Origin of the sequence: Marinobacter sp. es.048, from assembly GCF_900188435.1 — a bacterium.
GTDB lineage: Bacteria > Pseudomonadota > Gammaproteobacteria > Pseudomonadales > Oleiphilaceae > Marinobacter.
Genome location: NZ_FYFA01000001.1, coordinates 1,031,477 through 1,144,434, shown reverse-complemented (window position 1 = coordinate 1,144,434; position 112,958 = coordinate 1,031,477). Strand labels below are relative to the sequence as shown.

At 58.4% G+C, this 112,958-nt stretch carries 113 protein-coding genes, 1 other RNA gene and 2 riboswitches (2 of these 116 running past the window's edge); of the genes, 67 read left to right on the top strand and 47 right to left on the bottom strand.

Annotated features, from left to right (window positions below; genetic code table 11):
- The 8 genes in view from CFT65_RS05260 to pqqA are tightly spaced (at most 53 nt apart) and all read right to left on the bottom strand, a layout consistent with a single transcriptional unit that may run on beyond the window.
- Positions 1–526 carry the start of a NahK/ErcS family hybrid sensor histidine kinase/response regulator gene (locus CFT65_RS05260; RefSeq protein ID WP_088826940.1) on the bottom strand. It extends 1,241 nt beyond the left edge of the window, so only the first 526 of its 1,767 coding nucleotides appear in the window; the start codon lies at positions 524–526; the stop codon falls past the left edge of the window.
- The gene (gene ercA / locus CFT65_RS05255) at positions 510–1,673 is read right to left on the bottom strand and encodes an alcohol dehydrogenase-like regulatory protein ErcA (protein ID WP_088826939.1); all 1,164 of its coding nucleotides are present in this window, start codon (positions 1,671–1,673) and stop codon (positions 510–512) included. Before ercA ends, CFT65_RS05260 begins: the two co-directional genes overlap by 17 nt.
- 44 nt (positions 1,674–1,717) lie before the next feature.
- Positions 1,718–3,640: an alpha/beta hydrolase family protein gene (locus CFT65_RS05250; protein WP_228705783.1), complete on the bottom strand. Its 1,923-nt coding sequence runs from the start codon at positions 3,638–3,640 to the stop codon at positions 1,718–1,720.
- On the bottom strand, positions 3,606–4,742 hold the full coding sequence (pqqE, locus tag CFT65_RS05245) for a pyrroloquinoline quinone biosynthesis protein PqqE (protein WP_088826938.1): 1,137 nt from the start codon (positions 4,740–4,742) through the stop codon (positions 3,606–3,608). The genes CFT65_RS05250 and pqqE overlap by 35 nt, the downstream gene beginning before the upstream one ends.
- Positions 4,739–5,014, bottom strand: coding sequence for a pyrroloquinoline quinone biosynthesis peptide chaperone PqqD (pqqD, locus tag CFT65_RS05240; protein ID WP_088826937.1), 276 nt, complete (start codon positions 5,012–5,014; stop codon positions 4,739–4,741). The genes pqqE and pqqD overlap by 4 nt, the downstream gene beginning before the upstream one ends.
- Positions 5,014–5,769 (bottom strand): pyrroloquinoline-quinone synthase PqqC, encoded by a 756-nt coding sequence (pqqC, locus tag CFT65_RS05235; RefSeq protein WP_088826936.1) that lies wholly within the window; start codon positions 5,767–5,769, stop codon positions 5,014–5,016. Before pqqC ends, pqqD begins: the two co-directional genes overlap by 1 nt.
- Positions 5,766–6,695, bottom strand: a complete 930-nt coding sequence (gene pqqB / locus CFT65_RS05230; protein ID WP_088826935.1) for a pyrroloquinoline quinone biosynthesis protein PqqB — start codon at positions 6,693–6,695, stop codon at positions 5,766–5,768. Before pqqB ends, pqqC begins: the two co-directional genes overlap by 4 nt.
- 53 nt (positions 6,696–6,748) lie before the next feature.
- The gene (pqqA, locus tag CFT65_RS05225) at positions 6,749–6,820 is read right to left on the bottom strand and encodes a pyrroloquinoline quinone precursor peptide PqqA (RefSeq protein WP_007153157.1); all 72 of its coding nucleotides are present in this window, start codon (positions 6,818–6,820) and stop codon (positions 6,749–6,751) included.
- 278 nt (positions 6,821–7,098) lie between these two features.
- Here pqqA and CFT65_RS05220 point away from each other — a divergent pair, with 278 nt between their 5' ends.
- Genes CFT65_RS05220 through CFT65_RS05210 form a run of 3 tightly spaced genes read left to right on the top strand, consistent with a single transcriptional unit; the run spans position 7,099 to position 9,390 of the window.
- Positions 7,099–7,740, top strand: a complete 642-nt coding sequence (locus CFT65_RS05220) for a TetR/AcrR family transcriptional regulator (RefSeq protein ID WP_088826934.1) — start codon at positions 7,099–7,101, stop codon at positions 7,738–7,740.
- Positions 7,741–7,783: 43 nt separating this feature from the next.
- Positions 7,784–8,767: an MDR family oxidoreductase gene (locus CFT65_RS05215; protein WP_088826933.1), complete on the top strand. Its 984-nt coding sequence runs from the start codon at positions 7,784–7,786 to the stop codon at positions 8,765–8,767.
- Between the two features lie 44 nt (positions 8,768–8,811).
- The gene (locus tag CFT65_RS05210) at positions 8,812–9,390 is read left to right on the top strand and encodes a peroxidase-related enzyme (RefSeq protein ID WP_088826932.1); all 579 of its coding nucleotides are present in this window, start codon (positions 8,812–8,814) and stop codon (positions 9,388–9,390) included.
- A gap of 185 nt (positions 9,391–9,575) precedes the next feature.
- On the opposite strand, the gene CFT65_RS05205 is transcribed toward CFT65_RS05210, so the two are convergent.
- On the bottom strand, positions 9,576–11,096 hold the full coding sequence (locus tag CFT65_RS05205) for an aldehyde dehydrogenase family protein (protein WP_088826931.1): 1,521 nt from the start codon (positions 11,094–11,096) through the stop codon (positions 9,576–9,578).
- Positions 11,097–11,471: 375 nt separating this feature from the next.
- Positions 11,472–11,578, top strand: a riboswitch (guanidine-I (ykkC/yxkD leader).
- Positions 11,579–11,636: 58 nt separating this feature from the next.
- On the opposite strand from CFT65_RS05205, the gene CFT65_RS05200 reads away from it, so the two are divergent.
- From CFT65_RS05200 to CFT65_RS05180, 5 genes are all read left to right on the top strand, one after another.
- Positions 11,637–12,362 (top strand): urea amidolyase associated protein UAAP1, encoded by a 726-nt coding sequence (locus CFT65_RS05200; RefSeq protein WP_088826930.1) that lies wholly within the window; start codon positions 11,637–11,639, stop codon positions 12,360–12,362.
- A 12-nt stretch (positions 12,363–12,374) separates the two neighbouring features.
- Positions 12,375–13,013, top strand: a complete 639-nt coding sequence (locus tag CFT65_RS05195) for an urea amidolyase associated protein UAAP2 (RefSeq protein WP_088826929.1) — start codon at positions 12,375–12,377, stop codon at positions 13,011–13,013.
- On the top strand, positions 13,004–16,630 hold the full coding sequence (gene uca / locus CFT65_RS05190) for an urea carboxylase (RefSeq protein WP_088826928.1): 3,627 nt from the start codon (positions 13,004–13,006) through the stop codon (positions 16,628–16,630). The genes CFT65_RS05195 and uca overlap by 10 nt, the downstream gene beginning before the upstream one ends.
- Before the next feature lie 71 nt (positions 16,631–16,701).
- Entirely contained in the window at positions 16,702–17,769 is a 1,068-nt protein-coding gene (locus CFT65_RS05185) for a putative urea ABC transporter substrate-binding protein (RefSeq protein WP_088826927.1), read from the top strand.
- A gap of 83 nt (positions 17,770–17,852) precedes the next feature.
- Positions 17,853–18,464, top strand: coding sequence for a TetR family transcriptional regulator (locus CFT65_RS05180; RefSeq protein WP_088826926.1), 612 nt, complete (start codon positions 17,853–17,855; stop codon positions 18,462–18,464).
- Here the strand turns inward: CFT65_RS05180 and CFT65_RS05175 are convergent.
- Together CFT65_RS05175 and CFT65_RS05170 are read right to left on the bottom strand one after the other, a co-directional pair.
- Complete coding sequence (locus CFT65_RS05175; protein WP_088826925.1) at positions 18,447–19,337, bottom strand: bifunctional transcriptional activator/DNA repair enzyme AdaA; 891 nt, start codon at positions 19,335–19,337, stop codon at positions 18,447–18,449. The two genes, CFT65_RS05180 and CFT65_RS05175, sit on opposite strands and share 18 nt — an antisense overlap.
- Before the next feature lie 94 nt (positions 19,338–19,431).
- A complete protein-coding gene (locus CFT65_RS05170; protein ID WP_088826924.1) occupies positions 19,432–20,130 on the bottom strand; it encodes a Crp/Fnr family transcriptional regulator in 699 nt (232 codons plus the stop codon).
- Between the two features lie 131 nt (positions 20,131–20,261).
- Between CFT65_RS05170 and CFT65_RS05165 the strand changes: the two genes are divergently transcribed.
- Together CFT65_RS05165 and CFT65_RS05160 are read left to right on the top strand one after the other, a co-directional pair.
- On the top strand, positions 20,262–21,032 hold the full coding sequence (locus CFT65_RS05165) for a class II aldolase/adducin family protein (protein ID WP_088826923.1): 771 nt from the start codon (positions 20,262–20,264) through the stop codon (positions 21,030–21,032).
- A gap of 18 nt (positions 21,033–21,050) precedes the next feature.
- Positions 21,051–21,647: an HD domain-containing protein gene (locus tag CFT65_RS05160; RefSeq protein WP_088826922.1), complete on the top strand. Its 597-nt coding sequence runs from the start codon at positions 21,051–21,053 to the stop codon at positions 21,645–21,647.
- 15 nt (positions 21,648–21,662) lie between these two features.
- Here the strand turns inward: CFT65_RS05160 and glnT are convergent, their stop codons facing one another.
- Positions 21,663–23,021: a type III glutamate--ammonia ligase gene (gene glnT / locus CFT65_RS05155; RefSeq protein ID WP_088826921.1), complete on the bottom strand. Its 1,359-nt coding sequence runs from the start codon at positions 23,019–23,021 to the stop codon at positions 21,663–21,665.
- A gap of 154 nt (positions 23,022–23,175) precedes the next feature.
- Here glnT and CFT65_RS05150 point away from each other — a divergent pair, with 154 nt between their 5' ends.
- The 3 genes from CFT65_RS05150 to CFT65_RS05135 all read left to right on the top strand — a co-directional run bounded on the left by CFT65_RS05150 (position 23,176) and on the right by CFT65_RS05135 (position 26,167).
- Positions 23,176–24,207 (top strand): alpha/beta fold hydrolase, encoded by a 1,032-nt coding sequence (locus CFT65_RS05150; RefSeq protein WP_088826920.1) that lies wholly within the window; start codon positions 23,176–23,178, stop codon positions 24,205–24,207.
- 184 nt (positions 24,208–24,391) lie between these two features.
- A riboswitch (guanidine-I (ykkC/yxkD leader) is annotated at positions 24,392–24,500 on the top strand.
- A gap of 66 nt (positions 24,501–24,566) precedes the next feature.
- The gene (locus CFT65_RS05140) at positions 24,567–25,382 is read left to right on the top strand and encodes an ABC transporter permease (RefSeq protein ID WP_088826919.1); all 816 of its coding nucleotides are present in this window, start codon (positions 24,567–24,569) and stop codon (positions 25,380–25,382) included.
- Positions 25,382–26,167 carry an ABC transporter ATP-binding protein gene (locus CFT65_RS05135; protein WP_088826918.1) on the top strand — a complete coding sequence of 262 codons (786 nt, stop codon included), beginning with the start codon at positions 25,382–25,384 and terminating at the stop codon, positions 26,165–26,167. Before CFT65_RS05140 ends, CFT65_RS05135 begins: the two co-directional genes overlap by 1 nt.
- A gap of 60 nt (positions 26,168–26,227) precedes the next feature.
- Here the strand turns inward: CFT65_RS05135 and CFT65_RS05130 are convergent, their stop codons facing one another.
- From CFT65_RS05130 to pedF, 3 genes are all read right to left on the bottom strand, one after another.
- Positions 26,228–28,003, bottom strand: a complete 1,776-nt coding sequence (locus CFT65_RS05130) for a PQQ-dependent methanol/ethanol family dehydrogenase (RefSeq protein WP_088826917.1) — start codon at positions 28,001–28,003, stop codon at positions 26,228–26,230.
- A 193-nt stretch (positions 28,004–28,196) separates the two neighbouring features.
- On the bottom strand, positions 28,197–29,153 hold the full coding sequence (locus CFT65_RS05125; protein ID WP_088826916.1) for a substrate-binding periplasmic protein: 957 nt from the start codon (positions 29,151–29,153) through the stop codon (positions 28,197–28,199).
- Positions 29,154–29,227: 74 nt separating this feature from the next.
- Positions 29,228–29,656 carry a cytochrome c-550 PedF gene (gene pedF / locus CFT65_RS05120; protein WP_088826915.1) on the bottom strand — a complete coding sequence of 143 codons (429 nt, stop codon included), beginning with the start codon at positions 29,654–29,656 and terminating at the stop codon, positions 29,228–29,230.
- Between the two features lie 261 nt (positions 29,657–29,917).
- Between pedF and CFT65_RS05115 the strand changes: the two genes are divergently transcribed.
- From CFT65_RS05115 to CFT65_RS05100, 4 genes are read left to right on the top strand one after another with little or no spacing between them, the layout of a single operon-like run.
- On the top strand, positions 29,918–31,090 hold the full coding sequence (locus CFT65_RS05115) for an ABC transporter substrate-binding protein (RefSeq protein ID WP_088826914.1): 1,173 nt from the start codon (positions 29,918–29,920) through the stop codon (positions 31,088–31,090).
- Positions 31,091–31,132: 42 nt separating this feature from the next.
- A complete protein-coding gene (locus CFT65_RS05110; RefSeq protein ID WP_088826913.1) occupies positions 31,133–32,107 on the top strand; it encodes a YVTN family beta-propeller repeat protein in 975 nt (324 codons plus the stop codon).
- Positions 32,104–32,826 (top strand): ABC transporter ATP-binding protein, encoded by a 723-nt coding sequence (locus CFT65_RS05105; protein ID WP_088826912.1) that lies wholly within the window; start codon positions 32,104–32,106, stop codon positions 32,824–32,826. The genes CFT65_RS05110 and CFT65_RS05105 overlap by 4 nt, the downstream gene beginning before the upstream one ends.
- A 1-nt stretch (position 32,827) precedes the next feature.
- A complete protein-coding gene (locus CFT65_RS05100) occupies positions 32,828–33,634 on the top strand; it encodes an ABC transporter permease (protein ID WP_088826911.1) in 807 nt (268 codons plus the stop codon).
- A gap of 113 nt (positions 33,635–33,747) precedes the next feature.
- Here the strand turns inward: CFT65_RS05100 and CFT65_RS05095 are convergent, their stop codons facing one another.
- The 3 genes from CFT65_RS05095 to CFT65_RS05085 are packed head-to-tail and all read right to left on the bottom strand — an operon-like array spanning position 33,748 to position 36,138.
- A complete protein-coding gene (locus tag CFT65_RS05095) occupies positions 33,748–34,419 on the bottom strand; it encodes an ATP-binding cassette domain-containing protein (protein ID WP_088826910.1) in 672 nt (223 codons plus the stop codon).
- Complete coding sequence (locus CFT65_RS05090) at positions 34,412–35,188, bottom strand: ABC transporter permease (protein WP_088826909.1); 777 nt, start codon at positions 35,186–35,188, stop codon at positions 34,412–34,414. The genes CFT65_RS05095 and CFT65_RS05090 overlap by 8 nt, the downstream gene beginning before the upstream one ends.
- A complete protein-coding gene (locus tag CFT65_RS05085) occupies positions 35,185–36,138 on the bottom strand; it encodes an ABC transporter substrate-binding protein (protein ID WP_228705830.1) in 954 nt (317 codons plus the stop codon). Before CFT65_RS05085 ends, CFT65_RS05090 begins: the two co-directional genes overlap by 4 nt.
- Before the next feature lie 370 nt (positions 36,139–36,508).
- Between CFT65_RS05085 and CFT65_RS05080 the strand changes: the two genes are divergently transcribed.
- Positions 36,509–37,186 carry a response regulator transcription factor gene (locus tag CFT65_RS05080; protein WP_088828159.1) on the top strand — a complete coding sequence of 226 codons (678 nt, stop codon included), beginning with the start codon at positions 36,509–36,511 and terminating at the stop codon, positions 37,184–37,186.
- 154 nt (positions 37,187–37,340) lie between these two features.
- Here CFT65_RS05080 and CFT65_RS05075 read toward each other — a convergent pair whose 3' ends face one another.
- The 4 genes from CFT65_RS05075 to CFT65_RS05060 form a co-directional block, all read right to left on the bottom strand.
- Positions 37,341–39,602 (bottom strand): hybrid sensor histidine kinase/response regulator, encoded by a 2,262-nt coding sequence (locus CFT65_RS05075; RefSeq protein WP_088828158.1) that lies wholly within the window; start codon positions 39,600–39,602, stop codon positions 37,341–37,343.
- Positions 39,580–40,749, bottom strand: coding sequence for a nitric oxide-sensing protein NosP (gene nosP, locus CFT65_RS05070; RefSeq protein WP_416376647.1), 1,170 nt, complete (start codon positions 40,747–40,749; stop codon positions 39,580–39,582). The genes CFT65_RS05075 and nosP overlap by 23 nt, the downstream gene beginning before the upstream one ends.
- Before the next feature lie 239 nt (positions 40,750–40,988).
- The gene (locus CFT65_RS05065; RefSeq protein WP_088826906.1) at positions 40,989–42,089 is read right to left on the bottom strand and encodes a porin; all 1,101 of its coding nucleotides are present in this window, start codon (positions 42,087–42,089) and stop codon (positions 40,989–40,991) included.
- Between the two features lie 187 nt (positions 42,090–42,276).
- Entirely contained in the window at positions 42,277–43,683 is a 1,407-nt protein-coding gene (locus tag CFT65_RS05060) for a WS/DGAT domain-containing protein (RefSeq protein ID WP_088826905.1), read from the bottom strand.
- A gap of 362 nt (positions 43,684–44,045) precedes the next feature.
- Here CFT65_RS05060 and CFT65_RS05055 point away from each other — a divergent pair, with 362 nt between their 5' ends.
- Together CFT65_RS05055 and CFT65_RS05050 are read left to right on the top strand one after the other, a co-directional pair.
- Positions 44,046–44,969, top strand: a complete 924-nt coding sequence (locus tag CFT65_RS05055; RefSeq protein WP_088826904.1) for an alpha/beta hydrolase — start codon at positions 44,046–44,048, stop codon at positions 44,967–44,969.
- 83 nt (positions 44,970–45,052) lie between these two features.
- A complete protein-coding gene (locus CFT65_RS05050; protein ID WP_088826903.1) occupies positions 45,053–45,802 on the top strand; it encodes an FFLEELY motif protein in 750 nt (249 codons plus the stop codon).
- Positions 45,803–45,822: 20 nt separating this feature from the next.
- Here CFT65_RS05050 and CFT65_RS05045 read toward each other — a convergent pair whose 3' ends face one another.
- On the bottom strand, positions 45,823–46,101 hold the full coding sequence (locus tag CFT65_RS05045; protein WP_088826902.1) for a polyhydroxyalkanoic acid system family protein: 279 nt from the start codon (positions 46,099–46,101) through the stop codon (positions 45,823–45,825).
- 124 nt (positions 46,102–46,225) lie between these two features.
- On the opposite strand from CFT65_RS05045, the gene ubiE reads away from it, so the two are divergent.
- The 9 genes from ubiE to CFT65_RS05000 all read left to right on the top strand — a co-directional run bounded on the left by ubiE (position 46,226) and on the right by CFT65_RS05000 (position 52,413).
- Positions 46,226–47,017 (top strand): bifunctional demethylmenaquinone methyltransferase/2-methoxy-6-polyprenyl-1,4-benzoquinol methylase UbiE, encoded by a 792-nt coding sequence (gene ubiE / locus CFT65_RS05040; protein ID WP_088826901.1) that lies wholly within the window; start codon positions 46,226–46,228, stop codon positions 47,015–47,017.
- Entirely contained in the window at positions 47,017–47,658 is a 642-nt protein-coding gene (locus tag CFT65_RS05035; protein ID WP_088826900.1) for a ubiquinone biosynthesis accessory factor UbiJ, read from the top strand. The genes ubiE and CFT65_RS05035 overlap by 1 nt, the downstream gene beginning before the upstream one ends.
- The gene (gene ubiB, locus CFT65_RS05030) at positions 47,655–49,298 is read left to right on the top strand and encodes a ubiquinone biosynthesis regulatory protein kinase UbiB (protein WP_088826899.1); all 1,644 of its coding nucleotides are present in this window, start codon (positions 47,655–47,657) and stop codon (positions 49,296–49,298) included. The genes CFT65_RS05035 and ubiB overlap by 4 nt, the downstream gene beginning before the upstream one ends.
- A gap of 27 nt (positions 49,299–49,325) precedes the next feature.
- On the top strand, positions 49,326–49,742 hold the full coding sequence (gene hisI / locus CFT65_RS05025; protein ID WP_088826898.1) for a phosphoribosyl-AMP cyclohydrolase: 417 nt from the start codon (positions 49,326–49,328) through the stop codon (positions 49,740–49,742).
- Positions 49,743–49,772: 30 nt separating this feature from the next.
- Positions 49,773–50,102, top strand: coding sequence for a phosphoribosyl-ATP diphosphatase (locus tag CFT65_RS05020; RefSeq protein ID WP_088826897.1), 330 nt, complete (start codon positions 49,773–49,775; stop codon positions 50,100–50,102).
- Between the two features lie 88 nt (positions 50,103–50,190).
- Positions 50,191–50,430 (top strand): Sec-independent protein translocase subunit TatA, encoded by a 240-nt coding sequence (gene tatA / locus CFT65_RS05015; RefSeq protein WP_088826896.1) that lies wholly within the window; start codon positions 50,191–50,193, stop codon positions 50,428–50,430.
- An 11-nt stretch (positions 50,431–50,441) separates the two neighbouring features.
- A complete protein-coding gene (gene tatB, locus CFT65_RS05010) occupies positions 50,442–50,915 on the top strand; it encodes a Sec-independent protein translocase protein TatB (protein WP_088826895.1) in 474 nt (157 codons plus the stop codon).
- Positions 50,912–51,697, top strand: a complete 786-nt coding sequence (tatC, locus tag CFT65_RS05005) for a twin-arginine translocase subunit TatC (protein ID WP_088826894.1) — start codon at positions 50,912–50,914, stop codon at positions 51,695–51,697. The genes tatB and tatC overlap by 4 nt, the downstream gene beginning before the upstream one ends.
- Positions 51,694–52,413: a 16S rRNA (uracil(1498)-N(3))-methyltransferase gene (locus tag CFT65_RS05000; protein WP_088826893.1), complete on the top strand. Its 720-nt coding sequence runs from the start codon at positions 51,694–51,696 to the stop codon at positions 52,411–52,413. Before tatC ends, CFT65_RS05000 begins: the two co-directional genes overlap by 4 nt.
- Positions 52,414–52,427: 14 nt before the next feature.
- Here the strand turns inward: CFT65_RS05000 and CFT65_RS04995 are convergent, their stop codons facing one another.
- The 5 genes from CFT65_RS04995 to CFT65_RS04975 are packed head-to-tail and all read right to left on the bottom strand — an operon-like array spanning position 52,428 to position 57,813.
- Positions 52,428–53,342, bottom strand: a complete 915-nt coding sequence (locus CFT65_RS04995) for a DUF808 domain-containing protein (protein WP_088826892.1) — start codon at positions 53,340–53,342, stop codon at positions 52,428–52,430.
- A 19-nt stretch (positions 53,343–53,361) separates the two neighbouring features.
- The gene (locus CFT65_RS04990; RefSeq protein WP_088826891.1) at positions 53,362–54,585 is read right to left on the bottom strand and encodes an FAD-dependent monooxygenase; all 1,224 of its coding nucleotides are present in this window, start codon (positions 54,583–54,585) and stop codon (positions 53,362–53,364) included.
- Positions 54,578–55,861: a 2-octaprenyl-6-methoxyphenyl hydroxylase gene (ubiH, locus tag CFT65_RS04985; protein WP_088826890.1), complete on the bottom strand. Its 1,284-nt coding sequence runs from the start codon at positions 55,859–55,861 to the stop codon at positions 54,578–54,580. The genes CFT65_RS04990 and ubiH overlap by 8 nt, the downstream gene beginning before the upstream one ends.
- Before the next feature lie 6 nt (positions 55,862–55,867).
- Entirely contained in the window at positions 55,868–57,187 is a 1,320-nt protein-coding gene (gene pepP, locus CFT65_RS04980; RefSeq protein WP_088826889.1) for a Xaa-Pro aminopeptidase, read from the bottom strand.
- Positions 57,188–57,213: 26 nt separating this feature from the next.
- Positions 57,214–57,813, bottom strand: coding sequence for a UPF0149 family protein (locus tag CFT65_RS04975; protein ID WP_088826888.1), 600 nt, complete (start codon positions 57,811–57,813; stop codon positions 57,214–57,216).
- 137 nt (positions 57,814–57,950) lie between these two features.
- Here CFT65_RS04975 and CFT65_RS04970 point away from each other — a divergent pair, with 137 nt between their 5' ends.
- Positions 57,951–58,535, top strand: coding sequence for a ZrgA family zinc uptake protein (locus tag CFT65_RS04970; RefSeq protein WP_088826887.1), 585 nt, complete (start codon positions 57,951–57,953; stop codon positions 58,533–58,535).
- Positions 58,536–58,560: 25 nt separating this feature from the next.
- Here the strand turns inward: CFT65_RS04970 and CFT65_RS04965 are convergent, their stop codons facing one another.
- Positions 58,561–59,082: a DUF3299 domain-containing protein gene (locus CFT65_RS04965; RefSeq protein WP_088826886.1), complete on the bottom strand. Its 522-nt coding sequence runs from the start codon at positions 59,080–59,082 to the stop codon at positions 58,561–58,563.
- A gap of 67 nt (positions 59,083–59,149) precedes the next feature.
- Here CFT65_RS04965 and CFT65_RS04960 point away from each other — a divergent pair, with 67 nt between their 5' ends.
- The 6 genes from CFT65_RS04960 (at position 59,150) to CFT65_RS04935 (ending at position 62,627) form a co-directional block, all read left to right on the top strand.
- Complete coding sequence (locus CFT65_RS04960; protein WP_088826885.1) at positions 59,150–59,866, top strand: ABC transporter ATP-binding protein; 717 nt, start codon at positions 59,150–59,152, stop codon at positions 59,864–59,866.
- A complete protein-coding gene (locus CFT65_RS04955) occupies positions 59,863–61,137 on the top strand; it encodes an ABC transporter permease (protein WP_088826884.1) in 1,275 nt (424 codons plus the stop codon). Before CFT65_RS04960 ends, CFT65_RS04955 begins: the two co-directional genes overlap by 4 nt.
- A gap of 103 nt (positions 61,138–61,240) precedes the next feature.
- Positions 61,241–61,447: a TIGR02449 family protein gene (locus tag CFT65_RS04950; RefSeq protein ID WP_008170964.1), complete on the top strand. Its 207-nt coding sequence runs from the start codon at positions 61,241–61,243 to the stop codon at positions 61,445–61,447.
- Complete coding sequence (locus CFT65_RS04945) at positions 61,447–61,743, top strand: cell division protein ZapA (protein ID WP_064229897.1); 297 nt, start codon at positions 61,447–61,449, stop codon at positions 61,741–61,743. The genes CFT65_RS04950 and CFT65_RS04945 overlap by 1 nt, the downstream gene beginning before the upstream one ends.
- Positions 61,744–61,805: 62 nt before the next feature.
- Positions 61,806–61,987, top strand: a non-coding RNA gene (gene ssrS / locus CFT65_RS04940) — 6S RNA.
- 4 nt (positions 61,988–61,991) lie between these two features.
- Positions 61,992–62,627: a 5-formyltetrahydrofolate cyclo-ligase gene (locus CFT65_RS04935; RefSeq protein WP_088826883.1), complete on the top strand. Its 636-nt coding sequence runs from the start codon at positions 61,992–61,994 to the stop codon at positions 62,625–62,627.
- Here the strand turns inward: CFT65_RS04935 and CFT65_RS18995 are convergent.
- Together CFT65_RS18995 and ilvA are read right to left on the bottom strand one after the other, a co-directional pair.
- Positions 62,609–62,770, bottom strand: a complete 162-nt coding sequence (locus CFT65_RS18995; RefSeq protein WP_172408422.1) for a hypothetical protein — start codon at positions 62,768–62,770, stop codon at positions 62,609–62,611. The genes CFT65_RS04935 and CFT65_RS18995 overlap by 19 nt on opposite strands.
- A 269-nt stretch (positions 62,771–63,039) precedes the next feature.
- Entirely contained in the window at positions 63,040–64,575 is a 1,536-nt protein-coding gene (gene ilvA, locus CFT65_RS04930) for a threonine ammonia-lyase, biosynthetic (protein ID WP_088826882.1), read from the bottom strand.
- 147 nt (positions 64,576–64,722) lie between these two features.
- Between ilvA and rpiA the strand changes: the two genes are divergently transcribed.
- From rpiA to ppa, 3 genes are all read left to right on the top strand, one after another.
- On the top strand, positions 64,723–65,403 hold the full coding sequence (gene rpiA / locus CFT65_RS04925) for a ribose-5-phosphate isomerase RpiA (RefSeq protein WP_088826881.1): 681 nt from the start codon (positions 64,723–64,725) through the stop codon (positions 65,401–65,403).
- Positions 65,404–65,549: 146 nt separating this feature from the next.
- Entirely contained in the window at positions 65,550–66,689 is a 1,140-nt protein-coding gene (locus CFT65_RS04920; RefSeq protein ID WP_088826880.1) for an acyl-CoA dehydrogenase family protein, read from the top strand.
- Positions 66,690–66,809: 120 nt separating this feature from the next.
- Positions 66,810–67,337, top strand: coding sequence for an inorganic diphosphatase (ppa, locus tag CFT65_RS04915; protein WP_008170949.1), 528 nt, complete (start codon positions 66,810–66,812; stop codon positions 67,335–67,337).
- An 82-nt stretch (positions 67,338–67,419) separates the two neighbouring features.
- Here ppa and CFT65_RS04910 read toward each other — a convergent pair whose 3' ends face one another.
- The 3 genes from CFT65_RS04910 to CFT65_RS04900 all read right to left on the bottom strand — a co-directional run bounded on the left by CFT65_RS04910 (position 67,420) and on the right by CFT65_RS04900 (position 69,158).
- Positions 67,420–68,472, bottom strand: coding sequence for a DUF2333 family protein (locus tag CFT65_RS04910; protein WP_088826879.1), 1,053 nt, complete (start codon positions 68,470–68,472; stop codon positions 67,420–67,422).
- Between the two features lie 82 nt (positions 68,473–68,554).
- On the bottom strand, positions 68,555–69,016 hold the full coding sequence (locus CFT65_RS04905) for an EAL domain-containing protein (RefSeq protein ID WP_416376639.1): 462 nt from the start codon (positions 69,014–69,016) through the stop codon (positions 68,555–68,557).
- A complete protein-coding gene (locus CFT65_RS04900; protein ID WP_088826878.1) occupies positions 68,964–69,158 on the bottom strand; it encodes a hypothetical protein in 195 nt (64 codons plus the stop codon). Before CFT65_RS04900 ends, CFT65_RS04905 begins: the two co-directional genes overlap by 53 nt.
- A 198-nt stretch (positions 69,159–69,356) precedes the next feature.
- Between CFT65_RS04900 and CFT65_RS04895 the strand changes: the two genes are divergently transcribed.
- The 12 genes from CFT65_RS04895 (at position 69,357) to CFT65_RS04835 (ending at position 83,027) form a co-directional block, all read left to right on the top strand.
- Positions 69,357–70,970: a diguanylate cyclase gene (locus tag CFT65_RS04895; RefSeq protein ID WP_088826877.1), complete on the top strand. Its 1,614-nt coding sequence runs from the start codon at positions 69,357–69,359 to the stop codon at positions 70,968–70,970.
- A 313-nt stretch (positions 70,971–71,283) separates the two neighbouring features.
- Positions 71,284–71,724 (top strand): type II 3-dehydroquinate dehydratase, encoded by a 441-nt coding sequence (gene aroQ, locus CFT65_RS04885; RefSeq protein ID WP_088826875.1) that lies wholly within the window; start codon positions 71,284–71,286, stop codon positions 71,722–71,724.
- Between the two features lie 27 nt (positions 71,725–71,751).
- Positions 71,752–72,210 carry an acetyl-CoA carboxylase biotin carboxyl carrier protein gene (gene accB, locus CFT65_RS04880; protein WP_088826874.1) on the top strand — a complete coding sequence of 153 codons (459 nt, stop codon included), beginning with the start codon at positions 71,752–71,754 and terminating at the stop codon, positions 72,208–72,210.
- An 18-nt stretch (positions 72,211–72,228) separates the two neighbouring features.
- Positions 72,229–73,575: an acetyl-CoA carboxylase biotin carboxylase subunit gene (gene accC / locus CFT65_RS04875; RefSeq protein WP_088826873.1), complete on the top strand. Its 1,347-nt coding sequence runs from the start codon at positions 72,229–72,231 to the stop codon at positions 73,573–73,575.
- Positions 73,576–73,577: 2 nt separating this feature from the next.
- The gene (gene prmA / locus CFT65_RS04870; RefSeq protein ID WP_088826872.1) at positions 73,578–74,474 is read left to right on the top strand and encodes a 50S ribosomal protein L11 methyltransferase; all 897 of its coding nucleotides are present in this window, start codon (positions 73,578–73,580) and stop codon (positions 74,472–74,474) included.
- Between the two features lie 61 nt (positions 74,475–74,535).
- Positions 74,536–75,780, top strand: coding sequence for a DUF3426 domain-containing protein (locus CFT65_RS04865; RefSeq protein WP_088826871.1), 1,245 nt, complete (start codon positions 74,536–74,538; stop codon positions 75,778–75,780).
- A gap of 224 nt (positions 75,781–76,004) precedes the next feature.
- Positions 76,005–77,003 (top strand): tRNA dihydrouridine synthase DusB, encoded by a 999-nt coding sequence (dusB, locus tag CFT65_RS04860; RefSeq protein ID WP_088826870.1) that lies wholly within the window; start codon positions 76,005–76,007, stop codon positions 77,001–77,003.
- Positions 77,000–77,317, top strand: coding sequence for a DNA-binding transcriptional regulator Fis (gene fis, locus CFT65_RS04855; protein ID WP_008170934.1), 318 nt, complete (start codon positions 77,000–77,002; stop codon positions 77,315–77,317). The genes dusB and fis overlap by 4 nt, the downstream gene beginning before the upstream one ends.
- A gap of 78 nt (positions 77,318–77,395) precedes the next feature.
- Positions 77,396–78,976 (top strand): bifunctional phosphoribosylaminoimidazolecarboxamide formyltransferase/IMP cyclohydrolase, encoded by a 1,581-nt coding sequence (gene purH, locus CFT65_RS04850; RefSeq protein ID WP_088826869.1) that lies wholly within the window; start codon positions 77,396–77,398, stop codon positions 78,974–78,976.
- Between the two features lie 12 nt (positions 78,977–78,988).
- Positions 78,989–80,275 (top strand): phosphoribosylamine--glycine ligase, encoded by a 1,287-nt coding sequence (gene purD / locus CFT65_RS04845; protein ID WP_088826868.1) that lies wholly within the window; start codon positions 78,989–78,991, stop codon positions 80,273–80,275.
- Positions 80,276–80,404: 129 nt separating this feature from the next.
- On the top strand, positions 80,405–81,343 hold the full coding sequence (locus CFT65_RS04840; protein ID WP_088826867.1) for an alpha/beta fold hydrolase: 939 nt from the start codon (positions 80,405–80,407) through the stop codon (positions 81,341–81,343).
- 109 nt (positions 81,344–81,452) lie between these two features.
- Entirely contained in the window at positions 81,453–83,027 is a 1,575-nt protein-coding gene (locus CFT65_RS04835) for a cation:proton antiporter family protein (RefSeq protein WP_088826866.1), read from the top strand.
- 25 nt (positions 83,028–83,052) lie between these two features.
- Here CFT65_RS04835 and senA read toward each other — a convergent pair whose 3' ends face one another.
- Positions 83,053–84,420, bottom strand: a complete 1,368-nt coding sequence (gene senA, locus CFT65_RS04830) for a selenoneine synthase SenA (RefSeq protein ID WP_088826865.1) — start codon at positions 84,418–84,420, stop codon at positions 83,053–83,055.
- A 68-nt stretch (positions 84,421–84,488) separates the two neighbouring features.
- The gene (locus tag CFT65_RS04825) at positions 84,489–86,303 is read right to left on the bottom strand and encodes an SLC13 family permease (RefSeq protein ID WP_088826864.1); all 1,815 of its coding nucleotides are present in this window, start codon (positions 86,301–86,303) and stop codon (positions 84,489–84,491) included.
- A 285-nt stretch (positions 86,304–86,588) separates the two neighbouring features.
- On the opposite strand from CFT65_RS04825, the gene CFT65_RS04820 reads away from it, so the two are divergent.
- A complete protein-coding gene (locus CFT65_RS04820) occupies positions 86,589–87,971 on the top strand; it encodes a sigma-54 dependent transcriptional regulator (protein WP_088826863.1) in 1,383 nt (460 codons plus the stop codon).
- A gap of 12 nt (positions 87,972–87,983) precedes the next feature.
- A complete protein-coding gene (locus CFT65_RS04815; protein WP_088826862.1) occupies positions 87,984–89,063 on the top strand; it encodes a transporter in 1,080 nt (359 codons plus the stop codon).
- Positions 89,064–89,082: 19 nt separating this feature from the next.
- On the opposite strand, the gene CFT65_RS04810 is transcribed toward CFT65_RS04815, so the two are convergent.
- The 5 genes from CFT65_RS04810 to CFT65_RS04790 all read right to left on the bottom strand — a co-directional run bounded on the left by CFT65_RS04810 (position 89,083) and on the right by CFT65_RS04790 (position 93,571).
- Positions 89,083–89,577: a hypothetical protein gene (locus CFT65_RS04810; RefSeq protein ID WP_228705782.1), complete on the bottom strand. Its 495-nt coding sequence runs from the start codon at positions 89,575–89,577 to the stop codon at positions 89,083–89,085.
- Positions 89,578–89,582: 5 nt separating this feature from the next.
- A complete protein-coding gene (locus CFT65_RS04805) occupies positions 89,583–90,275 on the bottom strand; it encodes a C39 family peptidase (RefSeq protein ID WP_088826861.1) in 693 nt (230 codons plus the stop codon).
- Between the two features lie 12 nt (positions 90,276–90,287).
- Complete coding sequence (locus CFT65_RS04800) at positions 90,288–90,638, bottom strand: hypothetical protein (protein ID WP_088826860.1); 351 nt, start codon at positions 90,636–90,638, stop codon at positions 90,288–90,290.
- 54 nt (positions 90,639–90,692) lie between these two features.
- Complete coding sequence (locus CFT65_RS04795) at positions 90,693–91,601, bottom strand: dentin sialophosphoprotein (RefSeq protein WP_088826859.1); 909 nt, start codon at positions 91,599–91,601, stop codon at positions 90,693–90,695.
- Between the two features lie 377 nt (positions 91,602–91,978).
- Positions 91,979–93,571, bottom strand: coding sequence for an isocitrate lyase (locus CFT65_RS04790; protein ID WP_088826858.1), 1,593 nt, complete (start codon positions 93,569–93,571; stop codon positions 91,979–91,981).
- A 278-nt stretch (positions 93,572–93,849) separates the two neighbouring features.
- Here CFT65_RS04790 and CFT65_RS04785 point away from each other — a divergent pair, with 278 nt between their 5' ends.
- The 3 genes from CFT65_RS04785 to CFT65_RS04775 are packed head-to-tail and all read left to right on the top strand — an operon-like array spanning position 93,850 to position 96,093.
- Positions 93,850–95,343, top strand: coding sequence for a DUF1538 domain-containing protein (locus CFT65_RS04785; RefSeq protein ID WP_088826857.1), 1,494 nt, complete (start codon positions 93,850–93,852; stop codon positions 95,341–95,343).
- Positions 95,340–95,690, top strand: a complete 351-nt coding sequence (locus tag CFT65_RS04780) for a transcriptional regulator (RefSeq protein WP_088826856.1) — start codon at positions 95,340–95,342, stop codon at positions 95,688–95,690. Before CFT65_RS04785 ends, CFT65_RS04780 begins: the two co-directional genes overlap by 4 nt.
- Before the next feature lie 13 nt (positions 95,691–95,703).
- Entirely contained in the window at positions 95,704–96,093 is a 390-nt protein-coding gene (locus CFT65_RS04775; RefSeq protein WP_014578444.1) for a CBS domain-containing protein, read from the top strand.
- A 7-nt stretch (positions 96,094–96,100) separates the two neighbouring features.
- Here the strand turns inward: CFT65_RS04775 and CFT65_RS04770 are convergent, their stop codons facing one another.
- Positions 96,101–98,047, bottom strand: coding sequence for a CASTOR/POLLUX-related putative ion channel (locus CFT65_RS04770; RefSeq protein ID WP_088826855.1), 1,947 nt, complete (start codon positions 98,045–98,047; stop codon positions 96,101–96,103).
- Positions 98,048–98,118: 71 nt separating this feature from the next.
- A complete protein-coding gene (gene dauA / locus CFT65_RS04765; protein ID WP_088826854.1) occupies positions 98,119–99,870 on the bottom strand; it encodes a C4-dicarboxylic acid transporter DauA in 1,752 nt (583 codons plus the stop codon).
- 112 nt (positions 99,871–99,982) lie between these two features.
- On the opposite strand from dauA, the gene CFT65_RS04760 reads away from it, so the two are divergent.
- Both CFT65_RS04760 and CFT65_RS04755 read left to right on the top strand, forming a co-directional pair.
- Positions 99,983–100,162, top strand: a complete 180-nt coding sequence (locus CFT65_RS04760) for a CopG family transcriptional regulator (protein ID WP_088826853.1) — start codon at positions 99,983–99,985, stop codon at positions 100,160–100,162.
- A gap of 25 nt (positions 100,163–100,187) precedes the next feature.
- Positions 100,188–101,186: a ChaN family lipoprotein gene (locus CFT65_RS04755; protein WP_416376638.1), complete on the top strand. Its 999-nt coding sequence runs from the start codon at positions 100,188–100,190 to the stop codon at positions 101,184–101,186.
- Between the two features lie 3 nt (positions 101,187–101,189).
- On the opposite strand, the gene CFT65_RS04750 is transcribed toward CFT65_RS04755, so the two are convergent.
- Positions 101,190–101,729: a macro domain-containing protein gene (locus CFT65_RS04750; RefSeq protein ID WP_088826852.1), complete on the bottom strand. Its 540-nt coding sequence runs from the start codon at positions 101,727–101,729 to the stop codon at positions 101,190–101,192.
- Positions 101,730–101,845: 116 nt separating this feature from the next.
- Between CFT65_RS04750 and CFT65_RS04745 the strand changes: the two genes are divergently transcribed.
- Positions 101,846–102,556, top strand: coding sequence for an SIMPL domain-containing protein (locus tag CFT65_RS04745; protein ID WP_088826851.1), 711 nt, complete (start codon positions 101,846–101,848; stop codon positions 102,554–102,556).
- A 9-nt stretch (positions 102,557–102,565) separates the two neighbouring features.
- Here CFT65_RS04745 and CFT65_RS04740 read toward each other — a convergent pair whose 3' ends face one another.
- Positions 102,566–103,633, bottom strand: a complete 1,068-nt coding sequence (locus CFT65_RS04740) for a beta-N-acetylglucosaminidase domain-containing protein (RefSeq protein WP_088826850.1) — start codon at positions 103,631–103,633, stop codon at positions 102,566–102,568.
- 118 nt (positions 103,634–103,751) lie between these two features.
- On the opposite strand from CFT65_RS04740, the gene CFT65_RS04735 reads away from it, so the two are divergent.
- The 6 genes from CFT65_RS04735 (at position 103,752) to CFT65_RS04710 (ending at position 110,034) form a co-directional block, all read left to right on the top strand.
- A complete protein-coding gene (locus CFT65_RS04735; protein WP_088826849.1) occupies positions 103,752–104,210 on the top strand; it encodes an ATPase in 459 nt (152 codons plus the stop codon).
- Positions 104,211–104,355: 145 nt separating this feature from the next.
- Entirely contained in the window at positions 104,356–105,432 is a 1,077-nt protein-coding gene (locus CFT65_RS04730) for a TRAP transporter substrate-binding protein (RefSeq protein WP_088826848.1), read from the top strand.
- A 101-nt stretch (positions 105,433–105,533) separates the two neighbouring features.
- On the top strand, positions 105,534–106,079 hold the full coding sequence (locus CFT65_RS04725) for a TRAP transporter small permease subunit (protein WP_088826847.1): 546 nt from the start codon (positions 105,534–105,536) through the stop codon (positions 106,077–106,079).
- A complete protein-coding gene (locus tag CFT65_RS04720; protein ID WP_088826846.1) occupies positions 106,076–107,371 on the top strand; it encodes a TRAP transporter large permease in 1,296 nt (431 codons plus the stop codon). Before CFT65_RS04725 ends, CFT65_RS04720 begins: the two co-directional genes overlap by 4 nt.
- Positions 107,372–107,596: 225 nt before the next feature.
- Positions 107,597–108,910 carry an SAM-dependent methyltransferase gene (locus tag CFT65_RS04715; protein ID WP_088826845.1) on the top strand — a complete coding sequence of 438 codons (1,314 nt, stop codon included), beginning with the start codon at positions 107,597–107,599 and terminating at the stop codon, positions 108,908–108,910.
- Complete coding sequence (locus tag CFT65_RS04710; protein WP_088826844.1) at positions 108,910–110,034, top strand: NAD(P)/FAD-dependent oxidoreductase; 1,125 nt, start codon at positions 108,910–108,912, stop codon at positions 110,032–110,034. Before CFT65_RS04715 ends, CFT65_RS04710 begins: the two co-directional genes overlap by 1 nt.
- Before the next feature lie 55 nt (positions 110,035–110,089).
- Here CFT65_RS04710 and CFT65_RS04705 read toward each other — a convergent pair whose 3' ends face one another.
- The gene (locus CFT65_RS04705) at positions 110,090–110,563 is read right to left on the bottom strand and encodes a Dps family protein (protein ID WP_088826843.1); all 474 of its coding nucleotides are present in this window, start codon (positions 110,561–110,563) and stop codon (positions 110,090–110,092) included.
- A gap of 229 nt (positions 110,564–110,792) precedes the next feature.
- Between CFT65_RS04705 and CFT65_RS04700 the strand changes: the two genes are divergently transcribed.
- On the top strand, positions 110,793–111,068 hold the full coding sequence (locus CFT65_RS04700; protein ID WP_216360408.1) for a DUF2061 domain-containing protein: 276 nt from the start codon (positions 110,793–110,795) through the stop codon (positions 111,066–111,068).
- A gap of 18 nt (positions 111,069–111,086) precedes the next feature.
- On the opposite strand, the gene CFT65_RS04695 is transcribed toward CFT65_RS04700, so the two are convergent.
- Positions 111,087–112,529 (bottom strand): dihydrolipoyl dehydrogenase, encoded by a 1,443-nt coding sequence (locus CFT65_RS04695; RefSeq protein WP_088826842.1) that lies wholly within the window; start codon positions 112,527–112,529, stop codon positions 111,087–111,089.
- 174 nt (positions 112,530–112,703) lie between these two features.
- Here CFT65_RS04695 and CFT65_RS04690 point away from each other — a divergent pair, with 174 nt between their 5' ends.
- Positions 112,704–112,958, top strand: the 5' end (the start) of a protein-coding gene (locus tag CFT65_RS04690) for a LysE family translocator (protein WP_088826841.1). It continues 417 nt past the right edge of the window; the window shows 255 of its 672 coding nt (coding positions 1–255); its start codon is at positions 112,704–112,706; the stop codon falls past the right edge of the window.

The window sequence follows — 112,958 nt, the reverse complement described above, 5'->3', positions numbered from 1 at the left end:
TGGCGTTCAACTGCTCCAGCTTCTGCCGGGCCAACACTCGTTCCGTAATGTCGGCAACGAAGGCTTCCACCACTTCCGGTCCGAGGTCCGGGCGCCGCAGCAGCGTGACAGCAACGTGGACCGGCGTGCGATCAGCGCGCTGGAAACGGGTTTCCCGGGCACTCAGGCTGCCCTCGTCGAGAAGCTCCTGACGTATGGCATCGAATTCACTGGAACTGCAGAACAACTGTTCACGGAGGCGGATGACCTTTTCCGTGAGCGCCTCGGGGCTATCGTAACCGCAGATTCTCGCCATGGCCGGGTTGCAGGCCAGAAAACCGCCCCTCAGGTTGGCCTGGAAGATACCGTGCAGGGCATTCTCAAACAGCCACTTGTAGCGGTTGCGTTCCTGCTCCAGCTCGTCAATACGTTCCTGCAGAGCCGGGTAATAGTTCTTGCGGACGGACTGGCTGCCCAGCCCGAGAAGATCGCCAATTCCGTAGCTACTGTCCTGTTCGCCATCCTTGATCTCAGAGGGCTTCTTCATAGACAACCTGGACATCCCGCAGCGACGACTTCCGGGGGTTGGTGAGAATGCAGGGATCCTGCAACGCAAAGCCGGACAGGTGGGGAATATCGGACACCGAAACACCCAGCTGGGCAAGACGCGCCTCCAGACCGACCCGACGCTTGAGCTCCACAATACGATTCATCAGCCGCTTCTTGATTTCCGCCTTGGCCATACCACGGGTATCAATATCCATAGCCTCGGCGACCCGGCGGAAACGGTCTTCGGCAGACTGGAAGTTGTATGCCACCACGTGCTCCAGTAGCAACGCATTGCACAGACCATGAGGCAAATCCAGGAAGCCACCCAGGCTATGGGACATGGCGTGTACAGCCCCGAGGATGGCATTGGAGAAGGCCAGTCCCGCCTGCATGGAGGCCAGCATGATCTGCTCCCGGAGATAGGGATCTGCCATGTTGTCCACCAACGGCTCGAGATTCCGGTTGATTAACCGGATTGCCTCCAGCGCATGGGTATCTGTCAGCGGGCCGCTGCCAGTCGACACATAGGCCTCGATGGCATGCACCAGGGCATCCACCCCGGTGCAGGCGGTGAGGTAGGCATCCATGGTCTCGGTGACTTCCGGATCGATTAGGGACACATCCGGCACTACGGCCTTGCTGATGATCGAGAATTTGAACCGGCGGTTGGGGTCGGAAATGATCGCGAACTGGGAAACATCCGCCGAGGTACCCGCCGTGGTCGGAATCAGAATCAGGGGCGGTGACGGGCTGGTGATGGTGTCGACGCCCTCAAACTCCAGGATGCTGCGACCGTGAATGACTACGATACCGATGCCTTTGGCGCAGTCCATGGGGCTGCCGCCACCGATGGCGACAATGACATCACATTCATTGGATTTATAGAGTTCAGCCCCGGTCATCACCTCATCCACCTTGGGATTGGGTGATACGCCGGTGTATACGGTTGAGCGGATCCCCGCATCGGTCAGCAGCGTCACGATCTCATTGACCCAACCGGCAGCCGCCACGCCGGGATCAGACACCAGGAAGACATGACGGGCACCGAAATTACTGGCGAAGTTGGCCACGGACTTCCGGGAGCCGGCACCAAACACGATTTCCGGTGAGACAAACTTTCGCAAGCTGGATATATCGTGACTCATCAGACTGCACTCGACTGTTTTTTGTTATAGGAATAGTCGAGAGTTTAACTCAAGTTCTCCGCCTGATCATCGGCCTTTTGGCTATGCTTTCGGTAGAAGCTGAACATCCATTCGAGCATGCCGGCCTGATTGGCCTGACGGCGAAAACCATGCCCCTCGTCTTCAAACCAATGCAGCTCCGGCGCCCGGCCAGCGGCTTTCATGGCCTCGGTCATTGCCCGGGTCTGCTCAGGCACCACAACCCGGTCCTTTCCGCCCTGGAAAAAGATCATTGGCGCGGTGATACGTTCGGCGTGAAACAACGGCGTTCTCTCCCGCCACCGCTTCGGGTGCTTTTCTGGCGAGCCCAGCAGCCAATCCAGATAACCGGACTCAAAGCGATGGGTCATGGCCCGTAAGCGCATGGGATCCGTCACGCCGAACATGCTGGCACCGGCGGTAAAACGCTGGCTTCGGATCATCGCCATCAGGGCCGTGTAACCCCCGGAACTGCGACCCTGGATAAACACCCTGCTGCCATCAGCCAGGCCGAAGGAGGCCAGGTGGTCTGCCGCCCGTTCCATATCCGCGACATCCACTTCACCCCACCGCCCTTCCAGGGCCAGGCGGAACTCACGACCAAAGCCGGTGCTGCCTCGATAGTTGATTTCAGCGACGGCGAATCCCCGCTGACACCAGTACTGAACCTGGGGATTGAACACCGGATAGGCCGCCGACGTCGGCCCTCCATGAGCAATCAGAATCAGTGGAGGGACGTCTGGCGTGGCCAGCTTGGGCGTGTAGAAAAACCCATGGATAGAAGCTTCGCCCGGGTTCAGGGCTGGAATCTCGATATCAAGCGGCAGTGCCGCCCTCGCCTCTGGCATGGCCTCCTCGCCCCCGGCAATGGTGCGGGCCTGTCCGGTCTCGAGATCAATCTCGAGGACGGCGTCGAGGCGGCTGGATGCACGGCCGATGCAGTAGAGATGCTCGCCAGCCGACTGGAGACAACGGAAGTCGCCAAAATCCCGGGCAACCCGGATTGTTTCACCGGTTTGGCCGGAGCTGAGCCAGAGTTCACCCGTGCCATTACAATAACGAACCCGGGCCCAACCGCCCCTGCCTGTTGGGCAGTGGTGGGATTCGCCCAACTGCCAGGGGGCATTGGCATGATCCCGGGCTGGCGAATCAATGGCGTGCCATGCGCCCCCGCCCGAATTTTCGATATGCCAGGGTTGCCACCAACCTTCGTGGTCTGACAAAACCCAGAGCTGGTTGCCATCGAACACCGGCTGTTGTACCGACGCCTCAGAAGGTGTTGGCCATTCCCGGCATTGATCCAGCAATCCATCTTCAGAGACATTTGCGGTCCACAGCCGGGTACGCAACCAGGGCATATCCGGAAGCTGCCAGCTGGTCCAGGCCACCTGCTTGCCGTCGGCAGAGACCGCCGGCGAGCTGTAAAAATCCAGGCCGGAATGAAGCACCGCACGTTCACCCTGCATGGAGACGGCAACCAGCTGCTGCTTGCCCTCTGCTTCCCGTACCGCGAGCACCCGTTGACGGGACTCGTCAGCGACCAACCCACCATAGGCCGCCTCGGCGTCATCGGTCAGGCTGTGGCACTGGCCATCGGCCAGACTGACAAACCGTATCTGTTGATCCTCGCCAACCACGAACACGCCGCTGTCGGCAGCCGCCAGGGCGCCACCACCGTATCCATTTACCCGGCTGCGGATTCCAAGATCATCAGGTCCAAGACGAACAGACCCCTGATCGGAAAGGTGCCAGAGCGTATTGCAGCCGCGTGCCGGATCCGTCTCCAGCCAGAACACACCCGCCGGGGACACCGCAAGTTCCCCGCGCTGGACATGAGCCGAGCAGGCCTCGTAGGCACTCAGTACCGTTTTGTCGTGGTGATGGCCGCCCAGTGCAGGATCGATGGCGGAGTTGTTAACCCCGGAAGAAAAGCCGTGAATTGTCCGCATTTCGATAAACCAGTTCAGTCAGGCCGGCCGTGGCATGATCGGCAGCTTTCCTCGCTGCCAGGATTCGATCATGATACGACGATTTGCTGCATACTGGATCTGCATTATCGGCATTTCCGGTCAAAAGATAGGCCTGACAGCGACAGCCGCCAAAGTCTTTTTCCTTCTCATCGCAGGAACGGCAAGGCTCCGGCATCCAGCTGTCGCCACGGTAGTGGTTGAACCCCGGGCTGTCGTACCAGATGTTTTGAAGATCCATGTCTCGGACATTCGGAAAATCGATCGGCAGGAGCCGCGCGCTGTGGCAAGGCAGTGCAGTGCCATCCGGAGCTACGGTCAGGAAAAGGTTACCCCAGCCGTTCATACACGCTTTCGGGCGCTCTTCGTAGTAATCCGGCGTCACAAAGATCAACTTCATGGCCGAACCAGATGCCTGCAGCCGTTCACGGTACTGGTTCACTTCCTGTTCCGCCCGCACCAGCTGGGCTTTCGAGGGCATCAGCCCTTCGCGGTTTTCAAAGGCCCAACCGTAATACTGGCAGGTGGCCAGTTCGACGTAATCGGCTCCCAGGCGCTCGCACAAATCCATGATGTCGTTCATCTGGTGGATGTTGTGACGGTGGATCACAAAGTTGAGCACCATCGGATAGCCGGCTTCCTTCACCGCCCGGGCCATGGCCAGCTTCTGGTCAAAGGCCTTGCGGGAGCCGGCCACGGCGTTGTTCAGTTCCGGATCGGAAGCCTGAAAGCTCACCTGGATATGATCCAGCCCCGCCTCGGCAAAAGCATCCACCTTGGCCTCCGTCAGGCCCAGCCCTGAGGTAATCAGGTTGGTGTAATACCCCAGGTGCCGCGCCTCGGCGATCAGCTCCGCCAGGTCCTGGCGGACCAGGGGCTCGCCGCCGGAAAAGCCCAGTTGCGCCGCCCCCATCTTGCGGCCCTGTCGAAGCACACTCACCCACTCCTCGGTGCTCAGTTCCTGTTGGGTCTGCGCAAAGTCCAGCGGGTTGGAGCAATAGGGGCACTGCAGCGGGCAGCGATACGTAAGCTCCGCCAACAGCCACAGGGGCGGCCCGGCGTTGTGGGGGTTAGTCGTGCTCATGACAGTTCAATCCAGTGTTGGTGACGGGCGTCCTGCAAAAATTCGCTGACGTCCTTGCCAAGAGGGCCGGCTTCGGGGAACTGCCGCTCCAGGCTGGCGACGATGTCGGCCACAGTACGCTGGCCATCCACCTCATTGAGAATCGCACCGGCACTGCCGTTGAGCTTTACCATGCCCTCGGGGTAAAGCAGCACGTAACTTTCCTGGGCCGGCTCCCACTGGAACCGGAACCCCCGGCGAAAACGCGGCACCTCATTCATACCCACCTCCATTACAGCCCCCGGTGCCAGACCTGCTCGTCGGTCACGGTGTGGTACGGCGGAGTGCGGTGGCCGTAGGCCATCGTCATGGCATCCAGCATGGTCCAGAGGATGTCCAGCTTGAACTGAAGGATCTCCAGGGCCCGGGTCTGCTGCGCCTCGGTGGTGAAGTGGTCCAGGGTAATGGTCAGGCCATGTTCCACGTCTCTTCTGGCTTCGGACAGACGCTTGCGGAAGTAGCTGTAGCCATTCTCTTCAATCCAGGGATAGTGGGCGGGCCAGCTGTCCAGTCGGGACTGGTGGATTTCCGGGGCGAACAGTTCGGTCAGGGACGAACAGGCCGCCTCCTGCCAGGTCGCCCGGCGGGCAAAGTTCAGGTAGGCGTCCACGGCAAAGCGAACCCCCGGCAGCACGTGGCGCTGGTCGATCACTTCGTCCCGGCTCAGGCCCACGGCTTCGGCCAGGGACAGCCAGGCTTCGATGCCTCCGACATCCCCGTCGTGGCCATCGTGATCCAGAATCCGCTGCAGCCAGAGCCGGCGCACACCGGCGTCCGGGCAGTTGGCCATGATGGCGGAGTCTTTCTGGGGAATCTTGATCTGGTAGTAGTATCGGTTGGCCACCCAGCCACGGATTTGTTCGGGCGTGCACTGCCCGCCGTACATGGCTTTATGGTAAGGGTGGTGGATGTGGTAGTACTGGCCCTTGGCGCGCAGGGCCTGCTCGAAATCCGTCCGGTTCATAGCTGTGTTGGCTTTGGCGTTCATGGCTGCCCCGACAGGTCGATGTGCATTCCATCCCAGGACACCTCAATGCCGTGGCGGGTCAGCTCCGCCTGCTCCGGGGAGTCCTCGTTCAGGATCGGGTTGGTGTTGTTGATGTGTATCAGGATCTTACGCTGGGCCGGCATGGCGTCGAGCACCTCGATCATGCCACCCGGGCCGCTCTGGGCCAGATGGCCCATGGCCTGGCCAGTCTTGGTGCCCACTTCCTGGCGGATCATCTCGTCGTCGTGCCAGACGGTCCCGTCCACCATCAGCACGTCGGCCTGGCGCATCCAGCCGAGAATTCGGTCGTCCGGCTCGCCGAGGCCCGGGGCATAGAGGGCTGTCTGACCGGTGCGGGTGTCTTTCAGGAACAGGCCAATGTTATCGCCCGGGTGCGGGTTGTCCCGGCGCGGTGAATACGGGGGTGCGTTGCTCAGCAGCGGAATGGCGGTCAGCTCGATGGACGGTGCGCAGGGAATGGAAAAGGGCGTCTGCTCGGACGCCTCGATACGCTGCCAGTTCAGACCACCGTTCCAGTGCTTGAGCATGGTGAACAGCGGAAAACCACCACTCAGATCTTCATGAACCTGCTCGGTACACCAGACGTCCATCGGCAGTCCCTCGCGCAGGGACAACAAGCCAGTGGTGTGGTCCACCTGGCTGTCCATCAGCACAATGGCATCAATACCGGTATCCCGCAGAGCACGGGCCGGCTGCATCGCTTCGAAAGAAGCCAGCTGGGCGCGAATATCCGGGGACGCGTTGAACAGGATCCAGTGCTCGCCGTCTTCACTGATGGCGATGGAAGACTGGGTACGGGCCCGGGCATTCAGGGTGCCCTTGCGGAAGCCGTCGCAGTTGGCACAGTTACAGTTCCACTGGGGAAAGCCACCGCCGGCGGCGGAGCCCAGAACGTGAATCAACATGGTGGGTCACTCCACAAGCAAAACGGCCAGCTCGAGGCTGGCCGCTTCAGCACTCAGCGATTGGCGAAGTACATGGTGACTTCGAAACCGATGCGGAGATCTTCGTAGGCTGGTTTGGTCCACATAATGCTCACCTCTATTGTCATGATTGTTAGCGCATTGCGGGTGAATCAACGACATTGCCGATAACCCAGTTCCCATCCTATCGGCCGGGGCAAGGGGCCAATATGGTACTTTGGAACTGTTTTTGGCCACCACAAAGTAGCATCGCCCCCACTTCGGGGAGCGAATCCCCATCACGCCCGAAATGCACTCCATCGCAACTTAACTTGATTTTATTAGACGACCAGTCTATTTTATTCCAAGAATTAAATAGACGACCGGTCTAAATTGAGTCGAGGCGATGAACCAGACAGCAGACATCAAGCGAAAGCGGGGCCGCCCCCCGAAGACTGCAAATGCCGATTTCAGGGATACCCGGGAAACCCTCATCAACGTGGGCCTGTCGGTGCTGACGGAAAAGGGTTACTCCTACACGGGCATCGACGAAATACTTCGCAAAGCCGGCGTACCGAAAGGCTCTTTCTACCATTACTTCGACAACAAAGAGGCTTTCGGGCGGATCCTGATCGAAGCCTACGGCCGCTATTTCGCCGGCAAACTCGATCGCTGGTTTAAAGACCGCACCCTCACTCCCCTGCATCGGCTCGACGCGTTCGTTGAGGATGCCAAAACAGGCATGGGCAGGTTCGAGTATCGTCGCGGCTGCCTGATCGGCAATCTGGGACAGGAAATGACCGCCCTGCCCGAGGGTTTCCGTGCTCTGTTGCAGAACGTTTTCAGCGACTGGGAGCGCCGCACCGCTGAGGTATTGAGAGAGGCCCAGCAGGCCGGTGAGATTTCCAAGCATCTAAAGTGCGATCAGATGGCGCACTTCTTCTGGATTGGTTGGGAAGGCGCGGTGTTGCGCGCAAAGCTGGACCAATCCCCAGAACCACTGGACCAGTTCGCCCAGGGATTCTTGTCGCTACTGCGCGGCACTTGACCTGGGACGAAAACCATCCTCATTACCCAAACACGGAGACAACATGTTTAAAGGCATACTCATTGAAGGATCACGCGGCGACCAAAAGGTGTCACTGACATCCATAGAAGAATCGGAACTGCCGGAAGGCGACGTTACCGTGGATGTAGCCTTCTCAACCTTGAACTACAAGGACGCTCTGGCCATCACCGGAAAGTCACCGATCGTGAAACAGTACCCGATGATTCCAGGCATCGACTTTGCCGGCACCGTATCCAGCTCCACGCATGCAGACTTCAAGGCAGGCGACCCGGTTGTTCTGAACGGGTGGGGCGTCGGCGAGAAACACTGGGGCGGCCTGGCCGAGAAAGCACGGGTTTCCGGTGACTGGCTGATTCCGCTGCCCAAGGCGTTTTCTCCTCGACAGGCCATGGCCATCGGCACCGCCGGCTATACCGCCATGCTTTGTGTCATGGCACTGGAGAAGAACGGCGTAACACCTGATTCCGGCGACATCCTGGTGACCGGGGCAACCGGTGGCGTTGGAAGCATTGCGGTGGCGCTGCTGGCCAAGCTCGGTTATTCCGTGACCGCGGTGACCGGCCGAGCCGAGGAAGCAGACTATCTGAAGTCGTTGGGCGCCGAAAACATCCTCGATCGCGCTGAGCTGAGTGAACCGGGCAAACCCCTGGTTCGCGAGACCTGGGCGGGCGCCATTGATGTGGCAGGTGGACAGGTGCTGGCCAATGTCTGTGCCGGCATGAAATACCGTGGCGTCGTCGCAGCCTGTGGTCTCGCCGCCGGCATGGACTTCCCGTCCACCGTTGCCCCGTTCATTCTTCGGGGTGTGACCTTGTGTGGCGTGGACAGCGTGATGGCGCCCAAAGCTGAGCGACTCGAAGCCTGGAAGCGTCTGTCGGAGGATCTCGACATCGATCTGCTCGACCGCATGATCACGGAAATATCCTTTGAAGACGCCATCGAGGGTGCCAGCCAACTGCTGGATGGCAAGGTTCGTGGGCGTATCGTCGTACCGGTCGCAGGCTGAACCTAAACTTCTAGAACCAGAAAACCGCTATAAAAGGAATTGTTATGAGCTCATCCACCGGACAACCAATAAGCCGATTCCCGGTTCCGTCGCTTGAATCACTCCCGGAGGACATCCGGGAGAAGATTCTTGCCGTTCAGGAAAAGTCGGGGTTTATCCCCAATGTCTTTCTGGTATTGGCACATCGCCCCGCCGAGTTTCGTGCCTTCTTTGATTACCACGATGCCCTGATGGAAAAAGACAGCCACCTCACCAAGGGCGAACGCGAGATGATCGTCGTCGCTACCAGCAACCTGAACCAGTGCCAGTACTGCGTGGTGGCCCATGGCGCTATTCTGCGCATCCGTGAAAAGAACCCGGAGATCGCAGACCAGGTCGCCGTGAACTACCGAAAGGCCGACATCACTGAGCGCCAGAAAGCCATGCTTGATTTCGCCATAAAGGTTTCGCAACAAGCCCAAGAGGTGTGTGACGCGGACTTTGAGGCACTCAAACGTCATGGCTTCAACGACGAGGATATCTGGGATATCTCCGGCATCGCCGCGTTCTTCGGGCTTTCCAATCGGATGGCAAACGTGACAAACATGCGGCCTAACGCAGAGTTCTACTCACTGGGGCGATAAAACGCATTGGCACCAAAACCAGCCCTAATAAAAAAGGCCCTGGGAAGGGCCAAAAGAGAGTGACAGAAAAACCCGAACTCTCGTCAGAGAGTCGCCCCGGCCAGTCGCCGGGGGATGAAGGTGCACATCCACTGTGCTGACTCACAGGCGGGCCCGTGTGGGAGGCCCGCTTACCGCTCACAGATTCAGAAGAAACCCAGTGGGTTGGTGTCGTAGCTGGTCAGCATGCACTTGGTCTGCTGATAGTGCTCGAGCGCCATCTTGTGGGTTTCACGACCAACGCCGGACTTTTTATAGCCACCGAAGGCCGCGTGTGCCGGGTACGCGTGGTAGCAGTTCATCCACACCCGACCGGCCTGAATGTTGCGGCCCATCCGGTAGGCGAGATTGGTGTCGCGGGTCCATACACCGGCACCCAGACCAAACTCGGTGTCGTTGGCGATGGCCAGGGCTTCTTCCTCGGTCTTGAAGGTGGTCACACCCACAACCGGTCCGAAGATTTCTTCCTGGAACACGCGCATCTTGTTGTCGCCCTTGAACAGGGTGGGCTGGATGTAGAAGCCATTGTTGAACTCTTCATCCAGATGCTCGCGGTCGCCGCCAGTCAGCACCACAGCGCCCTCTTCCTTACCAATGGCCAGGTAGGACATGATCTTGTCGAACTGTTCTTTCGACGCCTGGGCACCTACCTGAACATCGGTGTCCAGCGGGTTGCCGCGCTTGATCGACTTGGTGCGCTGAACCACCTTCTGCATAAACTCTTCGAACATGTCTTCCTGAACCAGCGCCCGTGACGGACAGGTGCAGACTTCGCCCTGGTTGAAGAACGCCAGAACCAGACCTTCCACGCACTTGTCGACGAATTCCGGCTCGGCCTTCATCACGTCGGAGAAGTAGATGTTCGGGGATTTACCACCCAGCTCAACTGTGGACGGGATGATGTTTTCAGCCGCGCACTTGAGGATGTGGGAGCCAACCGGGGTGGAACCGGTGAAGGCAATCTTGGCAATACGCTTGCTGGTGGCCAGGGCCTGGCCAGCCTCGATGCCGTAGCCGTTAACAATGTTCAGTACGCCCGGCGGCAGCAGGTCGCCAATGATTTCCATCAGTACCAGGATGCTGGCAGGCGTCTGCTCGGCAGGCTTCAGCACAGTGCAGTTACCCGCAGCCAGACAGGGGCCCAGTTTCCAGGCCGCCATCAGAATCGGGAAGTTCCACGGAATGATCTGGCCAACGACACCCAGCGGCTCGTGGAAATGGTACGCCACAGTGTTGTGGTCGATCTCGCCCATGTGGCCTTCCTGGGCACGCAGACAACCCGCGAAGTAGCGGAAGTGATCAGCAGCAAGCGGAATATCGGCGTTCAGGGTTTCGCGCACGGCCTTGCCGTTGTCCCAGGTTTCTGCAACTGCGAGCTTCTCGAGGTTGGCCTCGATACGATCCGCAATTTTCAGCAGGATGTTGGAACGCTCGGTGGGCGAGGTCTTGCCCCACGCCGGTGCTGCCTTGTGCGCTGCATCCAGAGCCAGATCAATATCTTCGGCACTGGAGCGCGGAATTTCACAGATCACATTGCCAGTGACCGGTGTGATGTTCTCGAAATACTGGCCTTTTACCGGGGCAACCCACTCGCCACCGATGTAGTTCTCGTAACGGGATTTGAAAGAAACGACGGAGCCATCCTTTCCTGGTTGTGCGTAGATCATGATCTCGACCTCTTGTTGTGTTTGTCGCAGGGCAACGCGGCCTTTCGCGTTTACCCATTCAATGTAGACCCCAATCCCCGAGGTTTGAATGATGCGATGGAGGCGAAAAACTCCTCCCTTGGTAGTAGATGGCTCGAAGGCCACGCCACCAGTGGCCCGGCTCCGAAATCACTCTGCGAAAATAAATGCACTGGAAGCGCACTGATCGATGCACAAAAACAGTGCGCCCGCCCAGACAAGAAGCAGACCTGCCGGACACCTGAAATCCCACTACAACAAAAACAGTAACTTAGCGATTGGCATGGACTCTGCAAAGGGTCCAGTACGCAGCGAGACGTCGGTTACTGAAACCACAATCAAAGCGCCACAATCTGACCAATGGTCAACTAGGGTTCCGGTCTGCAACCACAAAACGCAGGCGACTGGTCCGAGAGTTGACGACCTTTTCCAAGGTTACACGGCGGGACAAAAGCCCGGGAGGATCGCTCAGTTACTGACGCCTCTCGCTTTTTTGGATGCCCTAACCAGGAGGAAAAGGCCATGTTGCAAACCGCAGCCCCCCTCTACGACGATCTGATTCCCGGCGGATCCCACTGGTCCTTTATCGTGCGCCGTGGCCATGTGCTGCGCCTGATCGACGAAAACGGCGGGACCAACGTCGGCATGTTGATGTACAACCCCGAGAACCCACTCGAGCGCTACAACATGCCGGACACCCTGAAAAACCAGCACACCTTCCTGATCACCAAAGGCCACGTGCTGCTCTCGGACATGGGCCGGGTGTTTGCCTCCATCATCCGGGACGACCTGGGCTGGCACGACACCGTCGCCGGCACCTGCAATGCCGACCTGGTGGAACAGCGCTGGGGCAAAAAGACCTATCAGGAAGCCCATAACCACTGCCACCGCAATGGGTTCAACAGTTTCCTGAATGAGCTGGCCAAGTACGGCCTCGGAAAGAAAGACCTGACCGCCAATTTGAACTGGTTCAGCAAGATGAAAACCGACGACAACGGCAACATGACCTTTGCCGAGGGCCACTCCCACGCCGGCGCCAGCGTCGACCTGCGCTTCGAGATGGACACTATCGTGGTGCTGCACACCTGCCCGCATCCGATGAACCCGGCCAGCGAGTACCCCAGCCATCCGTTGCGATATCAGCTCTTCAAGGCGGCCCCGGTAACCGATGCCGATCCCTGCAAGACGTCGTCCCCCGAGGCCACCCGGGCCTTCGCCAATAACGCCCTGTACCACCTGTTCCAGTAACGGAGGCCGGAAATGATCAAGCAAAGCGTATTGAAGCCTGAAGACGCCGCCTTCCGTGAAACCGTACCGGCGGGCGAGTATTTCCTGAAAGTGGTGAAAGCCGGCGAGACCGTCCGGATCCTGGATCTGGAAGGCAACCAGGCCGCCGACACCCTGTTCTACAACGCCCACAATCCGACCGAACGCTACAGCGCCGTCGACACCATTCGTGAGCAGGGCAACGTCTATCTGACTGCCGGCTCGAGACTGATGTCCTCTGAAAACAACGTCATGCTCGAGATCACCGCAGATACCTGCGGTCGTCACGACACTCTGGGCGGGGCCTGTGCCGCCGAGAGCAACACCACCCGCTATGCCCTCGAGAAAAAGTGCATGCACGCATGCCGGGACAGCTGGCTGGTGGCCGTCACCGAACATGAAGAGCTGGGCATGAGCAAACGGGACATCACCCACAACATCAACTTCTTCATGAATGTCCCGGTCACGGCCGACGGCGGACTCACCTTCGACGACGGGATTTCCGATGCAGGCAAGTACGTGGAGCTGGAAGCGAAGATGGACGTTCTGGTGATGATCTCCAACTGCCCGCAACTCAACAATCCCTGCAACGGCTGGAACCCGACACCGATTGAGGTGCTGGTATGGAGCTGAGCGGCAGATTCTCAAAGGTCCTGATCGCCAACCGCGGCGCCATCGCCTGCCGGGTTATTCGCACGCTGCGTGACATGGGGCTGACCTCGGTTGCCGTCTACGCCGAAGCGGATTCCGATTCGCTTCACGTGCGCCAGGCGGACGAGGCGTATTCCCTGGGAGACGGCCCGGCAGCGACCACTTACCTGGATCAGGACAAACTGTTCGAGGTGATCCGCAAGAGCGGTGCCGGCGCCATCCACCCCGGCTACGGCTTCCTGAGCGAAAACGCCGATTTTGCCCGACGCTGTGACGCCGAAGGCGTGGTCTTCCTGGGCCCGACGCCCGAGCAGATGGAGCAATTCGGTCTCAAGCATACGGCACGGTCACTGGCTGAAAGCGCCGGCGTACCACTGCTACCAGGCACCGGCTTGCTGACCAATCTGGAGGAAGCGCAAAAAGCCGCCGACACCATCGGCTACCCGGTGATGCTGAAAAGCACCGCCGGCGGTGGCGGCATTGGCATGTCCCGCTGCTACGGCCCGAACGATCTCAGCAAAAGCTTCGAGTCGGTCCAGCGCCTGAGCCAGAACAACTTCAGCAACAGCGGCGTGTTCCTGGAAAAATTCGTGGAACATGCCCGCCATGTGGAAGTGCAGCTGTTTGGCGATGGCGAAGGTCAGGTCCTGGCCCTGGGCGAGCGGGACTGCTCCGCCCAACGCCGCAACCAGAAGGTGATTGAAGAAGCGCCGGCGCCCGGGCTCACCGAAGACGTCCGAACCAGCATGCACGCGACCGCCCGTCAACTGGGCGAGAACATTGCCTACCGCAGTGCCGGCACCGTGGAATTTATCTACGACCCAGACACTACCCAATTCTACTTCCTGGAAGTTAACACCCGCTTACAGGTGGAACACGGCGTCACCGAGCAAGTCTATGGCGTGGACCTGGTGCGCTGGATGGTGGAGCTGGGTGCCGGCACCCTGCCCGACCCTTCAGAACTGGGAAGCAAACTTGCCCCTTCGGGCCACGCCATTCAGGCCCGGATCTATGCCGAAGACCCCAACAAGGATTTTCAGCCAGGGGCCGGCTTGCTCACCAATGTTGCCTGGCCGCAACAAGACGGTCTTCGGATCGATACCTGGATTCAACCAGGCACCGAAGTATCACCATTGTACGATCCCATGCTCGCCAAGGTGATCGTACACGAGCCAGATCGCGAGTCAGCCCGGCAACGGCTGATGCAGGCCCTCGACGGCAGCCAGCTCTATGGCATCGAGACCAACCTCAAGTACGTGCGCCAGGTGCTGGACGACCAGCGCTTTACCGAGGGCAGGCTGTTTACCCGCACCCTGAACGAATTCGATTACCAGCCGGCGACGGTGGATGTGCTCAGCGGGGGCACCCTGACCACCATTCAGGAATATCCCGGCCGCATCGGCTACTGGGAAATCGGCGTGCCACCGTCAGGCCCGTTTGACAGCTATTCCTTCCGCCTTGGCAATCGCCTGCTTGGGAATGCTGAAGACGCTCCGGGCCTCGAAATCACCCTCAAAGGGCCGGTGCTCACTTTCAACCGCGCTACCCAGATTACGCTGACTGGCGCCCAACTGGACGCAACGCTGGACGATGAGCCGGTCGCCTTCTGGCAGGTGATAGACGTACCCGCCGGCGCCACCCTGAAGCTGGGCGCTACCACGGCGGACGGCGCCCGGGCCTATGTGCTGTTCCGCGGAGGGCTGGACTGCCCGGAGTACCTGACTTCCTGCAGCACCTTTACCCTCGGCCAGTTCGGCGGCCATTGCGGCCGCGCCTTGCGGGCCGGCGATGTGCTGGCGCTGGCAGATTCGGAACCTGCCCCCCTGACCACGCTGCCTGCGGAACTTAAACCGACCATCGGCAAGACCTGGAAACTGCACGTCACCTATGGGCCCCATGGCGCGCCGGATTACTTTACCGAGGAGGACATCAACACCTTCTTCGCCAGCGATTGGGAGATCCACTACAACTCCAGCCGCACGGGCGTGCGCCTGATTGGCCCGAAACCGCAGTGGGCGCGCAGTGACGGCGGAGAGGCCGGCATGCATCCGTCCAACATTCACGACAACGCTTACGCCGTGGGCACCGTGGATTTCACCGGCGATATGCCGGTGATTCTCGGTCCCGATGGCCCCAGCCTGGGCGGCTTTGTCTGCCCGGTGACGGTCATCAGCGCTGACCTGTGGAAACTGGGCCAGCTGAAAGCCGGTGACAAGGTTCAATTTGTTCCGGTAAGTCAGGACCAGGCCGTGGCCCTGCGGGAAGCCCTCGACGAATCCATCGCCACCCTGACCGCAGCGACCGCCCATATCAAACCGATCACACCAACCTCCCCGGTTCTGGCGGCACTCAGTGACGATGAACACGAAACCGGTGTGGTTTATCGGGCCGCCGGCGACAACTACGTGTTGGTGGAATACGGCCCAATGGAGCTGGATATCCGCCTGCGCTTCCGCGCCCATGCGCTGATGCTGTGGCTGCGCGAGCAGAATCACGATGCCATTTTGGAACTGACCCCCGGCATCCGCTCCCTGCAGGTGCATTACGACAGCCAGAAACTGAACCAGCGCACGCTGCTGGATCTGCTGATCGGCGCCGAAAAGGAACTGGAAAAACAGCCCGAGTGGGATGTGCCCGCGCGCATCGTTCATTTGCCCCTGTCCTGGGATGACGAAGCCTGCCAGACCGCCATCGCGAAATACATGCAGTCGGTGCGTAAGGATGCCCCCTGGTGCCCGAGCAACCTGGAATTCATCCGCCGCATCAACGGGCTGGACAGCATCGACGAAGTGAAGAAGACACTTTTCGAGGCAACCTATCTGGTGATGGGCCTGGGCGATGTCTATCTGGGTGCCCCGGTCGCCACCCCGCTGGATCCCCGGCATCGGCTGGTGACCACCAAATACAACCCGGCCCGGACCTGGACCGCGGAGAACTCCGTTGGCATCGGCGGCGCCTACCTGTGCATCTACGGCATGGAAGGCCCGGGCGGCTACCAGTTTGTTGGTCGCACCCTGCAGATGTGGAACCGCTACCGCACGACCGCCCTGTTCGAGGCTGGCAAGCCCTGGCTGCTTCGGTTCTTTGACCAGGTGCGCTTCTACGAGGTCAGTGCCGAAGAACTGCAGCAGATCCGGCGGGACTTTCCCAATGACGACTACCCGATAAAGGTCGAGGAAACCCGCTTCAACCTGAAGGACTACGAGCAGTTTCTGGCAAACAACGACGACGAAATCCAGACCTTCACAGCCAAGCGCAAACAAGCCTTCGACGAGGAACTGCAGCGCTGGATCGAGTCTGGCCAGATTAACTTCAGTTCCGAAGCACCGATCGAGGAAACCGGCGAAGACGACATTGCCAACCTTCCAGCAGGCCAGCACGCGGTGGAAAGCCACGTAGCCGGTAACCTCTGGGAGTGCCTGGTCAAGCCAGGCGACACCATCGATGCCCAGCGGCCGGTGGCGGTTATTGAATCCATGAAGATGGAAATCGAATTACTGAGCCCCGTAACCGGACGCGTGGTGGATGTGCGTCGGGAAGCGGGACAGGCGGTCTCGCCCGGAACGCCGGTCGTGATTGTCGAAGAGATTACCGAGTAATGCCAGCAACCCCCAAAAAACTGAAGAAAGACCAAACCTGCAAACACGGGCAAGGCCCGAGGAGAGACACCATGAATACACGCGACATCACCAAACGTCTGGCGGCCGGTCTGTTCACGGCCTCGCTGTCCATGGGTGCAATGGCCCAGGAAAAGGACTCCTTCAGCATCGCCTGGACAATCTATGCCGGCTGGGTGCCCTGGCAGTATGCCGAGGACTACGGAATCATGAAAAAGTGGGCGGACAAGTACGATATCGAGGTGGATATCGTGCAGGTGAACGACTACATCGAGTCCATTAACCAGTACACCGCCGGCCAGTTTGACGGTGTGGTAGCCACCAGCATGGATGGCCTGTCGATTCCGGCCGCCTCTGGTGTGGATACCACCGCGCTGATCGTGGGCGACTATTCGAATGGTAACGACGGCCTCGTATCCAAAGATGCCAAGACTATCGAAGAGCTGGAAGGCGAGACCGTGCACCTGGTTGAACTGTCCGTTTCCCACTACCTTCTGGTCCGTGCCCTGAACACCGTTGGTCTGGAAGAGCGGGATATCAGCGTGGTGAATATTTCCGACGCTGACCTCGTTTCAGCGTTCCAGACCGATGATGTTCGCCATGTGGCTACCTGGAACCCGCTGCTGGCGGAAGTGGAAGCCTACCCCGGTGCTAACAAACTGTTCGATTCCAGCCAGATTCCGGGGCACATCAAGGATCTGACCCTGGTGAACACGGAAACCCTGGCCGACAACCCGAAGCTGGGCAAGGCGCTTGTGGGTGCCTGGTACGAAACCATGAGCATTCTCGCCTCCGACAGTGAAGAAGGTCAGGAGGCGCGAGCATTTCTCGGTGAACTCTCTGGCACCGACCAGGCCGGTTATGAGGCTCAATTGGCCGGCATGAAGATGTTCTGGGAACCGCAGATGTCAGTGGATTTCATTAACAGCAATGAAGCCCTGGACGCCATGGACAGCGTTCGTCAGTTCTCTTTCGAGAAGGGGCTGCTTGGGCAGGGCGCCATGAGCCCGGACTTCGTGGGCATCGAATTCCCGGATGGGTCAATCATGGGTGACACCGGAAATGTGAAGCTTCGGTTTAACGAGAGCTACATGCAGATGGCGGCAGACGGGGAGATCTGAGTCTCTGATTGCTTGCCTTGATGGTTAGCCGAGGGCACGATGTTCGTGCCCTTTTTTGTGGGCTTCGGAGGTGGATTGGATTTATGCGTCGTACCAAGGAAGATGCCGAAAAAACCCGCCAGACCGTGCTGGAGGCCGCGCTCAAGTTGTTCAGCCGGGACGGTTACTCGCTGACGACTTTGAGCCGTATTGCCCAAGAAGCCGGTTGCAGCCGGGGGCCGATCTACTGGCATTTCGAGAACAAGGATGATCTCTACGAGGCCGTACTTGCCTACTCCCAGGAACCCCTGGAAGCCCTGGTTGCGGAGTGTTCAGGCATGCGGGAAACGCCCATTGAGGCCATGGACCATTTCATCGAGCGCTGGCTGGGCCTGCTAGCCAATGATCGTAAATATCGTCAGTCGTTCGAGATTCTGCTGAACAAGACCGAGCTGACCGATGCCATGAGTCGAACGCTGAAGCGGGAGCGGGCGCTGACCCGGTCGATTATTGCCATGTTCCGGGACCTGGTGGGCCTGGCCGCTGAGCGGGGTCTGATCAGTACGCAGGAAAATCCTGAGGATCTGGGGCTGCTGAGTTACACCTATCTGATGGGGATTACCCAGACCTGGCTGTTTGCGCCCAAGCTGTTTTCGTTGAAACAGGAGACTGCGTTTTTCCAGCGACAGCTCTGGGTGTTACTGGGCCGAGGCTGAGCGTTCTTGTTCGAGCAACTGCTGCTTTCGGTCGAGCCCCCACCGATAGCCGCCCAGGGAGCCGTCGCTTCGCAAGACACGGTGGCAGGGAATCAGCACGGCGATACGGTTTCGTCCGCAAGCCGAGGCCACAGCTCGAACGGCTTTGGGCTCACCCAGTCGCTTTGCCAGTTCCGTGTAGCTCACGATCTCGCCCTCGCGAACGCTTAACAGAAGTTTCCAGACCCTCGTCTGGAAAGCGGTGCCGCGGATATCCAGAGGTACATCCGGGCGAGGCGTGTTCTGGCTGAGGTGTTCGTCCAGAGCGGCAATCCAGGCATCCAGCTCCGGCGATGCCGTGGCGCCAGAAGGAACCAGTCGGGCCTTCGGAAACTCTCTCTGCAATCGATCCTGAAGCGCCGCTTCGTCATCCCCGAATTCGGCAAAACACACGCCCTGATCGGTGGCGGCCATCATCAACAGGCCGAGTGAGGTTTGCCGGCAGGCATGGGTAATGGTTTCACCTTCCCCACCCTTGCCATAGCGGGACGGCGGCATGCCGACGCGTCGGTCTGCTTTGCCATAGACGCGACTGACGGACCCGAATCCGGCGTCGTAAATGGCGTCGGTCACCGTTTGACCACGTTTAAGCGCCTGTTTGAATGCCTTCAGGCGTAACGCGTCCTGATAAGTCTTTGGCGAGACCCCGAAGGTTTTCTTGAACGCCCTTTGGACATGGGATGCCGAGAGCCCTGTGAACGCCGCCATGTCTTCGAGCGTCAGACGCTCATCCGGCCGGCTTTCTATAAACCGCGCCAGCTCGACCATTCTATCTGGCGCACTGGCAGACAGTTCCGGTTCGCGGTCCACCGCCGAGCGTTCATTGCGGGCCATGTGATGACTCCTTTATCTGCATCCGACCATTCGTTGAAAGGATGCGCGTTTGCTGCCGGTGCTGCCATCCGTTTCTTGCGGTGATCACACGTCATTAATCAAGCGATTGGATATGAGTCTGCAAGGCGCGGGGACTGCAAAGGGTGATCTGTCCGTAGCCCAAGGCGAGTAACCCCTGGCTTTCGAGGGCCTTGATACGACTGTGCACCCCTTGCCGGGTCATGCCCATCATGTTGGCCAGCTGCTCGCGTGTCAGTTTCAGAGCGACCGGTTCCACCGATGAGGTGCGCACGCCCTGGATTTCCGCCAGGAACAGCAAGCGCCGCCCAATCCGGGCGGTCACGCCTCGCAGGGCGTCGTCCTCAATAATCGACATGGCTGACCAGAGTCGCCGGCTGACAAGGTCCAGAGCAATCGGATAGCTCTCAGGATAGCTTGCCATGAGTTGCCGGAACCCTTCGCCAGGCAACTCGACGATGACAGCTTCCTCGTGGGCCGTCGCTCCATAAACTCTGGGCATACCCGGCGAGAACACGGTATCCCCGAACCAGGAGCCGGCATCAAAGATGATCAGCGTCGCCTCGCGGCCGGCTGCATTCACCGAGGTGATCCGCACGGTCCCACTGGCAATCACGCAGAGTGTTGACTGCATCGACCCCCGAGCATAAATGGGATCATCGGCGCCAAACCGTCGCGTTCTGGCCATGGCCGCCACTTCCCGAAAAGCCGTATCCGGGAAGCCCGCCAATAAAGGGCAGGAACGCATCACCGTTTCAACGTCTGGCACCGCCATCAACAATCTCCGAAAACTGGCAAGACAACGCCCCCAAATGTAAACCATTTGACAGTTTGTTGACCATAAATAGGCCTAGACTCGTAGCTGATCCATTCCAACAACAACCGGACACCCCAGAGGTCACCCGAATGTCTGAACCCTTATCGATTCCGTCCAAGAAAGAACAGGTGAGTGCTGAAGAATGGCAACTGCGCGTTGATCTTGCCGCCGCCTACCGCCTGATTGCCCTCTACGGTTGGGACGATCTGATCTTCACGCATATTTCCCTGCGGATTCCCGGTGACGAGCACCATTTCCTGATCAATCCTTACGGCATGATGTTCGAGGAAATCACAGCCTCCAGCCTGGTACGCATCGATCAGGAAGGTAACAAGGTCAACCCTGACGATTTCGACATCAACCCGGCCGGTTTCACTATCCACAGTGCCATCCATGCGATTCGGGAGGATGCCGCCTGCGTAATGCACACCCACACCACTGCCGGTGTAGCCGTGTCAGCTCAGAAGGAAGGCCTGCTGCCGTTGTCCCAGCAGAGCCTGTTCCCGCTCTCGGGTCTTGCCTACCACGACTACGAAGGCGTGGCTTTGAGGGAAGACGAGAAAGTGCGCCTGCAGGCAGATCTGGGCCACGCCCGTTTCATGATCCTGCGCAACCACGGCCTGCTGACCACCGGGCCCAGCGTAGCCGAAGCCTTCCTGGGCATGTACATCCTCCAGCGTGCCTGCGAAGTCCAGATCCAGGCCATGTCCGGGGGCCAGCCGCTGGTGCAGATTCCGGACAGCATTCTCAGTTCGATCCGTGAACAGGCCAAGCAGGTCACCAAGGGTATGGGCGGCAACCTCGCCTGGCCGGGACTGCTGCGGAAGCTGGATCGCATTGATCCCGGTTTCAGAGATTAATTTCGGAGGAAATACATCATGAGTGACGTCAATGCGCCCCAGGCGCAGTTCACCCATATGAAAGACGGCAAGGCGGAGGACTGGCAGACCATCGCAAAGTCATTCGGACAGTTTGCCAAAGGGCTTCCGGACAGGATTCTGGAGCACCTGAAACTGCTGGAGGGCGATTTTGGCGGTTTTCCGATCGACCGGCTTTCCCATTGCCTGCAGACGGCCACCCTGGCCTACCGGGATGGCAAGGATGACGAATACGTGGTCTGTGCCCTGCTGCACGACATCGGCGACACCTTGGGCACCTACAACCACGCCGATGTGGCAGCAGTATTGCTGGAACCCTTTGTCAGCGAAGCCAATCACTGGATGGTTAAACATCACGCCATCTTCCAGGGCTACTACTTCTTCCATTACCTCGGCATGGACCGGGACATGCGTAACGAGTATAGGGACCACCCCCACTTCGAGCGCACCATCGAATTTGTCAGCAAATACGATTCCCCGGCCTTTGATCCCGAGGGCGAGACCCTGCCCCTCGAGTTCTTCGAACCCATGGTGCGCAAGGTCTTTGCCCAGCCGGTAAAGTCGCTCTACAAGGATGCCGAAGCCGCCATGGAATAAGCGGCAGGCGGGCTATCAGAACATCTTCAGGTAACGGTCGACCTCCCAGGACGACACGTGGTTCTGATAGCTCTCCCACTCCCCTTTCTTGTATTCGATGAAGCTGTTGAACATGGCTTCACCGAAGACTTCTTTGGCCAGCGGATCGGCCTCAAAGGCCTCCACGGCCTCGCCCAGGTTCCGGGGCAGATACTCGATGCCCTGTTCGGCAATTTCGGCATCGCTGTAGTTGTACATGTTCTCGTGGTGGGGCGCGCCTGCATCCAGGCCATCCCGAATGCCTTCCAAGCCCGCGGCCAGGATCAGGGCGCTACCCAGGTAGGGGTTGCAGGCGATATCTGCGGCACGGCATTCGATGCGCCCGCCCATGCCGGGAATCCGGATCATATTGGTGCGGTTGTTGGAGCCGTAGCACATGAACACCGGTGCCCAGGTGGAGCCGGACATGCTGCCTTGGCGAACGAGCCGTTTGTAGCTGTTAACCGTCGGTGCAATCACCGCGCTGATGGCCGCGCCGTGTTTCAGCACACCTGCGGTGAAGTGATAGGCGATCTTGCTGATGCCGCAGTTGTGCAGATCGTCGCCCTTGGGCTCGAACAGGTTTTCGCCGGTTTTCAGATCCGCCAGCGACATGTTGTAGTGGGCGCCACTGCCGGTACGATCGGCAAAGGGCTTGGGCATGAAGCTGGCGAAAGCGCCATGTTTGCGGGCAATCTCGTTGGCCATCATCCGGAAGAACACCAGGCGGTCGGACATGGTCAGGGCGTCGGCATATTTGAAGTCGGTCTCGAACTGGCCGTTGGCGTCTTCGTGATCAAACGAGTACACATCCCAGCCCAGCTCGTTCATGGCATCCACCAGCTCATCCATGATGGGCAGATTGTCCATGAGCGTGCGGGGGTCGTAACAGGGCTTGCCCAGGTTGTCGCGATCACTCAGCGGGGCAAAGCCGCCATCCTCGGTATCCCGGAACAGGAAGAACTCGGTTTCAATACCGAGATTGAAGCGATACCCCATATCCGCCGCCGCACTCAGCTGACGCCGTAGAATATTCCGGGAACAGGCTTCGAAAGGCGCGCCGTTCAGGAACAGGTTTCCCGGGAACCAGGCCAGCTGGCGATTCCAGGGGCAGATGGCCAGCCCATCGGGATCCGGCATGGAGGCTACCTCGTCGTCGGAGATATCCTGGGGCACGCCATCCAGGGCGGCACCCGTGTAAAGCTCCGAGCCTTCCATCATTTGCCCCAGGTGAGCCACGGGCACGAACTTGCCTTTGGTCACACCGTGGATGTCCACGTAGCTGGCAATGGCGTATTTCACACCTGCCTCTGTGAGCTTCTCTTTCAGGGTCTGGGTGTTGGTCAATTCCGTCATCCTGTTTTTCTCCGGCCCGTCATGCGGGCAATCAGTTTGGGTTCTGGCACGTTTCTTTCTTTGTTTTTGCCATTCAACATACATGCCAGTGTGTATATATAAGAGCGAAGACGAGAGACTTCAGGCAACCAGTCAGCCTGAAAGAGAGGGGAAAATGGCGTCGAAGCAATGGCTTGTAGACGATTATGAAGCAGGCGACCTGCCTCTGACTTCCGGCGAAACGTTGTACTCCGCGAGATTGCGGTACCACCGCATCGGCGAGCTGAATGCACCAAAAGACAACCTGATTATGCTGCCCACGTACTACGGTGGTGCAGCCGCGGGTAATCACCCGTGGGTTGGAGGCAACAGCCCCCTGGATCCGGACCGTTACTGCATCGTGATTCCCGCTTTGTTAGGCGCAGGCGAATCATCCTCACCTTCGAACACTGCCGGAGCACAGGGCGGCCCGGGCTTTCCTGCCGTGTCCCTTTATGACAACGTGATGCTACAAAAGCGGTTGGTGGAGGACATCTTCGGAGACGCCCGGATCGCGCTGGTGATGGGCTGGTCCATGGGCGGGATGCAGGCGCTGCAGTGGGGCTGTTTGTTTCCGACGCAGGTGCGCGCGGTGCTGGCCACCTGCTGCACCGCACGGTGCTATCCCCACAACCGGGTATTTCTGAAGGGCGTAAAGGCGGCACTGACCTGTGACCACGCCTTCGAGAATGGCCGCTACCAGAGTCCGCCCGAACGCGGACTCCGGGCCTTCGGCCGGGTTTATGCGGGCTGGGCCTATTCCCAGGCGTTTTTCCGTCACGAGCTCTGGCGCGAACAGGGTTTTGGCTCTATTGAAGAGCTGCTTCGATTCTGGGAGCAGGATCATCTGGGCCAGGACGCCAATGATCTGCTCACCGTACTGAACACCTGGCAGAACGGCGATATCAGCGACAACCCCGTATTTGGCATGGATTACGAAGCGGCGCTCTCTGCCATTGCCATGCCTACCCGAATGATGCCCGGCACCACCGATCTCTACTTTACGGCGGAGGATGCGGCACGAGATGCAGGCCGTATGCCGGGCGCGGCGTTCGAACCCCTGCCTTCGGACTGGGGCCACGTTGCCGGTGGTGCCGGCAGGGAGGCTGCAAGCCACAATCGCATCCTCGCGGCCGCCCGGGCTTTGCTCTCGGGAAAGGCGTCATGATCGAGCACCCGAACCTATGCCGCACCAACCCGGTGCATATTTTTGCCGATGCCTTTGCCGGGATGACCCGTTTTCGCCCGCTATTCGGATCTGGCATGCCATCTGCACTGTTTCCGACTGACGGTTTTCAAAAACCCGATCCGTTCAAAGCACTGTTCACAACACCGCAGACAGAGCGACGGACAAAATGGGTGACTAGGGTTCCGGTCCGGGCAGTCAAGATTCCCGGATGGCTGGTCCGAGAGTTACCGACCTCTGGGGAGGTTACACGGCGGGACAAAAGCCCGGGAGACTGAATCGCAAGGGACGCTGTTACCCGCGATGACCTTGCCGTGTTGTGTAACCAGAGGAGACGATTCATGCGAATGATCAACCATCACCCCGGGCGTGTTTCCGCTACCCTGCTGGGCCTGCTGCCCTTTCTGTTGATCATGCTCATCTACAGCCTGGCCTCCCAGGAGCGCCTGGCAGACAACCCCAACGACAAACTCCTTCCAGGTCTGGAGCAGATGACCGCGGCCGTGGATCGCATGGCTTTTCAGGAGGACCGTCGCAGCGGCGACTACCTGATGTGGCAGGACACGAGCGCCAGTCTGGCGCGTCTTGGAATGGGCGTCGGTATCGCCGCCTCGCTGGCGCTGGTGGTCGGCATTCTCAATGGGGTGTTGCCACTGGTCAGGGCCAACCTGGCGCCACTGGTCTCCGCTCTCTCCATGGTGCCGCCGCTGGCCATATTACCCATACTCTTCATTGTGTTCGGGCTGGGCGAGCTTTCCAAGGTCATGCTGATCGTGATCGGCACCGCGCCCATCATGATGCGGGATGTGGCCCAGCGGGTCCGCGAACTTCCCGGCGAACAACTGATCAAGATTCAGACCCTGGGCGCGAATTCCTGGCAGGTAATCACCCGCATGGCTTTGCCCCAGGTACTGCCACGCCTGATCGACGCCGTGCGCCTGAGCCTTGGCCCCGCCTGGCTGTTTCTGATTGCCGCCGAGGCGATTGCCTCCACCGAAGGCCTCGGCTACCGGATCTTCCTGGTGCGGCGCTACCTGGCCATGGACGTGATCCTGCCCTATGTCATCTGGATCACCATTCTCGCCATTGTTATCGACCAGTGCCTGCGTCTGGCAAACCGCAGGCTGTTCCCCTGGTACAACGCAGGAGGCCACTGATGAGCTTTATTACTGTTAACAATCTCTGGAAGGAATACGGCGATCAGGTGATCCTGGAGAACCTGAATCTGAGCGTGAAACAGGGCGAGTTCTGCACCCTCGTGGGCGCCTCCGGTTGTGGCAAGTCCACGTTCCTGAAAATGCTTTTGGGCCAGGAAACCCAGACCCGCGGTGAACTGCTACTGGAGGGCGAGGCCTTCCCCGGCGAGCCGGACCGAAACCGGGGTATCGTATTCCAGCGCTACTCGGTGTTCCCCCACCTGACGGTGCGCCAGAACGTGCTAATGGGCCTGGAACTGGAACAGAAACCCTGGCTTGGCAAGCTGTTTGGCGGCGCCCGCAAGGTAGCCCTCGAGAAAGTGGACGCCATGCTGGAGTCGGTGGGCCTGAGCCCATCGGCCAACAAATGGCCCCACGAACTTTCCGGCGGCATGCAACAGCGCCTCGCCATTGCCCAGTCGCTGATCATGCGGCCACGGGTGCTCCTTCTGGACGAGCCTTTCGGCGCATTGGACCCGGGGATTCGCGGTGACATGCACGATCTTCTGTTGAAATTATGGCAGGAGACCGGCACCACCATCTTCATGGTGACCCACGATCTGAAGGAAGGGTTTTACCTGGGGACCCGACTGCTGGTGTTCGACAAGGTGCGGAACGACCCCCATGACCCACAGGCATTCGGTGCCACCATCACCTACGACTTGCCGATCGGGCAGACAGATCGAAAACTGTTCGAAGACATTCACCAGTCGGTCAGCGAGACAGCCCGTAATCAGACAGCATGAGGTTTCTCACTACCAAATAAAAAGGTCGCCCGAAGGCGACCTTTTTCACGTCTTTTCGGATCAGTTGCTGGCAACCCGATCCTTCGGCAGCTTGAAGGTCCAGACCATACCGCCCTGGTTAAAGTCCTTCACCACCTTGGCCACTTCGCCACCCCAGAGCGGAACCGCGCCGCCCCAGCCGGAAGCCACAGAGACGTACTGCTCGCCGTCCATGGTCCAGGTAACGGGCGTGCCCACCACACCGGAACCGGTGTTGAAGCGGTAGAGCTCTTCGCCCGTCTTGGCATCAAACGCCTTCAGGTGACCCTCTGGAGTACCGGTGAATACCAGGCCCCCGGCAGTGGTCATCACACCACCCCACAGCGGAGCTGTGTTCTCATAACGCCAGACTTCCTCGCCTGTTTTCGGGTCCATGGCCCGAAGTACACCGATGTATTCATCGTTGGCCGGCTTGATGGTAAAGCCTGCACCCAGGAAGGCCGCGCCTTTCTTGTAAGATACCGGCTCATTCCAGATGTCCATGGACCACTCATTCGAGGGCACATAGAACAGACCGGTTTGCTGGCTGAACGCCATCGGCATCCAGTTTTTGCCACCCAGGAAAGCCGGCTGAGCAAGAACGGTTTCACCTTTGCTGCCGTCCATGTCAGCAGGGTTGCCGGGACGCCCGCCTTCGGTATAGATCGGACGACCGGTCTCCGGATCGAGGCCCTCTGCCCAAGTGATCTTGTCAACGAACGGGAAGCCACGAATAAAGTCGCCGTTCTCGCGATTCAGAACGTAGAAGAACCCGTTACGGTCGGCAGTGGCCGCCGCTTTCACGGTCTTGCCGTTTTCTTCGTAGTCAAAGGAGATCAGCTCGTTGACACCGTCATAGTCCCAGCCATCGTTCGGGGTGGTCTGGAAGTGCCATTTGATGCTGCCATCGTCCGGGTCGATCGCCAGACGTGATGAGGAGAACAGGTTGTCGCCGGGGCGGAGGTGTGAATTCCACGGGGCCGGATTACCGGTACCGAAGAACAGGGAGTCAGTGTCCGCATCGTAGGTGCCGCCCAGCCAGGTCGCAGCGCCGCCGTTCTTCCACATTTCGCCGGGCCAGGTCACGCCAGCCTTGCCACCGGAAATGCCGTTCTCGATCTTTTTGCCATCCTTGTAGATGTAGCCCATGTGGCCTTCTACCGTCGGACGGGTCCAAACCAGATCCCCGGTGTTGGCGTCGTAGGCTTCAACCTTGCCAACAATGCCGAATTCACCCCCTGAAACGCCGGTGATGACCTTGCCCTTGATGACCATGGGTGCGGCGGTGATCGCATAACCGGCCTGGTAATCCGCCACTTTCTTGATCCACATCGGCTTGCCGGTGTCCTTGTTCAGGGCAACCAGTTTGGCGTCAAGGGTTCCGAAGATCACCTTGTCGCCGTAGATGGCAGCTCCCCGGTTTACCACGTCGCAGCAGGGCATGATGCCATCGGGCAGACGGGCATCGTACTGCCAGATTTCTTCGCCGGTTCTGGCATCAACGGCATAGATTCGGGAATAGGAAGCCGTCACATACATGACGCCGTCCTTGATCAGCGGCTGGGATTCCTGGCCGCGCATTTTTTCGCTTCCGAAGGAGAAAGCCCAGGCCGGCTGTAGGTACTGAACGTTGCTGGTGTTCAGGTCTTCCAGGATGCTGTAGCGCTGTCCCTGAGTACCCATGCCGTAGCTGACAATGTCTTCAGGGGTCTTGTGATCGTTGATGATGTCTTCGTCGGTTACCGCATGGGCCCCGCAGGAAACTGCCATGGCCAGGGCGCTGGCCGCGATGCGAATCCCGAACTTGTTGGTTCTCATGGTTGCGCTCTCCAAGTCTCTTGTTTTCAGTTTTCTTGAGTTCGTTTCAGGCCGAACCGGGAACTTTTCCCGCCTCTGATACGATTCTTCGCTTTGTGGAAAAAACCAACAATTGCTCGCCGGAACAGGTTTTCTCATCACTTGGTAGTACGACTACCCCGTACATTCCGGCCCGGGCGCACCGACTGCGTCCTCAGAGATCCCCTTCAGCCCTGGCGATAGCCTGCTCATCCAGGAATTCCCGGTAATAACCCGGCACGCTGTAACGGAGTTTCTGGGCGATCATGAGCTCGTTCATTTCGCCCGTTTTCACCAGCCTGTCGATGATGGCTTCAAGGGCATAGCCCAGCTGGCGATGGGTGTGTTTGATTGCCATGCCCACGTCCCATACCTGTTTGCCAATACCCGGAAACCCATTACCGGCGGTTTCAAATGCCCCGTTCTGGGGCTTCGCCAGTTCGTGATCGATCTCAGAGCGCATACCCATGACGGCACTTACCTCACCCTTGCGCATGGCCTCGAACGCGTCCGCCACATTGGTGTAATGGCGAACCTGCTCCCGCATGCGGCCCCCGAACGCGGAGGTCAGATAAAAATCAGGCAAGGTATCTATCTCGACGCCAATACGGTTGTATTGAAAAACCGCCACGGTTTCGACGGAATCGAGCTTTTCAGGGTTGTAGGCAATCTGCCAGGTTTCCTGCTGATACGGGCCGAACAGAACGACCTGTTCGTTGATGTACTCGCCGGTGGAATCCTGCATATAGGCGTAGGTCTTGTCGTAGGGCACCCGGAGCATCACATCGGCGAGCCTCTGCTTGGCCAGGTAATGGCCTTTCCAGACGTTGTTTCGCAAGTCGTCGCCGAGATTTTCGTCGGGGATGATCCAGTGCACCTTGAACTCAACACCCATTTCCTCGGCAATCCGTTGGCCGAGCTCGATGTCGATACCTCTCGGTTCACCATCCACCTGGTAGGAGTAGGGCGGAAAGTTCTCGTAGACGCCGACTTTCAGGTAACCGGAATCCAGGATGATGTCGTAGGTGCGTTCCGCAGGTCGGTTGAGAAGCTCGTTTCCGTCGTTAACTTCCTGGGCCAGAACAACCTGGGCGAACATCAGCAGGGCAAGCATTTGAGACAGTATTTTCATTGTTTTCTCCCAACGACGAAGGGCCGGCACAAAGCCGACCCGTATTCAGGCGTCTGTGACTCGATCCGGATTCATCACTCCGGCGCCGGCAGAGATTCCACATAAGTGCGGATCGCCCACATGGCGCTCTGATCCATGCTCTTTTTCCAGGAAGGCATGCCACGATCGGTACCGTTCATCACCCGCCCGATGTAATACTCGTCGTCCCACTCGGTGAGCTCGCGAAGATCCGGCGTCAGCCCCCCGGACATTGCCCGGATGCCATGGCAGGCAGCACAGTTGCCGGCATAGGCGCTCTCGCCGATTTTGACAGCCTGCGCATTGAACTCGTCAAACTCATTGCCCTCACGGAACGGATTTTCAATGCGCACGTCATCGCCCAGCTCTGGCAGATTGCCCGTATCCACTTCCTGTGGTGTGACGTTGCCGTGCGCCATCGCGAAGCCGGCCAGGCCAAACATGGCCGAAGCCACGATTGCTTTGAGTGAAAAGGACGTTGCCATTGGTATTACCTCTGTTTTTTGAATTCCCCGTGGTTGGCTATTGGATTTATCAGTTGCCAACTTGCTTACCTCAAGTCTAGGAATCCCCCTGCCCAATCCGAATGCCACTTTGGGGTTTTTGGTTTAGTTCCTTGGTAGTAGATTTTTCTTCTTCGAGAGGAAATCTCATCCTTTGGTACTGCCTGATTCCTACTTTCTGAATATTTCCGGGCTTCTCCCCCTTCCATAAGCTGGAAGTACAACAACAAAACGGAGAATCCCATGTCTTTTGTCACCCGGACAGCGGCCACCTCACTGATTGCCCTGGTAGCAGCCAGCCCGTTACAGGCGGAATCGCTGGAGGTGCGGATTGGCTATCTGCAATGGGTGCCCGACCAGGGCCCGGTTCTGTCCAACGTAATCCCCGAGCCGGGCGATGCTGGCCTTCGGGGAGCCGAACTGGCCATTAAAGACAACAGCACCACCGGCAGGTTTCTGGGCCAGAATTACTCACTTCAGAGTGACGTCGCCGATTCGGAAGAGTCGGCCATCGCAGCGTTTGATGCCATGCGCGAGAACGGTCTGGAGCTGTTTGTAGTAAATGCGCCGGCCTCCACTTTGAAAACCCTTACCGAGAAGGCCGGCGACAACACCCTGATCTTCAACGCCGGGGCCAAAGACGATGCCCTGCGCACCGGCCAGTGCCACGTCAATCTGCTGCACACCATGCCCAGTTATTCCATGCTCACCGATGCCCTTGGCCAGTGGCTGAACCAGCGGCGCTGGGATGAGGTTTTCCTGATTACCGGGCCCACTGAGGCCGATAAGGGTTGGGCCGATGCTTTCCGCCGTTCGGCCAAGCGCTTCGGTCTGGAGATTGTTGAGGACAAGCCCTGGACCTTTGACGCTGACCTGCGCCGCACCGCCTCGAAAGAGCTGCCGCTGTTCACCCAGGCCAGCGATTATGACGCGGTGGTGGTTGCCGATGTGCGGGGCGATTTTGGCGAGTATGTGCCGTTCAACACCTGGCTGCCGAGACCGGTGGTGGGTACCCAGGGCATGTCACCATTTACCTGGCACCGGGTGGTGGAGAGCTGGGGTGCTGCCCAGCTCCAGAATCGTTTCCGCGAGCTGGCCGGCAGGGACATGAACAGCGAGGACTACGCCGCCTGGACAGCCGTTCGTTCCATCGGTACCGCCATCACCGACCTGAACTCCGCCAGTCCCGCCGAGATCCGGAATTACCTTTTCAGCGACAAATTCCAACTGGCGGCATTCAAAGGCCGCAAACTGACCTTCCGCGACTGGAATGGCCAGCTGAGACAACCGATTCCGCTGGTTCATCCCCGGGGACTGGTGGCACGCGCGCCTTTTGAAGGCTTTCTCCATCCCAACAGCCAGATGGACACCCTCGGTTTCGACCGGCCGGAAAGTGAGTGCCGGATCAACGGCTAACCCGATGTCGCCTAACCGGTTACAACAAAAAGGAGTCACACCATGAAAACCCTGTTCAAACAGACCGCACTGGCCGCCATGATCGGCCTGTCGACACCGGCGCTGGCCAGCGTGGCCTATGTGTCCAACGAGAAGGACAACACCCTGTCGGTGATCGATACCGAAACCCGGGAGGTTATTGAAACCATTGATGTCGGCCAGCGCCCCCGGGGCATCCTGCTGTCGAAGGACTATACCAAGCTGTACATCTGTGCCAGTGACGACGACACCGTTCAGGTGCTGGATCTGGCCACCCGCAAGATCGTGGACACTCTGCCCTCGGGCGAGGATCCCGAGCAATTTGCGCTGCACCCGAACAACAAGCACCTGTACATCGCCAACGAGGACGACGCCATCGTGACCGTGGTGGATGTGCAGACCAAAGATGTACTGGCCCAGATCGATGTGGGCATCGAGCCCGAAGGGATGGCTGTGAGCCCGGATGGCAAGTGGGCGGTGAACACCTCGGAAACCACCAGCATGCTGCACTGGATCAATACCGAGACCTTCGAGATCGATAAGAACATTGTGGTGGGCCAGCGTCCACGCCATGTGGAGTTCAGCAAGGACAGCAAGATTGCCTGGGCCTCGGCTGAAATCGGCGGCACCGTACACATCATCGACGTGGACAACCTGGAGCAGATCCACGAGATGTCCTTCAAGGTGCCCGGCGTGAATCAGGACAGGGTCCAGCCAGTAGGCATTGAACTGACCTCCGATGGGAAATACGCCTTCGTGGCGCTCGGCCCCTCCAATCATGTTGCTGTCGTCGACGCGAAGACCTATGAAGTGCTGGACTACCTGTTGGTCGGTGCCCGGGTGTGGCAGCTCGACCTCGACAAAGACGAGAAGCATCTCTATACCACCAACGGCGTGTCCGGCGATGTATCCGTGATTGATGTAGAAAACCTGAAGGTCATCAAATCCATCAAGGTAGGCCGCTACCCCTGGGGTGTGGTCATCGATCCGACTTCATGACCATTGAAGCGAGCAACCTCAGCTTTCGTTACGGCGACAAGCCGGTGCTCCGGGAGGTCAGCTTTGTGCTGACCTCTGGCCGTTTTCATGCGCTGCTTGGGCCCAACGGCGCCGGCAAATCAACCCTGTTTGGTTTGCTCACCCGACTGCTGGCCCTGCAGCAGGGCGATATCCTGCTGGCCGGGCAATCCCTGAAAAAACAGCCGGCCGAGGCCATGCGTCAGATCGGCGTGGTGTTCCAGCAGAATGCCCTGGATCTTGACCTGACCGTGCGCCAGAACCTGCAATACCACGCGGCGTTGCATGGCCTGTCCCGTAAGGAAGCGAGGCTTCGGGGTGATCGGGAACTGGAACGCTTCAGCCTTGAGGACCGGGCCAACGACGCCGTCCGCCAGCTCAACGGCGGCCATCGTCGGCGGGTGGAAATAGCACGGGCTCTTCTTCACAACCCCTCACTTTTGTTGCTGGACGAGCCGACGGTGGGTCTGGATGTCGCCAGCCGCAAGGCACTCAACGAGTACGTGCGAACCCTGTGCGAAGAAGAGGGCCTGACCGTACTCTGGGCTACTCACCTGATCGAAGAAGTCCGTGCAGACGACCGGGTCCTGATCCTGCATCAGGGCCAGTTACTGGCCGACGGCAATGGCCAGGCCATCTGCGAGGCCGAAGGCACCCGGGATCTGGCCGAAACTTTCCATTCCCTGACCGGAGCCGGCTGATATGAAGGCAGCTCATTACTGGCACTGTTTCGTCGGCATACAAACACGTGAATGGCTGAGGTTCTGGCAGCAGCGAACCCGTTTCGCCAGCGCCCTGGTGCGGCCACTGCTCTGGCTGGTGGTATTCGCCGCCGGGTTCCGGGCGGTACTGGGCATTTCCATCATTCCGCCCTACGAGACCTACATCACCTACGAGACCTACATCGCCCCCGGCCTGTGCGGCATGATCATCCTGTTCAACAGCATGCAGGGCGCCCTGTCCATGGTCTACGACCGGGAACTGGGCAGCATGCGGGTGCTGCTGATGAGCCCCCTGCCCCGGCCTTTCCTGCTGGTCACCAAACTGCTGGCCATGGGTGTGGTGTCCATCGGCCAGGTGTATGTGTTCTTGTTACTGGCGCTGCTGGTGGATGTGGAGCCACCGCTATGGGGGTATCTGGCGGTGTTGCCGGCGCTGATTCTGACCAGTCTGATGCTGGGTGCTCTGGGCCTGCTGATCGCCACCTGGATCAAGCAGCTGGAGAACTTCGCCGGGGTGATGAACTTCGTCATCTTTCCGATGTTCTTCATGTCCTCAGCACTGTACCCGCTCTGGCGCATGAATGAGGCCAGTCCCTGGCTGTACTGGATCTGCCAGTTCAATCCGTTCACCCATGCGGTGGAGGCGATCCGGTTTTCACTGTACCTGGAGTGGAATCCGATGGCTTACGGGATTACTGCGACTGTCACCGTGGTTCTGGCTCTGCTTGCGACGGCAGGCTTCCGGCCTCAGCGTACCAAGATACTTGGCCCCCCCAAGCCGGCTTGATTTGGCGTCAGTGGGGAAAAGGTTCCACCTGTATTCCATGCAAGCCTCAAATCTTTGCAGGTCGGATTAGCAAAGCGTAATCCGACGACGCCCAAACATTTTTCAGATAACTTTTAGGAGCCGGCTAAATCCAGACTACGAAGCTTCCCAAGAAGCCCATCGACCAATCCCGGGTCTGCCAATGTATCATCCCACTGAAGACGCGCAGGCTTACCGTCAAGATACCAGAGGCGGTTCGCCAATATCTCTGCATCCCTGCCATCATGGGTTACACAGATCATCGCCATATCCGGATGCGAATCCAGAATCCCGGCTATCAACCCTTTGAGTTCACTCGCCATGACCGGATCCAGTGATGCAAACGGCTCGTCCAACATTAGCAAGCCCGGTTTCACGGCCAGGCAACGGGCCAGTGCCGCCCTTCTGGCCATACCCAGGGAGAGCTGGTCCGGCAGATACTGACCATAACCGGACAATCCCACCTGGCGTAACAAGCCCTCGGCCTCCTCTTCACTGGCGCCAACCAGCCTCAGATTCGCATCCAGACTGCGCCATGGCAGCAGGCGATGCTCCTGAAACAGGTAACCGACGCGAAGTTGGTCCCGCCCGATCACAGCTTCTTCCGGAACCGATTTATCGAGACCGGCAATGGCGTTCAGCAGCGTAGTCTTGCCGATTCCCGATGGGCCAAGAAGGCAGATGCGGTCGCCTCGTTCTATGGTTGCGAAAACCTCCCCGAGTACCGGCTGGCCGAAATCGCGGCCTGCGATTCTGAGCTCAAGCATGGGCGGCCTCCGGCTGGCGCCAGCGGCTGGACCGGCGTTCGAGAGGCTGCAGGATGGCCAGTTCGATCAGCTGGACGACGGCAATAAAGGCCAGGCTGTAGGCAAGAATGGCGGCCACGTCGAATACCTGAAACGCCATATGCAGCTGGAAGCCGACGCCGCTTGAGCGGCCCAGCAGTTCCACCACAAGGACGATCTTCCAGATCAGGGCAAGACCACCCCGGGTGGCAGCCATGAGATAGGGGAACAGCTGGGGTACCCAGACTTCACGCAATCGTTGCCACCGGGAGAACTCGTAGACGGTGGCCATTTCCTCGAGGCGGTAGTCGAGGCTGCGGGCGCCTTCGCGAACCGTCACCGCTACGTTGGGCACTTTATTGATCACTACCGCCATCACGGCAGCCACTTCCACCAGGCCGAACCAGACATACATGAGGATGATGGTGACCAGCGCCGGCAGGTTGAGTAACAACACCAGCAAAGGATCGAACAAGGCATTGGTGGTTTGTGAACGGCCCATCACAATGCCGATGGCGGTGCCGATAGCCATGGCGAGCGTGAACGCCACAATCACCCGTCCCAGGGTAGCGCCCAGATGGTGCCAGAGTTCGCCGGAGGCGGCCTCCCGAATCAGGGTATCCAGCACGCTCAGGGGCGTTGGCAGCAGGGGCGATTTCAAAAGCCAGGCAATCAGGGCCCAGAGCAGGACGAACGCGGGCAAAACTATCCAGTAGCTCCAGAGCGGCGGTCGTCCGGTGCGGGCTTTCACGGTTGGCTCCGGTAAAACAGATTGGCGGGCATCAGGTGCTCCGGATCGGCACCTGTAAATGTCATCAAACGCTGCAGATCTGCAATACGCTTGTCTGTTTGTGGAGCAGGCGTGCCGGCGACAAAGCCCTCTCGCAAGGCCGTGAAGACGCCATCTTCAGGATTACCCATCAGGGGACGCAAGCGTTGCCAGGGTGATTCACTGTCCGCCAGCTCGGCTTTGGCCTGTTGCAGGGAGGCTGCGAAACCATCAATCAAGGGGCCATGATCTTGCGCCCAACGTTCGGGAAACACATAACCAAGCACCGGCAGGTTGCGATCCAGGTCCAGCTCTGTAAGCAGATCGGCCATGCTGAATGCCGACCGCCAGCCGGCCTCACCTCTGAGCCGGGCCGCGAAATGCCAGTAGGTCACGATGATATCCACCTGCCCGCGTTTTAACGCCTGGCTCAACAGCGGCGGGGCAGCGAACTGGAGTTCGGTGGATTGCTCCAGGTCGATTCCCCGCCGCTGTGCGACCTTCGTGAGCAGTATCCAGCCCTTGCTATCCGGCCCGCCGGCAACGCCGATGCGTTTGCCCACAAGATCCGCTACGGAACGAATCGTTGAGTTGTCAGCGACGACGATATCGCCAATCTGGGAGGAGAAAGGGACGTACCGGTAGGGCGTGCCCGCCTGGAACCGGGACTGCGCCCACAGCAGGTCGGCCACAGCGCCGTTCACCGAGCCGCTGGTGACCGCCAGCCTGGAGGCCGGCAGGTTGGCCACCGGTTTCAGTTCCAGTCGGTAGCCATTCTCCCGGTCCAGTCCCCGGTGCAGGATATGATCGAGCTCCCAATGGGCGGTGCCGAACTGCAGCACGCTGATGGACAGCGCGGGCAACCCTGAGACTCCTTCACGGGCATGCACACCAACAGAAAGACTGATAACAAGACATATCAGTGCGGCCACGCCCTTTTTGATCAAGAGATCGGCAAGAGAGGCTTGGGACACAGGCGTTATTGTTGGTTGGAGGCTCATTGCTCCACGATACGAAGCCCGCAGCCCGGCAAGAATAGTACTTTGGTGCCTGTTTTTTGGTGCGATGGTCGCATTCAACCCGAGACCAAGATGGCGTGTAATGAAACCATCACAATAATAAACAGAGGATCGAAACCGCCATCGGTGATTCTCTGCACAGGAGGCCGCCATGCTGAACGAGCTCGAAGCCGCACTCTCTACCGAGAACTACCCTTCCGAAAACTGCCATCATGCGTCCGAAAACCGCTATCATGATTCCGAAGCCATCCCAGATACTGAAAACAAACAGGTAGACCCCTCCATGGAGCCGGCTTACAAGATTCTGATTGCCGACGACCACCCACTGTTCAGGGAAGCCATCAGCAGCGTTATCGCCTCTGGCTTTGAGGGCAGCGAGATCATCGAAACCGACGATCTGGACAGTGCCGTGGACATCACTCGCGAGAATGATGATCTGGACCTGATTCTGCTGGATTTGAACATGCCCGGCATGCATGGTCTGAACGGCCTGATCACTCTGCGCAATGAGGCCCCGACCATTCCTGTGGTGATTGTCTCTGCCGAGGAGGACAAACAGGTGGTACTGCAGGCCATTACTTACGGCGCCTGCGGCTTTATTACCAAGTCCTCGCCCCGGGCCCAGATGACCGAAGCGATCCAGCAGATCCTGAACGGCAATGTTTATCTGCCCTCGGACATCATCCGAACCGGCAAGGAAAGCAATACCCGCCGTAGTCGCAATGAAGACAATCCGATTTCACCGGAGCTGCTCAACTCCCTGACCCGCCGTCAGCTGCTGGTGCTGGAGCGCATGTCCAAGGGCGAATCCAACAAGCAGATTGCCTATAACCTGAACATCGCCGAAACCACGGTAAAGGCCCATGTGTCGGCGATCCTGCGCAAGCTCGGGGTTCACAACCGGGTACAGGCGATTCTGTCCGCCAGTGATGTGGATTTTAGTCAGTATTTGAAGCGGTAAGCAAAGCTCACCCTTGTTTGTCGGATTATCAGTCTGGCCTGGTTGTCGGATTACGCCTTTGGCTAATCCGACCTACATTGCTAAGCCGACCTACGTTTCGAGCAGAGTGTAGGTCGGGTTAGGCGCAGCCGTAACCCGACAGCCATCAGCAAGCTCAATTCCTCAGCAGATGACTCAGCGCACTGCGCAGCTTGAGAGGCTTCACCGGCTTGTTCATCAGCAGGTGCCCAAGCTCCCGGATATGCTGCTTGAGTTCGTTGGTGTAGTTGGCGGTAATCATCACCACCGGCGCCGGGCATCTCCGGCGGCCATTGATCTCCGCCACCACATCCACGCCGTTTTCATCGTTATCCAGATGGTAGTCCGCAAGGATCAGGTCCACCGCACTGCTGGCAGGATCCAGCTGGCGCTCCAGATCCTCCAGGGAAACGGCAGTAACCACTCGGCAATCCCAACCTTCCAGCAGGGTTTTCATGCCCTGACAGATGGACTCGTCGTTGTCGATCACCCAGATTCGGGCGCCGCCAAGACCGCTATCAAAAGACACGGCGCGGTTCTGATCGGGTGCTGGTTGCCTGGGCTTCAGCTTTCCAATGGGAACCCGAACGCTGAAAACGGACCCCCTACCCTCAATCGAATTCACCGTCACCTCGTGTCCGAGCATACGGGATATCTTGTCCACGATCGCCAGGCCAAGCCCCAGGCCTTTATCGGGTTGAGAGCCGGACGGACGGATGCGTTTGAATTCCTGGAAGATCTCGGTGAGTTTGTCTTCGGGAATACCGGGACCGGTATCCCACACCTGCAACAGAACATGGTCTCCCTGTCGACGGCAGCCCAGCAGAATCCGGCCGTTGCCGGTGTAACGGATGGCGTTGGTCAGGAAATTCCGGAGGATCCGCGCCAGCAACTGGGAATCCGACTCCACAATCGCGGAGCTGGCAACGAAATCCAGTTGCAGCCCCTCGGCCATGGCCATCTGCCGGAATTCCCGGGCGATGTTATTCAGCAGGTCCCGCAGATCAAAGGCGGTGACATCTGGCTTGATAACGCCCGCATCCAGCTTGGAAATATCTACCAGGGTGCCCAGCAGGTTTTCAACGTCATCCAGAGAGGTACTGACTGACCGAACCAGGCCTTCGGCCTTGGGTCCGAACGACTGTTCCAGCAGCGCACTGGTGAACAATCGTGCGGCATTCAAAGGCTGCAGTAAATCGTGGCTGACGGCCGCCAGGAACTTGGTTTTCGAGAGGTTGGCCCGCTCGGCCTCCAGCTTGGCATCCCGCAGCCGGGCTTCCACTGCCGCCCGTTCGGTGATTTCCTCACGCAACTGATTGTTCAGGCCGGTCAGGGCAGCGGTGCGTTCCTTTACCCGTCGCTCCAGATTGTCATAGGCCTGCTCGAGGGCCAGGGCCGTCTTGCGGCGATCGGTGATGTCACGGATCAGCACAAAGAAACCGATGATATCGCCCTGTTCGTCGAAGTTCGGAACGTAGGAGCGCAGCATATGGCGCACCTCACCCTGCTCCCCGGTCTCCTCGAATTCAAACGTGACGTTGTGGCCGTCCATGACATCGAGAATCTGGGGGAGTAGCCGCTGGTAAAACTCCGGCGAATGCACTTCATTGAGACGTTTACCGAGCGGGGACTGGCCTTTGCGCCCGTACCAGGACTCGTAGACCTTGTTGCAAAACTGGATGGTCATGTCGGCCCCGATGTAGGCAATCAGCGCCGGGACGTGGTCGGTCACTACCCGAATCCAGCGCTCGCTCTCTTCCAGCGCTTTGATCCGCCGGGCCATTTCGCTGTTCTTCACATCGGTGATGTCGGAGTATAGCACGACCAGCCCGCCTTCCCGGGTCGGCCTCTCAGTGACCTGGACCCAGCGCCCGTTGGCCAGCAAAAACACCACGCCTTCCGAGTCCGGATGGCTGTGTTCCTCCAGGACCAGACCGCAGGCCACCGCCTGCCGCTTCACCTCTGAAATCCGGGTACCCTGGCCCGGCGCGTCAACACCGGCATGGCGCCAGTAGCTCCGGAACCGGCTGTTGCTCTGGATCAGGCAATGCTGGTTATCAAAAAGCACGAAGCCGTCAGCAATGCTCTCGATGGCATCATTCAGCCTCTGGCGGGTTGTTTCTGCTTCTTCGCGGGCGCGGTTCAGGGCCTTGTTACTGCCCTTGAGCTGCTCCATGGCCTGGTTCAGCGCCTCGGTCCGCTCCCGGACCTGTTCGGCAAGCACCACCGAGTGCTCGAAGGCGGCGTATGGCTCCGGCTTGTGGGCAGAGCCGGATTCCACCCGGACAATCAGGGCATCTCGAATCCGCCGCAGGCGCTCGTTCTCCGCCTCAAGTTCGGAAATCCGGAGGTCCCGCTCGTCTTCAACAGGTGCTTCAATCTTGTCCGGAACGGACATCAGGCTGGCCAATGACCACCCCCGTAAACGTCTGGTTGATGTGCATACCGTCGAACTGCTCGCCGTATGTGTTAAAGCCAATCACCTTGTGATGACGCAGGAATTCCGAAACCGCTTCAACTTCCCCGGTCAGTTCTGCCTCCAGCCGACGCAGAAAACAATCGCAGCCGATGGTCACCAAAGGCGGTCCCACAACCCGTTCTGCCGCTTCTATCTGGGTACGAACGCTGTCCAGCAGGGACTCCGGCTCCATGGCCGTCATCACGATCCCGGTTTCCACCGCGCAGTAGAAGGTCAGGCTCTTGTCCGGGTTCACCCGCTGCACCGAGCGGACAAAATAGTGGCCGCCGATTTTCACCCCCATGGGCCGCAGCGCGAAGACCTTGCGATCCAGAGCATCGACATCCACACCGACAGCACGGGCGTACGCATCGGCCGCCGGCTCCGCATTAAGCTCGAACACCGTGCGGCTTTCCGCGCAGGCGTCGGTCACCACCAGCTTTTCACTACGCTCGACCATGTGGTGCGTGGAGAACACCCGGAAATCCAGGGGCGTGTTCACCAGCAATACTGTGGCGGCCCCGGTGTGAAACTGGCCGTCGAAAAATACGTGGGTGTTGGCCAGACGCTCATCGTCGCCGGCGGAGCCACCAAACTGGGGAATGGTACCGAGGGCCGAGTTGAGCGTTGCCAGCACAAGCTCTTCACGGCTCGACAGTCCATCCAGAAGCGTGATGGCAAAGGTGTTGCCCTTGACTGGCGCCAGCCTGGCGTCCCGACAGGTGGAAAGCAGGCCGTCGATGACCCCCTGGGCGTCCTGCAAGGTGAATCGATCCAATTCCCGGATCAGCGCACAGTCGATGGCAAAATAGCGTTGATCGAACCCGATGGCGGTGATGCATCCGCGACCGTAACCCTCGGGCGTGATCTCCCCGGCAGACGTACAGCCGCAGACGCGCACGCCCTCGAAACTGTGCTCAAGGGCACTACCGAGTCGCCTCAGATCGTATTCCGCGGAACAGAAAAACAGCACACAGCCGAGATGCTCGTGGCTGAGCTGGCTGGCGAGATTGGTGGCGGCCAACATCGGATCGCGAACGCTGGAGCTCGCTACCCGGACCGCAGGCAGGGTCGTCGCTGGCTTCATAAACGCGGTTCCCGAAAACGGATGACTTTTCACCGATTCTACGGCATCCGTAAACGCAGCCAATGCGACTTCAGTGCTTTTAATAGGCGCGCCGAAATGATCGTAAGCCATTGATTAAACTGCCTCCTGAATCAATGCCTGGCGGCGCTGCCGGTTCCCATTCAGGCAAACCGGCACTTTAGTCTTAGACAAACCAGCGCGGCGAGAGGCCTCCTGCCACCCGCAACGCCAGGTAGGGCTTAGAACATCACGATGGCGCCAAGGGCGATGGTGTCCGCCTCAGTGGTGGTTGCACCGGTGGTGCGGTTGTTGTCTTCGTACATGTTGTACTCGGCAACCAGCTTGAAGTTGCTGTTTACATCATGGAAGAACCCGAGCGTTGTGCTCTCGGTTTCCAGATTCAGGATTTCAGCGTCCGTCTCGCCGTAGGAAAGCACAACGCGATTGGCGCCGAAGGCATAGGAGCCCTGAATCAGGAAGCCGTCGGCGTCATCTTCGGTAACCGCACCGTTGCCAATCAGAACCGGGTTGTCACCCTTGGAGGTAAAACCGGAAGCTGCCAGGGTCAGTCCTGCGACCGACGCCTTGATGCCGTATCCAAGGCCTGTACTGTCGACGGTCGTACTACCATTTTCGGCAGACTGATAGCGGCCGTTCACCCAGCCGGTCAGGGCCACGTCGTTCAGGTTGGCGTTGTAGGTTACCTCGGACTCGAAGCGGGGCGCGGCGTTTTCATCGTTGGCGCCGGTCACCGTATCGGCGGGGTCCAGCACACCGGCCGCCACTTTGAGGCCGCTCATGTCCGGCGAGCGGTAGGTGATCTGGGCAGAGGGTGTCGGGTACGGATAGCCTGCACGGATATTGCCGAAGGAAACGCCACCGGCAACGCCCGGGGAACCGAATCCCATCAGGATTTCGTCGAGGAAAATGTTGGAGCGGGCATACAGGCCGAAGTCCTTACCGATCAGCAACTGACCAAAATTGCCGTCTACCGTGGCATAGAACTGACGCACGTCGATGGCGGTGTCTGTGGGTGTATCGAGGCTGTCATTGATGGTGGTCCAGAACGAAGAACGTCCGCCCAGGGTCAGATCACCCATCTCCTTGCTGAAATTGAAGCCGATGGTATTAGGCAGGAAGCCCATCTTGATGCGGGAATCCCGAACGTCGTTCTGCTTGTCGTCGCGGTTTACGTAGAATGCGTTGAAGTAGCCATCCACGGAAAAGCTGGTGCCGTCCTCGTTATACAGCTCGACAGCGGCGTTGGCCCCTGTGCTCGCTCCCATGGCCGCTGCCATGGCAATCGCTAACCCTGACTTTCTGACGTTATTGTTTTTCATAGTTCCCCCGGTTGTTTTTGGAAATCTGGGATCGGAGATCCGGGTTATCCGGACTCTCCAGGCGCGGTCTGTCGCCTGAATTCCATGGTCGGTGATGCGAGGGAGGGGGAAAATGCTTCCAGGGAGCAGGTTTTCTGCTCACTTGGGAGGCACTTGAAATGAAACTTTGGGAGTACGACCCGGCGGGTCAATCGCCAGGGAACTGGGCCAGTTCCTGCAGGCAGTCGTTGAGAAAGTCTTCGGGATCGGCCATTACGGCCTCATCAGCAACGACGCCAAACTGCACCTGGCCGGCGTAGCTGACAATGCTGATACCCAGCCCGATATCTCCGGCCTGTGGCACCCAGAACATCTGCTCGGTAATCCGGCAACCGGCAATGTAGCGAGCCTCCGGGGTACCGGGCACATTGGATACCACGGCACTGGCCTTGCGATAGAACACATCGGCCAGCGGTTCCCGCCAGGGCTCCGGAACGACCGTGGCACTGGCCGCCAGCCCCCAGGCAATACCGGGCTGCCAGCTTTTCTTCAGGCGGCGGGTTTCATGTTTGATACGGTAAAGCCGCTCCAGGGGACTTTCGCCATCCACCGGCAGGGGAACAAACACGGTTCCAAAATAATTGCCCAAGGCACCAGGTGCCGGCTTCAGTTCCTCGGGCAGACGGCTGCGGATATCCACCGGCACGGCCGCGTGCAGAACGGCTTGGTCCAGGTCTTCACCGTCGATTCCAAGGCGGGTCCGGACCGCCGCCGCCACACAGCTCAGCAACACATCATTGATCGTTACGTTGGTGACTCGGGCGATATTACTGAAACGCTCCAGGGGCACCGGCCCGGACCAGCGACAACGCCGGCGCCCCAGCAGCGGCTGCCTGAGATCCGTCGCGGTGTCTTCCGGTTCCACCAGGAATTCCGAGAATTCATTGACCAGTTTCAGGCTTTTCTGGGCGACCCGCTCCAGCAGGCGCCCGGCATCCTGCCACTGGTTGCCATCGGCTTCCTTCTCTCCGGCAACTCCATGGGCTTCATCTACGGACTCTCCGGAGGCCATCAACTGTCCGAGCCAGACCTTTGCCGCAGCAGTCCAGAGTGACAGCTCCGCGGTTTCCGGGGCGCCGTAGATGGCAGGATGCTGCTGGGGAGAGGCTGGGCAGAGGCGATCAAAAATGCCTAACAAGGACAGACCATCGGCGTAACAGTGGTGAATGCGCAGCAGCAATACCGCCCCGCCCTCGGCATTGGGCGCCAGCCAGAATTTCCAGCGCGGGCGATACATGGGCAGAGGCTGGTTCAGCCGCACCGACACCCATTCCTGCAGACTCTCGGGAGTGAACCTGTCTACGACCACGTCAAGGTGGTGGCGGACATCAAACATCGGATCCTGCTCCCACCACCAGGCAGGCGAACGCTTGACCGGCATGTACCGGAAACGCTCCCAGGCCATCCAGTAAACCCGGAGGAATTCCCGGAAGCGTGGCGCGGTGAGGCCATCAACCCGCAGCATCACGGTGATGGTCATCGGGTTTTCCGGGCGCTCCAGGGCCAGCCAGGCCGAATCCGCGGGTAGCAAGAGATGCGATTGTTCGTGACTCAAACCCGAACGTCCCTGGAGAAGTAATGAAAAAAGGGAGCCTGTGGTTCACTGCGGAATGGGAGGCGCCCTAAGTAAAAACCGAACGCCGCATTGTGCCAGACATGCTCCCCAGGCTCCATATGCGGCACCAGCGCACGCTGTTACAAAAAATTACACGTGAGTAACTGTTCAGTCCTATACTGGTTATAAGCCTTGATGCAATGGTTATTACACGCTGCCGATCCGTGATCGATTGGCCCTGAGGCACCGAAAAATCGGTACCCAGAGCCAGTAACATAGCGAGATGATCGGGGTACAAAAGGCTTACCAGCACAACCGAACTCCAATAACAGGCCATTGCCGTGCTGGGTGGGAGAGCAGTTATGAAAGCGAGCCATGTTCGCAAGCTGATAAAACCGATTGAGAGCGCCTACTCGGAAATGTTCTCCGGGCGGGTGTATCGTGTTGGCAAGGGCGCTGTTTCCGTTCGCAACCACAGCGGCAAGGCCGAGCAGACCGTTGTCGGGGTGCACGGCTTTCTGGAAAACCACTGCTACTTTACCCAGGCCTACGAAGCGCCCACCACCGAACTGATCCTGCTCACCTGCAGCAATTATCACATCCCGGTGAACGGCGTTACGCCGGAGACCCCGGACTGGGAAGTGCCGATCAAGCATCTGGAAGGCACCATCGAATACGATGCCTGCATTCTCAACCAGGCGCTTTCCAGTCTGCCCACTACTGAAAACATAAGAGTACATGGCCACTCCCGTGGCGGGGCTGTGATCCTGGAGGCCATCAAGCAATGGCCAGAGCTTTATGACGACGTGGAAGTGGTACTGGAAGCGCCCGTACTCCCCGACGGCAGGCTTTCGGCGCTGGTGACCACCATTCTCGAACCGGTAAGCCACGGCATGTGGCCCTGGCTGATAAGGCTGATCAACAGCGCTCCGTCTTCGGCCTACGGCCAGACCTTCTTTGGCAAGATGAACCCGCGCAAGAAACAACTGCTAAGCAAACTGTTTTCCGCCACCAAGGATCATCTGACCATTGTTCGTAACATCGAGAACATCATGGACTGGATGGCGCGGACAGATAGCAGCGTCTACAGCCATGTGCGCCACGGCACCTTCCTGATCCCGGCGGTGGACCGTATTCTGGATCGATCATCCATGCTGGCCAGTGCCCGCCAGAGCCCGACCACCATGAGAATCGTGGAAACCGAGGCCCCAAGCCACTTCATTACCCTCGACAGCAAGGAATGGGTCCCGGGGTTCGAAACGCTTCCGGCTGCCGCGCAGGGCTGACGCCCGGGCAATGCCCTACTGCAAGACCAATGCAGCTCCGCTAAACTACGCTCTTTTCCTCAGGTTTAGTGGAGCCATAGCCAATGTACCGTGAGCGCCTCGTCGCTACCGAAGCCCACTCTGAAAGCGCTCGCCGGCTGCAGCAACTGCTTCTGAACTACCATGATTTCCGGCGCCTGAAAGCCGAGCATCCGCTGATGGAGCACGCCATCCATGTGGCCGACTGGCAGGCGGAGCGGCTGAAATCGACCCATGGGGACCTATACCGTCATCCCGGCTACCACCACGGCCTGGAGTTTCTGCTGACCGACCTTTACGCCCCGGCCGGAATGACCCGACGGGACGACAATATTGATCGAGTATTCCCCAAGATGGTGAAGTGGCTGCCGGAAAACCTGCTGGACACGTTCGCCGGCCTGGTGGAGCTGAACCTGACCACCCAGCAACTGGACCTCGAGCTTGCCGAACTTTTCCACCAGCAGGGCGTGTCCGCCCAGTCAATCACCACCGAAGACTATTGTGCCGCCTACCGGAAAAGCCGGCGGCTGGAGCAGAGGGAGAAACAGATTACCCTGGTAGCAGACGTCGGCCAGCAGCTTGATCGCTATGTCCGCAACCGAACCCTTGGCTGGCTGTTGTCGATGACCCGGGGGCCGGCAGAGATGGCCGACCTGACGGATCTGCACAGCTTCCTGCATCGGGGCTATTCCGCCTTCCGGAAGATGGACGATGTGGAGTTACTGATTGACCGGCTGGTTTCCCGGGAGCAGCGGGTGATGCGCAATATCCTCGACCATCACCCGGCCCCGTTCAGCCTGCCGGAAACCCTCTGAGCTGAAGGTAGGCCGCCGGTTCAGGCCTTGATGATCTGGTCCAGCTGGGAGTGGATTTCCTGCTCGATCCGGGATTTGAAGGGCCGCAGCATCATGCCCAGCTCCAGGTGAATGTGCAGGTCTGTCGGGGTAATGTTCAGGTGCCCCCTGACGCCGCTGCGCTTGAATTTCAGATGATCGCCTTCCCACTGGTAATTCACGTCGAACTGGCTGGACAGATCCTGGGCCAGGGTTTCGGCAGCCTGCCTTGCGTGCTCTTTATCCAGGGTATGCGGGCGGTGTACATCAATAACGGACATGAAACAGTTTTCTCTCGATTTGGTTAGATTTACAGTTTAGGGCGGTATTTAACTCACCGCCACCCTTGTAGCAACCCCGTCAGCGGTTAGAATACGGGGTTCAGATTCTGACAGGACATCTCCCATGAGCGAGCAGCAAACGCCAGCCAGCCAGGCCGCAAACAACAACGGCCAGGACGACGTCACCCACTTTGGCTTCCGCAATGTGCCGAAAAGCCAGAAGGCGAGCCAGGTGGCCGAGGTATTCCACAGCGTGGCCGGCAAATACGACCTCATGAACGATCTGATGTCCATGGGGATCCACCGGCTCTGGAAACGCTTCACCATTGAGCTTTCCGGCGTGCGGCCTGGCCACCAGGTACTGGATATTGCCGGCGGCACTGGCGACCTCACCATGAAGTTTTCAGACCTTGTGGGTCCATCCGGCAAGGTGGTGCTGGCCGACATCAATGCCTCCATGCTGCAGGTGGGCCGCAGCCGGCTGACGGATCGCGGCTATGCCGGCAATATTGAGTACGTACAGGCGGACGCCGAGCACCTGCCGTTTCCGGACAACAACTTCAACGCGGTATCCATCGCCTTCGGTCTGCGCAATGTCACCGATAAAGACCAGGCCCTGCGCGACATGACCCGGGTTCTGAAACCCGGTGGCAAGCTGATGATCCTGGAATTCTCAAAGCCGACCAATCCCCTGCTGAGCAAGGCCTATGACACCTATTCATTTTCCGCTCTGCCAATAATGGGTCAGCTTATTGCCGGCGACAGTGAAAGCTACAAGTACCTGGCCGAATCCATCCGCATGCATCCTGACCAGGACACCCTGAAGGGCATGATGGAGAACGCCGGCCTGGCGAACTGCAAGTACTACAACATGACCGGGGGTATCGTCGCCCTGCACGTGGGAATCAAGCCCTGATGTTTCCCGGCCCCACCCTGCTTTCCGCTGTCTCCGCCATCCTGGAAAGTGCCCTGAATCGGGCGCTGGAATTGGACCCGGCGGGGCATAGTGCCTTGATGGAAGCGTTGGCGGGCCCGGTCCAGTTCAATATCACCGACCCGCTTGCCCTGACCTACACCCTGGACCGGGCCGGAAACCGCGTCCGGGTTGGCAGTCAGCCGGTCGACCAGCCCGCTCTGGAGATTACGGGCAAACCCATCGCCTTTGCGGCGCTGGCCACCGGTGATGACCGGGTCTTCGGCGATGGTCGCCTCGACGTGGCCGGCGACACGGCCCTGGCCCACCAGCTGCAGCGAGCCCTGAACCAGCTTGAGCCGGACTGGGAAGCCGCCATGGCCAGGCACATTGGTGATCTGCCGGCACATTTTCTGGGGCAGCGCATTCGCGGCGCTATCCGGTGGAGCCGGCAGGCCTTTCAGTCCCTGAATGCCAATATCGAAGAGTATGTGCACGAAGAGAGCCGTGCCCTGCCCGGGCGACGTGAGCTGGAAGCCACGTTCGAGGACATCGACGAATTGAGCCTGCGAACCGAAAGACTGGAGGCCCGGCTGAATCTGGTTGAAAACCACGGCAAGACTGACGAATCGGAGAACCTGTGACCCGCCTGCAACGCCTGTTCCGAATTGCCTGGGTATTCTGCCGCTATCGGCTGGACACGTTCCTGCCAATCGCAGAACTGCCAGCGCCCCTGAAGGTGTTTTTCCTGCTGGCTCCCTGGCACCTGTTCCCCAAACCCAAGCTCGACCGGGGTGATCGCCTGCGGCTGGCACTGGAAGAGTTGGGGCCGGTATTCGTGAAGTTCGGCCAGATACTCTCTACCCGACGGGATCTGCTGCCGGACGACATGGCCGAATCCCTGAAAAACCTTCAGGACAGAGTGCCGCCCTTCCCCAGCGATGAAGCCCGGGGCATTATCGAAACCTCCCTCGGCGCGCCGGTTTCGGACCTGTTTGCCGAGTTCAGCCCGGACCCGCTGGCCTCCGCGTCGGTTGCTCAGGTACACGCGGCTACTCTGCTCAACGGCCAGAGGGTGGTGGTGAAAGTACTCCGCCCGGGCATCGAAAAGGTGATCCGCCAGGACCTGGCCCTGATGTACCTGATGGCCGGTCTGCTGGAAAAATACTGGTCCGAGGGCAAACGCCTGCACCCGGTGGAGGTGGTTGCCGACTACGATTCCACCATTCACGATGAGCTGGACCTTCAGCGCGAGGCCGCCAGCGCCAGTCAGCTGCGCCGGAATTTCGAAAACTCCTCCCTGATCTACATTCCCTTTATCGACTGGGACTACACACGTAAATCCGTCCTGGTGATGGAGCGGATTCACGGCATCCCCATTGCCGATACCGCCGCTTTAAAAGCCGCCGGTGTCGACATGAAGGTGCTGGCCGAGAAAGGCGTGGAGATTTTCTTTACCCAGGTGTTCCGGGACAGCTTCTTCCATGCAGACATGCACCCCGGCAACATTTTCGTGGATACTTCCAATCCTGCCGATCCCCGATATATCGCCATTGATTTTGGCATTGTCGGCACCCTGGCGCCGGATGACCAGAGCTACCTTGCCCGCAACCTGCTCGCCTTTTTCCGCCGGGATTATCGGCAGGTTGCGCAGCTGCACATTCAGTCCGGCTGGGTACCACCCGATACGCCAGTGAACCAGTTTGAGGCGGCCATACGTACTGTTTGCGAGCCAATTTTCGAGAAGCCTTTGAAGGATATCTCTTTCGGCCATTTCCTGTTACGCCTGTTCCAGACGGCGAGGCGATTCAACATGGAAGTGCAGCCCCAGCTTGTTCTGTTGCAGAAAACCCTGCTTAACGTGGAAGGCCTGGGTCGCCAGCTTTATCCGGATCTGGATCTGTGGAGTACCGCGCAACCCTACCTTGAAACCTGGATGCGCAAGCGCATTGGCCCCTCGGGGCTGATCAAGTCGCTGCAGTCCCACCTCCCGTCCTGGCTGGAACAGTCGCCGGAGATGCCTCAGCTGGTGCACGACGCCCTTCTGCAACTGCGGCAGGCTGGGCCCACCGAACCCCAGAACCGGGCTACACTGGAGTTGCTCCGTGAGCAGCAGGTTCGTACCGAGCGACGCTGGCGACGGGCCACACTGGCGGTGCTGCTGATCGTCGGCGGCTTTCTGGGCACCCAGCCTGAGGGCCAGGAGTGGATTGAGAGCGTGCCGACCTGGAGCTGGGCCCTGTTTGCCCTTGCCGGTGGACTGATGCTCCGGGGCAGCCGATAACCGATAAAGATTTCAGGATTCACAAAAATGCAAAATAGCTCGGATAACGTCGAGAGCCCTGACTGGCTGGATGCCATTCGCTGGACAGAAGACGGCCTGGTGCCGGCCATCGCCCAGGATGCCGAAACCGGCGACATTCTGATGATGGCCTGGATGAACCGCGAATCGCTCCGGCTGAGCGCCGAAGAGGGTCACGCCGTATACTGGTCCCGCTCCCGGGGCAAACTCTGGCGCAAGGGGGAATCCTCTGGTCACGAGCAGTTAATCCGGGATATTCGACTGGACTGCGACGAGGACGTCATCCTGCTGAAAGTGGAACAAAAAGGCGGCATCGCCTGCCATACTGGCAGACGCAGCTGTTTCTACCGGACCTTGAAGGACGGTCAGTGGGTCAGTGTTGACCCGGTGATCAAGGACCCCGGCACTATCTACAGCGGCAATTGACGCTAAGGCAGCAACTGAGGAGCACGGACAGTGAGCGAAGTACTGGAAAACCTGGCAAGGGTTCTGGAAGCCCGGAAAGAAGCAGATCCGGAAACCTCCTACGTAGCCAGTCTCCATGCCAAGGGTCTGAACAAGATCCTGGAAAAAGTAGGGGAAGAGTGCACGGAAACCCTGCTGGCCGCCAAGGACGCAGAACATTCCGGTGAAACCCGGGACGTGGTTTATGAAACGGCTGACCTGTGGTTTCACAGCATGGTGATGCTGTCGAGCATGGGCCTTGGCCCGAAAGACATCCTGGACGAACTGGCCAGCCGGTTTGACCTGTCAGGCCTGGAAGAAAAAGCGTCGCGGAACAAGTGAGCGGTAATACCTCCAAAGGGGTTTCCGCAAAACCGTTCTGGTAACGTACAATGGTATATACAAGAAACATTAAAACGAGGACCCCGTAATGGGTATCAGCATCTGGCAATTACTTATCGTACTCGGCATTGTCATTCTGTTGTTCGGAACCAAGAAACTGCGCAATATCGGCAGCGATCTTGGTGGTGCCATTCGCGGCTTCAAGAAGTCCATGAGCGATGAGGACTCCAAGGCCGAGAACCAGGAATCCCTGGAAGGCAAGGACGAGGAGCAGCCTCAGCAACAGGCTGCCGCCGAAGACAAGCCCCGGGACAAGTCCCACAGCTGAGATCAGGCTGAATGTTCGATATCGGCTTTCTTGAGCTGCTGATCTGCGGCGTCATCGCGCTGTTGGTGCTCGGCCCCGAGCGCCTGCCTGCGGCCGCCCGTGCGGCTGGTCGCTGGGTAGGTGGGGTACGGCGTATGGTCGGCCAGTTCACCTCGGAGCTGGACCGGGAACTGAAAGCCGGCGAACTCCGGGACGAGCTTCGCAAGGCAGGAGATGTTGGCCTGGACGACGTGCAGAAAACCGTGCGCGGCGCTCTGGACGAGGCCAAGAAGTATGAGCACATGATCCTGCCCGAAAACGAGACCCAGAAGCCAAGGCCAGCACCCGCGACACGACGGGTGTCCAGCCAATCGAAAGCTTCCGAGGCTCCGGCACAGGATCACGCTGATGCCAGTGACTCCTCGCAGAGTCCTGATGCGGGTTCAGCCGGAAAAGAACAACCCGAAAGCGAAACCCCGCAAAGTCCGCCGGATAATCGTTCATGAATGCAAAACCCGACGGCAACCAGCTGCCTCCGGAACAGCAGGAAATGCCACTGATCGAGCACCTGCTCGAACTGCGTAATCGCCTTCTGAAAATGGTCCTTGCGGTGCTGATATGCTTCGCTGCCATTTATCCATTTGCCAACGAGCTGTACCTGTGGCTGTCTGAGCCCATCCGCTCCCTGTTGCCCGTTGGCCAGACCATGATCGCAACGGATGTTACTTCGCCGTTCTTCGCGCCTCTGAAGTTGGCCCTGGTCCTGGCCGTGTTCGCCGCGATCCCGATCATCCTCTACCAGCTCTGGAGCTTTATTGCGCCAGGCCTCTACGCCCACGAAAAACGACTGGCCTTCCCGCTGCTGTTTACCTCGGTCATTCTGTTCTATGCGGGTGCCGCATTCGCCTATTACGTGGTTTTCCCGCTGGTGTTCGGCTTCTTTACCGCGATAGGGCCGGAAGGCATCGTCGAATTGCCGGACATCACCAGCTACCTCAATTTCGTGCTAAAGATGTTCTTCGCCTTCGGTGTCGCCTTCGAAATTCCGATCGCTACCGTACTGCTGATCCTGACCGGCGCCACCACGCCCGCTGACCTCGCAGCCAAGCGACCCTACGTGGTTGTGGGCTGTTTTATCATCGGCATGATGCTGACTCCGCCAGACATCATTTCCCAGACACTGCTTGCTGTGCCCATGTGGATCCTGTTCGAAATCGGCATCCTGTTCGGGCGACTGGCAAAACGGGAAGTCGCAGACCCGGACAGCGATGAGCCTGCCGGCGAATGAATCTGGCGCTACTGTTTGACGAGGATTTCGTCGCGCCTGACCGGGCCGTCTTACGTGGCCGGCGTCTGGCCCACCTGCAGTCCGTTATCAGAGTCGTGGCTGGCGATGCGGTGCCGGTGGGCCGGGTGGATGGCCAAATGGGAACCGGTGAGGTCGTTCGACTTTCCGATAACGAGGCGGAACTGCGGGTGACGCTGGATCAGGCTCCGCCGCCTCCACTGCCGCTCACCCTGATCCTGTCCATGCCCCGGCCAAAGATGTTCCGCCGTATCCTGCAAACCTGCGCCGCCCTGGGCGTGAAAGATGTCTGGCTGATCAACAGCTACAAGGTGGAGAAAAGCTTCTGGCAGACGCCGTGGCTATCAGAGGAACAACTCCGGGAGAACCTTGCCCTGGGGCTGGAGCAGGCAAAAGACACCCTGATGCCCCGGGTGCAGATCCGCAAGCTGTTCAAACCCTTTGTGGAAGACGAGTTGCCGGCGCTATTGGCGGACAAGCAGGCCCTGGTAGCGCATCCCGGCACCAGCACACCCTGCCCGGTTCACCCGAACCAGCCCACGGCACTCTGCATTGGCCCGGAGGGTGGCTTTACGGCTTACGAAGTGGGCAAACTTGAAGAAGCCGGCTGCCAGAGTGTGCACCTGGGTCCCCGCATTCTGAGAGTAGAGACCGCGGTATCGGTACTGGTGAGCCGGCTGTTCGACGCCTGCCTTTAGTACCTGGGCGGGGGTCAGGCGCTTCGCGCCTGCCACCATCGGGTCAACGGGGTGATAATGACCACCAGTAACGCACCGGCCAACACACCAAACAGGCCGTTGGCCACTGTTGGCAGCAGCACGCCAAACACACCGCTAAAACCCTCCGAAAAGTGATGAATGGCGTCATAGACCGGAGTAATGCCATGGGTGAGAATGCCACCGCCCACCAGAAACATCGCGAGGGTTCCAAGAATGGAGAGCGTTTTCATCAGATAGGGAGCCAGCCACAGAATGCCTGAGCCCAATTTCTGGAGTACCGGATTGTCTTTCTGACTCAGGTAGAGGCCCCCGTCGTCCAGCTTCACGATCCCCGCCACCAGGCCGTAAACAAAGACTGTGATCATAATGGCAACCACTGCCAGCACCATGAACTGCATGCCGATAGTCTGGGTCGTTACCGTTCCTAGCGTAATGGCAATAATCTCTGCAGAAAGGATGAAATCGGTACGGATCGCACCCTTGATCTTGTCTTTCTCGATCGCACGCAGATCGACTTCCGGATTCTTCAGGGCTTCACGCAGCTCACCTTTGCGCTTCTGATCTTCTTCCTGGTGCAAAAACTTGTGCACCAGTTTCTCGAAGCCTTCGAAACACAGGAAGGCACCACCGAGCATCAGCAATGGCGTGACCAGCCAGGGCATGAAAAAACTGATCGCAAGGGCCGCCGGCACCAGGATGGCCTTGTTGATCATGGAGCCGCGGGCAACCGCCAGGACCACCGGCAATTCCCGCGCGGGCTTTACCCCGGTCACCTGCTGGGCATTGAGCGCCAGATCGTCACCCAGAACGCCCGCAGTTTTCTTGGTGGCGGTTTTGGTCATCAGGGCGACGTCGTCCAGCACTGTGGCAATGTCATCAATCAGAACCAGAAGACTGCTTCCTGCCATTACTAATTCCTTTTTCTGTTCAGCGGTTAAGACCCATGGCCTCGGCAGCAATGCGATTTTTGACCGGGCCCAGTTGATTGAGCCAGCGCAGGCCTGTGTTGCGTAACCAGCGCACAGGCAGCTCGTCACGACCGAACAACTGCTTGAAGCCCTCCATGGCCGCCATCATGGCGAGATTCTCACCTTTTCTCCGGCGCTGGTAGCGCGCGAGAACCAGCTCATTAGCCGGGCTCAGACCCGCTTTCTTGGCCCGCGAAAGCTCGTCCAGCAGGGCGCGAACGTCGCCGTAGCCCAGGTTGGCACCCTGCCCCGCCAGTGGGTGGATAGTGTGGGCCGCATCGCCCACCAGGGCAAAGCCAGGGGCAACATAGTCCTTGGCATGGCGTTGGCGAAGCGGGAAGGCAAATCGGCGGGAAACCGCTTGAACAGCCCCAAGTTCGCGCTCAATGGCCCGCTCAAGTTCAGGGGCGAACTCACTGTCGTCCAGGGCCATCAGGCGCCGGGATTCTTCCGTGTCCTGAGACCAGACTATCGAGCAGAAATGCTCATCTCCGGACTCGGACAGCAAAGGCAGAAACGCCAGCGGCCCGGTCATTGAAAACCGCTGCCAGGCGGTAAAGCGGTGGCTCTGAGAGGTTCGCACCGTACACACAATGGCCTGTTGGTCGTAGTCCCACTCTCGGGTTGGCAGACCCACCCACTGACGCAGACGGGAATTGGCACCGTCACACCCCACCAACAGTCCGGCGGACAAGGATCGGCCATCCTCCAGCTCAACCGTGTAACTCTCAGACAGCCGTTTGCAGCCGGTAATCCTCGCGCCCTCGATCAGCTCAACCGGGCTGTGTTCCAGAGCCCTGAACAGGGCCCGCACAATGCTTCGGTTCTCGACAATCGTTCCAAGAGCCCTCGCCTGCAGCTCGGCGGCCTCAAACTGTATGCGCCCCGTACCGTCACCATCCCAGACCGTCATATTCTGATAAGGACAGTGTCGACCCGCAGTAACCTCGGACCAGACTCCAAGTTGCTCCAGCAACTGCTGGCTGGCGACCGAAATGGCGCTGACCCGGGGCTCGAAATCTGCAACGGTGGTGGCGGAGTTCGGCGCCTGAACCAGGGATTCATGATCGGAACCCTCCACCAGTGCCACCTGCCAGCCCTGTCGTGAGAGCTCGAGAGCCAGGGCGGAGCCGATCATGCCACCTCCGGCCACAAGAATATCGAAGGTTTTCGCTTCACTCATGACCAGGCGCCTCCCGGTTCAGATTTCCGGGCCGGCCAATCACCGCCCGGCGACCACCCAGACCCATGGCCTTGCGCGCAAACCAGCGTTTGGCGCCGGGCAACAAATCAAGGCCCACGAGGCCAGCATCGCGGGCCGCGGTTACCGGCAGCTTGGAATGCCCGAACAGGCGCACGAGAGAATCAGAGAAGCGCACCGTCTGCTGCCAATCTTCGCGGTGAAGGTGCTGGTATCGCTTCAGGACCTCGAGATCTCCGATCGATCGGCCCTGCTCTTCCGCCAGCCGGAACTGTTCGACCAGTGTCATCAGACCTCGCAGCGCCAGATTGAACCCTTGCCCGGCCACCGGATGCAGGGCGTGAGCAGCATTGCCCACCAGAGCCACTCCGGGCCGCACCGGCTCGTCCACCGTGGTCAGGGTCAACGGGTAATGGTGACAGGCACCGATGCGGGTAAAGCGGCCCAGACGCCAGCCAAACCGGTCCTGAAGCCAGCGACATTTCTCGTCGTCGGGAAGCTCCAGAACCTCCTGCAAGACCTCATCGGATAACGTCCAGACCAGCGCCGACTGGTGCCCGGCGCGCGTGGGAGAACCATGGGGCAAAAGCGCCATGGGACCGGCGTCGGTGAACCGCTCAAAGGCGGTGAAACCGTGGCTGTCACTGGTGGAGACATTGGCGATCAGGGCGTTCTGGCCATAGCTGTGACGATCGGGCCTGAAGCCGAGTTTTTCCCGAAGCCCGGAGCGACCGCCATCCGCCACCACCAGGCAGCGGGCAGTCAGTTCCGGGGCATCTTCGCCGTCCTCAGACAGCCGGACCCGGACGCCGCCGGGAATCGGCGTCATGTCAGTTACTTCCGCCGGCGCACGCCACTGGACGTTGGTCTCCAGAAGCTCACGCATCAGGCAAAGACCCATCCAGCGATTGTCCGCTACATAACCAAGCGCTTTCTGACCATGCTCGGCAGCATGCAACCGGGTGGCGCCGAAATGCCCCCGATCAGAAACATGAATATGTTCGATCGGCGTGGCATGCTCGGCGAGCCGATGCCACAGCCCAAGCTCTTCGAAGATTAACCGGGAGCCCCAGGCCAGCGCGGTTGAGCGAGCATCGTAACTGGGCTGGTAGCTCTCCGGCAGGGCATCGGGCGAGAGCGGAAACGCCTCGACCACGGTCACACGGAGCGATGGCACCATCCGCGCCAGCGCCAGGGCCAGGGTTGCTCCGGCAAGTCCACCACCGGCAATGATCAGATCGGTATCGGGCTTGGTCACAGGCTGTCAGTCCGCCATCAGGGCTTCAATTTCGGCAATGGTTTTCGGCACCGCTTCGGTCAGGACCCGGCAGCCGTCTTTGGTCACCACCACATCGTCTTCGATGCGTATACCGATGCCGCGCCATTTCTCATCCACATCGGTGTTATCCGGCGCAATGTAAAGACCTGGCTCAACGGTCAGGGCCATTCCGGGTTCCAGCTGGCGCCAGGCATCACCGACCTTGTAATCGCCCACATCGTGTACATCCAGCCCCAGCCAATGGCCGGTGCGATGCATGAAGAAAGGCTTGTAAGCTTCGTTGGCGATGGCGTCTTCCAGCGTGCCGGACAACAGCCCCAGATCAATCAGGCCCTGGGTCAGCACTTCCAGCGCCGCCTCGTGAGGCCGGTTCCAGTGATTGTCCGGCGAAACTGCCTCAATAGCCTGATACTGGGCCGCCAGCACAACCTCATACAGGGCCCGCTGCTCACTGCTGAACTTTCCGCTGACCGGGAAGGTCCGGGTAATGTCGGAGGCGTAGCACTGGTATTCACAGCCGGCATCAATCAGCACCAGATCGCCGTCCTTCAGGGGCGCACTGTTTTCGATGTAATGCAGGATGCAACCATTGGCGCCCCCGCCCACGATTGAGGGGTAAGCCGTTGACCGGGCGCCATGCTCCATGAAGGTGTGGATAAGCTCGGCCTCAAGGTTGTATTCGAAGCCGCCCTTGGGGGCCCGTTTCATGGCCCGGCAGTGGGCCTCGGCACTGATTTGGCCGGCCTTGGCCATGATCTTGATCTCATTGGCGCTCTTGTAAAGCCGTAGGTCATGAAGCAGGTGCTCCAGGGCCACGAATTCGCCGGGCGGATGAGCGCCACTACGAACCTTGCTGCGAATCATCTTCACCCAGTCCATGACCCGCGCGTCAAAATGATCGTCCTTGCCGAGGGGGTAATAGACCCGACTCCGACCCTCGATCATGCCCGGCAGGATGTCGTCGATGTCTGCGATTGGAAACGCGTCGTCCAGGCCATAACGTTCGATGGCCCCTTCCGGGCCAACCAGGAAACCGTCCCAGAGCTCCTTCTGCGGATTGCGCTCCTTGCAGAACAGTACCGATTCCCCGTGTTCACGGCCCGGAATCAGTGCCAGCACGGCCTCCGGCTCACCAAAACCGGACAGGTAATGAAAATCGCTGTCCTGGCGGAACGGATGCAGCACATCCCGATTACGAACGCGCTCCGGGGCGGCCGGAATAATCGCTATGCTGTCTGGCGCCATACGCTCCATCAGCTTGCGACGGCGCTCGGCAAACTCCTTTACGGGAATCATGGAGTTCATAGTCTCTCCTGCAATCAGGACCCGGCTCAGTGCAGGGTCGGCGAATCAGACTTCGGTGGTTCAGGGGCGTTGAATTCAGTGAACACGGCGAGCGCCCCCAGCCGGATGTATTCGGTAATTTCCAGCAACTGCTGCTCGCTCTCGTCGTCGGCCTCTTCCTCTTCGGACAGCTGACTGATGGCCACCATATCCTCGATCAGCTCCCGGATCTCGTCGGGCGCCTGGCCAAGCGATTCGCCAGCCGATAAGGCCATACCCTCGAGAAAACCACGCACCCAGGAAACCAGGGCCTCCAGCCGCTGCTCAATGGCGTAGTCGTCATCAGGCAGTAAAGGATGGAAACTCATGTCTGCTGATTTCAAGAGCTCCAGAGTCTGTTCATAGGCCCGGTTCATGAACGGAGCGAGATCGTCAGACTCCTCGGCCGCGTCCTCAGCCAGCCCCATGTGCTCACACACCATTGCCAGCCATTGCGGCTCTTCAATACGCGATCCGGCCGCGAGGCGACCACAGAGCGCGCCGTGCAGCTCGGAAGGGTGGCTGAATGCCTTGTGAGCGGTAAAAACGTTGGCCCAGCGCTCGAATTCGGCGGCGCGGGCAGCACCGGAAGTGTCGGTTTCTGACATGAAACAGGCGGATCCTGTGTTGATGAATTAAAGGACTACTTTAGCATTCAGGCGATGCCAAGGCACTGCCTGTTGATTTTTATCCGGGGAGAGAACAATATGTTATAACGTAACATTAGAGACCGCGAGACACTGCCATGACTTCTACAAAGGTAACCAACGCCATCCTGGCCGCGACCATCCTGACTGCCGGCTCCACGTTTGCCAGCGACAACCCCGGCGCTCACCAGCATGGTCATGCCGAGCTGCAACTGGCCATCGAAGGAAACCAGATTGACCTGATTTTCACTTCACCAGCCTATAACCTGCTGGGCTTCGAGCACCGTGCCCGGACAGACGATCAGAAGGCGCTGGTCAGGGAAACAACCGAATGGCTTGAACGCACACCGCTGATCAACACGCCGGATGCCAGCTGCACCGTGGCGAGTGTTGAGGTTTATCACGAGGCCGGCGGCGACTCTGATGACCACCACGAGCATGATGATAAGGCCGAACATAAGCATGACGAGCACGAGCATTCGGAAGGGTACACCCACTCAGATTTTGAAGTGACCCAGGTTTTGAATTGCACCGGTCTGGCTTCGGTAGAAACACTGCTTACCCCGCTCACCGAGCGCTTCCCAGAAATTGAGCACCTTGGTATCGAGTGGGTGTGGTCGGGAGGTCAGGGATCGACTCGTCTTGAACACACAGAACGCAGCTTCAGCCTGACAGGCCAATAAGGCAACGCAAAGGGAGTTTAAAGCCCTACTCTGCGTAGGGCTCGACGTTTGTTGCAACCATCGAATAGGACGAGGTGCCAATGTCATTCTCGGTGCGATTGATCACCAGCTTGCCCTCGATCCAGACTGGGTCGTAAAGAGCTTCAAGCGTTAAACCTTCCTTGTACTTGACGTGAATGATCTGATTCGGGGGCGGTGGCGGCACATGAATACAGGCGCCGTAGTAGGGCACCAGGAAGAACTCCAGAATGCGCATGTCCTGAGTGGTCTTGAGAGGGACAACAAAACCGGGAATTCGCCCTTCCACATTGCCCATCTCCGGAACAACCCGGCCCGTCATGATCTCATCCGGCAACAGCGGCGGGCCATCGCCCTCATGCTCAATCTCTGGCATATTCTCCAGCAGCGCCAGGTCCTCGGCGGGCATCAGCTCAAGCCAGTCAATTTCGCGGGTTTCGGCCCGGCCGGCTGCCGGGAGCAAGAGCGCCAGGGCAAGCGCAGTGATAGAGGGCAGCGCAAAGCGCAAACGCGCGGGGGCAAACATCATTGGACCACATGCTCCTGTTACTGAAACTCAGAAACCGCCATCATACACCGGGCAGACAGCAACCAACATGACCAGCAAGACAGACTCAGCCAGCAACAGTTCCCGGCACACGGAAACCGCGATTGAAGTCAGCGGGCTTGGCTTTTCCTGGAACCCGATACAAGAGCCCTTCAGTTTTCCGGATATCACTCTGGAACGTGGTGAACATCTGTTCCTGCACGGCCCCAGTGGTAGCGGAAAAAGCACCCTGCTGAGCCTGCTGGCGGGCATGCTTCGCCCAGCCACAGGCTCCGTCCGCGTACTCGGCACCGACATCCACCGTCTAGGTGCCGGCGCCCGGGACCAGTTCCGTGCCGATCACATGGGCGTCATCTTTCAGCAGTTCAACCTGATGCCCTACCTGAATACCCGGGCCAACGTCACACTGCCCTGCGGACTTTCCGAACTGCGCAAACAGCGCACCGAACCGACGGTCGCAGACGAAGCTGAGAGATTACTTGCCGCCCTGTCGATACCCGAAGACCACTGGCAGCGGAAAGTCAACAGACTGAGCATTGGCCAGCAACAGCGGATCGCGGCAGCCCGGGCACTCATTGGCGCCCCGGGCCTGATTCTGGCAGACGAACCGACCTCCGCCCTGGATGCAGACAACCGGGACCGGTTCCTGGAACTCCTGCTGAATCTTGCGCACCGGCACAACACTTCGGTGCTGTTCGTCAGTCATGACCAGACCCTGGCGCGCCATTTCGGCAACCGGCTGGAGCTTCGGGGTAACCAGACATGAAAGCACGTCTTGCTTTGACACTGGCCCTGGCCAGCCTCTGGCACCGTAAAAAGGTACTGACCTTGGTGTGCCTGACGCTCACCCTGAGCGTTTCCCTGCTACTGGGCATCCAGTACCTGCGCACCGAGGTCAAACAGTCCTTCACCAGCACCATCAGCGGTACCGACCTGATCGTCGGCGCCCGCAGTGGCCAGCTAAACCTGCTTTTGTACACCGTGTTTCATATTGGCGATGCCACCAACAATATTCGCTGGTCGACCTACCAGAGCCTGAAAGACGATGCCCGCCTCAAGTGGCTTATTCCGATTTCCCTGGGAGACAGCTACCGGGGTAACCGTGTCGTCGCCACCGACGAGAACTTTTTGCGGCACTTCCGTTACGGTCGCGACCTGCCGCTCGAGCTGGCAGAAGGACGTTGGTTTGAAGGAGTCTTTGATGTCGTGTTGGGCACGGGCGTGGCACGGTCACTGGCGCATCAGGTGGGTGAACAGATTGTCCTGTCCCATGGCGGTGGGCGAACCAGCTTCTCCAACCACGAAGACACGCCTTTTACCGTCACCGGCATACTGGCGCCTACTGGAACGCCGGTAGACCAGGCTGTGTATATTGGTCTGGATGGCATGGAGGCGATGCACGTGGGCTGGGAATCCGGGGTCGCCATTCCCGGCCGGACACTCACACGGGAGCAGGCGGAAGGCCGTGATTTCACGCCCGATGCCATTACCGCCGCGTTTGTCGGCATCGAACGGCAGGTCCTGACCTTCCGGATACAGCGGGAAATCAACCAGTTTGCCGGTGAGCCACTGTCGGCCATACTCCCGGGCGTTGCCCTGAGCGAACTCTGGCGCCTTATGGGGCAGTTTGAACGGGCGCTGCTGGGCATCACCGGCTTTGTGGTGATCACCAGCCTGATCGGGCTGATTGCCGTTCTTTTAACCCTACAGGCCCAGCGGGCCCATGAAATTGCCGTACTGCGGGCGACCGGCGCCTCTCCGGCATTGATCGCTTCACTGTATATTCTTGAGTGTGTCGCCCTTGCCCTGGCGGCCTGCGTGCTGGCGCTGGTCATTGGCATGGCTGGCCTCTCACTGGCCAGCCCCTGGCTGCTGGCCAATTACGGACTGCAGATAACACTGCGCCCGCTGACTTCCGAGGAATGGGCATTGCTGGCCTCGGTGCCGGTCGCCGCCTTTACCGTAGCGCTGATACCGGCTTTCAGCACCTGGCGCCAGAGTCGCCGACTGGGCTTTGGCGAGGCCGCGGATCAGTGATACGCATCACGCAGGGACTGCAATGACAAGCCTGTAAATTGACCGACTTAGCGTCCACACTTATAGTTAGTCTCAACTACCTCAATCCACTGCTGGGCACGCCATGGAACAGTCCGAAGTACAGGCATTAGCGGACAAGCTGGACAGGCTGATTGAACGCTGTCAAAAACTTGAGCGGGACAACGCCACATTGCGGGAACTGCAGGATGACTGGAACCGGGAACGGGCCCAGCTGGTGCAGAAAAACGATCACGCTAAGCACAAGATCGAAGCCATGATCAGCCGCCTTCGGGCCCTGGAGCATCACTGATGGCACAGCAATCCACCACGGTTGAGGTGAAAATCCTCGACAAGGAATACCTGGTCGCCTGTCCCGAAGAAGAGCAGGAAGCGCTGCTGCGGGCCGCCCGGCACCTGGACAGCAAAATGCGCGAAATCCGCGCCAGTGGCAAAGTTTTCGGCACCGAACGCATTGCCGTTATGGCAGCCCTGAACATCACCCACGAACTGCTCGAGCGCGACACCATGTCAGATGCCACCAGCACTCTGCTGCGTGCCATGGACAACAAACTGGACGGCGCCCTGGGCGATGGCTCCGGCCGATAATTCCGCAGAGAATCTGAGACAGGTGTTGCAATCGGCCCCGACACTGCCCGTATAATGAAGATAACTTCCTGGGCTGTTCGGGATAGTCGGATACGTCCTCGAGCCGATGCGCACTACCCAGGTGGCTACTTCAGGGCATTGTGAGCACGTCCCCGACAGGGGAAAGCCTAATATGTCACAGCGGCCACCGACCTTGAACTTTGGGTTCAAGGGCCACATCCGATAACGGCAGCCCGGGAAGCTTTATTTTGAGCCAGTTTATCGAGCCTCAACCTTTCCAGTCCCATCCTGATACCCTCTCACGCAGTGAACTTCGCAAACGCCTGCGAAAGCACCGTCGTGCGCTGAGTTTCGAGCAACAACAACAGGCCTCCGAGTACCTCGCTCTCAATCTCCTGAAGAATCCAGACCTCCACCGCGCCCGGCACATTGCCATCTACCTGCCCAACGACGGCGAAATTGATCCCCACCTCTTTCTGGACATCGCCAGTCGCAAAGGCATCCGCTTTTATCTGCCGGTACTGCATCCGATTCATGAAGGCAGGCTGGTTTTCAGCCCCTACTACGACGGCGTAGAGCTCACGGCCAACCGGTTTGGCATCCCCGAGCCAGCCTTCAGCAAAGGCCTGCGACGCCCTGCTTGGGCACTGGATGCCGTGCTGTTTCCATTAGTGGGTTTTGACGAACAGGGCGGAAGATTGGGGATGGGCGGAGGCTTTTATGACAGGACGTTTGCCTTCAGCCGGATACGGCCAAGGCTGGCGCCGAAGCTGATTGGCCTGGCCCACGATTTCCAGAAGGTTAAGAAGCTGCCAATAGAGCCCTGGGACGTGCCCCTTCACAGCGTAGTGACCGATAAGCGACGTTACCGGTTCAGCGGCTGATTCATGACCTGAACGAAGCCAACCAGATTGGCCGCTCGTGCGTCTTTATCTTCGGAGGTGTGGATGGATGTGAAACCAGTAATCACAAGGCCGACGGCAAAAATCAGCACAATGGCTTTGATGATGTCAGGCTTTCCGCCCATGGCTTCAGTTCCTCAAGATGCAGTTTTGAAATTGTCGGGAAATCAGTGAGCTATTCTTGACTTCGAGAATCAGAAAAAAGACTAACACCTATCTGCACTTTTACAATTTTTGACAGATTAAAATTAGGTAAGCTTTGTGTTCGGCGACCGGCCAAGGCCTGGTAGAGCTTTCCAAAACACGCTGTAGATACTTCCCTGTACGCTTGGCTCCGCCATCCATGGCTCCGCACAGTTTTGGAAAGCTCTACCAGACCCTGACCTACTCCACGTTAGCTCGAGCGTGCATTTCCCTGCCCAAGAAACAGCTGATAAGCCTCGTTATCCGTCATGTTTTCGTAGCGGAAGCCGACTTTGTCCAGCATTTTCTCGAAATCCTGCACTTCGTCGTCTTCTACCTGCGCCCCCAGAAGAACACGGCTGTAGGCCGCACCATGGTTCCGGTAATGGAACATGGAGATGTTCCAGCGGGTACCGAGAGACATCAGGAACTTGAGCAGCGCCCCAGGGCGTTCCGGAAACTCGAACTGGAAAACTTTCTCGTTGGTGATGGTCGGTGCGTGACCGCCCACCATGTGGCGAATGTGCTGCTTGGCCAGATCACTGTCGGTCAGGTCCACCACCGAGTATCCGCTCTCCCGCAGCTCCTGAACCAGATCTTCGCGGCCATGGCCGCCAGCGGCAATCTGAATGCCCACGAAAATCGTGGCATTGGTGGCATCGGCGTAGCGGTAGTTGAACTCGGTGATGCTGCGCTTGTGCAGGGCGTTGATGAAGGTCTTGAAGGCGCCCGGTTTCTCCGGAATGGTCACTGCCAGGATCGCCTCGCGTTTCTCGCCCACTTCCGTGCGTTCGGAGATGTAGCGCAGGCGGTCGAAGTTCATGTTGGCACCGCTCAGGGTGGCAATCAGGTTCTCGCCCTCGACTTTCTCACGCTCGATGTATTTCTTGATACCCGCCACACCCAGGGCACCGGCCGGCTCGGCAATGGAGCGGGTATCCTCGAACACATCCTTGATGGCCGCGCAGATTTCGTCGGTGGATACGGTGATCACCTCGTCCACGTGGTCCTTGCAGATTTCCCAGGGGTACTTGCCGATCTGCTTTACCGCCACGCCATCGGCGAAGATGCCCACTTCGTCCAGCACCACCCGCTTGCCTGCTTTCATGGCAGCCTGCAGGCAGTTAGAGTCCTCTGGCTCCACGCCAATCACCTTGATTTCCGGGCGCAGATACTTGATGTAAGCGGCCATGCCGGCAATCAGCCCGCCGCCACCAACACAGATAAAGATGGCGTGGATCGGCTTGCTGAATTGCCACATGATTTCCATGGCCACCGTGCCCTGGCCGGCGATCACATCGGGATCATCGTACGGCGGAATGTAGGTGTAGCCGTGCTTTGCGATCAACTCCTGAGCGTGGGCAGCTGCCTCATCGAAGGCATCGCCTTTGAGAACCACCTTCGCACCGTGATCCCGCACCGAACGCACTTTGATCTCCGGCGTGGTCTGCGGCATCACAATCACCGCCTTGATCCCGAGATTCTTGGCAGCCAGCGCCACACCCTGGGCATGATTGCCGGCGGAGGCACAGATCACTCCCTTGGCCTTCTGCTCCTCGGAAAGCTGCGCAATCCGGTTATAGGCTCCGCGAATCTTGAAGGAAAACACCGGCTGAAGGTCTTCACGCTTGAGCAGAATATTGTTGCCAAAGCGCTTGGACAGACTACGGGCTTCAGTCAGGGGTGTTTCGATGGCCACGTCATAGACGCGCGCATCGAGAATCTTCTTGATGTAGCGTTGCGGCATAGCAGTTCCGGCTTTTGGTTGGTGAGTGATGGCTGGCTGAGAAAAACCCACAGTGTAGAAAGTTTGCACGGCAGCCGTCTATAAGCAGAGGGCGCTTAGGCGTTATAATCTCCACAAAGCCAACCTGATTTGCAGCCGGAGCCCGAGATGACCCAGGACGAACTGAAAAAAGCCGTCGCCAAAGCCGCCATTGACTACATCGCCCCCCGTCTCGATAGCGAGAGCGTAATCGGTGTCGGTACCGGCAGCACGGCTAATTTCTTCATCGACATGCTCGCGGAACTGAAAACCGAATTCGACGGCGCCGTTGCCAGCTCCGAAGCCACCGCCGAGCGCCTGAAAAGCCACGGCATTCCGGTGTACGACCTCAACAGCGCAGGTGAGCTTGAGTTCTACGTGGATGGCGCCGATGAAACCAATGAGCGCCTGGAATTGATCAAGGGTGGCGGCGCTGCACTGACCCGGGAAAAGATCGTGGCCGCAGTCGCCAAGACCTTTGTTTGCATTGCCGATGATTCCAAGATGGTCGGCATTCTTGGCAACTTCCCGCTGCCGGTGGAGGTCATCCCCATGGCCCGGAGCCATGTTGGTCGGGAAATCGTGAAACTGGGGGGCGACCCGGTTTACCGCGAAGGGGTTGTTACCGACAACGGCAATATCATTATCGACGTCCACAACATGGATATCTCCCAACCGATCCGGATAGAAGAGCAGCTCAACAACATCGTGGGCGTGGTCACCAACGGCCTGTTCGCACGCCGCCGCGCGGATCTTCTGCTGCTCGGAACCAAAGACGGCGTGAAGAGCATCTCGAGCGAAGGCGCCTGACCGCTCCCTGTCAGCCCTCGACTGTCGAAGCTGACCTTTCGGGCCAGCTTTTTTATTGCCTGGCGCATCATCAACCAAGCGCTTGCTTGGTAGCAGTATTTGAGCGACACTGCTCTGCATTGATTCCGATCAGAGGGAGGGGCACTGTGTCCGATTACTTCAACGAAACCCACCAGCAGGTCCGCACGACCGCCCGCAAATTCATCGAAACACACGTGCTGCCGCACATCGACGACTGGGAAGAAGCGGGCGAATTTCCCCGGGATCTATACAAAAAAGCCGGGGATGCAGGTTTGTTGGGCATTGGCTTTCCGGAAGCACTAGGGGGCATCGGAGAAGACGACATTTTCCTGAAAGTAGCCGTTTCCGAAGAGCTTATGCGCTCCACATCAGGCGGCCTCGTCGCTGGCCTCGGGTCTCTGGATATCGGGCTGCCGCCAGTCGCCAGATGGGCAAAGAAGGACATCCGTGAACAGATCGTGCCGCCGGTACTGCGGGGCGAAAAGATTGCCGCCCTGGCAGTGACCGAACCCGGCGGAGGTTCCGATGTCGCCAACCTCAAAACCCGGGCAGTCCGCGATGGCGACCATTACATTGTAAACGGCAGCAAAACCTTCATCACCAGCGGCATGCGCGCCGACCACTATACCGTGGCCGTGCGTACCGGCGGCGAGGGCCATGGTGGTATCAGCCTGCTGCTGATTGACCGGGACATGCCCGGATTCTCCACCGGCAAGAAGCTGCGAAAAATGGGCTGGTGGGCCAGCGATACCGCCGAGCTGTTTTTCGAGGATTGCCGTGTCCCGGCCGACCGCCTGATCGGCGCCGAAAACGCCGGCTTCATTGCCATCATGAGCAATTTCCTGTTCGAACGCCTGAGCCTTGCCATCATGGCCTACATGACCGCCCAACTGGCCTACGAAGCGGCGCTGGAATACACCCGCCAACGCACGGCTTTCGGCCGTAACATCACCGGCTTCCAGGTGACCCGCCACAAGCTTGTGGATATGGCGACCCAGATCGACGTGGCCCGGGAATACACCTACCGATGCGCCGCCCTGATGCAGGCGGGCAAGAACCCCATAAAAGAAGTTGCCATGGCCAAGAATTTCTCGGTGGATGTCTGCGAAAAGGTCACCCGGGAAGCGGTGCAGCTGTTCGGTGGGATGGGGTATATGCGGGAAACCGTCGTCGAGCGCCTCTATCGTGACGCCAAGATTCTCTCCATCGGCGGAGGCACCACCGAAATCATGAAGGAGCTCATTGCCAAGCAGATAAAACTGTAGCCGCATGCAACCAAGCCAACGACCAAGGTTTAGTTTCGAACTGCAGGATACTCCCGTATAATTGCGCCCACTTTTTAACCGCAGTTAAACGTACCTTTAACGTACCAGGAAGGATCGCACATGCAATTCGACAACATCCCCGCGGGCAAGAACCCGCCTGAAGACATCTACGTTGCTATCGAAATCCCGGCCAACAGCTCCCCGGTGAAGTACGAACTGGACAAAGACATGGGCGCCCTGCTGGTAGACCGCTTCATGGCGACCCCCATGTTCTACCCGGCCAACTACGGTTTCATCCCGCACACCCTGGCCGACGACGGTGACCCCCTGGACGTACTGGTTGTGACCCCCTACCCGATCCAGGCCGGTTCCGTGATTCGCTGCCGCCCGGTGGGTGTCCTGAACATGGAAGACGAAGCCGGTGGCGACGCCAAGCTGGTTGCAGTTCCCCATGACAAGCTGACCACCACATACCACGACGTTAAGGAAATTGACGATCTGCCCGAGCTGCTGCGCGACCAGATCAAGCATTTCTTCGAGAACTACAAGACTCTCGAGCCCGGCAAGTGGGTGAAGGTGCAAGGCTGGGACAACGCCGACGCCGCCAGGAAAGCCATCGTGGATTCCGTGAACGCCTACAAAGGCTGAGACGGGCTCTTCTTGGCTTGATGGCATAAAAAAACCGGGCTTCGCGCCCGGTTTTTTGTTTCTGGATCAAACTCTTCTGTAATCAGCCCCGGGACAGCAGGTCCCGCATGTCACTGATCGCCGAGTTGGCGCGGGAAAGGTAGGCGGCCATGGTCAGCGAGTGGTTGGCCAGTACGCCAAAGCCGCTGCCATTGAGAATCACCGGGCTCCACATTTCGCCCTGAGCACCCTCAAGCTCGATGATCACCTGCCGCACGCTGGCCATGGCGTTCTTGTCCTGCAGCACTTTCCGGAAATCCACTTCAATTGCCCGGAAGATGTGCAGAAGCGCCCAGGAGCTGCCGCGGGCCTCATAGAAAACGTCATCAATTTTGGTCCAGGGTGTCTTCACATCTTCTCCAGTCGCTTCCTCAGCAAGAGGATCACCGGAGTTCATGGTGATCACCGAGTCTGACACCGATGCTTTGCCAACACTCTCACCAAGCGTACGGGACAGACTCCCCAGGCGAGTCTCCAGGTCCGCCAGCCAGTTGCTCAGGTTATCCGCTCGGGCGAAAAACTGGGCGTCGGCCTGTTCCGGGCTCGACAGGCGGTCAAGGTAACGTTTCAGAGCGGTGATACCCCGACGGTACTCAGCCTCTGTAGACGGGATTGCCCAGCTCTCGCTGTCGAAATGGAACTGGGGCTCGGCAATCGTCAGATCCCGATCTTCCGCGGACTGGCTCTGCGAGCGACTGATGTCTTTGCGCATGGCGCGCGAAAGGTCCCGAAGCTGGACCAGAACGCCGTACTCCCAATTAGGCATGTTATCCAGCCACAGTCCCGGCGGGAAAATGTCGTTGGAAATATAGCCACCGGGCTTGTCCAGCAGGGTTTCTGCAATGCGGATCATGGTGACCGTGGTGGCAAAGCCGGTAATGGGCTCCCTTTCCATGGTGTTGGCCACTGACCTCGTGTGCTCCCGCACCGAGAAGGTGTCCGGCTCGCTGCTCCAGATCATGCCGAGCACCAGCGCCACGAGCAGGTAGACCACAACCAACGCCAGAATCAGTTTGCCAATAACGCCACTGCCACCGGCATAATCCTGAACATCGTCTTTCTTGTCCCTGAAGTACTGTCTGATTTTGCCTGGCATATGACTTTTAATCCCCTGTCTGTTGGTTGTCAGCGGCAAACGGCTGGCCAAGATGGTAACCCATGGCTCCGTCGATACCCAGTTAACAGAGTACAGAGTATTCCGCGGCAGTTTCCACTCCTGTGGCGAACACTTTCAAGCCGCGGCTATGTGCGATTGCCACAACGGGCTCTATACAGGAGCGGTTATCTTCATGGGTATCGACATCGTGAATGAAGCTATTATCGATACGCAGACCCTGAAACCTCAGATTTCTCAGGTAACTGAATGGCACACCTCCAACCCCGAAGCGCTCGGCCATTGGCAGAAAGGTGCCTGCCTTCAAAGCCCCTTCGGCGGAATCAATACGGGAGAACACCTGATGATAGACGGGCATGAGCCGGCCTTCGTTGACCATGGGCTGGAGCCAGAGCGACAGCGTCCGCTGGCGGATCGCCTGACTGATGATCACCCGCCAGGCTTTCAGATTGTGATGACCACCCTTCTCGGGGTCAGCCAGATGGCAGCCCGTCACGGGCATGACCGGCCAACTGATCCAAGACATAGTTCCGGAAATACCCGTAGCTGGTAATGAAAACCGCGACCGACAGAGTTACCAATAGACTTCCAGTCAACACCAGAAGCATCGTTCGAAGGGTAACCACGCACTGCTGCTCGCGCTTTATGGGGATTTGCTTCCGTGCCATGGGGAGCTTCTCCGGATTGGCTGTGAGCCAGCCGGCCAGGTGATTGTGACCTGCACCGCAGAGTTGACAAACATTTACATAGCGCAACCTACGCCGACAACATTAAACACTATAGACTCTGCAAAACGACTAAGGTTGAAAAATCGTCCGCACCGGGGAAGGACGACCAATAACGAAAAAGAGACAGGCCCGAGCAACATGAACGACGAAAGCCAGAAAGAAAAACTCAGGCAGCATTTCGCCCGACGTGTAACAACACAGGCCCGGATTGTCCTGGACACCTGGCAGAAAATTCACGAAGACCGGGACAAGGCCGCCGCCCACCGCAACGAGTTTGCCGCGGCTGCGGACAAGCTGGTGCGCTATGCCCAGCGGTTTGAAATGGACAGTCACGCCAAGGCCGGGCAGACCACCCTGGAGCTGATCAACCAGTGGGAACCAGGATCGGCCCTGAACGAGAGCCTCGAGAGACAGCTACAGGATGCCATCGAGACTCTGTCCCAGAGCACGCTGCGCAGGACCGACCTCAACAGTTCCGAGTCGCCCCACCAGTTCCGTCGCACCCCGGTCTACATTGCCCTGGCCAACCAGGAAATGGCAGCCCGCCTGATCCGCCAGCTGGAATTCTTCGGCTTCCGGGCATCGGCCTTTGCCAATGCCGATGAACTGACCGAAGCCTGCGCACTGCACAAGCCGGAAACCATCCTGGTAGACGTCAATTTTGGCGGCTCGCCCAATGGCGGCATTACTACCATCGAACGCCTGCAGGAACGGCACGACACGCCCATCCCCATTATCTTCATGAGTGACGAAGATGGCTCCATCGAGACTCGTCTGCAGGCTTCCCGCTGCGGCGGGGAAGAGTTCTTCTATCCTGCCGTCGATCCCGGGCAGCTGATCGAAAAAATCGAGACCTACACCCACGGCAGCACCGTGGAGCCCTACAAGGTTCTGGTTCTGGATGACTCCCGGGCCCAGGCCAAGTACATGGAAACGGTGTTGAAGAAAGCCGGCATGACCGCCCACATCATCACCGATCCGATGCAGATCATCCACGCCCTGGAGGAATTCTCTCCGGAGATCATCATCCTGGACATGTATATGCCGGGCTGCACCGGCATGGAAATCGCCCGCGTCATCCGCCAGCAGGACCGCTTCCACAGCGTGCCCATTATCTACCTGTCTGCTGAAGAAGACGTCAGCAAACAACTCCATGCCATGAGCCTCGGGGGCGACGATTTCCTGACCAAACCAATCGACCCGAAGCACCTGATAGCCACGATCCACAATCGTGGGCGCCGTGCCCGATCGCTGCTGGCGCTGATGATCCGTGACAGCCTGACTGGTCTGTTCAACCACACCCATACCCTTCACCTGCTGGACCAGGAAATTGTGCGGGCGCGCCAGAAAGACCAACCGCTGTGCTTCGCGATGATCGACATCGACTATTTCAAGAAAGTGAACGACACCTTTGGCCATCCGATCGGCGACCGGGTACTGAGAAGCCTGTCGATGTTCCTCAAACAACGCCTGCGCAAGACCGATCACATTGGCCGATATGGCGGAGAGGAATTCGCCATCATCCTGCCCAACACTCGCCCCAGCGATGCCCGCAACGTGCTTAACGAAATCCGCGAGCGGTTCTCCGAGCTGCAACAGCCGGCCGGCGACCGGGAGTTCAATGTCACTTTCAGCTGCGGTATCGCAGCGTGGGATGACGACAACTCCCAGGCATTGTGCGAGCGGGCGGACCGTGCGCTCTATACCTCGAAGGAACTTGGCCGCAACTGTGTGACGCTGGCCGATTCCTGAATTCGGGCCGCGCCGACACCAATCTCTCCCCAGAACTCTCCAGACAAATTTCGGTCGGGCGTGGCCCAGGCGCTGCCCGGCTGCTACCTTTTATGAAACCAACGTCGTATAGAAGTTCAGGACGCCGTTCACGACAATGATTGTCATCAGCGGAAAGATACCGTTTCGATTCATTTGCCGTCTTTTTACGACCAATGGACAACAGGGAAGATTGTCAAAAAGTGTTGATCTGAACAAAACAAGCACGCACCATTGGGGGAACATGCCGTTAAATTCGGCGATCCTGTAAAAAGACATCAAGGCAGACAGAACCATGTCGACAATTCTCGTACTCCATGGACCCAACCTCAACATGCTCGGCACACGCGAGCCGGAGGTCTATGGTTACGAGACACTGGCGGACATTGACGACCGCTTGCGGTCAATGGCGGCAGAGCACGGCCACCATCTGCTGCACCTGCAATCAAACGCCGAGTACGAACTGATTGAGCGGGTTCACGAGGCCCGGGCGGAAGGCGTGGATTTCATCATCATCAATCCGGCGGCTTTCACCCACACCAGTGTTGCCCTGCGGGATGCCATGCTGGCTTCGGGGATCCCCTTCATTGAAGTGCATCTTTCCAACGTGCATGCACGGGAACCGTTCCGGCATCACTCCTATTTCTCGGATATCGCCAAAGGCGTTATCTGTGGGCTGGGTAGCCAGGGGTACGACCTCGCACTCCAGGCGGCCCTGAAACGCATTCACCGATAGACCTGACAAAACGGGACTGAACTGACTATGGATATTCGTAAAATCAAGAAACTGATCGAGCTGCTCGAGGAATCTGACGTTGAGGAGCTGGAGATTCACGAAGCCGACGATTCGGTACGCATCTCCCGGCGACGCGAGCCGGCCGCCGCCCCTCAGTACATGAGCCATTATCCGGCCCCGGCACCCCAGGCCGCTGCGCCTGCCGCCCCGGCTCCGGCTGAGGAAGAGTCCTCCGCACCTGCCGCCCCGACCGGCCATACCCTGAAGTCCCCGATGGTAGGCACGTTCTATCGCTCCCCATCGCCCACTGCCAAGGCGTTCGTGGAAGTCGGCCAGACCGTCAATGTCGGTGATGTAGTCTGCATCGTGGAAGCCATGAAGATGATGAACCAGATCGAGGCGGACAAAAGCGGAACCGTCACGGAGATCCTGGTCGAGAATGGCCAGCCGGTTGAGTTTGACCAGCCCCTGGTCGCCATTTCCTGAACGGGGTAATAGTTACTCATGGCCATGTTAGAGAAAGTACTGATCGCGAACCGGGGTGAAATTGCCCTCCGGATTCTGCGCGCCTGCAAGGAACTGGGCATCAAGACCGTGGCAGTGCACTCCCAGGTCGACCGTGATCTGATGCATGTGCGCCTGGCTGACGAGTCGGTCTGTATTGGCCCGAACAGTGCCACCGACAGCTACCTGAATATCCCGACCATTATCAGTGCTGCGGAAGTCACTGATTCCGTCGGTATCCATCCCGGCTACGGCTTTCTTGCCGAGAACGCCGATTTCGCCGAGCAGGTTGAGAAAAGCGGCTTCCGGTTTATCGGACCGAAGGCCGAAACCATCCGACTGATGGGCAACAAGGTGTCGGCCATCAATGCCATGATCAAGGCTGGCGTTCCGACCGTGCCGGGATCGGATGGCCCACTGGATGACGACGAAGAACGGACCCTGCGGATTGCCCGCGAAATCGGCTACCCCGTCATGATCAAGGCGGCTTCCGGTGGCGGCGGTCGCGGGATGCAGGTGGTCCATTCTGAAGCCGCTCTGCTCAAAGGTGTCCAGATCACCCAGAGTGAAGCCAAGAATGCCTTCGGCGACCCGACCGTGTACCTGGAAAAATTCCTGGAAACCCCACGACACGTCGAAGTCCAGGTTCTTGCTGACATGCACGGCAACTGCATTCATCTGGGCGACCGCGACTGCTCCATGCAGCGCCGGAACCAGAAGGTAATCGAAGAGGCCCCGGCCCCGAACATCAACCCGGAATCCCGGGAGCGAACCCTCAAGGCGTGCACCGATGCCTGCAAGGAAATCGGTTATGTAGGCGCCGGTACCTTCGAATTCCTGTACCAGGACGGCGAGTTCTATTTCATCGAAATGAACACCCGGGTCCAGGTGGAACACCCGGTGTCCGAAATGGTGACCGGTGTGGATATTGTCCGCGAACAGCTCCGCATCGCCAGCGGCCTGCCACTGCAGTACACCCAGGATGATATACGCATTTCAGGCCACGCCATTGAGTGCCGGATCAACGCGGAAGACCCGAAAACCTTCGTTCCCAGCCCGGGCAAGGTTTCCCATTTCCACGCCCCCGGCGGCAATGGCGTCCGCGTCGATTCCCACCTATACAGCGGTTACACGGTTCCGCCCTTCTACGATTCCCTGGTGGCCAAGCTGATCACCTGGGGCGATGACCGTGAGATCGCACGACGGCGCATGAAGAACGCCCTGGACGAACTGGTGGTCGAGGGTATCAAGACCAACCAGCCCCTGCATCGGAAACTGGTACGCGATGGTGGCTTTAAACAGGTAGACTTCACCATCCACTACCTTGAGAAACTGATGCGGGATTAATCATGCCCTGGATACAACTCCAGATCCCGGCTGATCCGGACAACGCGGATCAGCTGGAAGATCTGCTCATGGAGATGGGCTCTGACGCCGTCTCCATGGAGGATGCCGCCGACCAGCCCCTTTATGAGCCGGACCCCGGCACCACCCCTCTCTGGAGCCAGACCACCGTGACCGGACTATTCGAGTCCGGCCGGGATATCGAACAGCTTTGTGCCGATATCCGGGACGCCTGGCACCAGCAGACCCAACAGGCGCTTCCCGAAATCGAAGTGGCGCTGGTCGAGGACAAGGACTGGGAACGGGCCTGGATGGACGATTTCCAGCCCCTGAAATTCGGCGAGCGGCTCTGGATTGTTCCCAGCTGGCATGACGCCCCGGACCCCGATGCGGCGAATCTGATGCTGGACCCCGGCCTGGCCTTCGGTACCGGCACTCATCCAACCACGGCACTTTGCCTGGAATGGCTCGACGGTCAGGACCCCCATGGCAAACAGGTGATCGATTACGGCTGTGGCTCCGGCATTCTGGGTCTGGCGGCCCTGCTCATTGGCGCAGACCATGTCATTGGTGTCGATACTGACCCGCAGGCCCTTGAAGCCAGCCGGGAAAACGCCCGTCGCAACGGCGTTGAAGACAGCAGGCTCGACCTGTTCCTGCCAGACAACGAACCCGAGACCAAAGCCGACATCATGCTCGCCAACATTCTGGCCCAGCCTCTGATCGGCCTTGCCCCTCACCTGGCATCCCGGACCAGGCCTGGCGGCGACCTGGTGCTGTCCGGCATACTGTCCAGCCAGGCCCGCGAAGTCATGGCCGCCTATGAGCCCTGGTTCGTGATGGACGAGCCCGAGCAGCGAGAAGAGTGGATACGCCTCACAGGACGGCGCCACGACAGATGACGAAACCGGTCTTAACGACTAAACTCCGACACTCGTAGCCTAGTCGCTTTCAGGAAGAAGCATGACCCAGAGCAGCCTGCAGACACAGTGCCCGAATTGCCAGACCCGATTCCGGGTAACCGAAGAACAGCTTGGCATTGCCAAGGGCAAGGTGCGCTGCGGGAACTGCATGAAAGTGTTCAATGCCATCGAACACCAGGTTATCCCTGGCGGTGGAGAGAAGCCACACACTTCCCCCGCCCCCGAGAAACCGGCAGACACCCCATCGTCAGCCAGCTCCGGTGTCAGCGAGGAAGATTTTGTCTTTGCCGACAATCCGGAAGAGGATGCGGCAGAAGGCCGTTACGCCGGCACCAAGTTGACCTTCTCTGATGACGAGTTAAGCGACAGCTTTCGCAGCTTTGATGAGCGCGACGAAGCAGACTACAGGGACGCTGACACCGACACTTCCGATGAGCAAGTCGATGAAAGCTGGGCCGAAGCCATTCTTCAGGATGACGAACCACCATCCCGGAAACCCTCTGTCCCCCAACGCCCCGAGCCAGCCCCCGAACCAGAGCCCGAGGAAACCGCTCCTGAACCGGAGCAGAGGCCAGAGCCTCGCCCTGAGCTGAGCCTCGAAGAGGAACCGGTGTTTGAGCAGACCGAAACCCCCTCTTCCACTGGCGCCCGGCCGGCCAAAGATTCCGACCCGTTCGATGACTTTGTCGACGAATCCGGTTTCGATTTCGATGAACCGGATCGACCAGCGGACGCCTTCCATGCCGACCCGCCCTTCCGGGACCTGCGTCGCGACCCAGTTGCCGTCGATTCCGGCAGAGGCGGCGTCCGGACCATAGTATGGAGCGTTATTGTGCTGGGCCTGATCGGTGTTCTTATCGCCCAGGTCACCTGGTTCCAGTTCGACCGCCTGTCGGCCATTCCCGAGCTGCGGCCATTCTATGAAAAAGGCTGTGAACTGGCCGGCTGTGAACTCAAACCGCTGATCAATGTTGAAGCGATACAGAGCCGGAAACTGGTGGTACGGACCGATCCGGAAAACCGTTCCCAACTGGTGGTCGATGCCGTCATTATCAACCGGGCCGACTTCGAACAGCCCTTTCCCGCGATCGCACTGACCTTCTCCAACCTGAATGGCGATGTTGTTGCCCAGAGCCTGTTCACGCCCGAAGAATACCTGGCCGGCGAAGGCCGGGAGCTGGACGCCATGCCCACGGATACACCCGTGCGCATTGCCATCAACATCCGGGATCCGGGCCGTGATGCGGTCAATTACAACATCCTCTTCCGCCCCCACGCACCCTGATGCAGTAAGGAAGTATTTACTCGACAGCTATTCCCGACGGTCATCGCACAGAACGAAAGTCAACCAGACAGGGCGAAAAATAATCAGTTTTTTCACCGCCCAGCCCCTTCAATCATGGTCCACCCGGCGGTATCATTACCGCCCTTCGGATGCTGGATCGGTTACTTATTGAACAGCCGCTCAGCCCGACCCTTGCTTAACCCGCTGTGACACGGACTCAGATCATGCTGCCAACGGCAAAAATCGGGCCGTACACCTTGCCCAACCCTTTGATTGTTGCGCCCATGGCGGGCGTAACAGATCGCCCTTTCCGTCTGCTGTGCCGGAGGTTGGGTGCCGGTCTGGCGGTGTCGGAGATGGTCATAGCGGACAGCAAACTCTGGCATACGCGCAAGTCCCGGACACGCCTTAACCATCAGGGTGAGCCGGAACCCCGCTCGGTGCAGATTGCCGGCGGTGATCCACAAATGCTGGCCGACGCCGCGCGTCAGAATGCAGAGTTCGGCGCCCAGATCATCGACATCAATATGGGCTGCCCGGCCAAAAAGGTCTGTAACAAGGCTGCCGGCTCTGCCCTGATGAAAGATGAAGCCCTGGTTCGCGAGATTCTTGAGGCGGTGGTTCAGGCGGTGGAAATCCCCGTTACGCTCAAGATGCGAACCGGATGGGACCGGGACAACCGCAATGCACTGGTCATTGCCCGGATGGCGGAAGATGCCGGCATTCAGGCTGTTGCCATTCACGGTAGGACCCGTGCGGACAAATACGAGGGCAACGCCGAGTACGACACCATCGCCGATGTGAAGTCCCGCATCCGCATCCCGGTGTTTGCCAACGGGGATATTACATCACCGGAGAAAGCCCGGGACGTGCTTCGCCATACCGGCGCCGACGGCCTGCTGATTGGCCGTGCCGCCCAGGGCAGCCCCTGGATTTTTCGGGAAATCCGGCATTTCCTGGAAACCGGCAGCCACATGGCCGCACCGGAGCTGGATGAGGTCGAGGATATTCTGACCGAGCATCTCCAGGCCCTGCATGCCTTCTATGGCGAGACCATGGGTGTGCGTATTGCCAGAAAACACGTGGGCTGGTACTTGCAGTCCCACGATCCGGGTAAACAGTTCAGCAAACGCTTCAACGCCATCGACGATGCGCTGGAGCAGAGAGACACGATTCAACGGTATTTTGCAGGCTTACGAAATGGAGAGGTATTCGCAGCATGAGCGCTGAGACTTTGGCAAACGACAACCTGAGCACCCCGGCCAACGATGATATTCATCAGTTGCAAACGGTGAACAGCAGCGGCAACACCGTGACCCTGCGCGACAGCGTTGAGGTAGCCCTGAAAAACTACTTCGCCCAGCTGGACGGCGCTCCGGTGACCGAGGTCTACCAGTTGGTGCTTTCCGAAGTGGAAGCGCCGCTGCTTGAACAGGTGATGAAATACACCCGCAACAACCAGACCAAGGCCTCTACCATGCTGGGCCTGAACCGCGGGACCCTGCGCAAGAAACTGAAGCAGTACGGTCTGCTATAATCCAGACATTTGAAGAGGGCCTCCCGGACACCATTCGCGAGGCCCTTATTCGTTCATCTCCAGCGAAGAAAGTGACCCATGGCAAACCAGGCTAACACCTCCGTCCGTCGCGCCCTGATCAGCGTGAGTGATAAAACCGGCATCGTCGAATTCGGCCGAGCCCTGACCGAACGCGGCGTTGAGCTGCTCTCTACCGGTGGCACTTACCGGCTCCTGAAAGAAAACAGCATCCCGGTAACTGAAGTCTCTGACTACACCGGTTTTCCCGAGATGATGGATGGCCGGGTAAAAACCCTTCACCCGAAGATCCATGGCGGGATTCTCGGTCGCCGGGGCACTGACGATACGGTGATGTCCGAGCATGGCATCAGTCCCATCGATATGGTTGTAGTTAATCTCTACCCCTTCGAGGAGACCGTGGCAAAGCCGGACTGTGACTTGGCGACCGCCATTGAGAACATTGATATCGGTGGTCCCACCATGGTTCGCGCCGCCGCGAAGAACCACAACGACGTCGCCATCGTGGTCAACGCCAATGATTACAGCCGGGTCCTGAAAGAACTGGATGCCAACGATGGCCAACTGAGCTACAACACCCGGTTCGATCTGGCAGTCAAGGCGTTTGAGCACACCGCTGGCTACGATGGCGCCATCGCCAACTACCTGGGTGGCCGCACTCCGGATAACGACAACGCTGATTTGCCCCGCACCTTCAACGCCCAGTACGTGAAGGTCCAGGACATGCGTTATGGCGAAAACCCGCATCAGCGCGCCGCGTTCTATGCCGAGCGCAACCCCAAGGAAGCCTGCGTGGCCACGGCCAAACAGCTTCAGGGCAAGGAACTCAGCTACAACAACGTTGCCGATACCGATGCCGCCCTGGAATGCGTAAAGCCCTTCGCGGATCCGGCCTGCGTGATCGTCAAACATGCCAACCCCTGTGGTGTGGCGATCGGCGCCGACATCCGTCAGGCCTACGATCTGGCCTTCGCCACCGACCCCACGTCGGCCTTTGGCGGCATCATCGCCTTCAACCGCGAGCTGGATGCGGAAACCGCCAAAGCCATCATAGATCGCCAGTTTGTGGAAGTGATCATCGCGCCCACTGTGGCCCCGGAAGCGGTGGAACTGGTATCCGCCAAGAAGAACTTGCGCCTGCTGGCCTGCGGCGAATTTGACGGTGACCGTGCCCGCTCCATGGATTACAAGCGCGTGACCGGTGGTCTGCTCGTTCAGGACCGGGACCTGGGCATGGTGGCCATGGAGGATGTCAAGGTGGTGACTGAGCGCCAGCCGTCCGAGCAGGAGCTCAATGACCTGTTGTTTGCCTGGGAAGTGGCCAAGTACGTCAAATCCAATGCCATTGTCTACGCCAAGGCCGGTCGCACCATCGGCGTTGGTGCCGGCCAGATGAGCCGGGTCTACAGTGCCAAAATTGCCGGCATCAAGGCCGCCGATGAAGGCCTGGAAGTGAAAGGTTCAGTGATGGCCTCCGACGCCTTCTTCCCGTTCCGGGACGGCATTGACGCTGCCGCAGCCGCGGGCATTACCGCCGTGATCCAGCCTGGCGGCTCCATGCGTGATCAGGAAGTGATCGATGCGGCCAACGAACACGGCATCGCCATGGTCTTCACCGGCATGCGTCATTTCCGGCACTGAGGGATTACCAACATGAATATTCTCGTTATTGGCTCCGGCGGCCGTGAACACGCCCTGGCCTGGAAAGCCGCTCAATCCCCCAAGGCAGACCGTGTTTTTGTGGCGCCCGGCAACGCCGGCACGGCAAGGGAAACCGGTCTGGAAAATGTCGACATCGACGTGATGGACCTGGACGGCCTGGCCAACTTTGCCGCAACCAACAACGTGGGACTCACCATCGTCGGCCCCGAAGCTCCTCTGGTGGCAGGCATTGTGGATAAATTCGAGCAGCGTGGCCTGAGGGTTTTCGGCCCGAGCGCCGGCGCTGCCCAGCTCGAAGGCTCCAAGGCTTTCACCAAGGATTTCCTGGACCGCCACAAGATCCCGACAGCCGGCTACGGCAACTTCACTGATGTGGACGAAGCCCTGGCCTATGTTCGCCAGCAGGGCGCTCCGATCGTCGTCAAAGCCGATGGCCTGGCTGCCGGCAAAGGCGTGATCGTTGCGATGACCCTGGAAGAAGCCGAAGATGCAATCCGCGACATGCTGGCCGGGAACGCGTTCGGCGATGCCGGCAGCCGTGTCGTCATCGAAGAGTTTCTGGAAGGCGAAGAAGCCAGCTTTATCGTGATGGTGGACGGCGAGAATGTTCTGGCCATGGCCACCTCCCAGGATCACAAGCGGGTGGGCGATGGCGACACCGGTCTGAATACCGGTGGCATGGGCGCCTACTCGCCGGCCCCGGTGGTTACCGCCGATGTTCATCAGCGCATTATGAATGAAGTGATCTATCCGACCGTGCGCGGCATGGCGGCCGAGGGCTATCCCTACAAGGGGTTCCTCTACGCCGGCCTGATGATTGATAACAGCGGCACCCCCAAGGTGATCGAGTTCAACTGCCGTTTTGGCGACCCGGAAACCCAGCCGATCATGCTGCGGATGAAGTCTGACCTTGTGGAACTCTGCGACGCGGCCATCGACGGCAAACTCGACCAGTGCGACTCCGAATGGGATGACCGCGCCTCCGTCGGTATCGTGCTGGCAGCGGGTGGTTACCCGGGCAGCTATAACAAGGGCGATACCATTTCCGGTCTGCCGGACACCGAGACCGAAGGCGAGAAAGTGTTTCATGCCGGTACCCGCCTCAACGGCGACCAGGTGGTTACCAATGGTGGTCGGGTGCTCTGTGCCACGGCACTTGGCAACACCGTTACCGAGGCCCAGAAACGGGCCTACGAACTGGCCTCCCGGATCCAGTGGGATGGCGCGTTCTATCGCAAGGACATCGCTTTCCGGGCCATTGCCCGAGAGCAGTCCTGAACCCGAAAAATGGGACTGAGCTAAAACCAGTCCGCGAAAACGCAGCCCGGTCATTGACCGGGCTTTTTTATGGGGTAATGTAAACGCCACGCCATGGATGCCGATCAGCCGCCCGCGAGGACCCCAGCAATGCAGCGCCCCTTTATACTGAATCTTTTTTTTGTAGTGACTGTCTCGCTGCTTTTGAGCGCCTGTTCACGTCAGGGTATTTACGAGACAGCCATCGGGCTTGAACGCTCCTCGGCAGGCCTCACAGCGGATACCGTGGCCGTCAATAACCTGGAGATCGCCTACCTGAGGAACCACCAGGCGGTTAATGGCGACACCATTGTGATGATCCATGGCTTCGGGGCCAACAAGGACAACTGGACCCGGCTGGCCGGTCACCTGACTGACGACTTCAACGTCTATGCCATCGACCTGCCCGGGCATGGTGAGAGCAGCAAGCCACTGGACATCGGCTACCGCCTGGAAGACCAGGCCGGGTACGTTGCCCAGATTCTGGAGGCACTGTCGGTCGAGGATACCCACATCATGGGCAACTCTATGGGTGGTGCGATTACCGCACTCTATGCGGCCAACTATCCCGGGAAAGTGAAGTCAGCGGTACTCTTCGATCCTGCCGGCATTCTGGAATATGAAAGCGAACTGGTGGATCTGGTGATGGAGGGGGACAACCCCCTGATCCCCAAGAAGCCCGGTGACTTCGAGCGGCTCATGGAGTTTGCACTTGAGAAAGAGCCCTTTGTGCCCTGGCCAATCATGGGTGTCATGGAAGAACGGGCCATCGCCAATCGGGACGTCAACGAGGTCATTTTTGCGGCAATCCGGGATGCCGGTTTCGAGTCAGACTTCCGTAATGCCATTACCCGTATCCAGGCCCCGGTCCTGATCATCTGGGGCAAGGAAGACCGGGTGATCAACTACCGAAACGGCGAGGTGTTCGCGGCAGCAATCCCGGATGCCAGGCTGGAACTGATGGAAGGCATCGGCCACGCACCGATGGTGGAGGCCCCGACACAATCAGCAGAACTGTTCCGGACATTTATCGGGCAGCAGGCTGAGTGATGCCCGTTCAAGCAATCGTATCCACATTCCACCTTCAGCGACTACAAGGGCACGGCAAAACAGGGTAGCCTAGCAACCATTGTGCTTTTGACGTCCGAACTGATACCTCATGCCTGAAGCGATCTGGATTACCTTTGCCTTTGGCCTTGGCCTGTTGGTCAAGCTCTTTGGCCTCCCTCCCCTTGTTGGCTATCTGGCGGCCGGCTTCGTGCTCAGTGGCATTGCCGAGGCAACCGGCGTTGTGATTGAGGAGACCGACGTTCTCCAGCACATCGCGCACCTTGGCGTCCTCCTCTTGCTGTTCACCGTGGGGCTGAAGCTGAAGCTCCGATCCATCGTCAGCCCGGAAGTGATTGGCGGCAGCCTGCTGCACTTTGGCATCACCTGCGCGGTATTCACCCCCGGTGTCTACCTGCTGATGGACCTCGATTGGTCGACTGCGCTGATGCTGGCCATCGCCTTGTCATTCTCGAGCACGGTGCTGGCCGCCAAGGTGCTTGAATCCAAACGGGAACTTCGGGCGTTCCACGGACGAGTCGCCATCGGCATCCTGATCATGCAGGATCTGATTGCCCTGGTCGTCATGAGCCTGGCCGCTGGCAAAACGCCCTCCGAATGGGCCCTGATTGTATTCGGGCTTCCCCTGCTTCGCCCGCTGCTGTTCCGGTTGCTCGATGCCAGCGGCCACGACGAACTGCTGGTGCTCCTGGGATTGCTTCTGGCGCTTGTTGTGGGCGGGCTTGGCTTCGAGGCGGTCGGTCTCAGTTCAGAGCTGGGCGCCCTGGTTTTCGGTGCCATGCTGGCCAATCACCCCCGGTCACAGGAACTCTCCAAGTCGCTGTGGAGCGTCAAGGAAGTGTTCCTGGTGGGTTTCTTCCTACAGATTGGCATTGGCGGTCTGCCCGACGAGGATGCGCTCATTTTCGCAATCATTGCAGGGCTGGTCCTGCCGCTGAAAGGCATCCTGTTCTTCTTCCTGCTGCTGGCCTTCCGTTTACGGGCGCGCAGCGGCTTCCTGAGTGCCCTGGCACTTACCAACTACAGCGAATTCGGCCTTATTGTCGCGAGCGTTGCCTTGCCTGAGTGGCTGGTTCCTCTGGCCATTTCGGTGTCACTGTCTTTCCTGGTTTCTGCCCCCATCAACCGCTTCGCACATGGCCTCTACGAGCGTTACTCCCAAGACCTCAGCCGGTTTGAGGGCAGCAAGCACCACCCTGATGAACAGCCGCTGTCACTGGGCGATACCCGGGTACTGATCATGGGCATGGGACGCACCGGAACCGCTGCCTACGATTGGCTCTGTGATGATCAGCCCAAACTGATTGGACTCGACTCAGACCCGGCAAAGGCCGAGCAACATCAGAAAGAAGGCCGCAACGTGGTCTTTGCTGATGCCGAGGATGCGTCCTTCTGGAACGGGTTGCACATGCCTGCGGTGCAGTCGGTGATCCTTGCGATGGGTGACATCGAAGGCAAGCTGATTGCCGCACGAATGCTCCGGAAACTTGGCTTCAAAGGCTTTATCGTGGCCCACACCATGTATGAAGATGAGGCGAAACAGATCCGGGAAGCCGGGGCGGATGAAGCCTACCTGACCATGAGCGAAACCGGCGTGGCCCTGGCCAGCCACGTGATCGATAAGAAGCCCGCCAAACCATCCCTGGTGGTCAGCAAACCTGAGTAACTGGATCGGCGCATACAGCCGACGTTCAGGCCTGTTCGAGCGCGCAGGTTCGGAAGCCAGTGTATACGTCGTTCCGAAGCGGGAGATAGGCCTGCCGATAGGTACCCCGGATAAGGCAGGATGACGTTGCACAACTGCCGCCCTTGGTGACTTTGTGATCACCGAACTGCAGAGTGGACATGAAAGGGTACATATCCACCTTGAAACCGTCGTAGGGCAGGAACTGATCGCCGGTCCACTCCCAGACCGTGCCAGTCATCTGCCGGCAGCCGAAGGGACTGTCACCCGCAGGAAAGTCGAACACCGGGTTCTGCGCCATGGCACGCCCGTTGAGATCCGCCAGCTGCCCGGTCGGCGCCGAGTTACCCCAGGGAAAACGCCGGAAGGGCTCGCCCGGGCGATTGCCCAGAGCCGCGACTTCCCACTCGTATTCCGTCGGCAACCGACGCCCTGCCCAACGGCACCAGGCCTCCGCCTCCCAGAATGTCACGTGAGTGACCGGTGCATCGGGATTGAGCGGCTGCCAGCGATCGAACACGCGCTCCTGCCACTGCTCATCATGCCAGCGCCAGTAAAGCGGGTGGCGGGGCGTCCGTAAAAGAGGCTCGTCACTGTTGTGAACCAGGGCAACATCGGTTTCGGTCTGGAGCCATTTCCGCCCACCAAAAGACCAGAGCTCGGGCCGCCGGTAGCCACCGTCTTCCACAAACTCCATAAATTCCCGGTTACTGACCAGGCATTTTGAAATCGCGAACGACTCCAGCTTCACAGTAAACCATGGCTTTTCATTGTCGAAGGCAAAATCGTCACTGGCGTAATGCCCGGACTCACCCGGCATCCCGATCAGCCACTCTCCTGACGGAACATAGGCATCTCCCTGATGCGACTTACCTGGCGCCGGTCGGTAAAAATCAGTGCCCGGCGGAGCCGGGTAGCCAACGGTCTGACGGCACCAGATCATCGACTCGATGTGCATGTTCTGGTGGTAGATTGCGTAGCGGTAGAGGTAACGGGCCTTGTCGGTTAACGGCTGCTTCTCGATCCGTTCTGCAACTCGATCATAGATGAGATTGAAATAGTCGAGGGTTTTCCGCCGCCCGGGAAACAACTCCCGGTTCCATCGATCCTGGTGTTCGATATGGAACGAATCCCAAAGGTCGTCCATGGCAGGATCATGGCTCGGTGTGCCATCCAGCAGGTTGAATACGAAGACCTCGTAGAAGAAGGCCGCATGCCCCATTTCCCAAAGCGGCGGATTGACGCCCGGATGGTATGGAACGTCCAGCGCGGTCTCGGGAAGAGAACACACAAGAGTCTCGGTACGCTTCCTTGTCCATTGCAGCTGATCCAGCAATTCCGCCTTTGCCTGATCGATTCGCTCAATCGCCGTCATCGCCAACCACTCATCATTAATACGGTTAACTCAGCATATCAGAGAGTTTGCAGCAGGGTTCAACAGCCTCACCTCCATACAGCCAGAATGACAGGGACAGCCACCAGGGTTACCAGAACAGACAATGGCAGCCCCAGGCGCCAGTAATCGCCAAACCGGTAGCCACCGGGTTCCATAACCAGGGCGTTGGACTGGTGTCCCACCGGGGTCAGAAAGGCGCAGGATGCACCAATGGCCACCGCCATCAACATGGCATCGGCGGCAATGCCCAGCTGGCCGGAAAGGCTCAAGGCGATGGGCGCAACCAGAATGGCAGCCGCCGCATTGTTTACAACGTTCGACAGCAACATGGTGCCCATCAGAATAATCGTAACGACCACCCAGGCATCTCCCTCGGAGCCAAGCATTAGCATCCAGGACGCAATCAGCTCCGCCCCACCGGTAGTTTCGAGTGCCTGCCCCACCGGAATCATTGCCGCTAACAGAACAATAACGGGCCAGTCGATCGCCTGGTAAGCCTCCTGGTTGCTGAGCACACCACTGAGAACCATGGCAACAGCGCAGCCAACCAGCGCGACGGGCGGCGACAACCAGCCAACGACGATCAGAGCGATCGCAGCGACAAACAGCCCGCCAGCGAGAAGTGCATTGCGTTCGCGTCCGAACCTGAGGCCCCGTTCTGCCAGCGGCAGGCAACCGAGTCCCTGAAAGGTGACGCGCAAGGTTTCCTCCTCGCCCTGCACCAGAAGAATGTCGCCGGCCTGAAACCGAATGTCACCCAGGCGACGCTGCAACCTCTGCCCCTGACGAGCAACAGCGACAATATTGAGACCATTCTGCTCACGCAGATTGAGCCTGTTGGCGGTTTTCCCGATCAAACCGGATTCCGGGGTGATGACGGTTTCCATCAAGCGGACGTCACCCTCGGACAGTGACTTTTCGCGCGGTTTTTCCGGTGCATTCCCGTCTTCGTCGGGCTCTTCGGAGGACGACTCCTCCACATTCGCCAACTCAAGTCCGGTGCTGTCCAGAAATTCCTGCAAAGCGTCTGTATCAGCTTCCACCAATAGCAGATCGCCGCCGCGCAACACGGAAAACGTTGATGGCGCCAGCGACCGCTTGTCCTCCCGGATCAGGGCCAGCACAACGACATCCTTTTCGGCGTCCGCGCGTGTCAGAAGCCCATGAAGTGTTGCGCCAACGTGTGAGGAGTCGTCCGGAACGCGAAGCTCGGTGACATAGTCCCCAACACTGAACAGCTTGCCGCCGTCATCGGGCTTACCCCGCCTGGGCGTCAGGCGCCACCCAACCAGTGTGATAAAGGCAATGCCCGCCAGGGTAATCGCCAGACCCACCGGCGCGAAATCAAACATGCCAAAGGAACTCGTTTCCCGATAACTGGCAATGATGATGTTCGGAGGCGTGCCGATCAGTGTCATGGTCCCTCCCAGCAGAGACCCGAACGCCAAAGGCATCAGCAGCAGCGAAGGAGACCGCCCGGCCTCCCGGGACATCCAGATCGCCACCGGCATCAGAAGTGCAAGCGCACCGACGTTGTTGATAAAGCCCGAGCACAGGGCCACCACCGAGGTCAGCATCAGTACCTGCAGGGTCGGCCGGTGCCCGACCTTTCCGAGCAGGCGAGCCAGGCGGTCAACCACACCGCCGTTGACCAGCCCCTGGCTGATCACCAGAACCGCCGCCACCGTAACAACCGCGGGATGGCCAAAGCCGTCGAACAGTTGATCCACAGGCAGGATTCCGGCAATCGAGACAGCAAGAAGCGCGAGCAGGGCGACCAAATCGAACCGGATTCGGTTCCAGACGAACAACACCAGGGCGAACCCCAGTATCAAAAAAACAAGTGTCTGACTGGCGCTCACTGTACCTCCATGACTTTGCCTAACGCACGGCCGCTCCACGGCCCGTGTCGGCAAACTTTACAGGAAGCTCGGGACGACAGAAGCCGTTGCCCATAAGCTCCTGAAAGGTCTGCAAGTATATAAACTGGCATATAAACTGAATGTCCGCCAGCAGGAGTTTTTGCCTGTTTCCCCCAGCCGTATGCGGTCACAGGGCAGTGATCGGATCGAGCAGTTCCGGTATTACCAAAATTTGCTGAACGTCCAGCAGTCCGTTTTCCAGGCCTATCCTCAGGGAGAATCGCCATGAAGGAGAAACGACCGCTCGTTTGGTTGTCGGCGGTGTACCCGTTGTTTTCTGCCAGCAGTCCCTTGCTGAGGGACTGGCAGATTTATCATGTGGGTCTTGCTGGCCAGCCCGGCAAAGGGCCGAAGCCCAGGGAATGCCCAGAGGCTCGCGTCGGGGTGTTCGATGTTTCTTCGCTTGAGGGCGATCAACTTGCCCACCTGCCCGACTGGCTGGGCAACCTCCCGGTAAAGGAATGGGTCGCTGTCCTGAAGCCGCAACACATTCACAGCGCCGAGATCTGCGGGCTGATCAATCGCTTCTGCAAGGACTACCATACCCACCCCCTCGACGACGACCGGCTGCACGCCATCCTGGGGCATCTTTGGGGAATGTCCGAGCTGCAATCGAGGGCCTTCTCCGACAAACCCGGCTGCTATCACAACTTTGCCCTTGAAGGAGAGTCCCAGGCCATTCAGGACGTCAGGAGACTACTGCAGAAGTTCGCGCTCACGGAAGAACCGGTTCTTGTTTACGGAGAGAACGGCACCGGCAAGGAGGCGGCCGCCAGATTCATTCATCAGCATTCTCCCCGACACAACAATTCGCTGATCGTCGTGAACTGTGCAGCCCTGCCCCGCGCACTGACCCAGAATGAACTCTTTGGCCACGAGAAAGGCGCTTTCACCCATGCTCTGAGTGCCCACAAAGGCAGAATCGAAGCTGCCAACGGCGGCACCCTGCTTCTGATCGGCATCGATGAACTTTCCGCAGAACAGCAATCAGCCATCCTGCGCTTCCTTCAGGAGGGCGTGATCGAGCGCCTGGGGGCCAATCACGCCATTGCCGTTGATGTCCGACTGATAGCAACCTGCACACGGCCCCTGGAGGAGCTGGTGGAAGCCGGCGGCTTCCGAAGCGATGTGTTTTACCGGCTTGGCAGCCTGCGAGTGTTTTTACCACCACTCCGGGAGCGGCGGGAAGACATCCCGGTACTGGCCAAGCGGCTTCTCTCAACAACGCCTTCAATGAATGGAGCCCGGCATCTCAGCGATAGCGCCCTTGTCTGCCTTGCTCAACACCCCTGGCCGGGCAACCTCAGAGAACTACAGAACCGTCTTCGGCAGGCGCTCCTGCTGGGTGAAGGCCGCTCGATTGAACCGGGGGATATGGGCTTCGCTGTTGCACCCGCCGACAGCCAGAAGCGAAGTACCGAGCTTTCCCTCGACGCATTTCGTTCACGCGCGGATCGTCAGGCCATTTCGATCAGTCTCGCACTTGCACACAACAACGTGTCGGCTGCTGCAAGACTACTGAGGATTTCACGGGTCTCGCTCTACCGGCTGATGGAAAAACACCAGCTTCCGCACGGCGCCCCGTCGCGGCCGCCAAAAAACAACTGAAGGAGATTCACCATGACAGCAAGAATCCTTTGGGTCTTCCCCTTGATCTCTCTGACACAACCGATGCCGGCAATCGCCACCGAAGCCGAAAGACAGGCTGAACAGACCACTGCCAGCGCCGACATCCGGACAACGCCGGAAGATAGTCACGATCCGGCGACCGACATTGCCTCTATAACCGCAGACCGTGGCATAGTGACCCGACCCGGCCGCTTCACTATTGAACCGTCTTTTTCCCATGCTCACAGCAACTCGACGGCGGTCGCGATAGAAGGCTACACAGTGATCCCTGCCCTGCTGATCGGGCTGATCAACATTTCGGAGATCCAGCGCGATATCTTCGTCGGCGCCATGTCACTGAAATACGGGATCACCAGCAAGCTCGAGGCGGCGGTGCGAGTTCCCTACCTCAGCATCAATGAGGACCTGAGAGAGCGCGAGGTTTTCCAGGGCACACCGGTGGATACTCTGCGTGAATCCTCTGGAGAGGGTCTCGGTGATGTTGAGGTTTCAGCTCGCTATCAGTTAACCGATGGCCTGGGTGGCTGGCCCTACGTGATTGGTGCGCTGCGAGTGAGAGCGCCCACCGGCGAGGGTCCCTACGACGTTGACCAGAGGGTCATCGAGGATAATCAGGGCAATCCGATTGGCATCGAGCTGGAAAGCCGGCCGACGGGGTCCGGTTTCTGGGCATTCGAACCCGGACTCTCATTCATCTACCCGACCGACCCGGCCGTGCTGTTCGGCAACCTGAGCTATGTCTGGACCCTGAAAGAGGAGCAAGGCTTTGATAATGGAGGCACAGTCGATCCCGGCGACATCGTGCGTTTTGGCTTCGGGATGGGGTTTGCGTTTAACGACCGGACGTCCTTCAGCCTGGGCTATGATCACTCGATCATCCGAAAAACCACATTCGAGAGGAACGTTGATCTTTTTGAATCCAATTTCGACCGTATCCAGATCGGGTCGCTATCCTTCGGCCTGTCCCAGCGTCTGTCGCAGTCCACATCGCTGAACCTTACGGTGAGTATCGGGGTTACGGAAAACGCCCCGAACAGCGAGATCACGCTCAAGCTTCCCATCAGCCTCTAGGCAGGGCCCGACGGGGTTATCAGCGACCAAGCAACTGGATCAACTGATCACTGAACCTTGCCGGGAACTGGTTCCCGGCGACACCCAGATTGTTCAACTCAATGTTCAGCTGGTTCATATTCTGTATCACAGTGCTATCGAGGTTATTCTGAATCACCGTCATCCAGCCGTTAGGCCCCGCCATCTTGCTGGCTACCCGCGCACCGCCACTGCGGTTCGCGCTGATTACTTCGAGTACGGTGTCCATTTGGTGGTCCACCAGACCGCCGTTGACCGCCTGGTTGAGATTGGGAATGGTCAGACGATTGACCACCAGGGTGTCACCGTTAATACCGACAACCTGCTCCAGACCGATACTGATCTCCAGATTATCCATCAGGAAACCACCCCGATATTCAGACAGTTCCGGATCACTCAGTGGTGCAACACCAAGCGTCAGCTCTGCCTGGACCGATGGCGACACCGCTGCAAATGAAACAACCAGTAACGCTATGGCTGACATCCGGGGCATCATGATTATCACCATTCCCTTGTAGAGGGCCAGTAAGGCAATGTGTGCCCGAGCGAAGGACCACTCAAGCCATTCTGTACCGGCGCCCTGGCCACTTGCGGCCACTGTCCCTCGCCGAGAAATCCGCCCCGACCCTGTTCAAGATGACTGCGAATAATAAAGGCGGTACCGTTCCAGTACTCGCTGAATTTTGAGTAGGAATAAACCTTCAACCCCCGCGCCGGATCCCCCACCAGGACCTCATCGTCACTGATCCCTTTGATCAGGACAAAATGCCGGAAGCCATCAATGTTCAACAATACAATCATGGGTAGGCGCACTTTCTCCTTCAGGCCGCTCAGCGGCATGCGGAAACCGTCGGCCTGATAGCCTCTGGCCTCCAGATAGCGCTTCATATCAAGCATGGAGAAGCCGTCCTGTCGCACTTTCTGCTCGTCCGCCAGGGCGAACATTTCAACGAAGACATCGTGCTCTGTCACCTGGTCCTGGTAGTGGAAGGACAACAAGGAAGCAATCGCTGCGGAGCCGCAACTGAAGTCGTATTGCTGTCGCATCACAGTCTCAAACCGGCGGTTCTCAAAACTGGTAACGTTTACCCGAACATCACCGCCAATGCCCGGCAACATGACCGAGCCGGCAAAGGCGGTGGACCACAACAGACCAGTGCTCGCGCAGACTGCAACAAGAACCCTCGTGGTCATGGCCCACCTCCGTCAGTGATTGATCAGTATGTTGATCTGGGTACTGTCCTGAATGACCACCTGGTTGCCGGTGTTCTGGATAACCGTGGCAACCCCGCTCATATTGCCGAACGCGTTGTCGGAAATACTGTTATCGCCTGTGACAACATTTCCCGACAGCAGGTTATCGGACACATTTGCATTTTGCTGGTTGTCGTTAATCTGCCACTGCATCGGGATTCCCTGGCGACCACTTGAATCCGCCAGCTGATCCGCCGACATAGGTGCGGCATCCAGCCACTCCTCGGCTGAAACCAATCCCGCTGCCGTGAACAATAACGCCAACAAGGCAGCCTTCAGTTTCCATCTGTTAACGCGACCCATGGCAGTTCTCCCGGAATAACCGGGCCGCACCCGTTAGGGCACGGCCTGGATTCCTTACTGGGTGCCGCCACCGTCGCCACCGGTGGACAGATTGGACATTACACTGACGTTCGCCTGTGTAACGCTGCCATTGCCTGCGTTCTGGGCGAACGCGCCGACACCGGTGTAGTTCGCGGAGCCACCGGAGATTTCGTTGCTGTTGCGAACCTCGGTGTAGGAAGCTCGGCCATTGGCATCACCGTAGGTGGTTGCAGTACCCGATACGCTTCCATCCAGATCTGCGTTATTCAGGAACACATCCAGATCCAGTGCCAGAGAGTTATCGGAACTGTCGTTGCCGCTGTCGGACACAGTGGTGTTTCCACTGTCCGCAACGTTGGTGGAATTGTCGGAACTGTCATTTCCGCTATCCGCTACGTTGAGGGAGTTATCCGAGTTGTCCGAATTATCAGAGTTGTCGGAGTTATCCGAATTATCTGAGTTGTCGGAATTATCGGAATTGTCGGACATGTCATTACCACTGTCAGCGATCTTGAAGGAATCGTTCACACTGGTGCTGTTATCCGAATTGTCCGAATTATCGGAGTTATCCGAATTGTCTGATTTATCGTTGGCGGTATCCGCTATCTTGAATGCATCGGCAACATCGGTGCTGTTATCCGAGTTGTCCGAGTTGTCGGAATTGTCTGTATTGTCCGAATTGTCATTCCCACTGTCGGCGATCTTGAACGAGTCGGCCACATCAGTGCTGTTATCGGAATTATCGGAATTGTCCGAATTATTGGTGTTATCCGAGTTGTCATTACCGGAGTCAGTATTGCCGGATTGGTCGTTGTTAGCCGTGGAGGTATTGTCCGCGTTGGTATTCGGATCTCCATCACCACCCTGGTCAGCGTAGGCAAAACCGGAAACACCCAGACTCATTGCGATGGCAGCTGCTAGCAGTGTTTTTTTGGTATTCATGATATCGCTTCCTTTTCGAGTATTGGCTTTTAAGGGATCCGACCCAACCCGCTAGCCTCCGGGTAAGCCAAGGTCCAGACCCGCCAGAACAGAGGAGCGATTCCCGTGCCACAATTGAGAAACTGGAATCAGGTGCTTGTTTTTAAAAGATTTTCTTTATTTCGGTCGAAAACCAACCGGCCCCGGTACCGGTGAAACTGTTTCAGGAATGAAACAGGGAGGGTAAACAAAAAGCAGGACACAAGCGGATTATGCCGTCATTACAGAAACATACACGAAATACACGGTGTCAAAAAAAACAAAACCCCGCTCAAGGCGGGGTTTTTTTGGATTGAAGCGAACCTTCGGGCCCGCCTCAGCAACATCTGAACCGTCGATTAACCGAACTGGTTCATGGTGTTGTCTTTACCACCGGCCTTCAGAGCCGCTTCACCAGCGAAGAATTCCTTGTGGTCGTCACCGATGTTGGAACCAGCCATGTCCTGGTGCTTGACGGTGGCGATACCCTGACGGATCTCCTTGCGCTGTACACCAGCCACGTAGGCCAGCATGCCTTCGTCACCGAAGTAACCCTTGGCCAGGTTGTCGGTAGACAGGGCTGCGGTGTGGTAGGTCGGCAGCGTGATCAGGTGGTGGAAGATACCTGCTTCGCGTGAACCATCACGCTGGAAGTTACGGCACCACTCGTCAGCCAGCTGACCCAGCTCGGTGTTGTCGTACTCTTCGCTCATCAGCTTGGCGCGGTCGTAGGCAGAAACGTCCTTGCCTTCTTCCTTCCATGCGTCAAATACCTGCTGACGGAAGTTCAGGGTCCAGTTGAAAGACGGGCTGTTGTTGTAAACCAGCTTGGCATCGGGAACGACTTCCTTGATTCGGTTAACCATGGCCGCGATCTGGCCAACATGAGGCTTCTCGGTCTCGATCCACAGCAGGTCTGCGCCGTTCTGCAGGCTGGTGATGCAGTCCAGAACAACACGGTCTTCGCCAGTGCCAGGCTTGAACTGGAACAGGCCAGACGCCAGACGCTTCGGACGAACCAGCTGACCGTTCTGCTTGATCACAACGTCCCCGTTGTTGATGTCTTCTGCCTTCTCGATCACTTCACCGTCGATGAAGCTGTTGTACTGGTCGCCCAGATCGCCCGGCTCGTTGGTCACGGCAATTTTCTGGGTCAGGCCAGCGCCCAGGGAGTCGGTACGGGCAACAATAACACCGTCGTCCACACCCAGCTCCAGGAACGCCAGACGAACGGCGTTGATCTTGGACAGGAAGTCGGCGTGGGGAACAGTTACCTTGCCGTCCTGGTGACCACACTGCTTCTCGTCAGAGACCTGGTTCTCGATCTGGATGCAACAGGCACCCGCTTCGATCATCTGTTTGGCCAGCAGGTAGGTCGCTTCGGCGTTGCCGAAACCAGCGTCAATGTCGGCGATGATCGGCACAACGTGAGTTTCATGGCTATCGATCTGCTTGATCAGCTCTTCGGCCTTGGCGTTGTCGCCAGCATTCTCGGCTTCTTCCAGCGCGCGGAAAAGATGGTTGAGTTCCCAGGCATCCGCCTGACGCAGGAAGGTGTAAAGCTCTTCGATCAGGCCAGATACGGCAGTCTTCTCGTGCATGGACTGGTCAGGCAGCGGACCGAACTCGGAACGCAGTGCAGCAACCATCCAGCCAGACAGGTACAGGTAACGACGCTTGGTGGTACCGAAGTGCTTCTTGATGGACAGCATCTTCTGCTGACCGATGAAGCCGTGCCAGCAACCCAGGGACTGGGTGTACTGGGAAGTGTCGTTGTCGTAGTTCGCCATGTCTTCGCGCATGATCTTGGCGGTGTACTTGGCGATGTCCAGACCAGTCTTGAACTTGTTCTGGGCGCGCATGCGAGCGGCGTGCTTCGGGTTGATGGCGTTCCAGGTCGGATGCTGCTTCAACAGGGAAGCGATCTGGTCAACGTCTTGTGCGTAGGGCATGGTCTCAATCCTTTCTACGTTGGTTTTCAAAGTCGATGCGGAGAAGCGTACGGCCACTTCCGAAGCCAACCACCTGCTCACTTTTTGAGCTAAGCGCTGACGTTGATGGTTACTTTAGTGGTTTCAAATTTATAATTGAAATTTATATGATCTATTTTCAGCATTTTTCTGGTGAATGCTCAGAAAGCCTCATTTTTGAGTTGGATCAACACCGGAACAGTAGCTATTGTTACTGTTATCAGTGAGCACGTCCCACCCGAACCCACCAGGCGCAAACAGTGTTCTATCTGCGAGCTTTCAGTCACTCCCTTTTGCACGCCCTGAAGAACCTGTTTCCGATCATCGCCGTCGTTGCCTTCTTCCAGCTCGTTATTCTCCGGCAAATGCCGGACAACACGCTTGCGATGGCAGCAGGTCTGCTGATCGTGGCTGTCGGTGTTGCCCTTTTCCTCCAGGGTCTTGAACTGAGCATATTCCCGGTCGGCAAAAGCCTGTCCAATCAGTTTGCCCGCAAGGGCTCTGTGCCGGTTCTCTTGTCGTTCGGCTTCGCAATGGGCTTTTCTGCCGTGGTGGCAGAGCCAGCGCTGATTGCCGTGGCCCAACAGGCGGAGGAAATCAGTGAGGGCAAGATAAAGGCCCTGACGCTCAGGATACTCGTGGCGGTTTCTGTCGGGCTGGTAGTTGCCCTGGGCGTATTCAGAACCATCTTTGGTTACCCGCTGCACTGGTTCATGATCATCGGCTACATCGTGGTGGTGGTGATCACCTGGTTCGCGCCGCCCGAGATTGTCGGCCTTGCCTACGATTCCGGCGGCGTGACCACCAACATTGTTACCGTTCCCCTGATCGCAGCCCTGGGCATTGGTCTGGCAGCCTCCATTCGGGGCCGCAACCCCCTGCTGGACGGTTTCGGACTGGTTGCCCTCGCTGTGATGGTTCCCATGATCACCGTTCAGCTTTACGGGATTGTTGTCTACTCCGGTATGACCGCCGATCCGACCACGGTGCCAACCCTGATCCAGGATGGGACAGCCGATCAGACTCCCGTTCTGCTGACCATGCTCCTCGACCTTGCCGGCATGATCCGGGATGTACTACCCATCATTCTCACTATTCTGTTCTTCCAGTACCTGGTGTTGCGCCGGGGGCTGACCAACCCTCGCAGGGTCCTGTTCGGTTTTGCGCTGGTGGTGCTGGGACTCTACGCCTTCGTGGTCGGCCTGAAACTCGGCCTGTTCCCGATCGGCACCAGTATGGCCCGGCAGTTGATGAGCATGGAGGGCTTCGTCTTCGTCTATCTTTTCGCCTTCATGATCGGATTCGCTACCACCATGGCCGAACCCGCGTTGATCGCAATCGGACACCAGGCTGAACAGGCAGCCGCCGGTACCATAAACGGCAACGCCATCAGGATTATTGTGGCGGTCGGTGTCGCTGTGGGGATCACCCTTGGTGTCCACCGGATTATCAGTGGCGATTCCATTCACCATTACATTATTGGCGGCTATATTCTGGTCATCATCCTGACGGCGTTGGCCCCGAGATACATTATCCCACTGGCGTACGATCTTGGCGGGGTTACCACCTCCGAGGTTACCGTACCTCTGGTGACCGCACTGGGGATTGGGCTGGCCAGCAGCATTGAAGGCCGTAACGTGCTGATCGACGGGTTCGGACTGATTGCCTTCGCCTCCATCTTTCCGATTGTGACGGTGATGAGCTACGCCATCATTGTTGAAATGCTTGCCAAGCAGAGGAAAACAGACTCATGAAATTTTCGGTTCTGGTTGCAATTGTTCCCGAGAATCAGGAGCAGGACTGCGTTGATGCCGCGAGAGACCTTGGCGCCGGCGGTATCACGGTGCTTCCCGGTCGCGGTATCAGTAACACCGCGAAGAAAACCTTCTTCGGCCTGACCTACGACGGCAGCCAGAGCGTTCTGCTGATGGTGTTGGAGAAGGGCCTCTCGCTCGACATTCTGAAAGTCATCCAGAAGATACTCATGCCCGAGCATAAGGATTCAAAGGGACTGGTGTTCACGCTTCCCCTGGAACACCTGGGCGGGATCGACATGTCCCAGGTCGAGAAATTCGAACAACACCTGAAAGATTCACTGTAACCGGAGAACAGCCATGAAACTGGTCAAAGATGTAATGGTGCGCGATGTAATGACCATCTCTCCGTTTGCCAGCATCCGTGAGGCGCTGTCACAGATGAAACAGCACTCTGTAAAATCGCTGGTGGTGGAAAAGACAAGCGAGCACGATGCCTGGGGCCTGATCACCTATACCAACGTGCTGAAAACCGTGATCGCAGAAGACGGCGACATCGACCTTCTGAACGTTTACGACGCCTGCGCCAAGCCCGTCATCAGCGTTGGCGAGAATCTGAACGTCCGACACGCGGCCAGCCTGATGAGCAAATACCGGGTAAAGCGTCTTCTGGTGCTGGCCGACAATGACCTGAAAGGCTTTGTGGTCATGGACGACATCATGGCAGCACTGCTGGACAGCATCGACTGAAGCACGATCAGGTCAGGCACAATACCACCAGCCGGTCACCCGGCTGTAACTCCATGTAGTCCTTTCGGGGCGGGTTCAGCTGCAGGTGGCGTCCATGTTCATTGGCACTGTTCCGAAATATCCCGAGTGCCAGCTCACCTTCTGACGCTACCGTTTTTTCCAGCACCTGAAAGGTCGCACTGGCCGGCAAGGGATAATCTGCCGGGTCCCGGAACTGGATCTCGGCACCGCCAACGGTGAACAGTTCATCCAGCACGATGCGGAGCTCCCGCCGCAACGCCACCTGAGCCAGAACATGACTCAGAATCATGGGGCTGATCATCATCTCACTCTGGCGTCCATCCAACAGGTGCCGGTTGTCAGGATCGCTAAGTTCCATAATCAGCTGTGGCCTCCGGGCAAAATCGGCCAGGATGTCCTCAAGTTGGAGGTAACCCACCATCGCCCGGGCATCGGCCTCTTCGCCTGAGGCCAGTCGGTCGCTGCTCAGCAGGATCACGGTATCGTAGCCCGCCGGCCCTATCCGGCGGAGCTCGCCCTCCACCATGTAATCCGCCTCGATATGCCGACAGGTCAGGCGTTCAGCATTATCAACGTATTGGGCAATGGCCTGTTCCCGTTCAGTTTTCGGAACCACGGAAACCAGATCCACTTCAAAATGACGGTGTCCGTAGCTGAGGAATTCCGCGATCAGGCTGGGCACCCGTCGGTTCCAGCCCAACACCAGAACCCGGTGATTCATCTGGACGGCAGGCCGGTCAACGCGCACCGCTTGCCCTCTCACCAGCTCTGGCAAGGCTACCTTTTTGGGATTTGGCTCCGTCTCTGAGTAGTCCCGGGCCATGATGACCACTCGATCGGCCGATTCAATGGGTGAGTGTGATGGTGCCAACAGCTGGACGTCCCAGCCTGTACCACGCCGTTTCAGAAGCCCCAGCACAATAACCTCGGGCCGGGCCGCGGCCAGCTCGCCAAGTGTCATCCCCGCCAGCGATTCTCCGCCCCGGATATAGATTTCATTTCCCTCACCGGCGGTTAGCAGTTCGTTGAACACTTCCGACAGACCGGGATGCAGAATGTTCTGAACCATCAGTCGACTGATGGTGGCATCGCCGGCCACAACCTCTACTGCTCCGGGATAGGCCCGCTCAATCACGGGGAGCTTACGCACGTCCTGGATCTCAGCCACGACGAAAGGCAAAGAAGCCTGAAAGTGCCTGGCCTGGGCGGCAATGGAAAGCAGTGCCTTGACCGTTTCCACATCCGAAGTCACCAGGCTGCCAGCCTCATGAGCTGCGCTGGGCACGATAACCGCAGCAGCATCCAGGCAAGCTACCCGATGCAGGGCATCCGGCTGGATTGCCGACCCTGAACGCAGGATGATCTGGCGGGCTCTGCGCCCGATACCCGGTTCGCTGCGCAGCTCATGCACCTGGGCCGCAGAGGCGTCTTCCGACAGCACGACGAGGTTCAGCTTCTGGGCATCGTGTTTTTCCAAAAAACGTTTCATCCGGCCACTGGAACCCAACAACTCGGAGAGCAGCGGCAGGGTCTGGCTGGTCCAGCCCAGCACCACCACATGGTTTTTAAGAGTCACTGGTGTGAGACCCCGCTCGAGGTCCGCCATTTTGGCAATCAACCACCGTGTCAGGATGGCCACCAGGGTACCCATGAACACCACATAACCACTGATGGTCAGCAGGGTGGAGACAAAGCGCTGCCAGGTCCCCACATCGTCCCCCAGATACCCGGGGTCGGTCAGCCTCAGGAAAGCCCACCAGATGGCCGAGCCCGGCTCTTCGAAGTCCCCGCCCTGGGGAACCACCAAAAGGCCGCCGATCAGCGAGATCAGGCCGATAAACACACCGACCACAAGGAGCTGAAACCCCGCTCCCTTTACGAGTTGTCGCTCCAGTATGAATTTCATTCGGTCGATCAGCCGGAAAGGCAGCATGGTATTCCTCTTTTTCGGAGCATTCTCATCGCCTAAGGGTAAACCATCCGGAAAGTTTAAGAATCAATGTCTTATCTGGAGGACTGATCAGATTCAGGGGCGGGTTGACTGATCAGGCGCAAGGCGTCTTCCAGGGAGGAAGTATAGCGGCTAACGCCAGGCACCGGTGTGACACCGGCGCGGGCGAGGGTTCTCAGCGGCTGGAACTGGAGATCGGCAATGACCATCTGCGTGCCGTCCCTTTCACAGGTGGCAATGAGCTTGTTCAGGGCAGACAGCCCACCGGCATCAAGAATCGTAACGCCGTCCATGTAGAGAATGAATCCCCGGGCATTCCGGGACAGCACCGCCAGCTCCCCGAAAATCCGGTCGGCAGCAGCAAAGAACAGTGGGCCGTTGATCTTGAACACCTGCCAGCCCTCGGGCAGACGGGAGCCAGCAATTCGCTTGCTGAGGGTAATATCCGTGACCCTGGTCATCTGCGCCATTTCCCGCATGAACAGGACCGCCGCCAGCAAAATCCCGGTGGTGATGGCAATCACCATGTCCAGCAACACCGTGAGCGAAAAGCAGGTGACAAAAACCAGAATGTCGCTGCGTGGAGCCGTTTTCAGCAGGTGCAGCGACTTGGGCGCCTCACTCATATTCCAGGCCACCACAATCAGCAGAGCCGCCATGGCTGGCATGGGCAGATACGCCAGAAGGCCCGCCAGCGAAACCAGTGCCAGCATCACCACCAGAGAATGAACCATTGCGGAGACCGGGGACTCGGCGCCGGCACGGTAATTGGCGGCCGAGCGAGCAATGGCGGCCGTCGCGGTAATACCGCCGAAAAACGGCGTGATGATGTTGCCAAGACCCTGCCCCATCAGCTCGCTGTTGGCGCTGTGGCGCTTGCCGGTCATGCCATCAAGCACCACGGCACACAGGAGGGACTCGATCGCGCCGAGCATGGCGATGGCAAAGGCTGCCGGCAGCAGATCCCGGACCAAAGACCATGACAATCCTACAGGTTCGCCCGATGCCCCTGCCTGCTGCCACGGCCAGGCGAATTCCGGCAAAAAAGGTGGAATACCCGCGCCCTCGGTGCCGTCCGGCAGGAGATAGCTGAACCTTGAACCAATGGTATCGATAACAGCGCCCTGGGCATTCAACCAGAGCGCAAGCAGACTTCCGATCACCACCGCCGGCAGGTGCGGTGGCACCGGTGTTTTCAAACGTGGCCAGAGCAACATGCAGGCAAGGGTAACGCCTGCCACGAGTGTGCTCATGCCATCAAATTCCGGCAGCGCACCTGCCAGCAGGGCCAGCTTGTCCCAATAGTGTTCAGGCATATCGCCAACCGGGAGACCCAGAAGATCCCGTATCTGTAGAGTGGCAATCACCACTGCAATGCCCCCGGTGAACCCGAGAGTTACCGACTCGGGAATGTATTCAATGAAGCGCCCCAGCCGCATCAGTGCCATGAGAATCAGCAAAACGCCCGACATCAGGGTGGCCAGCAGCAAACCACCCAGGCCGTAGCTCTGGGCAATGGGGTACAGAATGACAACGAAGGCGGCGGTGGGGCCGGAGATACTGAACCGACTGCCGCCGGTCAGCGCAATCACAAATCCGGCAATAATGGCGGTATAGAGCCCGTATTGCGGCGCAACACCACTGGCGATCGCCAGCGCCATGGCCAGTGGTATGGCAATAATGCCCACGGTTACACCGGCCATCAGGTCGCGCAGGAAACGGCGGCCCCGATAGGGCTCATCAATACAGGCTTCCCGGAATGCGTGGGCCATCCGGAGTGAAAACAGGTGGGCGCGATGCGGCATGAAGAACTCGTTAATTGCAACTGATGCCTGTAAATTATATGCTCATATTATATTCATTCAATGTTAATTTGATTAACATGCCCGCAAATCACCGGAAGTGAAGAACAACCCCATGGAAAAACGCACTGCCCGCCTGACGCTGCTGATCGACCCGGAAAAAAAGTCCGCCTTTGAAGAACTGTGTAAACTGGAGGATGTAACGCCCTCCCAGAGAGTGCGCCAATTTATTCGGGAATACGTGGAAGAACGATTGGGGCCAGACTGGCGCGAAGAACGCAAAAAGAGATCCTGACAGCGCTCGAAACGTAAGGACTACCATGAAACTTTACGCGCCAGCCCTGCTAATTGCTGCTCTGAACGGATGCACCGCCATGCCTTCTTCAAAAGCCCCGGAAGTAACACTGACGGCACCGCAAACCCAGTACGATGCCCGGTTGGTACAACCGGAAAACAATACCGTCCTCTCTCCGGAAGAACTGGCGCAGCAACTCGCCGACGTCGATGTTGTGGTCGTCGGAGAATACCACGGGCACCATGGCTCACACCTCCTGCAATCCCGGCTTCAGATGGCCCTGTTTCGACAGCAGCCGCAGCAGGTTCTCAGCATGGAGCAGTTCAATCTGGATCGTCAGGACGAGCTGAACCACTATCTGCAGGGAGAGATCGGCGAAACTGAAATGATCGAAGACGCCGAAGCCTGGGACAATTACCGCGCCTCCTATCGACCACTGGTGGAGTTTGCGCGCCGGCAGGTTCTGCTGGTAATAGCGGCCAATGCGCCAGCAAACGTTGTCCGCTGTGTTGGCCGCAAAGGCCCGGATTACCTCGATCGTATTTCCGACACCCTGAAGCAGAAGTTACCGGCCGATCCCTTCATGGACACCCCCGCCTACCGGGAGAAGTTTATGGCTGCCATCGGCGCCAGCCACCAGGCTGACAACACCATGAGCGAGCGGATGGAGAACACCTACAAAGCCCAGTTGCTCAGGGACAACACCATGGCAACGCGTATTCTTCAGGCGCGGGCAGAGCACCCGGAGTATCAGGTTCTGCACCTGACCGGCACGTTTCACAGTGAAGATGGCCTGGGCACCGTCGCTCTGCTGAAACAGCGGGAGCCGAAACTCTCTATTGTCGTAATCAGCCCGGCATTCTGGTCGCCAGAAGACAACGATCCACCCCTGGAAGAGAATCGCTCGAAGGGCGACTTCATCTACTTCATTCAGCCACTGCCTGACGAATTCCGGGATGCCGAGCGGGAGCGCGAAGCCATGAAAGCCCGTTTTCGTCGATCGACCGACACGGCCTGTGACTGAAAACTACCGCTGACGGCCAGACAGTCTCGATTCAACCCCGAGGGCTTTATTAAACACCGAAAGATCCTGATCGCTGAACAGCACGAACCGGACAAAGCGAACGCAGTTGAGGTCCTCAAGGGTGTCGACCACAGCCTTCATGGCCACTTCCGCCGCATCCCGCAATGGATAGCCGAAAACCCCGGTGGAGATGGCAGGAAAGGCGATGGACGTCAGCTCATGCCGATCTGCCAGCAACAGGGCATTTCTGAAGCACTCGGCCAGCAAACGGTCGGATGGCTCGTCGACCCCGTACACCGGCCCCAGACAGTGGATCACGTGCTGGTTTGGTAGCTGGTGAGCTGAGCTTATGACAGCCTGCCCCGGCCTGATCGGAGCCAGCGCTCGGCATTCCTCTGCCAGCCCCGTTCCGGCGGCGCTGTGTATGGCACCTGCCACGCCACTACCTGGTAACAGTTCGGCGTTGGCAGCATTGACGATCACATCCATATCCCGCTGTTCAGCAATGTTTCCTCTGACACACTCAACTTTCACAACCGTCATGCTTCCTTCCTTTTCGCTTGGGACGTGAAACGCTAATCTTGACCATGACCTCAGGATAGCAGCCAGACACCGGACGCTTTCCGGAACATTCCGGTGACTTAACACAGGGACACCCCATGAAACTTTTTGCCTCAGTGATTCTAGGCGTCAGTGCCATCATTTCTGCCGTCCTGATTGGCAATGGCCTGACCGATCTGCGCACGGGCGACCGCTACGTGACCGTTAAAGGCGTGGCTGAACGGGAAGTGAATGCCGATCTGGCCTTGTGGCCCATCCGCTTTGTCGCCACCGGCGCGTCCCTGAGTGAGGCCCAGGAAAGGGCCAGAAGCAGCCGGGACGCGATCATGGCGTTCCTCAAACTGCAGGCCATTGACCAGAATGCGGTCGAACTCCAGCGTCTGGATGTCACCGATACCCGGGCCAACCCCTACCAGGCCAACAACGGAGAGCAGAAGTTCATCATCAGCCAGACGCTGATGGTGCGCAGTACTGACATCGACCGAATCCGGCAGGCAGCCCAGGGTGTCAGTGAACTGGTGGACTCCGGAGTAGTGCTGTCTTCGGACTACGGCCCGTCCGGCCCGACGTACGTATTTAACGGGCTCAACGACATCAAGCCGGAGATGATTGCCGAGGCCACGGCATCGGCCCGGGAAGCTGCCGACCAGTTCGCCCAGGATGCGAAAGCGGAACTCGGGGGGCTGCGACGCGCCAACCAGGGCGTTTTCCAGATTCTGGCCCGGGATCAGGCGCCGGGCATCATGGAGCAACAACAGCCGGTAAAAACCGTTCGGGTGGTCTCAACTGTCGAATATTACCTTCGATAGTCCACCCGCCTACTGCGTGGCCACCATCTCATCGGTCACCTGATATTCACCCGCCAGCCAGCGCAGGATCTCGTTGGCTGCAGGGTGGTCAAACGCATCGTAGGTATGTTGCAGACTCTGTCGCTTTTCATCGCTGATCCGGCCAAGCCCGGCGTCCTGCAGGACCAGTAGATCCGCATGCAGCTGCGCTGCCAACTCCCTGCCCAGCACCTCGCGGGCGACATGGCGGAACGCCTGTCCATATTGATAAGAGGGCCCCAGGCGATAGGACTCCGCCAGCGTGATAGCCGGGATGGCCGTCAGCGTGGGCTGCAGAGCCGGATTGATACCATGGCCGGCAAGGTGCGCCGCGTTGGCCGCCGGTCGTCCGGTGAAGGCTCGCAGATGCAGATGTTGCGACATCCGGTCGCCGTCGTTGACCGGGTAATTGTCCCAGAGCACCGGCTTGCGGCCAAGCAGGTCTCCGACACGTTTCAGATGGCCGGGTGACACTTCCCGGGAACACACTTCCTCCCCGGTCCAGAACACGTTCACCGAGTGGTCCAGCTTGCGCCCGAGCGTCTCCAGATAATCCGCCGGACGCTCCCCGAACACTCGGTCGAGAACCGGATCATCGGAATAATAGCTGGGGCAGACACTCAGCTGTTTGATCGAGGTGCGATCACAGATCCAGTGCACAATGTCCGCCTGGGCAGTGGCAAGGTCCGGAGTATCGGACCGCATGTCGTCGAACAGAATCGCCAACTCGTCTATCCCGATGCGTTCCAGCAAGGCGAGTTTGTCTGCCAAAGCTGCACGAGCCTCGTCATCAAACCGATTGAATACTTCGAACGGGCTCAGCCCTACCCCGAAACGCACCCCTTCATGCCGGCAGAATCGGGAGAACTCAGCCAGCTCCGAGGCCATGGCTGGCGGATGTGGTTGCTGCCATTTTCGACGCAGGAAGGCATCGGCCTTGGGGGCATAGAGATAGAACCCGTAACCGTGGGGCGCAAGGGTGCGGACCAGCTGCCGTCGCTCCTGCCAGGTCCACATGGGGCCGTAGAATCCTTCGATGATGCCGAGTGTCGTTGTCATGGCCAATTTCCGCTCCGCTGCTTCCCGAGTCCGAGTGAGGTACCCTATAACCTCTAATTTTGACTAGACTTATCGGTAAAGCCAACTACAAACAATCTGCCCGGCAAGGAGCAATGCGATGGAGATCAAAACGTTCGAAGACCTTATCGAATGGACCCGACAGCTGCACGCGCATCTGTCACGGTGCCTGAAGGAATCCGCCAAACTGAACAACGACGAACGTGCCAGCGCGCTGCTTGACTATCTTGCTGGCCACGAAGCCACGCTTGAAAAAGCCGTCACTGAATTCGAGAAGCAGGCTGATTACAAAGCCATGCATACCCGCATGTATGACTACCTGAACCACAAACCGATCAGGGCCAGTGCTGATTCATATAGTCACTACGCCTCAATGTCGTTCGCTGACATCGCCAAAGAGGTATTCAGTTTCCACGACCAGGTGATGGATCTCTACGATTCCCTGATCGGGAAGGCGGAAATCCCCGAAGCCAAGTCACTGCTGGAAGACCTTCTGGCTCTGGAAGAGCACGAGGCGATGCGTTTGGCCAGCCAGATTGGTCGAATGGAAGACCTCTGATCCTCAGTACGACCAAGGTCGTACAACCAGCGGTTTTTGATTTCGTTTGTTAACGATAATTGCTAACGTGAACTAGCATCAAGAGTGGTTTTTCCCCAAAAGGGGAACCCTCGACCCACAAAAAAGATAAGAGGATAGAAGAGCAATGAAGATCCGTTCTGTTCTTTCCGCGGCTGTGTTGGCTGTCGCAACAACCTTTGCCTCCACACAGGCGCTCGCCCAAGACACCTTTACACTCCGCCTCGCAGAAACCTGGGGGCCAAACTTCCCGATTTTTGGTGATACCACCAAGCGCTTTGCCGAAACCGTAGAGAAAATGTCTGATGGACGCCTGAAAGTCCGTATCGATTCGTCGAACAAGCACAAAGCGCCCCTTGGCATCTTCGATATGGTCAAGGCTGGTCAGTACGACATGGGCCACTCCGCTTCCTACTACTGGAAGGGCAAGGTTCCAGAGACCCTGTTCTTCACCAGCATGCCGTTCGGCATGAACGCCATGGAGCAGTACGCCTGGTTCTACCACGGCGGCGGCATGGAGCTGATGCAGGAGGTTTACGAGCCTCACAACATGCTGTCTTTCCCGGGCGGTAACACCGGCGTCCAGATGGGTGGCTGGTTCCGCAAGGAAATCAACTCACTGGAAGACCTTCAGGGTCTCAAGATGCGCATCCCCGGTTTCGCCGGTGAAGTATTCGCAGAAGTTGGCGTTAACCCTACCAACATCGCTCCGGGCGAACTCTACACAGCCCTCGAGCGCAACACCATCGACGCCGTCGAGTGGGTAGGCCCGGCGCTGGATCTGCGCCTTGGTTTCCAGCAGATTGCTGACTACTACTACACCGGCTGGCACGAGCCTGCTACCGAGCTTCAGTTCCTGGTGAACAAGCGGGTTTGGGAAAAGCTTCCGGCAGACCTGCAGGAAATCATGCGTGTTGCAATGCGCACAGCTTCCTACGATATGCTGGTCCACTCCCAGCACGCCAACGCAGAAGCCTGGGCAAACATTCGCGAAGAGCATCCGAATGTCCAGATCAAGCGTTTCCCGGACGATATCTTTGACGCGATGTACGCGGCCAATAACAAACTGCTTGATGAAGCAGCGGCCGAAAGCGACATGGCCGCCAAGATCATCGAGTCCCAGCACGACTATCTTGAGAAGAGCCGCGCTTACACCAACATTTCCGAGCGTGCCTACCTCAACACCATGGCCGAAGTCGAGTAAGATATAGGCTGTAACGGAGCCGGGATCGCTCTATGAGTGATCCCGGTTTTGTCGTTTATAGCAACTGAAAAAGCGCCAATTCAGTTGGCGGGGGATCATCAATGCGGTGGATTATCAAACTGGACGAGGGGCTTTCGCGCCTGTCCACATTCTGTGGCTGGGTTGCCTGTGTCGCGATGATACTGATGGCAGCCAACGTCTTTTACGACGTAGTAGCCCGCTACGCCTTCAACAACGTCTCTATCGGTATGCAGGAAATGGAATGGCACCTCTATTCAGTGGTGTTCCTGCTGGGCATTCCTTACGCACTACGCACGGATGGTCATGTTCGGGTCGACGTTTTCTATACCCGCTGGAGCAATAAAACCAAAGCCTGGATTAATCTGGTTGGGGCTATCATTTTCGTCATTCCGTTTGCCTACCTGATCGGCATTTACGGCTATGACTTTGCGATTGACTCCTACCAGATGGGTGAAGGCAGCGGCGATCCCGGCGGGCTGCCCCATCGATGGATCATTAAATCCGTGATCCCGATCAGCGCCTTTTTCATCGGCGTAGCCGGCCTGAACATGGTCACCTATGCGATTCGGGTCATGTCCGGGGAGAAAGCTTATGCTGGTGAGCACAGCGCAGGAGGCCTCGCATGATCGGTATGATTATGTTCGGTGCGGCCCTGCTGATGCTGATGCTGGGTTTCCCGGTTGCATTCACCTTCGGTGGCGTTGCCCTGTTTTTCGGGATTTTCGCCGAGGGCATGGATCTCTTTGCCTTTATGCCCTATCGCATCATGAGCGTGATGCAGAACACCGTTCTGATGGCGGTCCCCCTGTTTATTTTCATGGGCGTGGTGCTCCAGCGGACGCGGTTGGCGGAACAGCTTTTGACCTCCATGGGCCGGCTTTTTGGCGGCCTGCCTGGCGGCCTGGCCATTTCGACGATTCTGGTTGGTGCCCTGCTGGCAGCCTCTACCGGGGTCGTGGGCGCCAGCGTGGTGGCCATGGGTCTGATCTCGTTACCTGTCATGCTCGCCCATAAATACGACAAGCGTCTGGCAACCGGTACCATCTGCGCATCCGGCACCCTCGGTCAGATTGTTCCTCCCTCAATCATCCTTATCATCCTCGGCGACGTCCTCGGCCTTCCGGTTGGGGATCTGTTCAAGGCCGCGGTCTGGCCCGGCGTTGTGCTGGTGGGTCTTTACATCGCCTACATTCTGATTCTCACAAGACTCCAGCCGGAGACCGCCCCGGCCATGCCGGAGGAGCCGGGCGTGTCCCGGAAGAAGGAAATCTTCAATGCGCTGTTGGCGATCATTCCGCCGCTGGCATTAATTGTGGTGGTTCTGGGCTCGATCTTCACCGGCATTGCCACACCAACCGAGTCATCCGCTCTGGGTGGCGTTGGCGCCGTGGTTCTGGCCATCATCTACCGCCAGTTCTCCTTCAAGATGGTATGGGATGCGTCCAAGGACACGGTCAAGGTGACCGCCATGGTCTTCGCTATCCTGATCGGCGCCACCGCCTTCTCCATGGTGTTCAGCTACACCGGCGGCGACTACCTTCTGGAAGAATGGCTGCTTCAGCTGCCCGGTGAAAAGTGGGGCTTCATCATTCTGGCCATGGCTGTCATCCTGGTGCTGGGTTTCTTCATCGACTTCGTGGAGATTTCCTTCATCATCGTGCCGATCCTTGCGCCAGTGGCGGAAGCCATGGGCATCAATATGCTCTGGTTCGCGATTCTTATCGCCATGAACCTTCAAACCAGCTTCCTGACGCCACCGTTCGGGTTCTCGTTGTTCTATCTGAAGGGGGTAGCACCGCCCCAGGTGCGAACAACGGATATCTACAAAGGCGTGCTGCCCTTCATCCTGATACAGATGTTTGTGCTGGCACTGATTGTGATTTTCCCAGAATGGTTTGGTATGAGCTCTTCATACTGACCCGAGAATGCCGGGCCAAAGGGCCCGGCATTTTTTTTACCGCTCCATTTTCGCTTTTCACTATCCTTCCGATAGCTTTCCTCTATTTTCTGTCAACCTGACAAAATCTCACTGTTTTCTATACTGAACGGACAACCGGCGATTCTCAGACTGGTATTCGGGAACCCTGGCGCGCGCACATCGGCAAAACATTGATGTTGAGGTTATCAAGGGAGAGCGGAGTCCATGAACCAGAGCACTGCCCAGAAAGTCCGTGAAAGCGGGCAAGAATCCAAAAACCATTTTCTGACCCTGCCACTGGAAAATGCCCACGTGGACCGGTCACCGCACACGTACGAGCGCTGGCTGATTGCCAAGCTGATGCGTATGGCAGGCTCGCCACCGGTTCGGTTCCAGCTCTGGAACGGGGATATGATCGAACCGGAGGGTCAACTCGCGCAATTTACTCTGCATCTGACCGACCCCAAAGCCCTCTATGCACTGGTCGCAAACCCTAACCTTGCATTTGGCGATCTTTACAGCGCCGGCCGTCTTGAGGTGGAGGGCAACTTGCCGGATCTGATGGAAGTTCTTTATCGCTCGGTTCACCGTGCGCGCCAGAAATGGCCCAAATGGCTGGAAGCGCTGTGGAAAAATCATAACCCCCGCGCCACCGGTATCTCTGAGGCCAGGGAAAACATCCACCACCATTACGATCTGGGCAATGAGTTTTACCAGCTCTGGCTCGATCACGCTGGAATGCAGTACACCTGCGCCTATTACGAGAGCCCGGACCTGACCCTTGAGCAGGCCCAACTCGCAAAAATGGAACACGTCTGTCGCAAACTCCGGCTCAAGCCCGGAATGACCGTGGTCGAGGCTGGTTGTGGCTGGGGCGGACTGGCCCGCTATATGGCCCGCAACCACGGCGTAAAGGTTCACTCCTACAACATCTCGAAAGAACAGTTGGCCTATGCCCGGGAAGAGGCTGCCAAGCAGAGCCTGGATCATCTGGTGGAATACGTCGAAGACGATTACCGCAACATCAGCGGACAGTACGATGCTTTTGTTTCCATCGGCATGCTGGAACATGTGGGCAAGGAAAACTACGAGGCTCTGTCCGAACTCATCAAACGCAGCCTCAAGCCCGACGGCATTGCCCTGCTGCACAGCATTGGCCGCAACCGCCCGATGCTGATGAACGCATGGATCGAGAAACGCATCTTCCCGGGCGCCTATCCACCAAGCATCGGCGAATTCATGCAGATCTGTGAGCACGGTGATTTTTCAGTCCTGGACGTCGAGAACCTGCGCCTGCATTACGCCCAGACCCTGAACGACTGGATGGAACGCTTCAACCAGAACGAAGACAAGGTCACTGCCATGTATGACGGCCACTTCACCCGGGCCTGGCGCATCTATCTGGCCGGATCCATCGCCGCCTTCCGGGCCGGTTCCCTGCAGCTGTTCCAGGTAGTCTTCAGCCATGGTGACAATAACAAGCTGCCTCAGAACAGACGGGATCTTTACGAATTTCCTGCATCACCCGAGGAGGCCTGATGGATTACTACGACCTGATCATCGTTGGGGCGGGCCCTGCGGGATCCACCCTGGCCAGCGCCCTTGAGAAAAGCGGTAAAAAGGTTCTGATCATTGATAAACAGGACTTTCCCAGGGACAAAACCTGCGCAGGCTGGGTTACGCCTGCCGTGATGGAGACCCTGAAGATTGATCCTGAAGAATATGCAAACGGCCGAACTCTTCAGCCGATTCGGCGTTTCCGCATCGGGATGATGGGCCAGCCGGCCGTCGAGAACGATCACGGCGATGTGGTCAGCTACGGTATTCGCCGGTGTGAGTTTGACGACTACCTTCTCAGCCGCGTCAACACTCCGAAACAGCTGGCCACGCCGGTCAAATCCATCGTTCGTAAAGACGGCAACTGGGTCGTCAATGACACCTGGGAAGCGCCTCTTATTGTCGGTGCCGGCGGTCACTTCTGCCCGGTTGCGCGATTGCTGGGGGATGGCCCCGGTGGCCATGAAACCGTTGTGGCGGCCAAAGAGGTTGAATTTGAGATGACACCGGAACAGGCTTCAGCCTGCCAGGCCCGGGGCGATACGCCCGAACTCTGGTTCTGTCGGGACCTCAAGGGCTATGCCTGGGTTTTCCGTAAGGGCAATTTCCTTAATATTGGCTTGGGCCGGGAAGACAACCACAAGCTGACAGGGCATCTGGAGGCGTTTGTTGAGGAAATGAAATCCGCCGGTCGCATTCCAGAGGACCTGCCCGGGCGATTCAAGGGCCATGCCTATCTGCTCTACGCCCATGCCGACAGGCCGCTGGTAGACGATGGTGTGATGCTGATTGGCGACGCCGCCGGCCTCGCCTATACCCAGAGCGGCGAAGGCATTCGGCCAGCGGTCGAATCGGCCCTGCTGGCGGCCGATGTGATTCGCCAGGCCACCGACTATTCAGCTTCCTCCCTGCAGATCTACGGTGATGCCATTGCCGAACGCTTCGGCACTCGCGCCTCCGTGGCAGACCAGGGCTGGCAGGTGCCGGACTGGGTCAAGATGCCACTGGCCAGCAGCCTGATGCGGTCGCACTGGTTTACAAGAAAAGTGGTTACGGAGAAATGGTTCCTCCATCAGGAGGTGCCGCCGCTGCAAGTCGCTGTCTGAGACCGGGAACAAAAAATGGCGACCCGGAGGTCGCCATTCATTCAGTTCGCTCGACTCAGTGACCGAGATAGCTGCGATACATCCACACCGTCTTTTCCTGCTGGGAGATATAATCACTCATCAGGGCAACGGTGCCCTCGTCTTCCGCTTCGCCGGCCATACTGAGCAATGTCCGCTGTTTGCCGATCAGTTTGGCAAAGCTTTCGACGATGTTCTCCATCGCTTCCTTGCCGTCAGAAACATCCTTACGCTCAGGCACTTCAGAGCGCTCTATGTATGTGCTGTAGGCGTGAGCCGGCCGATGGCCAAGAGTCAGCACGCGCTCTGCAATCTCATCAATTTTAAGCAGCAGATCGTCGTACAGCTCCTCGAACTTCACGTGCAGCTCAAAGAAATTGTCGCCCTTGATGTTCCAGTGATAACCCCGGACGTTCATGTAGAAGATCTGATAGTTGGACAGCAGATCGTTCAGAGAATCTGCAAGCTTTGCTGCTTTCTCGGTATCAAGACCAATAAAATTCTTACCCATAATGCGTCTCCTTGGCAGTTATGACGTCAATCTAGCTAAAACTATACGCCCGATCGTCAGACGCCGGGAAGTTTAGTTTGCTAATCTCGGCGATAGGGGCGTTGCATAACGCTATGCAACCCCTACAAAATATAGCTAAACGCTATCGCAATTCTCGATACAATTCATTTAACAATCATTCTCAACCGGCATTAAATATAACTATCCACGAACGAAACCGGAGAGAACCATGAGCGCGTTAAAACTGTTCGTACATAACCATGGCACGAATGGCGATCAGTCGCTGATCAAGACGGTAACGTTCGCCCTCACCCATTTTACCGTCGCCTTTACCGTGGCTTACCTTCTCACCGGCGACATCCTCATCGGAAGCCTGATCGCCATGGTGGAACCCGCAATTAACACTGTTGCCTATTTTTTCCATGAAAAAATCTGGGCCCGGCGCCTGCGAAATGCAGAGGCGACAGCTGGAACTCTAACCCACACCCAGCCTCACACCTGTTAAGCCCGATCAGGGGCCGGCTCAGATGCCTGGCCCACAATCGGTGCAGCCTTCTTCGGGAGCCGGCCCGATATTCAGGTTGCGGTTCAAGTCTTTGAGAGCAGTCCTGAGCCCTTCCTCAATGACCGGGTGGTAAAACGGCATTTCCAGCATTTCGGTTACGGTCAGTCTTCGCTGGGCAGACCAGGCGAGCAGATGGGCAATGTGCTCCGCCGCTGGACCAAACATCTCAGCTCCCATAAACAGCCCACTTCCATGCTCACCGTAAACCCTCAATAAGCCTCTGTTTTTGCCGATCACCCGACTGCGGCCCTGATCCTCGAAAGACACCTCGCCAACGGCGAAACAGCCGCGACAACGCTCACCCACCTGATGAATCGTCAGCCCGACTGTCGCAATCTGCGGATCGGTGAAGACCACTGCCAACGGCGTGCGGCGAAGCCCTGTTCGCACGTCCGGGTATGAGGCAGCGTTGTCGCCTGCTATTCGCCCCTCGTCGGCCGTCTCGTGCAACAGGGGCAAACTGTTATTGGCATCGCCGGCAATAAATATGTGACTCTGTCCACAGCGAAGGGTATGGGGATCAAACAGGGGCATTCCCTTTTCATCCAGGTCAATATTGGCATTCTGGATATCCAGCCCGTCGATGTTGGGTCGACGCCCGGTTGCCGCTAACAGGTAATCGAAGGTTTCTGTTTTTTCACCGGCATCCCCATCCACAAAAGTAATGGCAACACCGTCATTAACCCGCTCAACTTTCCTTACATCTGACTCCGGATCAAGCGGAAACTCCTCGTTAAAGGTATTAAGGGCATACTCCCGAATCGAGTCGTCCTGGAGCGGGCCGACCGCCCCGCCTACTCCGAACATTCGCACCCGAATCCCAAGCCGACTCAAGGCTTGCCCGAGCTCCAGTCCGATCACGCCCGGGCCGAAGACCGCCACCGAACCGGGCAAATCCTGCCATTCGAAAATATCATCATTCACCACCAGACGGTCCTTGGCTTCTTTCAGAAACCCGGGAATATTGGGCCGGGAACCGGTCGCGATGATGATCCGCTCGGCCTGAACTTCCAGATTGCCGCCCACCACCAAACGATTCGGCCCGACGAACCGGGCGTGCCCCTTCAGACGGTGCGCTTCCGGAAACTTCTCTACCGAACCAATTACGGAAGACACAAAACGGTCCCGTTCGGTTCGGACCCGTTCCATAACCCGTCTGCCATCGACTCTGATGGTTGCGGCAGACACCCCAAACAGGTCGCCTAGTTGCATCTGATGCGCCTTTTCGGCAGCCGCAATCAAAAGCTTGCTTGGCATACACCCGACTCTGGCGCAGGTCGTTCCGTACTGATCGCCCTCGATCAACACCACCTTATCGGTCGCTTTGCGCACACGCTGATACGCCACCATACCGGCGGTACCAGCGCCGATAATGGCAACATCTACGGCTCGCTTTTCCATACAAGGGTCTCCTGAAAGGCATTCCCGGCATCGGGGAACAGGGAAGGTTCGAACGGGTGTGACCTCATTATAGAGGCCATGGCTAGTTTCACCCACACCGTGAAAAAAGCATGGATTCAGCCTATGCTGTCAGACTTTTCAGCCAACGGCAGGCGCAGGAGAGGAGTTGGGAATATGCAGAGTTACTGGCCGGAATTTCTGACGGTCGCCCTTGTACACTTGCTGGCAGTGGCAAGCCCCGGGCCGGACTTTGCCGTAATGCTCAGACAGGCTCTATGCCAGAGCCGGCGGAATGCGCTGCTGACGGCCATCGGTATCGGTGGCGGAATTCTGGTGCATATCTGCTACTCTCTCCTGGGGATTGGCCTGCTGATCCAGCAATCGATCATGCTCTTCAATGTCCTCAAGGTGCTGGGGGCAATTTACCTC

Coding starts and splice junctions, on each gene's coding strand:
- CFT65_RS05215 (WP_088826933.1), top strand. CDS start 7,784: ATGTTTAAAGGCATACTCATTGAAGGATCACGCGGCGACCAAAAGGTG.
- CFT65_RS04900 (WP_088826878.1), bottom strand. CDS start 69,158: ATGGCACGGAAGCAAATCCCCATAAAGCGCGAGCAGCAGTGCGTGGTT.
- CFT65_RS05095 (WP_088826910.1), bottom strand. CDS start 34,419: ATGCTTGAGCTCAGAATCGCAGGCCGCGATTTCGGCCAGCCGGTACTC.
- CFT65_RS04950 (WP_008170964.1), top strand. CDS start 61,241: ATGGAACAGTCCGAAGTACAGGCATTAGCGGACAAGCTGGACAGGCTG.
- CFT65_RS04775 (WP_014578444.1), top strand. CDS start 95,704: ATGAAACTGGTCAAAGATGTAATGGTGCGCGATGTAATGACCATCTCT.
- CFT65_RS04700 (WP_216360408.1), top strand. CDS start 110,793: ATGAGCGCGTTAAAACTGTTCGTACATAACCATGGCACGAATGGCGAT.
- CFT65_RS05170 (WP_088826924.1), bottom strand. CDS start 20,130: ATGGCGGTGCCAGACGTTGAAACGGTGATGCGTTCCTGCCCTTTATTG.
- CFT65_RS04735 (WP_088826849.1), top strand. CDS start 103,752: ATGGAGATCAAAACGTTCGAAGACCTTATCGAATGGACCCGACAGCTG.
- pepP (WP_088826889.1), bottom strand. CDS start 57,187: ATGAACTCCATGATTCCCGTAAAGGAGTTTGCCGAGCGCCGTCGCAAG.
- tatA (WP_088826896.1), top strand. CDS start 50,191: ATGGGTATCAGCATCTGGCAATTACTTATCGTACTCGGCATTGTCATT.
- CFT65_RS05080 (WP_088828159.1), top strand. CDS start 36,509: ATGGAGCCGGCTTACAAGATTCTGATTGCCGACGACCACCCACTGTTC.
- CFT65_RS05105 (WP_088826912.1), top strand. CDS start 32,104: ATGACCATTGAAGCGAGCAACCTCAGCTTTCGTTACGGCGACAAGCCG.
- CFT65_RS05075 (WP_088828158.1), bottom strand. CDS start 39,602: ATGTCCGTTCCGGACAAGATTGAAGCACCTGTTGAAGACGAGCGGGAC.
- pedF (WP_088826915.1), bottom strand. CDS start 29,656: ATGGCAACGTCCTTTTCACTCAAAGCAATCGTGGCTTCGGCCATGTTT.
- CFT65_RS04965 (WP_088826886.1), bottom strand. CDS start 59,082: ATGATGTTTGCCCCCGCGCGTTTGCGCTTTGCGCTGCCCTCTATCACT.
- hisI (WP_088826898.1), top strand. CDS start 49,326: ATGCAAAATAGCTCGGATAACGTCGAGAGCCCTGACTGGCTGGATGCC.
- CFT65_RS04835 (WP_088826866.1), top strand. CDS start 81,453: ATGCCTGAAGCGATCTGGATTACCTTTGCCTTTGGCCTTGGCCTGTTG.
- ppa (WP_008170949.1), top strand. CDS start 66,810: ATGCAATTCGACAACATCCCCGCGGGCAAGAACCCGCCTGAAGACATC.
- CFT65_RS05125 (WP_088826916.1), bottom strand. CDS start 29,153: ATGAAAATACTGTCTCAAATGCTTGCCCTGCTGATGTTCGCCCAGGTT.
- CFT65_RS05175 (WP_088826925.1), bottom strand. CDS start 19,337: ATGGCCCGCAATGAACGCTCGGCGGTGGACCGCGAACCGGAACTGTCT.
- purH (WP_088826869.1), top strand. CDS start 77,396: ATGGCAAACCAGGCTAACACCTCCGTCCGTCGCGCCCTGATCAGCGTG.
- CFT65_RS04895 (WP_088826877.1), top strand. CDS start 69,357: ATGAACGACGAAAGCCAGAAAGAAAAACTCAGGCAGCATTTCGCCCGA.
- CFT65_RS05115 (WP_088826914.1), top strand. CDS start 29,918: ATGTCTTTTGTCACCCGGACAGCGGCCACCTCACTGATTGCCCTGGTA.
- CFT65_RS04975 (WP_088826888.1), bottom strand. CDS start 57,813: ATGTCAGAAACCGACACTTCCGGTGCTGCCCGCGCCGCCGAATTCGAG.
- dauA (WP_088826854.1), bottom strand. CDS start 99,870: ATGCCGCATCGCGCCCACCTGTTTTCACTCCGGATGGCCCACGCATTC.
- CFT65_RS04760 (WP_088826853.1), top strand. CDS start 99,983: ATGGAAAAACGCACTGCCCGCCTGACGCTGCTGATCGACCCGGAAAAA.
- pqqC (WP_088826936.1), bottom strand. CDS start 5,769: ATGAACGCCAAAGCCAACACAGCTATGAACCGGACGGATTTCGAGCAG.
- CFT65_RS05195 (WP_088826929.1), top strand. CDS start 12,375: ATGATCAAGCAAAGCGTATTGAAGCCTGAAGACGCCGCCTTCCGTGAA.
- accB (WP_088826874.1), top strand. CDS start 71,752: ATGGATATTCGTAAAATCAAGAAACTGATCGAGCTGCTCGAGGAATCT.
- CFT65_RS05165 (WP_088826923.1), top strand. CDS start 20,262: ATGTCTGAACCCTTATCGATTCCGTCCAAGAAAGAACAGGTGAGTGCT.
- CFT65_RS04705 (WP_088826843.1), bottom strand. CDS start 110,563: ATGGGTAAGAATTTTATTGGTCTTGATACCGAGAAAGCAGCAAAGCTT.
- CFT65_RS05250 (WP_228705783.1), bottom strand. CDS start 3,640: ATGCGGACAATTCACGGCTTTTCTTCCGGGGTTAACAACTCCGCCATC.
- ilvA (WP_088826882.1), bottom strand. CDS start 64,575: ATGCCGCAACGCTACATCAAGAAGATTCTCGATGCGCGCGTCTATGAC.
- prmA (WP_088826872.1), top strand. CDS start 73,578: ATGCCCTGGATACAACTCCAGATCCCGGCTGATCCGGACAACGCGGAT.
- CFT65_RS04740 (WP_088826850.1), bottom strand. CDS start 103,633: ATGACAACGACACTCGGCATCATCGAAGGATTCTACGGCCCCATGTGG.
- CFT65_RS05205 (WP_088826931.1), bottom strand. CDS start 11,096: ATGATCTACGCACAACCAGGAAAGGATGGCTCCGTCGTTTCTTTCAAA.
- CFT65_RS04780 (WP_088826856.1), top strand. CDS start 95,340: ATGAAATTTTCGGTTCTGGTTGCAATTGTTCCCGAGAATCAGGAGCAG.
- CFT65_RS04810 (WP_228705782.1), bottom strand. CDS start 89,577: ATGATGCCCCGGATGTCAGCCATAGCGTTACTGGTTGTTTCATTTGCA.
- CFT65_RS04750 (WP_088826852.1), bottom strand. CDS start 101,729: ATGACGGTTGTGAAAGTTGAGTGTGTCAGAGGAAACATTGCTGAACAG.
- tatB (WP_088826895.1), top strand. CDS start 50,442: ATGTTCGATATCGGCTTTCTTGAGCTGCTGATCTGCGGCGTCATCGCG.
- CFT65_RS05045 (WP_088826902.1), bottom strand. CDS start 46,101: ATGTCCGTTATTGATGTACACCGCCCGCATACCCTGGATAAAGAGCAC.
- CFT65_RS05140 (WP_088826919.1), top strand. CDS start 24,567: ATGCGAATGATCAACCATCACCCCGGGCGTGTTTCCGCTACCCTGCTG.
- CFT65_RS04820 (WP_088826863.1), top strand. CDS start 86,589: ATGAAGGAGAAACGACCGCTCGTTTGGTTGTCGGCGGTGTACCCGTTG.
- CFT65_RS05050 (WP_088826903.1), top strand. CDS start 45,053: ATGTACCGTGAGCGCCTCGTCGCTACCGAAGCCCACTCTGAAAGCGCT.
- CFT65_RS05135 (WP_088826918.1), top strand. CDS start 25,382: ATGAGCTTTATTACTGTTAACAATCTCTGGAAGGAATACGGCGATCAG.
- CFT65_RS18995 (WP_172408422.1), bottom strand. CDS start 62,770: ATGGGCGGAAAGCCTGACATCATCAAAGCCATTGTGCTGATTTTTGCC.
- CFT65_RS05150 (WP_088826920.1), top strand. CDS start 23,176: ATGGCGTCGAAGCAATGGCTTGTAGACGATTATGAAGCAGGCGACCTG.
- CFT65_RS05185 (WP_088826927.1), top strand. CDS start 16,702: ATGAATACACGCGACATCACCAAACGTCTGGCGGCCGGTCTGTTCACG.
- ubiE (WP_088826901.1), top strand. CDS start 46,226: ATGAGCGAGCAGCAAACGCCAGCCAGCCAGGCCGCAAACAACAACGGC.
- CFT65_RS05160 (WP_088826922.1), top strand. CDS start 21,051: ATGAGTGACGTCAATGCGCCCCAGGCGCAGTTCACCCATATGAAAGAC.
- CFT65_RS05200 (WP_088826930.1), top strand. CDS start 11,637: ATGTTGCAAACCGCAGCCCCCCTCTACGACGATCTGATTCCCGGCGGA.
- pqqE (WP_088826938.1), bottom strand. CDS start 4,742: ATGAGCACGACTAACCCCCACAACGCCGGGCCGCCCCTGTGGCTGTTG.
- CFT65_RS05055 (WP_088826904.1), top strand. CDS start 44,046: ATGAAAGCGAGCCATGTTCGCAAGCTGATAAAACCGATTGAGAGCGCC.
- glnT (WP_088826921.1), bottom strand. CDS start 23,021: ATGACGGAATTGACCAACACCCAGACCCTGAAAGAGAAGCTCACAGAG.
- CFT65_RS04990 (WP_088826891.1), bottom strand. CDS start 54,585: ATGAGTGAAGCGAAAACCTTCGATATTCTTGTGGCCGGAGGTGGCATG.
- CFT65_RS04840 (WP_088826867.1), top strand. CDS start 80,405: ATGCAGCGCCCCTTTATACTGAATCTTTTTTTTGTAGTGACTGTCTCG.
- nosP (WP_416376647.1), bottom strand. CDS start 40,749: ATGAAGCCAGCGACGACCCTGCCTGCGGTCCGGGTAGCGAGCTCCAGC.
- CFT65_RS04955 (WP_088826884.1), top strand. CDS start 59,863: ATGAAAGCACGTCTTGCTTTGACACTGGCCCTGGCCAGCCTCTGGCAC.
- CFT65_RS04715 (WP_088826845.1), top strand. CDS start 107,597: ATGAACCAGAGCACTGCCCAGAAAGTCCGTGAAAGCGGGCAAGAATCC.
- CFT65_RS04795 (WP_088826859.1), bottom strand. CDS start 91,601: ATGAATACCAAAAAAACACTGCTAGCAGCTGCCATCGCAATGAGTCTG.
- CFT65_RS04945 (WP_064229897.1), top strand. CDS start 61,447: ATGGCACAGCAATCCACCACGGTTGAGGTGAAAATCCTCGACAAGGAA.
- senA (WP_088826865.1), bottom strand. CDS start 84,420: ATGACGGCGATTGAGCGAATCGATCAGGCAAAGGCGGAATTGCTGGAT.
- CFT65_RS04905 (WP_416376639.1), bottom strand. CDS start 69,016: ATGTCTTGGATCAGTTGGCCGGTCATGCCCGTGACGGGCTGCCATCTG.
- CFT65_RS05100 (WP_088826911.1), top strand. CDS start 32,828: ATGAAGGCAGCTCATTACTGGCACTGTTTCGTCGGCATACAAACACGT.
- CFT65_RS04770 (WP_088826855.1), bottom strand. CDS start 98,047: ATGCTGCCTTTCCGGCTGATCGACCGAATGAAATTCATACTGGAGCGA.
- ercA (WP_088826939.1), bottom strand. CDS start 1,673: ATGAGTCACGATATATCCAGCTTGCGAAAGTTTGTCTCACCGGAAATC.
- CFT65_RS04805 (WP_088826861.1), bottom strand. CDS start 90,275: ATGACCACGAGGGTTCTTGTTGCAGTCTGCGCGAGCACTGGTCTGTTG.
- pqqD (WP_088826937.1), bottom strand. CDS start 5,014: ATGGAGGTGGGTATGAATGAGGTGCCGCGTTTTCGCCGGGGGTTCCGG.
- CFT65_RS04910 (WP_088826879.1), bottom strand. CDS start 68,472: ATGCCAGGCAAAATCAGACAGTACTTCAGGGACAAGAAAGACGATGTT.
- purD (WP_088826868.1), top strand. CDS start 78,989: ATGAATATTCTCGTTATTGGCTCCGGCGGCCGTGAACACGCCCTGGCC.
- CFT65_RS05220 (WP_088826934.1), top strand. CDS start 7,099: ATGAACCAGACAGCAGACATCAAGCGAAAGCGGGGCCGCCCCCCGAAG.
- accC (WP_088826873.1), top strand. CDS start 72,229: ATGGCCATGTTAGAGAAAGTACTGATCGCGAACCGGGGTGAAATTGCC.
- CFT65_RS04755 (WP_416376638.1), top strand. CDS start 100,188: ATGAAACTTTACGCGCCAGCCCTGCTAATTGCTGCTCTGAACGGATGC.
- fis (WP_008170934.1), top strand. CDS start 77,000: ATGAGCGCTGAGACTTTGGCAAACGACAACCTGAGCACCCCGGCCAAC.
- CFT65_RS04695 (WP_088826842.1), bottom strand. CDS start 112,529: ATGGAAAAGCGAGCCGTAGATGTTGCCATTATCGGCGCTGGTACCGCC.
- aroQ (WP_088826875.1), top strand. CDS start 71,284: ATGTCGACAATTCTCGTACTCCATGGACCCAACCTCAACATGCTCGGC.
- CFT65_RS05110 (WP_088826913.1), top strand. CDS start 31,133: ATGAAAACCCTGTTCAAACAGACCGCACTGGCCGCCATGATCGGCCTG.
- dusB (WP_088826870.1), top strand. CDS start 76,005: ATGCTGCCAACGGCAAAAATCGGGCCGTACACCTTGCCCAACCCTTTG.
- CFT65_RS04745 (WP_088826851.1), top strand. CDS start 101,846: ATGAAACTTTTTGCCTCAGTGATTCTAGGCGTCAGTGCCATCATTTCT.
- CFT65_RS04725 (WP_088826847.1), top strand. CDS start 105,534: ATGCGGTGGATTATCAAACTGGACGAGGGGCTTTCGCGCCTGTCCACA.
- tatC (WP_088826894.1), top strand. CDS start 50,912: ATGAATGCAAAACCCGACGGCAACCAGCTGCCTCCGGAACAGCAGGAA.
- CFT65_RS05035 (WP_088826900.1), top strand. CDS start 47,017: ATGTTTCCCGGCCCCACCCTGCTTTCCGCTGTCTCCGCCATCCTGGAA.
- uca (WP_088826928.1), top strand. CDS start 13,004: ATGGAGCTGAGCGGCAGATTCTCAAAGGTCCTGATCGCCAACCGCGGC.
- CFT65_RS04730 (WP_088826848.1), top strand. CDS start 104,356: ATGAAGATCCGTTCTGTTCTTTCCGCGGCTGTGTTGGCTGTCGCAACA.
- CFT65_RS05065 (WP_088826906.1), bottom strand. CDS start 42,089: ATGAAAAACAATAACGTCAGAAAGTCAGGGTTAGCGATTGCCATGGCA.
- CFT65_RS04970 (WP_088826887.1), top strand. CDS start 57,951: ATGACTTCTACAAAGGTAACCAACGCCATCCTGGCCGCGACCATCCTG.
- CFT65_RS05130 (WP_088826917.1), bottom strand. CDS start 28,003: ATGAGAACCAACAAGTTCGGGATTCGCATCGCGGCCAGCGCCCTGGCC.
- CFT65_RS05000 (WP_088826893.1), top strand. CDS start 51,694: ATGAATCTGGCGCTACTGTTTGACGAGGATTTCGTCGCGCCTGACCGG.
- CFT65_RS04800 (WP_088826860.1), bottom strand. CDS start 90,638: ATGGGTCGCGTTAACAGATGGAAACTGAAGGCTGCCTTGTTGGCGTTA.
- CFT65_RS04995 (WP_088826892.1), bottom strand. CDS start 53,342: ATGGCAGGAAGCAGTCTTCTGGTTCTGATTGATGACATTGCCACAGTG.
- CFT65_RS04720 (WP_088826846.1), top strand. CDS start 106,076: ATGATCGGTATGATTATGTTCGGTGCGGCCCTGCTGATGCTGATGCTG.
- pqqB (WP_088826935.1), bottom strand. CDS start 6,695: ATGTTGATTCACGTTCTGGGCTCCGCCGCCGGCGGTGGCTTTCCCCAG.
- CFT65_RS04960 (WP_088826885.1), top strand. CDS start 59,150: ATGACCAGCAAGACAGACTCAGCCAGCAACAGTTCCCGGCACACGGAA.
- CFT65_RS04865 (WP_088826871.1), top strand. CDS start 74,536: ATGACCCAGAGCAGCCTGCAGACACAGTGCCCGAATTGCCAGACCCGA.
- CFT65_RS04710 (WP_088826844.1), top strand. CDS start 108,910: ATGGATTACTACGACCTGATCATCGTTGGGGCGGGCCCTGCGGGATCC.
- CFT65_RS05210 (WP_088826932.1), top strand. CDS start 8,812: ATGAGCTCATCCACCGGACAACCAATAAGCCGATTCCCGGTTCCGTCG.
- CFT65_RS04815 (WP_088826862.1), top strand. CDS start 87,984: ATGACAGCAAGAATCCTTTGGGTCTTCCCCTTGATCTCTCTGACACAA.
- rpiA (WP_088826881.1), top strand. CDS start 64,723: ATGACCCAGGACGAACTGAAAAAAGCCGTCGCCAAAGCCGCCATTGAC.
- CFT65_RS04790 (WP_088826858.1), bottom strand. CDS start 93,571: ATGCCCTACGCACAAGACGTTGACCAGATCGCTTCCCTGTTGAAGCAG.
- CFT65_RS05180 (WP_088826926.1), top strand. CDS start 17,853: ATGCGTCGTACCAAGGAAGATGCCGAAAAAACCCGCCAGACCGTGCTG.